At 69.6% G+C, this 113138-nt stretch carries 98 protein-coding genes, 2 tRNA genes and 1 pseudogene (1 of these 101 running past the window's edge); 47 read left to right on the forward strand and 54 right to left on the reverse strand.

Features of this window, described 5'->3' with window-relative positions; genetic code table 11:
* Positions 1–173: 173 nt before the first annotated feature.
* From ACODR1_RS06460 to ACODR1_RS06475, 4 genes are all read right to left on the reverse strand, one after another.
* A complete protein-coding gene (locus ACODR1_RS06460; RefSeq protein ID WP_488879714.1) occupies positions 174–1166 on the reverse strand; it encodes a FecR family protein in 993 nt (330 codons plus the stop codon).
* On the reverse strand, positions 1130–1723 hold the full coding sequence (locus tag ACODR1_RS06465) for an RNA polymerase sigma factor (RefSeq protein WP_488879715.1): 594 nt from the start codon (positions 1721–1723) through the stop codon (positions 1130–1132). The genes ACODR1_RS06460 and ACODR1_RS06465 overlap by 37 nt, the downstream gene beginning before the upstream one ends.
* Positions 1724–1933: 210 nt before the next feature.
* A complete protein-coding gene (locus tag ACODR1_RS06470) occupies positions 1934–3445 on the reverse strand; it encodes a UdgX family uracil-DNA binding protein (RefSeq protein WP_488879716.1) in 1512 nt (503 codons plus the stop codon).
* A complete protein-coding gene (locus ACODR1_RS06475; protein WP_488879717.1) occupies positions 3445–4665 on the reverse strand; it encodes a putative DNA modification/repair radical SAM protein in 1221 nt (406 codons plus the stop codon). Before ACODR1_RS06475 ends, ACODR1_RS06470 begins: the two co-directional genes overlap by 1 nt.
* Before the next feature lie 111 nt (positions 4666–4776).
* Here ACODR1_RS06475 and ACODR1_RS06480 point away from each other — a divergent pair, with 111 nt between their 5' ends.
* Positions 4777–5067, forward strand: coding sequence for a hypothetical protein (locus ACODR1_RS06480; RefSeq protein WP_488879718.1), 291 nt, complete (start codon positions 4777–4779; stop codon positions 5065–5067).
* On the opposite strand, the gene ACODR1_RS06485 is transcribed toward ACODR1_RS06480, so the two are convergent.
* Positions 5064–5966: a LysR family transcriptional regulator gene (locus ACODR1_RS06485; protein ID WP_488879719.1), complete on the reverse strand. Its 903-nt coding sequence runs from the start codon at positions 5964–5966 to the stop codon at positions 5064–5066. The genes ACODR1_RS06480 and ACODR1_RS06485 overlap by 4 nt on opposite strands.
* Before the next feature lie 111 nt (positions 5967–6077).
* Between ACODR1_RS06485 and ACODR1_RS06490 the strand changes: the two genes are divergently transcribed.
* From ACODR1_RS06490 to ACODR1_RS06520, 7 genes are all read left to right on the forward strand, one after another.
* Positions 6078–6422, forward strand: coding sequence for an antibiotic biosynthesis monooxygenase (locus ACODR1_RS06490; RefSeq protein ID WP_488879720.1), 345 nt, complete (start codon positions 6078–6080; stop codon positions 6420–6422).
* Positions 6419–7594 (forward strand): MFS transporter, encoded by a 1176-nt coding sequence (locus ACODR1_RS06495; protein ID WP_488879721.1) that lies wholly within the window; start codon positions 6419–6421, stop codon positions 7592–7594. Before ACODR1_RS06490 ends, ACODR1_RS06495 begins: the two co-directional genes overlap by 4 nt.
* Positions 7595–7711: 117 nt before the next feature.
* Positions 7712–8650 (forward strand): DUF808 domain-containing protein, encoded by a 939-nt coding sequence (locus ACODR1_RS06500; RefSeq protein ID WP_488879722.1) that lies wholly within the window; start codon positions 7712–7714, stop codon positions 8648–8650.
* A 10-nt stretch (positions 8651–8660) separates the two neighbouring features.
* Positions 8661–10040, forward strand: a complete 1380-nt coding sequence (locus ACODR1_RS06505; protein ID WP_488879723.1) for a DUF6880 family protein — start codon at positions 8661–8663, stop codon at positions 10038–10040.
* Between the two features lie 201 nt (positions 10041–10241).
* The gene (locus tag ACODR1_RS06510; protein ID WP_488879724.1) at positions 10242–12203 is read left to right on the forward strand and encodes a putative bifunctional diguanylate cyclase/phosphodiesterase; all 1962 of its coding nucleotides are present in this window, start codon (positions 10242–10244) and stop codon (positions 12201–12203) included.
* Between the two features lie 219 nt (positions 12204–12422).
* Positions 12423–12560: a hypothetical protein gene (locus ACODR1_RS06515; RefSeq protein ID WP_488879725.1), complete on the forward strand. Its 138-nt coding sequence runs from the start codon at positions 12423–12425 to the stop codon at positions 12558–12560.
* A 142-nt stretch (positions 12561–12702) separates the two neighbouring features.
* Positions 12703–13062 carry a hypothetical protein gene (locus ACODR1_RS06520; protein ID WP_488879726.1) on the forward strand — a complete coding sequence of 120 codons (360 nt, stop codon included), beginning with the start codon at positions 12703–12705 and terminating at the stop codon, positions 13060–13062.
* A 215-nt stretch (positions 13063–13277) separates the two neighbouring features.
* Here the strand turns inward: ACODR1_RS06520 and ACODR1_RS06525 are convergent.
* Together ACODR1_RS06525 and ACODR1_RS06530 are read right to left on the reverse strand one after the other, a co-directional pair.
* Positions 13278–13362 (reverse strand) — tRNA-Leu (locus ACODR1_RS06525).
* A gap of 190 nt (positions 13363–13552) precedes the next feature.
* Positions 13553–14461, reverse strand: coding sequence for a LysR family transcriptional regulator (locus tag ACODR1_RS06530; protein ID WP_488879727.1), 909 nt, complete (start codon positions 14459–14461; stop codon positions 13553–13555).
* 125 nt (positions 14462–14586) lie between these two features.
* Here ACODR1_RS06530 and ACODR1_RS06535 point away from each other — a divergent pair, with 125 nt between their 5' ends.
* From ACODR1_RS06535 to ACODR1_RS06550, 4 genes are all read left to right on the forward strand, one after another.
* The gene (locus ACODR1_RS06535; protein ID WP_101719896.1) at positions 14587–15285 is read left to right on the forward strand and encodes a pirin family protein; all 699 of its coding nucleotides are present in this window, start codon (positions 14587–14589) and stop codon (positions 15283–15285) included.
* A gap of 91 nt (positions 15286–15376) precedes the next feature.
* Positions 15377–15976 carry an NAD(P)H:quinone oxidoreductase gene (gene wrbA, locus ACODR1_RS06540; protein ID WP_488879728.1) on the forward strand — a complete coding sequence of 200 codons (600 nt, stop codon included), beginning with the start codon at positions 15377–15379 and terminating at the stop codon, positions 15974–15976.
* Positions 15977–16546: 570 nt separating this feature from the next.
* Entirely contained in the window at positions 16547–17191 is a 645-nt protein-coding gene (gene upp / locus ACODR1_RS06545; protein WP_488879729.1) for a uracil phosphoribosyltransferase, read from the forward strand.
* A gap of 105 nt (positions 17192–17296) precedes the next feature.
* On the forward strand, positions 17297–17674 hold the full coding sequence (locus ACODR1_RS06550) for a response regulator (RefSeq protein ID WP_488879730.1): 378 nt from the start codon (positions 17297–17299) through the stop codon (positions 17672–17674).
* A gap of 156 nt (positions 17675–17830) precedes the next feature.
* On the opposite strand, the gene ACODR1_RS06555 is transcribed toward ACODR1_RS06550, so the two are convergent.
* Positions 17831–19327: a phosphomannomutase/phosphoglucomutase gene (locus ACODR1_RS06555; protein WP_488879731.1), complete on the reverse strand. Its 1497-nt coding sequence runs from the start codon at positions 19325–19327 to the stop codon at positions 17831–17833.
* A gap of 123 nt (positions 19328–19450) precedes the next feature.
* Positions 19451–19696, reverse strand: a complete 246-nt coding sequence (locus ACODR1_RS06560; RefSeq protein ID WP_488879732.1) for a hypothetical protein — start codon at positions 19694–19696, stop codon at positions 19451–19453.
* 99 nt (positions 19697–19795) lie between these two features.
* Here ACODR1_RS06560 and gpmA point away from each other — a divergent pair, with 99 nt between their 5' ends.
* The 3 genes from gpmA to ACODR1_RS06575 all read left to right on the forward strand — a co-directional run bounded on the left by gpmA (position 19796) and on the right by ACODR1_RS06575 (position 23303).
* A complete protein-coding gene (gpmA, locus tag ACODR1_RS06565) occupies positions 19796–20509 on the forward strand; it encodes a 2,3-diphosphoglycerate-dependent phosphoglycerate mutase (protein WP_488879733.1) in 714 nt (237 codons plus the stop codon).
* A 167-nt stretch (positions 20510–20676) separates the two neighbouring features.
* Entirely contained in the window at positions 20677–21936 is a 1260-nt protein-coding gene (locus ACODR1_RS06570) for a pentapeptide repeat-containing protein (protein WP_488879734.1), read from the forward strand.
* Between the two features lie 107 nt (positions 21937–22043).
* Positions 22044–23303, forward strand: coding sequence for a pentapeptide repeat-containing protein (locus tag ACODR1_RS06575; RefSeq protein ID WP_488879735.1), 1260 nt, complete (start codon positions 22044–22046; stop codon positions 23301–23303).
* Between the two features lie 118 nt (positions 23304–23421).
* Here the strand turns inward: ACODR1_RS06575 and ACODR1_RS06580 are convergent, their stop codons facing one another.
* The 11 genes from ACODR1_RS06580 to ACODR1_RS06630 form a co-directional block, all read right to left on the reverse strand.
* Positions 23422–24063, reverse strand: a complete 642-nt coding sequence (locus ACODR1_RS06580) for a PASTA domain-containing protein (RefSeq protein WP_488879736.1) — start codon at positions 24061–24063, stop codon at positions 23422–23424.
* A 3-nt stretch (positions 24064–24066) separates the two neighbouring features.
* Positions 24067–25479, reverse strand: coding sequence for a PASTA domain-containing protein (locus ACODR1_RS06585; RefSeq protein WP_488879737.1), 1413 nt, complete (start codon positions 25477–25479; stop codon positions 24067–24069).
* Positions 25476–26129 (reverse strand): hypothetical protein, encoded by a 654-nt coding sequence (locus ACODR1_RS06590; protein ID WP_488879738.1) that lies wholly within the window; start codon positions 26127–26129, stop codon positions 25476–25478. Before ACODR1_RS06590 ends, ACODR1_RS06585 begins: the two co-directional genes overlap by 4 nt.
* The gene (locus ACODR1_RS06595) at positions 26129–27265 is read right to left on the reverse strand and encodes a serine/threonine-protein kinase (protein WP_488879739.1); all 1137 of its coding nucleotides are present in this window, start codon (positions 27263–27265) and stop codon (positions 26129–26131) included. Before ACODR1_RS06595 ends, ACODR1_RS06590 begins: the two co-directional genes overlap by 1 nt.
* On the reverse strand, positions 27262–27819 hold the full coding sequence (locus ACODR1_RS06600) for a hypothetical protein (protein WP_488879740.1): 558 nt from the start codon (positions 27817–27819) through the stop codon (positions 27262–27264). Before ACODR1_RS06600 ends, ACODR1_RS06595 begins: the two co-directional genes overlap by 4 nt.
* Positions 27820–27840: 21 nt before the next feature.
* Complete coding sequence (locus tag ACODR1_RS06605; RefSeq protein ID WP_488879741.1) at positions 27841–28611, reverse strand: hypothetical protein; 771 nt, start codon at positions 28609–28611, stop codon at positions 27841–27843.
* Positions 28612–28623: 12 nt separating this feature from the next.
* The gene (locus ACODR1_RS06610) at positions 28624–29112 is read right to left on the reverse strand and encodes a hypothetical protein (protein ID WP_488879742.1); all 489 of its coding nucleotides are present in this window, start codon (positions 29110–29112) and stop codon (positions 28624–28626) included.
* Entirely contained in the window at positions 29109–30899 is a 1791-nt protein-coding gene (locus ACODR1_RS06615; RefSeq protein ID WP_488879743.1) for an OmpA family protein, read from the reverse strand. The genes ACODR1_RS06610 and ACODR1_RS06615 overlap by 4 nt, the downstream gene beginning before the upstream one ends.
* Positions 30892–31476 carry a hypothetical protein gene (locus ACODR1_RS06620; RefSeq protein ID WP_488879744.1) on the reverse strand — a complete coding sequence of 195 codons (585 nt, stop codon included), beginning with the start codon at positions 31474–31476 and terminating at the stop codon, positions 30892–30894. The genes ACODR1_RS06615 and ACODR1_RS06620 overlap by 8 nt, the downstream gene beginning before the upstream one ends.
* Positions 31473–32555, reverse strand: a complete 1083-nt coding sequence (locus tag ACODR1_RS06625; RefSeq protein ID WP_488879745.1) for a hypothetical protein — start codon at positions 32553–32555, stop codon at positions 31473–31475. Before ACODR1_RS06625 ends, ACODR1_RS06620 begins: the two co-directional genes overlap by 4 nt.
* Positions 32556–32713: 158 nt before the next feature.
* The gene (locus tag ACODR1_RS06630) at positions 32714–33949 is read right to left on the reverse strand and encodes an MFS transporter (protein WP_488879746.1); all 1236 of its coding nucleotides are present in this window, start codon (positions 33947–33949) and stop codon (positions 32714–32716) included.
* Between the two features lie 97 nt (positions 33950–34046).
* Between ACODR1_RS06630 and ACODR1_RS06635 the strand changes: the two genes are divergently transcribed.
* The 8 genes from ACODR1_RS06635 to ACODR1_RS06670 all read left to right on the forward strand — a co-directional run bounded on the left by ACODR1_RS06635 (position 34047) and on the right by ACODR1_RS06670 (position 47838).
* Positions 34047–35090 carry a LacI family DNA-binding transcriptional regulator gene (locus tag ACODR1_RS06635; protein ID WP_488879747.1) on the forward strand — a complete coding sequence of 348 codons (1044 nt, stop codon included), beginning with the start codon at positions 34047–34049 and terminating at the stop codon, positions 35088–35090.
* Positions 35091–35237: 147 nt separating this feature from the next.
* Positions 35238–37991, forward strand: coding sequence for a TonB-dependent receptor (locus ACODR1_RS06640; RefSeq protein ID WP_488879748.1), 2754 nt, complete (start codon positions 35238–35240; stop codon positions 37989–37991).
* A gap of 139 nt (positions 37992–38130) precedes the next feature.
* Positions 38131–40416, forward strand: coding sequence for a beta-glucosidase family protein (locus tag ACODR1_RS06645; protein WP_488879749.1), 2286 nt, complete (start codon positions 38131–38133; stop codon positions 40414–40416).
* Entirely contained in the window at positions 40416–41834 is a 1419-nt protein-coding gene (locus tag ACODR1_RS06650; RefSeq protein ID WP_488879864.1) for a glycoside hydrolase family 30 protein, read from the forward strand. The genes ACODR1_RS06645 and ACODR1_RS06650 overlap by 1 nt, the downstream gene beginning before the upstream one ends.
* Positions 41835–41944: 110 nt before the next feature.
* Positions 41945–42451 (forward strand): RNA polymerase sigma factor, encoded by a 507-nt coding sequence (locus ACODR1_RS06655; RefSeq protein ID WP_101719917.1) that lies wholly within the window; start codon positions 41945–41947, stop codon positions 42449–42451.
* On the forward strand, positions 42448–43386 hold the full coding sequence (locus ACODR1_RS06660; RefSeq protein WP_488879750.1) for a FecR family protein: 939 nt from the start codon (positions 42448–42450) through the stop codon (positions 43384–43386). The genes ACODR1_RS06655 and ACODR1_RS06660 overlap by 4 nt, the downstream gene beginning before the upstream one ends.
* A 110-nt stretch (positions 43387–43496) precedes the next feature.
* On the forward strand, positions 43497–46403 hold the full coding sequence (locus ACODR1_RS06665; RefSeq protein ID WP_488879751.1) for a TonB-dependent receptor: 2907 nt from the start codon (positions 43497–43499) through the stop codon (positions 46401–46403).
* A 175-nt stretch (positions 46404–46578) separates the two neighbouring features.
* Positions 46579–47838, forward strand: a complete 1260-nt coding sequence (locus ACODR1_RS06670) for a histidine-type phosphatase (RefSeq protein WP_488879752.1) — start codon at positions 46579–46581, stop codon at positions 47836–47838.
* 112 nt (positions 47839–47950) lie between these two features.
* Here the strand turns inward: ACODR1_RS06670 and ACODR1_RS06675 are convergent, their stop codons facing one another.
* Genes ACODR1_RS06675 through ACODR1_RS06685 form a run of 3 tightly spaced genes read right to left on the reverse strand, consistent with a single transcriptional unit; the run spans position 47951 to position 52143 of the window.
* Positions 47951–49504, reverse strand: coding sequence for a DHA2 family efflux MFS transporter permease subunit (locus ACODR1_RS06675; protein ID WP_488879753.1), 1554 nt, complete (start codon positions 49502–49504; stop codon positions 47951–47953).
* Between the two features lie 24 nt (positions 49505–49528).
* Positions 49529–50680: an EmrA/EmrK family multidrug efflux transporter periplasmic adaptor subunit gene (locus ACODR1_RS06680; RefSeq protein ID WP_488879754.1), complete on the reverse strand. Its 1152-nt coding sequence runs from the start codon at positions 50678–50680 to the stop codon at positions 49529–49531.
* A 23-nt stretch (positions 50681–50703) separates the two neighbouring features.
* Positions 50704–52143, reverse strand: a complete 1440-nt coding sequence (locus tag ACODR1_RS06685; protein WP_488879755.1) for an efflux transporter outer membrane subunit — start codon at positions 52141–52143, stop codon at positions 50704–50706.
* A 138-nt stretch (positions 52144–52281) separates the two neighbouring features.
* Between ACODR1_RS06685 and ACODR1_RS06690 the strand changes: the two genes are divergently transcribed.
* Together ACODR1_RS06690 and ACODR1_RS06695 are read left to right on the forward strand one after the other, a co-directional pair.
* Positions 52282–52896, forward strand: coding sequence for a TetR/AcrR family transcriptional regulator (locus ACODR1_RS06690; protein ID WP_488879756.1), 615 nt, complete (start codon positions 52282–52284; stop codon positions 52894–52896).
* Positions 52897–52999: 103 nt separating this feature from the next.
* The gene (locus ACODR1_RS06695) at positions 53000–53455 is read left to right on the forward strand and encodes a hypothetical protein (RefSeq protein WP_488879757.1); all 456 of its coding nucleotides are present in this window, start codon (positions 53000–53002) and stop codon (positions 53453–53455) included.
* On the opposite strand, the gene ACODR1_RS06700 is transcribed toward ACODR1_RS06695, so the two are convergent.
* The 5 genes from ACODR1_RS06700 to ACODR1_RS06720 form a co-directional block, all read right to left on the reverse strand.
* The gene (locus ACODR1_RS06700) at positions 53452–54093 is read right to left on the reverse strand and encodes an isochorismatase family protein (protein ID WP_488879758.1); all 642 of its coding nucleotides are present in this window, start codon (positions 54091–54093) and stop codon (positions 53452–53454) included. The genes ACODR1_RS06695 and ACODR1_RS06700 overlap by 4 nt on opposite strands.
* 245 nt (positions 54094–54338) lie before the next feature.
* Entirely contained in the window at positions 54339–55532 is a 1194-nt protein-coding gene (locus tag ACODR1_RS06705; RefSeq protein ID WP_488879759.1) for a CaiB/BaiF CoA transferase family protein, read from the reverse strand.
* An 8-nt stretch (positions 55533–55540) separates the two neighbouring features.
* Complete coding sequence (locus ACODR1_RS06710) at positions 55541–57424, reverse strand: hydantoinase B/oxoprolinase family protein (RefSeq protein WP_488879760.1); 1884 nt, start codon at positions 57422–57424, stop codon at positions 55541–55543.
* A gap of 3 nt (positions 57425–57427) precedes the next feature.
* The gene (locus ACODR1_RS06715) at positions 57428–59485 is read right to left on the reverse strand and encodes a hydantoinase/oxoprolinase family protein (RefSeq protein WP_488879761.1); all 2058 of its coding nucleotides are present in this window, start codon (positions 59483–59485) and stop codon (positions 57428–57430) included.
* Between the two features lie 156 nt (positions 59486–59641).
* Positions 59642–62137, reverse strand: a complete 2496-nt coding sequence (locus ACODR1_RS06720) for a TonB-dependent receptor (protein WP_488879762.1) — start codon at positions 62135–62137, stop codon at positions 59642–59644.
* 181 nt (positions 62138–62318) lie between these two features.
* Here ACODR1_RS06720 and ACODR1_RS06725 point away from each other — a divergent pair, with 181 nt between their 5' ends.
* Entirely contained in the window at positions 62319–63236 is a 918-nt protein-coding gene (locus ACODR1_RS06725) for a hydroxymethylglutaryl-CoA lyase (protein ID WP_488879763.1), read from the forward strand.
* Positions 63237–63376: 140 nt separating this feature from the next.
* On the opposite strand, the gene ACODR1_RS06730 is transcribed toward ACODR1_RS06725, so the two are convergent.
* From ACODR1_RS06730 to ACODR1_RS06750, 5 genes are all read right to left on the reverse strand, one after another.
* Entirely contained in the window at positions 63377–63790 is a 414-nt protein-coding gene (locus ACODR1_RS06730; RefSeq protein ID WP_488879764.1) for a DUF2141 domain-containing protein, read from the reverse strand.
* A 14-nt stretch (positions 63791–63804) separates the two neighbouring features.
* Positions 63805–64980: an aromatic ring-hydroxylating dioxygenase subunit alpha gene (locus ACODR1_RS06735; protein WP_488879765.1), complete on the reverse strand. Its 1176-nt coding sequence runs from the start codon at positions 64978–64980 to the stop codon at positions 63805–63807.
* Complete coding sequence (locus tag ACODR1_RS06740; protein ID WP_488879766.1) at positions 64977–66188, reverse strand: serine hydrolase domain-containing protein; 1212 nt, start codon at positions 66186–66188, stop codon at positions 64977–64979. Before ACODR1_RS06740 ends, ACODR1_RS06735 begins: the two co-directional genes overlap by 4 nt.
* 1 nt (position 66189) lies before the next feature.
* Positions 66190–67083 (reverse strand): SMP-30/gluconolactonase/LRE family protein, encoded by an 894-nt coding sequence (locus ACODR1_RS06745; RefSeq protein WP_488879767.1) that lies wholly within the window; start codon positions 67081–67083, stop codon positions 66190–66192.
* A gap of 79 nt (positions 67084–67162) precedes the next feature.
* Positions 67163–67717 carry a TetR/AcrR family transcriptional regulator gene (locus ACODR1_RS06750; protein ID WP_488879768.1) on the reverse strand — a complete coding sequence of 185 codons (555 nt, stop codon included), beginning with the start codon at positions 67715–67717 and terminating at the stop codon, positions 67163–67165.
* A 373-nt stretch (positions 67718–68090) separates the two neighbouring features.
* On the opposite strand from ACODR1_RS06750, the gene ACODR1_RS06755 reads away from it, so the two are divergent.
* Complete coding sequence (locus tag ACODR1_RS06755) at positions 68091–70631, forward strand: TonB-dependent receptor (RefSeq protein WP_488879769.1); 2541 nt, start codon at positions 68091–68093, stop codon at positions 70629–70631.
* An 84-nt stretch (positions 70632–70715) separates the two neighbouring features.
* Positions 70716–72029, forward strand: a complete 1314-nt coding sequence (locus ACODR1_RS06760) for an MFS transporter (RefSeq protein WP_488879770.1) — start codon at positions 70716–70718, stop codon at positions 72027–72029.
* On the opposite strand, the gene ku is transcribed toward ACODR1_RS06760, so the two are convergent.
* The 6 genes from ku to ACODR1_RS06790 form a co-directional block, all read right to left on the reverse strand.
* Positions 72026–72877, reverse strand: coding sequence for a non-homologous end joining protein Ku (gene ku / locus ACODR1_RS06765; protein WP_488879771.1), 852 nt, complete (start codon positions 72875–72877; stop codon positions 72026–72028). The genes ACODR1_RS06760 and ku overlap by 4 nt on opposite strands.
* 13 nt (positions 72878–72890) lie before the next feature.
* Positions 72891–74348, reverse strand: coding sequence for an alpha,alpha-trehalose-phosphate synthase (UDP-forming) (gene otsA / locus ACODR1_RS06770; RefSeq protein ID WP_488879772.1), 1458 nt, complete (start codon positions 74346–74348; stop codon positions 72891–72893).
* Positions 74345–75184, reverse strand: coding sequence for a trehalose-phosphatase (gene otsB / locus ACODR1_RS06775; RefSeq protein ID WP_488879773.1), 840 nt, complete (start codon positions 75182–75184; stop codon positions 74345–74347). The genes otsA and otsB overlap by 4 nt, the downstream gene beginning before the upstream one ends.
* Positions 75185–75317: 133 nt before the next feature.
* Complete coding sequence (locus ACODR1_RS06780) at positions 75318–77114, reverse strand: glycoside hydrolase family 15 protein (RefSeq protein ID WP_488879774.1); 1797 nt, start codon at positions 77112–77114, stop codon at positions 75318–75320.
* Positions 77115–77145: 31 nt separating this feature from the next.
* Entirely contained in the window at positions 77146–79299 is a 2154-nt protein-coding gene (locus tag ACODR1_RS06785) for an amylo-alpha-1,6-glucosidase (RefSeq protein WP_488879775.1), read from the reverse strand.
* Positions 79300–79410: 111 nt separating this feature from the next.
* The gene (locus ACODR1_RS06790; RefSeq protein WP_488879776.1) at positions 79411–80475 is read right to left on the reverse strand and encodes a glycosyltransferase family 4 protein; all 1065 of its coding nucleotides are present in this window, start codon (positions 80473–80475) and stop codon (positions 79411–79413) included.
* A gap of 201 nt (positions 80476–80676) precedes the next feature.
* Between ACODR1_RS06790 and ACODR1_RS06795 the strand changes: the two genes are divergently transcribed.
* The 3 genes from ACODR1_RS06795 to ACODR1_RS06805 all read left to right on the forward strand — a co-directional run bounded on the left by ACODR1_RS06795 (position 80677) and on the right by ACODR1_RS06805 (position 83476).
* Positions 80677–82182 (forward strand): L,D-transpeptidase family protein, encoded by a 1506-nt coding sequence (locus tag ACODR1_RS06795; protein WP_488879777.1) that lies wholly within the window; start codon positions 80677–80679, stop codon positions 82180–82182.
* A 232-nt stretch (positions 82183–82414) separates the two neighbouring features.
* Positions 82415–83095 carry a peptidoglycan L,D-endopeptidase MepK gene (gene mepK / locus ACODR1_RS06800; RefSeq protein ID WP_488879778.1) on the forward strand — a complete coding sequence of 227 codons (681 nt, stop codon included), beginning with the start codon at positions 82415–82417 and terminating at the stop codon, positions 83093–83095.
* A gap of 30 nt (positions 83096–83125) precedes the next feature.
* A complete protein-coding gene (locus tag ACODR1_RS06805) occupies positions 83126–83476 on the forward strand; it encodes a hypothetical protein (protein WP_488879779.1) in 351 nt (116 codons plus the stop codon).
* Positions 83477–83479: 3 nt separating this feature from the next.
* On the opposite strand, the gene hfsH is transcribed toward ACODR1_RS06805, so the two are convergent.
* Genes hfsH through hfsE form a run of 4 tightly spaced genes read right to left on the reverse strand, consistent with a single transcriptional unit; the run spans position 83480 to position 88078 of the window.
* Positions 83480–84262 carry an oligosaccharide deacetylase HfsH gene (gene hfsH / locus ACODR1_RS06810; RefSeq protein ID WP_488879780.1) on the reverse strand — a complete coding sequence of 261 codons (783 nt, stop codon included), beginning with the start codon at positions 84260–84262 and terminating at the stop codon, positions 83480–83482.
* Complete coding sequence (gene hfsG / locus ACODR1_RS06815) at positions 84262–85191, reverse strand: polysaccharide biosynthesis protein HfsG (protein WP_488879781.1); 930 nt, start codon at positions 85189–85191, stop codon at positions 84262–84264. The genes hfsH and hfsG overlap by 1 nt, the downstream gene beginning before the upstream one ends.
* On the reverse strand, positions 85188–86627 hold the full coding sequence (gene hfsF, locus ACODR1_RS06820; RefSeq protein ID WP_488879782.1) for a polysaccharide biosynthesis protein HfsF: 1440 nt from the start codon (positions 86625–86627) through the stop codon (positions 85188–85190). The genes hfsG and hfsF overlap by 4 nt, the downstream gene beginning before the upstream one ends.
* 2 nt (positions 86628–86629) lie before the next feature.
* Positions 86630–88078 carry a polysaccharide biosynthesis protein HfsE gene (gene hfsE / locus ACODR1_RS06825; RefSeq protein ID WP_488879783.1) on the reverse strand — a complete coding sequence of 483 codons (1449 nt, stop codon included), beginning with the start codon at positions 88076–88078 and terminating at the stop codon, positions 86630–86632.
* A gap of 140 nt (positions 88079–88218) precedes the next feature.
* Here hfsE and ACODR1_RS06830 point away from each other — a divergent pair.
* A tRNA-Ser gene (locus tag ACODR1_RS06830) sits at positions 88219–88309 on the forward strand.
* Between the two features lie 299 nt (positions 88310–88608).
* Here the strand turns inward: ACODR1_RS06830 and ACODR1_RS06835 are convergent.
* The 4 genes from ACODR1_RS06835 to ACODR1_RS06850 all read right to left on the reverse strand — a co-directional run bounded on the left by ACODR1_RS06835 (position 88609) and on the right by ACODR1_RS06850 (position 93222).
* Positions 88609–90516 carry a BCCT family transporter gene (locus tag ACODR1_RS06835; protein WP_488879784.1) on the reverse strand — a complete coding sequence of 636 codons (1908 nt, stop codon included), beginning with the start codon at positions 90514–90516 and terminating at the stop codon, positions 88609–88611.
* A 72-nt stretch (positions 90517–90588) separates the two neighbouring features.
* Complete coding sequence (locus ACODR1_RS06840; RefSeq protein WP_488879785.1) at positions 90589–91485, reverse strand: ankyrin repeat domain-containing protein; 897 nt, start codon at positions 91483–91485, stop codon at positions 90589–90591.
* A 5-nt stretch (positions 91486–91490) separates the two neighbouring features.
* Positions 91491–92429, reverse strand: a complete 939-nt coding sequence (locus ACODR1_RS06845; RefSeq protein ID WP_488879786.1) for a Tle-like phospholipase domain-containing protein — start codon at positions 92427–92429, stop codon at positions 91491–91493.
* 88 nt (positions 92430–92517) lie between these two features.
* Positions 92518–93222, reverse strand: coding sequence for an ArsR/SmtB family transcription factor (locus tag ACODR1_RS06850; protein WP_488879787.1), 705 nt, complete (start codon positions 93220–93222; stop codon positions 92518–92520).
* Between the two features lie 72 nt (positions 93223–93294).
* Between ACODR1_RS06850 and ACODR1_RS06855 the strand changes: the two are divergent.
* Together ACODR1_RS06855 and ACODR1_RS06860 are read left to right on the forward strand one after the other, a co-directional pair.
* Positions 93295–94714, forward strand: a pseudogene (locus ACODR1_RS06855) (MFS transporter).
* A 137-nt stretch (positions 94715–94851) separates the two neighbouring features.
* A complete protein-coding gene (locus ACODR1_RS06860; RefSeq protein ID WP_488879788.1) occupies positions 94852–95307 on the forward strand; it encodes a hypothetical protein in 456 nt (151 codons plus the stop codon).
* Between the two features lie 328 nt (positions 95308–95635).
* Here the strand turns inward: ACODR1_RS06860 and ACODR1_RS06865 are convergent, their stop codons facing one another.
* Together ACODR1_RS06865 and ACODR1_RS06870 are read right to left on the reverse strand one after the other, a co-directional pair.
* Positions 95636–95956 carry an antitoxin YezG family protein gene (locus ACODR1_RS06865; RefSeq protein WP_165260081.1) on the reverse strand — a complete coding sequence of 107 codons (321 nt, stop codon included), beginning with the start codon at positions 95954–95956 and terminating at the stop codon, positions 95636–95638.
* 30 nt (positions 95957–95986) lie between these two features.
* A complete protein-coding gene (locus ACODR1_RS06870; RefSeq protein ID WP_488879789.1) occupies positions 95987–97126 on the reverse strand; it encodes a DNA/RNA non-specific endonuclease in 1140 nt (379 codons plus the stop codon).
* A 156-nt stretch (positions 97127–97282) separates the two neighbouring features.
* Here ACODR1_RS06870 and ACODR1_RS06875 point away from each other — a divergent pair, with 156 nt between their 5' ends.
* From ACODR1_RS06875 to ACODR1_RS06885, 3 genes are all read left to right on the forward strand, one after another.
* Positions 97283–99013 (forward strand): VgrG-related protein, encoded by a 1731-nt coding sequence (locus ACODR1_RS06875; RefSeq protein ID WP_488879790.1) that lies wholly within the window; start codon positions 97283–97285, stop codon positions 99011–99013.
* Between the two features lie 205 nt (positions 99014–99218).
* The gene (locus ACODR1_RS06880) at positions 99219–99806 is read left to right on the forward strand and encodes a hypothetical protein (protein WP_488879791.1); all 588 of its coding nucleotides are present in this window, start codon (positions 99219–99221) and stop codon (positions 99804–99806) included.
* Positions 99803–100315, forward strand: coding sequence for a hypothetical protein (locus tag ACODR1_RS06885; RefSeq protein ID WP_488879792.1), 513 nt, complete (start codon positions 99803–99805; stop codon positions 100313–100315). Before ACODR1_RS06880 ends, ACODR1_RS06885 begins: the two co-directional genes overlap by 4 nt.
* 169 nt (positions 100316–100484) lie before the next feature.
* Here ACODR1_RS06885 and ACODR1_RS06890 read toward each other — a convergent pair whose 3' ends face one another.
* From ACODR1_RS06890 to sctU, 5 genes are all read right to left on the reverse strand, one after another.
* Complete coding sequence (locus tag ACODR1_RS06890) at positions 100485–100967, reverse strand: hypothetical protein (protein WP_488879793.1); 483 nt, start codon at positions 100965–100967, stop codon at positions 100485–100487.
* A 70-nt stretch (positions 100968–101037) separates the two neighbouring features.
* Complete coding sequence (locus ACODR1_RS06895) at positions 101038–101802, reverse strand: DUF6683 family protein (protein ID WP_488879794.1); 765 nt, start codon at positions 101800–101802, stop codon at positions 101038–101040.
* A 101-nt stretch (positions 101803–101903) separates the two neighbouring features.
* Positions 101904–102542, reverse strand: a complete 639-nt coding sequence (locus tag ACODR1_RS06900; RefSeq protein WP_058348252.1) for a hypothetical protein — start codon at positions 102540–102542, stop codon at positions 101904–101906.
* Between the two features lie 93 nt (positions 102543–102635).
* Entirely contained in the window at positions 102636–103007 is a 372-nt protein-coding gene (gene fliO, locus ACODR1_RS06905) for a flagellar biosynthetic protein FliO (RefSeq protein ID WP_101712223.1), read from the reverse strand.
* Positions 103008–103019: 12 nt separating this feature from the next.
* A complete protein-coding gene (gene sctU / locus ACODR1_RS06910; RefSeq protein WP_488879795.1) occupies positions 103020–104147 on the reverse strand; it encodes a type III secretion system export apparatus subunit SctU in 1128 nt (375 codons plus the stop codon).
* Positions 104148–104621: 474 nt separating this feature from the next.
* On the opposite strand from sctU, the gene ACODR1_RS06915 reads away from it, so the two are divergent.
* The 10 genes in view from ACODR1_RS06915 to ACODR1_RS06960 are tightly spaced (at most 30 nt apart) and all read left to right on the forward strand, a layout consistent with a single transcriptional unit that may run on beyond the window.
* Positions 104622–105110, forward strand: coding sequence for a lytic transglycosylase domain-containing protein (locus tag ACODR1_RS06915; RefSeq protein WP_488879796.1), 489 nt, complete (start codon positions 104622–104624; stop codon positions 105108–105110).
* A 13-nt stretch (positions 105111–105123) separates the two neighbouring features.
* Positions 105124–107133 (forward strand): FHIPEP family type III secretion protein, encoded by a 2010-nt coding sequence (locus ACODR1_RS06920; RefSeq protein ID WP_488879797.1) that lies wholly within the window; start codon positions 105124–105126, stop codon positions 107131–107133.
* Between the two features lie 13 nt (positions 107134–107146).
* The gene (sctC, locus tag ACODR1_RS06925; protein ID WP_488879798.1) at positions 107147–109048 is read left to right on the forward strand and encodes a type III secretion system outer membrane ring subunit SctC; all 1902 of its coding nucleotides are present in this window, start codon (positions 107147–107149) and stop codon (positions 109046–109048) included.
* 4 nt (positions 109049–109052) lie between these two features.
* Positions 109053–110231: a SctD/MshK family protein gene (locus ACODR1_RS06930; protein WP_488879799.1), complete on the forward strand. Its 1179-nt coding sequence runs from the start codon at positions 109053–109055 to the stop codon at positions 110229–110231.
* Between the two features lie 30 nt (positions 110232–110261).
* Complete coding sequence (locus ACODR1_RS06935) at positions 110262–110570, forward strand: hypothetical protein (RefSeq protein ID WP_101717465.1); 309 nt, start codon at positions 110262–110264, stop codon at positions 110568–110570.
* Positions 110571–110594: 24 nt separating this feature from the next.
* Positions 110595–110996, forward strand: coding sequence for a hypothetical protein (locus tag ACODR1_RS06940; RefSeq protein WP_101712230.1), 402 nt, complete (start codon positions 110595–110597; stop codon positions 110994–110996).
* Positions 110997–111005: 9 nt separating this feature from the next.
* Positions 111006–111749, forward strand: a complete 744-nt coding sequence (sctJ, locus tag ACODR1_RS06945; protein ID WP_488879800.1) for a type III secretion system inner membrane ring lipoprotein SctJ — start codon at positions 111006–111008, stop codon at positions 111747–111749.
* The gene (locus ACODR1_RS06950; protein ID WP_488879801.1) at positions 111746–112315 is read left to right on the forward strand and encodes a hypothetical protein; all 570 of its coding nucleotides are present in this window, start codon (positions 111746–111748) and stop codon (positions 112313–112315) included. Before sctJ ends, ACODR1_RS06950 begins: the two co-directional genes overlap by 4 nt.
* Positions 112312–112911, forward strand: coding sequence for a FliH/SctL family protein (locus ACODR1_RS06955; protein ID WP_488879802.1), 600 nt, complete (start codon positions 112312–112314; stop codon positions 112909–112911). Before ACODR1_RS06950 ends, ACODR1_RS06955 begins: the two co-directional genes overlap by 4 nt.
* Positions 112908–113138, forward strand: the beginning of a protein-coding gene (locus ACODR1_RS06960) for a FliI/YscN family ATPase (protein WP_488879803.1). It continues 1104 nt past the right edge of the window; only the first 231 of its 1335 coding nucleotides appear in the window; its start codon is at positions 112908–112910; its stop codon lies off the right edge, out of view. Before ACODR1_RS06955 ends, ACODR1_RS06960 begins: the two co-directional genes overlap by 4 nt.

A 113138-nucleotide genomic window follows, 5' to 3' on the forward strand; every position in this document is an offset into this window, starting at 1 on the left:
CGCGAAAGCGGGGACCCAGGCTTTTTCTGAAACCCGCGGCGCTCGACGATAAAACACCTGGGTCCCCGCTTTCGCGGGGATTTTACGGGAAAAGGTCCAACAATCTCAAAACCTGAAAACGCCCCCCTCCGGCCCTCCGGGCCACCTCCCCCAGAGGGGGAGGATCTATTGGCTTACCCCTTCCGGGCCAGGCGGATCACGCCGTCCTCGCCTTCGCTGGCCCGCACCGGGAAGGTGTGGGTGACGGCGGTGACGAAGGCCATGGGTTCGGTGCTCTGGAAGTAGCCGGCCAGGCGCAGGTCGGCGATCGACGGGTCGGAGATCCGCACCTTGCGCCGGTTGTAGCGGTTGAATTCGGCCACGGCCTGGCTCAGCGACTGGCCGTTCAGCGCGATGGCGCCCTGGCGCCAGGCCAGGGCCCGCTCGATCTCGGCGTCCGACAGCGGCTGGGCGTGGCTGCCCGTGGGACCGTAGACCATGGCCGTGCCGGCCGCGATCTTCGTTTCCTTCGCCGGCCCCTTGCCATCGGGCTCCACTTCGACCGCGCCGCGACGCACGGTGACGGCGGCGTTTTCTGCGCCCAGGCGGACGGAAAGCTCGCCGCCGGTGGTTTCGATGCGGGAGTCGCGGGCCTTGACCACGAAGGGGCGCCTGTCGGCCGCGGCCTCGAACAGGGCCTCGCCCTTGACCAGCTTCACCTCGCGCACGCCGCCGCGATAACGCACCACGACCTTGCTGTCGGTGTTGAGCTCGATGCGGCTGTTGTCGGCCAGCACCACGACGCGGCGCTCGCCGATGTCGGTGGCGTAGGCGGTCGAGGCGGTGGCGGTCATCACGCCGGTTCCGACCACGCCGGATATGGCGGCGACTGCGGCCATCAGCGTCCAGGGCGAGCGGCGGTCGAAGGCGCGGCGCGGGGCCTCTTCCGGCGCGAACAGGTCGGCGTCGGGTTTCGCAAGGCCCGGCTTGAAGGCGCGCAGCCGCTCGGTCCGCTCCCAGGCGGCGTGGGCGCGCTCGAACGCGGCCTCGTTCTCGAAGCTCTCGGCGCGCCAGGCCTCGAAGGCCGCGCGCGTATCAGCCGCGCAGGCGGGATCGGACAGCCGCACCGCCCATTCGGCGGCGGCCGCTCTCACCGCTTCGCGTCGCGATCCCGCTTCCCGGCCCATGAACGCCCTTCGTCGATACGCACTGACTGGGTCGCGCCCGCGCGGCCCAGCTTTTCGGAACAATAGCGAAGCCCCTTGATCAGGTGCTTCTCGACTGTTGAGACGGACAGACCCATGCGGACCGCTATCTCGCCCGGCGACAGGCTATAAACTTTCCGAAGGGTGAATACACGCCGACATTGTGTCGGCAGTTCCGATATCGCCTCGCGGAGCTGGCGCAGCTCGTCGCGTGACACCAGGGTGGCTTCGGGGCCGGGCGTCTCGTCCATGCCGCCGATCAGCTCGAAGTCGGCGACGGCGGTGATGGTCAGCACCTTGCGGCGGCGCAGGCCGTCGAAGGCCACGTTGCGCAGGGTGCGCGAGGCGAAGGCGGCCGGGTTGGTGATCTCGCGCCAGGTCTTGCAGGCGATCACGCGGGTGAAGGCGTCGTGGACCAGATCCTCCGGATCGGTCTCGCCGTCGCGGCAGAACTTGCGCGCATAGGCCAGAAGCCTGGGCTCCAGGGGCAGGATCTCCCTCCGGAACCAGGCGCGCCGCTCTTCGTCGTCTGCTGTCATCGCCCTCTTCCCCGGCCGGGAACCAACCCCGGCAGCGCCGTCGTGGCAAGAGGCGATGGAGCGCCCCGGGCGGCGGGGAGGGCTTATGCGCCTCGTTCCCGCGCCAAGTATTACGAGGCGGGGCAAGGGATTGCGTGCGAACGAGCGTCGCCGAAAGATTGAGCAGATTTTTTGCGCGGAGCGCTCGCCGGGTGGGCGGCTTTGCTCGCTTCAGTCGATCAGTTTCGCAAGCTCGCCCGCAAGGCGCAGGTCGTCGACGAATTCGGCTCGGGCCCGGTCGCGGGCCTCGGCGTCCGGCAGCCGCAGCAGGAACGACGGGTGATAGGTGACGACCAGTTGGACCTGGCCATTGCCTTGATCGGGCCGTTGCAGCGCCTTGCCCCGATTGGCGGCGACGGGCGTGGCCTTGCCCGTCACCGCCAGGGCCGCCGTCGCGCCCAGCGCCACGATCACGCGGGGACGCACCAGCCGCCGCTCGGCCTCCAGCCACCAGCGGCAGGCCTGCACCTCGCCGCGATCGGGGGTCTTGTGGATGCGCCGCTTGCCGCGCGGCTCGTGCTTGAAGTGCTTGACGGCGTTGGTGACGAAGGCGCGCTCGCGCGGCGCGCCGGCCTCTTTCAGCGCCGCGTCGAACACCTGGCCGGCGGGGCCGACGAAGGGCAGGCCGGCCAGGTCTTCCTGGTCGCCGGGCTGCTCGCCGACGAACATCAGCGGGGCGTGGGCCGCGCCCTGGCCCGGCACGGCCTGGGTGCAGTTGCGCCAGAGGTCGCAGCGGCGGCAGAGCTGGACGGCGGCGGCGACCTCGTCGAGGCTGGTCGGCAGGTCGCCGTTGTAGGATCCGTCGCGAGCGTGGCGCAGGGCGGCCTTCAGCACGCGGTCGGGCGCGGGGGAGGGCGCGGCGGCGACCATGGCGGCGGCGCGCGCCTGGGCGGTCTCGACCAGCTTTGGAATGAGCCGCGCCTCGGGCAGGTTGCGCCAGTACCGCTTGGGCATCTCCTGGCGCATCATCTTCTCGTTCAGCCGGGCGGGGTTGAAGATCGAGGCGTAGTAGGTGCGCCAAAGCTCCTCCTGGGCGTCTTCGGACGGGGCGTCGGCCGGATCGGCGCCGTCCGACACCTTCAGGCTCGCGCCGTCCCAGGCCACGCAGGCGTCGGGCGTCAGGATCGTCCAGGTCATGTTGGTGAAGCGGCGGGCGAAGAACGGCGCGGCGGCCTCGGTGACGCGATGGGCCGGTTCGAACCAGGCGGCGTAGGTCTCGGGCTCGGTCTCGACCAGGCGAAAGCGCACGAAGGCGTGCATCTTGTGGATCGCCCGGGAGATGGCCTTTTCCATGTCGCGCGCCCTGGCGACGTCGGCATCGGCCGGATTGTCGATCAGCCGGGGCTCGCGCTCCAGACGCCACAGCAGCCGATAGAGCAGGGCGAAACGCTCGCCGGAGCGGTGCAGCACCACGGAGCGGGCGAGGTCGACGAAGGCGGGTGGAACCGTAAAGCCCCTCCCCCTTGCCGGGAGGGGGTGGGGTGGGGGAGCTGGCTCTGAAACGGCCATCTCCGCGCCCACACCCCCACCCCCTGACCCCTCCCCGCAGGGGGGAGGGGAGAAGAGGTCGCGTTCGGTGGTCCAGATGACGGCTTCGGGCGAGACGCCCTCGGCCCGCAGGTCGCGCGCCGCGACACGCCAGCCGTCGAAGTCGATCTCCGAGGAGAGCCGCACCACCCGCATCAGAACAGGCTCAGCTGGGCGGGTTCGACGAGGCGGGTCTTCAGGTGCTCGCCGTCGGTCTGCGCGCCGGGCGTCCAGCCCTCGGCGACGACGAAGGCCCTGGCGCGCTTGACCACGGCGCCGACGCGCTTGAGGTCGTCGATCGTGAGGCGCGCCTGCCTGCGGGCCAGGAGGATGCGGTCGACGGCCTTGGCGCCCAGGCCCGGCACGCGCAGCAGGGTCTCGCGGTCGGCCAGGTTGACGTCGACCGGGAACTGCTCGCGGTTTCGCAGGGCCCACGCGGTCTTGGGATCGACCGACAGGTCCAGATCCTCGCCCTGTCCGATGATCTCGGGCTGGGCGAAGCCGTAGAACCGCATCAGCCAGTCGGCCTGGTAGAGGCGGTGTTCGCGCAGCAGCGGTGGGCGGGCCGAGGGCAGGCGGTGGCTGGCGTCCGGGATCGGGCTGAAGGCCGAATAGTAGACGCGGCTGAGGCGATAGGCGCCGTACAGCGAGGCGCTGCGGGCCAGGATGTCGCCGTCCTTGGCCGCGTCGGCGCCGACGATCAGCTGGGTCGACTGGCTGCGGGCGAAGCTCTTGCGGGGCGCCTTGCGGGCCGGTTCGGCCTTGTCCTCGATCGCCAGCCGCATGCGGCCCATGGCCCGCTTGATGTCGCCGACGTCCTTCTCGGGGGCCAGGGACTTCAGGCTGTCGTCGCGCGGCAGTTCGATGTTGATCGACACCCGGTCGGCATAGAGCCCGGCCTGCGTCGCCAGTTCCGGCGAGGCTTCCGGGATGAGTTTCAGGTGGATGTAGCCGCGGAAGTCGTGGTCCAGCCGCAGGGACTTGGCGATCCGGACCATCTCCTCCATCGTGTAGTCGCCGCTCTGGATGACGCCCGACGACAGGAACAGGCCCTCGATGTAGTTGCGCTTGTAGAAGTTGAGGGTGAGGTCGACGACTTCCTTCACCGAGAACCGCGCCCTCGGCGTGTTCGACGACACCCGGTTGATGCAGTAGGCGCAGTCGTAGATGCAGAAGTTGGTCAGCAGGATCTTCAGCAGGCTGATGCAGCGTCCGTCCGGCGCGTAGGCGTGGCAGATGCCCATGCCCTCGGTGGAGCCGACGCCCTTGCCGCCGACGGAGTCGCGCTTCTCGCCCCCCGAGGAGGCGCAGGAAGCGTCGTACTTGGCGGCGTCGGCGAGGATGGCGAGCTTGCGGCGGATATCGAGAACGGCCATCCGCACAGACTATAGTTCTTATTTTGTTCCGTCGAGTTCGTCGATGTCGCATCCGTTGCGGAACCGGGGCGAGGCCTCGCGCGATCCCTTTGCTGGCAAGGGAGATCCGCCATGGCGCGCCGCAAGGAAGATTGGCCCTCGACGATGCTGGACGCCTGGGCGCTGGGCCTGGAGGCGTCGACGGTCATCGGCCTTCGGACCATGGTCCTGGCCGGCGGCGGGGCGAAGGCGCAGGCCGAGGCGGTGCGCATGACCACCGAGAAGATGGCCGCCGCCGCCGACATCGGCCTGAAGTTCTGGTCCGGCGGCCTGCCGCAGGCGCCCGACGCGGCGACGCGGGCGGTGGTGAAGCACTATCGCGCCAAGGTGCGGGCCAACCGCAAGCGGCTGGGGCGGTCCTAGTCGGCGATCATCAGCTCCGACGCGAGAAAGTCGACCAGGGCGCGGACCTTGGGCGTCAGCAGCCGGTTGGACGGCCAGACGACGCGGAACATCCCCGTGCTCTTCAGGAAGGGCTCGAGCACGCAGACCAGGGCCCCCGAGGCCAGCTGCGCGCGCACCGAGAACAGCGGCACGCAGGTGACGCCCTGTCCCTGTTCGGCCATGTAGATCAGGGGCTCCAGCGTGCTGGCGGTCACGGCCGACGGCAGGCCGTCGCCGACGAAGACCTCGCCGCGATAGAGCGGCCAGCGTTCCAGCTTGCCGGTCGAGGGATAGCGGTGCTGGAGGCAGGCGTGGGCCGCGAGATCCTCGGGCGTTCGGGGCGTTCCGTGACGCTCGAAATAGCCGGGCGAACCCACCACCCGGTGCTCGAACGAACCGAGCGAGCGGGTCATCAGGCGGGAATCGGAGACCTCGCCCGTGCGGACGACGGCGTCGAAGCCCTCCTCGATGACGTCGACGATGCGGTCGGTGAAATCCAGGTCGAGCTCGATCTCGGGATAGGCCCGCATGAACGCCGACAGGGTGGGCATCAGCAGCATGCCCACCAGCGGAAAGCTGACGCGCAGCCGGCCGCGCGGCGCCTCCTGCGAGGCCGAAAGCTCGCCCGTCAGCGCATCGATCTCGGCGAAGATCCGCCGGCAGCGGTCCAGCAGCAGGCCGCCCTCGGCCGTCAAAGCCACCGACCGCGTGCTGCGGTGGAAGAGGCGCGTTCCAAGCTGGGCCTCGAGCCGCGCGATGGCCTTGCCGACCGCCGATGGCGAGACGCCGAGACGACCGGCGGCGCCGGTGAAGCTGCGGGTTTCGGTGACCCGAACGAAGACATTGAGAGCGCCCAGGCTGTCCATGGCGAGATCCATTGCGGACTTTTGTGTCCGGATTGAATGAAGGTGTGGCCTGTTTTTCGCTGATTGTCTCGCGGCCACTGTCCGGGGCGCGGCCGATCGGGCCGCCTATCCGGACCTTGCACAATGATCTCGCCCGCCTTCAGCGCCGCGCCTGCGCCGACCGTCTTCATCGTCAACGTCATCCACGCCCGGCCAGGCCTGCAGGACGAGGCCTTCGCCATCATCCAGGACGTGGTTCGCCTGGCCTCGGCCAAGCCGGGCTTCCTGTGGAGCAACCTGGCCAAGAGCACCGACGGGCTGACGGTGGTGAACATCGAGGCCATCGCCGACGAGGGCAATGTCGGCGAGTTCTTCTCCGACCCCGTGTTCGTCGAGAAGTTCCGCCGGCTGGACGAGGTCTCGACCAGCGAGTTCCACACCTATCGCGTCACCGACCTGATCCTGCCGCGCGTCGAGCAGGCCGCGTGAGCGAGGCGGTGATGGAAGGGCGCAGGGCGGCGTTGCCGCTCTGGAGCCTTTCGGCCCTGGCGACGGCGGGGTTCCTGACCATACTGACCGAGGCCCTGCCGGCCGGACTGCTGCCCGATATCGGCGCGGATCTGGCGGTGTCGCAGGCCATGGCCGGCCAGCTGGTGACGGCCTATGCGGTTGGCTCGCTGGTCGCGGCCATTCCGCTGACGGCGGCCACGCGGACATGGCGCCGGCGCCCGCTGCTGATGCTGGCGGTCGGCGGCTTCCTGGTCACCAACGCGGTGACGGCCCTTTCGCACAGCTACGTCCTGACGCTGGCGGCGCGCCTGGCCTCGGGCGTGTTCGCCGGACTGGTCTGGGCGCTGCTGGCCGGCTATGCGGGCCGCATGGCGCCGGAGGCCCTGCGCGGCCGGGCCATAGCGGTGGCCATGGTCGGCACGCCCCTGGCCCTGGCGATCGGCATTCCGGCCGGCACCCTGCTGGGCTCGGTGATCGGCTGGCGCGCGGTGTTCATGATGATGAGCGGCCTCAGTCTTCTGCTGGTCGGCTGGGTGGCCTGGGGCGTTCCCGACTTTCCGGGGCAGGCGGGCGCGCGCCGCAAGACTCTCAAGGACGTCATCGCCCTGCCGGGCCTCAAGACCATCCTGGCCGTGACCCTGGCCTTCGTCCTGGCCCACAACGTGCTCTACACCTACATCGCGCCGCTGTTGCAGAGAGCGGGACTGGGCGATCGCGTGGACGCGGGCCTGCTGCTGTTCGGCGTCGTGGCGCTGGGCGGCATCTGGGTGGTCGGCGCGCAGGTCGATCGTCGCCTGCGAACCCTGACTCTGGCGAGCATCGTGCTGTTCTTGGCGGCGGCGCTGGTGCTGGGCGTGTTCGGCGCAAAGGCCTGGCTGGTCCTGGCGGCGATCGCCGTCTGGGGCGCGGCGTTCGGCGGGGCGGCCACCCTGTTCCAGACCGCGTCGGCCCGCGTCGCCGGCGATGCGACCGATCTTGCCCAATCGATGATCGTCACCGCCTGGAACCTGGCGATCGCCGGCGGCGGCGTGATCGGCGGCCTGATCCTGGGTGAGCACGGTGCGGTGGGGCTGCCATGGAGCGTCGTCGTGCTGCTGGCGGCGGCGTGGATGCTTGCGAAGACCGACCGTGGCGCGGGCTTTCGGGACTAGGCGCCATGGTTCCTCCCCCGATCGCCGCTCGCGCCCTTTACCCGCGAGCGGCGAGCCCTTACGCAGGGCGCTCTTACCCGGCCGCGTGGGGCGGCCGAATCCACGCAAGGTCCTTCCATGCCCTCGGGTCTCGTCGCGCTTCTGGATGACGTCGCCGGCATCGCCAAGATCGCCGCCGCCTCGGTCGACGACATCGGCGCCGCCGCAGGCAAGGCGGGCACCAAGGCCGTGGGCGTGGTCGTCGACGACGCCGCGGTGACCCCGGGCTACGCCATGGGCTTCACGCCCGACCGCGAGCTGCCGATCGTCGCCAAGATCGCCGTCGGCTCGCTGCGCAACAAGCTGTTGTTCCTGCTGCCCGGCGCCCTGGCGCTCAGCGCCTTCGCGCCCTGGGCCGTGACGCCGATCCTGATGCTGGGCGGCGCCTACCTGGCCTTCGAGGCCACCGAGAAGATCATCGAGATGTTCGTCCCCCACGGGGACGAGGTCGCGACCGACGAACTGGCGCTGAGCGGCCCCGAGCTGGAAAAGCAGAAGGTCGCCGGCGCCATCCGCACCGACCTGATCCTGTCGGCCGAGATCATGGCCATCGCCCTGGCCGACGTCAGCGACAAGCCGCTGGCGATCCAGGCCGCCGCCCTGGCCCTGGTCGGCGTGGTCATCACCATCCTGGTCTATGGCGTGGTCGCCCTGATCGTGAAGATGGACGACATCGGCCTGCACATGGCCAAGAGCCCGCGCGCCCCGACCCGGAAGTTCGGCCGCGGCCTGGTGAAAGCCATGCCCGTGGCCATGAGCAGCCTGGCCTATATCGGCACGGCGGCCATGCTGTGGGTCGGCGGCGGCATCATCGTGCACGGCCTGCACCACTTCCACCTGACGCCCATTCCGGGCTGGGTCGAGGGGGTGCAGCACTGGGCCGGCCAGGTCCCGGCCATTGGTCCGGTCACGGGCTGGCTGGCCATGGCGATCGGCTCGGCCATCGTCGGCCTGGTTGTCGGCGGGATCATCGCCGGCGTGCTGCACTTCATTCCGCGCAAGAAGGCGGCGCACTAGGAGAGGGCGGTTGGCCGAACCCAAGCCCAAGGCCGTCAAGAAGGCCGCGCCGCGCAAGTCGGTCAACGCGGCCAATCTCGCGCATCTGGGGCCCGAGGCCCTGGCGGCGCTGCTGATCGAGGTCGCCGACGGCCATGCCTCGATCAAGCGCCGCCTGAAGCTGGCCCTGCTGGGCGAGGTGGGGGCGGCCGATCTGGCCGCCGAGATCGACAAGCGCATCGACGCCATCGCCGGCAGCGGCGCGCGCATCAACTGGCGCAAGTTCAAGGATTTCGTCCGCGATCTGGACGCCCATCGGGCCGCCGCCGGCGGCAAGCTGGGCGAACTGGACCCCAACATCGCCGTGCCGGTGCTGGTGCGGCTGGTGCGGGTTTCCGAAGACCTGGAAGGGCGGATCAAGGATCCCAAGGGCGAGCTTGCGGCCGTATTCGACCAAGCCGTGGCCGACGTCGCGCGGCTGTCGCCCCAGGCCCTGACGCTGGACAGCCGCTACCTGGCCGACTCCCTGCTGGCCTTCGTCGAGAGCGCCTCGACCAAGCTGTCGGTCGATTTGCTGCGCGCCGCCGCGCCCGCCCTGGCCGACGACGCCGTGGCCGTGCTGCGGGGCAAGGTGCGCGAGCGCCTGGCGGCCCAGCGCCGTCCCGATCCGCGCCTGCGGGCCGCCGCCCAGGTGCTGGCCGACCTGGAAGGCGACGTCGAGGGCTTCGCCGGCCTGTTCACCGCCTCGCAGCAGGTGCTGCCGCCGATCGGCGCGCAGATCGCCCGCCGCTATCTGGCCGTCGGCCAGGTGGCTCAGGCCCTGGCCGCCTTGGATCATTCCGCGCCGGGGCCGAGCCTGGCCGAGCAGGCCGATCCCGGCGCCGTCGCCTGGAGCGAGGCCCGCATCGCCGCCCTCGAAGCGTCCGGCGAGACCCTGGAGGCCCAGGCCATGCGCTGGGCGAGCTTCAAGGCCACCCTGTCGGTCGACGCCCTGCGCGCCTTCCTCAAGGGGTTGCCCGATTTCGAGGACGTCGAGGCCGAGGAGCAGGCCCTGGTCTACGCCCAGACCTATCCCGACCCGTTCAAGGCGCTGGCCTTCCTGACCGCCTGGCCTTCGGCGATCGAGGCCTCGCGGCTGGTCATGGAGCGCGGTCCGGCCCTGCACGGCGACCGGCCCGAGGTGCTGGAGCCCGCCGCGCGGCTGCTCGAGCACCGCTATCCGCTGGCCGCCACCGTGCTGCTGCGGGCGATGGTCGACGACGTGGTGCGCTTTGGCCGCGCCGACCGCTACGCCGACGCCAGCCGCTGGCTGCTGGAGGCCGAGTCGCTGGTCCCCGGCCTGCCGGACGATGCGGCGATCGACGACCACGCTGTCTGGGCCCGGCGGGTGGCGGGTTACCGGCGGCTGTAGGCGGATCGCGCTCGTTCGCCTGCCCGCCCCAAAACCGTCTTTCCCCGCGAAGGCGGGGAAGGTCGGCTGAAATGGCTGGGGGGCTGAATTGGGGCCCCGCCTCGCGGCCGCGACATCGCGCCACACCGGGCGCAAGTGGCTGATCACCAAGCCTTAAATATGCGGGGCGCACGACGGAGCGACAATCAACGCGACCGCTCGATGATCCGATTCCCCTGGCCCAGACCCGTTCCGTCGACCCCCGAGCTGCTGAGGGCCCAGGTGCGCGCCTTCTCGCGCCAGGTGCCGATGATGTACGCGCTTGTGCTGGTCAACACGATCGCGCTGTCGGCCACCCACCTGCACAGCTCGCCGCCGGTGCTGACCCTGGGCTTTCCTGGTCTGCTGGCGGTGGTCAGCCTGGCGCGGCTGGTGATCTGGTGGCGGGCGCGCCGGACGGCGATCGATACGGCCGGGGCCGAACGCCTGCTGCGCCAGACCATGGTGTTCGCGGGCATTCTCGGGGCGGGCTTCACGCTGTGGGCGTTCAGCCTGTTTCCCTACGGCGACGCCTTCGCCCAGTCGCACGTCGTGTTCTACATGGCCATCACCGCCATCGGCTGCGTCTTCTGCCTGATGCACATGCGGGCGGCCGCCTTCCTGCTGACCGGGATCGTCGTGGGGCCGATCACCGTCTTCCTGATCGCCAGCGGCAAGCCGGTGCTGGCGGCCATCGGTTTCAACATGGCCCTGGTGGCGGTGGCCATGCTGGTCATCCTGCTGATCGCCTATCGCGACTTCTCCCGGCTGGTGGAATCCTGGCGCGGCCTGGAGGAGCGCCAGGCCGAGATCCAGAGCCTCAGCGACGACTATCTGCGCCTGGCCAATCTCGACGTCCTGACCGGCCTGCCCAACCGCCGCCAGTTCTTCGCCCGGCTGCAAAGGGTGACCGACGCGGCGGCCGTCTCGGGCGCACGGTTCGCCGTCGGGGTGATCGACCTGGACGGCTTCAAGCCGGTCAACGACGCCTACGGCCACGCGGTGGGCGACAAGGTTCTGATCGAGGCCGGCGACCGCCTGAGCCGCGACCATGGCCAGCCGCTGTTCGTGGCCCGGCTGGGCGGCGACGAGTACGGCCTGATTATCGAGGCCGACCTCGACGCGCAGGCCCTGCAAGCCCTGGGCGCGGATCTCTGCGCGGCCTTGCGCGAGCCCTACTGCTTTCCCGGCGTCACGGCCCAGGTCTCCGGCTCGGTGGGCTTTGCGGTCTATCCGCAGGCGGCCGCGGCGCCGAACCTGCTGTACGAGCGCGCCGACTATGCCCTCTATCACGCCAAGCAGAACGTGCGCGGCGCAGCGGTGGTGTTCTCGGCCGACCACGAGACGGCGATCAAGGCCTCGGGGCTTATCGAGCAGGCCCTGCGCCACGCCGACATGGACGCCGAGTTCAGCCTGGCCTTCCAGCCTCTGGTCGACATCAAGAGCGAGCGCACCGTCGGCTTCGAGGCCCTGGCCCGCTGGACCAGCCCGACCCTGGGCGTGGTTTCGCCCGGGGACTTCGTGCCGGTGGCCGAGCGCTCGGGCCTGATCGCGGCGATGTCGCCGGTGCTGCTGTCGTGGGCCCTGAAGGCGGCTGTGACCTGGCCCGACGACGTGCGGCTGTCGTTCAACCTGTCGGTCCGCGACATCGCCTCGCCCGAGCAGATCGCCCGCATCGTGGCGATCATCCAGGAGAGCGGCGTCGCGCCCGAGCGCATCGACCTGGAAATCACCGAGACGGCGGTGATGCGCGACTTCGACCAGGCCGCCCGCTCGCTGGCCAGCCTGAAGGCGCTGGGCGTGCGCATCGCGCTGGACGACTTCGGGGCCGGCTATTCCAGCCTCAGCTACGTGCACCGCCTGCCGATCGACAAGCTGAAGATCGACGGCAGCTTCATGCGCGGGCTGGAGGCGGCCGACAAGCGCCGGGCCATCGTCAAGACCATCCTCGATCTCTGCCGCAACCTCGGCCTCGACTGCGTGGTCGAGGGCGTCGAGGCGCCAGAGCAGCTGGTGCTGCTGCAGCCGCTGGGCTGCCGCGTGGTGCAGGGCTTCCTGTTCGCCCGGCCGATGCCGCGCGAGGCGGTGGCGGGGTATCTGGCGGCCGAGCGCGGCGAGGCCGAGCCGCTGCGGTCGGCGGGGTAGGGGGCTGATAGATGCTCCCCCCTTGGGGGAGCTGCCGCGGAGCGACTGAGGGGGTGTTGGCGCGGCGCTTCCCCCTCCGGCCCTCCGGGCCACCTCCCCCAGAGGGGGGAGGATCTTCGCGCGTAACGCCGATCCGCCAAATCGTACCCATTTTCCCAAACTGAGTAGCGCCGTCCGCGAACCTGTGATTGCATCGTCAAAAAACAGGGTGGAAACAAAATGCAGATGGCTCAATGGCCGGCGCTGATCGTATTGGCGCTCAGCGTCATCGTGTGGGGCGGCATCATTCTCTATCGTGGAAGACGGGACGGCCCGCAGACGGCCGAGGAAGATCTCGACGCGCTTTCGGGCGACTGAGACGCCCGCCGCTTACGGCGACCTGACCTGAAGATTTCAGCCGGCGCGAGCCTTGCCTGGGCAGGGCTCGCGCTTTGGCGCGTGTGCGCGGCCCCGCGCGCGAATCCTGGCGTCGGCCGGCGGCCTCGCCTAGCTTGCGGCCATGACCACGACGCCGCTTTCCGCTCTCAAGCCCATCGTCCTGACCAATGAGGCCGGGGTCGTCTTTCTCAAGCGCCATCCGGCGACTCGCGAGGTGGCGACCAGCGACTCGGGCAACGGCCTTTTGCAGGCCGCCCTGCATTTCGTCGACGCCGTGGAGCCTCCGCCCGCGGACGACTGGGTGATGCCCAACGCGGACGTGCCGCAGGACCGGCCGCACGACCTGAGCTTCGAGAACGACGGCCACGCGCCGCCCTACGGCTTCTGGATCACCCATCCCGATGTGCTGGCCTGGACCACGGAGATGACCGAGGACGATCGGCCCGACTGGTGGGTCAGGGTCTGGCTGAAGACCACCTAGGGAGCAGGTGATTCAATCGCCTTCCTGGGCCTTGTGCCCAGGATCCATCGTTCCGCCGCTCAGACCTTTCAAGGACGACCAAGGTCTGAGCTGTCGCCGGCATGGGCCCTCGCCACGAGGACGAGGGAGGCAACTATAAAGCGATGCGCCCAGGCTGGAGCGCGCTCGCGGCGCCGACGCGCCGTCCGACGGTGAAAATCTTTGTCAGGAAGAGTTGGTGCGGGCGGTCGGGGTCGAACCGACACTCCTTTCGGAACCGGATTTTGAGTCCGGCGCGTCTACCAGTTTCACCACGCCCGCGCTGCGCGTTCGGCGTTGGGGCCGAAGCGGAGGACGGCTTTCCTAGCAGCGGTCGCCAGCGAGCGCCAGAGGCGTTTGTCGTGCGTGGTCCTCGTCCTTCGACAAGCTCAGGATGAGGACCAGTTCACCGGCCTTGCGGTAGAAAACCTCACCCTGAGCTTGTCGAAGGGCGAGGTTTTCGGTCCCGACCTCATCCCAGCCAAGGGGCCTTGGCCAGTCGCTCGGCCAGGAACTCCATCAGCACGCGCACGCGGGCGGGGCGGATCGGATTGGGCGGGGTGACCAGGTGCATGGCGATGGCCGGCGGGGTCCAGTCGGCCAGGACCTGCTCCAGCCGGCCGGCGGCCACGTCGTCCCAGGCCATGAAGTCGGGCTGCATGGCGAGCGCCTGGCCGTCCAGCAGCAGGGCGCGGAAGACGTCGGCGTTGTTGGCCCGCAGCGGCGCGGGCACGCTGATGGCGTACTGGCCTTGGGTCTTGTGCTCGAACCGCCAGGCGTCGCGCGAGCGGCCGCCGGTGTAGAAGAGGGCGCGGTGGCGGGCCAGATCCTTGGGATGCTCGGGCCGGCCGTGCTTGTCGAAATAGGCCGGCGAGCCGACCAGCATCACCCGCACCGGACACAGCCGCCGGGCCAGCAGGCTCGAATCCTCCAGGGCCGAGATGCGCAGGGCCAGGTCGAAGCCGTCTTCGACGATGTCGATCAGCTGGTCGGACAGGGAGAGTTCGACCGAGACCTCCGGATAGAGAGCGAAGAACTCCGACAGGGCAGGGCCCAGGTGGGCGATCCCGAACGACATGGGCGCGGCCATCCGCACCAGGCCCCTGGGCGTGACCGACTGGGCCGAGGCTTCCAGCTCCAGGCTCTCGCCGTCGGCCAGCAGCCGACTGGCGGCCTCCAGCGAGCTCTGGCCGCTGTCGGTCAGGGACAGCCGGCGCGAGGTGCGGTGGAAGAGGGTGGCGCCCAGTCGCTGCTCGAGTCGCGACACCGCCTTGGAGACCGTGGCGTTCGATAGGCTGAGGTCCTTGGCGGCCCGGGCGAACGAGCCGGTCTCGGCCACCTTGGCGAACACGGCCCAGGCCTCGAAGTCGGGAAGTTTCATGATGTCATTTTTGGAAATGGTTTCTTTCGACCATTTCTATTTCGGATCAAGCGATCTGTCTCCATCTTCCTCGTCAACGGAGAGGCCAACACGGCCAGCCACACAAGACACTCCAGGAGATCGACATGATCGAAGTTCGCAAGTTCGACAGCCTGGGCGGCGCCAATCACGGTTGGCTCGACGCCAAGCACCACTTCTCGTTCGCCGGCTACCATGATCCCAAGCGCGTCCATTGGGGCGCCCTGCGGGTCTGGAATGACGACACCATCGCCGCCGGCACGGGCTTCCCGCCGCACCCGCACAACGACATGGAGATCATCACCTATGTCCGCGAGGGGGCGATCACCCACCAGGACAGCCTGGGCAACAAGGGCCGCACCGAAGCGGGCGACGTGCAGGTGATGAGCGCCGGCACCGGCATCCGCCACTCGGAATACAACCTCGAGCCGGGCGTGACCAAGATCTTTCAGATCTGGATCATTCCGGACCGCGGCGGCGAACCGCCCGCCTGGGGCGCCAAGCCTTTCCCCAAGGGCGACCGCTCCGGCAAGTTCGTGGCCCTGGCCAGCGGCTTCAAGGACGACAACGACGCCCTGCCGATCCGCACCGACGCCCGCGTCCTGGGCGCGACGCTGAAGGCCGGCGAGGAAACCGAGTATGAGCTTGGCGCCGGTCGCCACGCCTACCTGGTGCCTTCGACGGGCTCGATCGAGGTCAACGGCGTCAAGGTCGACACCCGCGATGGCGCGGCGATCGCCAACGAGAACACCATTCGGGTGAAGGCCCTGGCCGACGCCGAGCTGGTCCTGGTCGACGCCGCTTAAGAAAAGCGTCGCGACATTCCTTCAAGACGCGGCTGTCGCAGCCGCGTCTTTTCCTCCCCAACCTCAAAGAAGACTTCTCTAGGAGACTCTCATGGCCAAGGTTCTGGTCCTTTACTACTCGTCGTACGGCCACATCGAGACGATGGCCAAGGCCGTCGCCGAGGGCGCCCGCACCACCGGCGCGACTGTCGACATCAAGCGCGTTCCGGAAACCGTGCCGGAAGAGATCGCCAAGGGCGCTCACTTCAAGCTGGACCAAGAGGCCCCGATCGCCTCCATCGCCGACCTGGCCGAATACGACGCGATCATCGTCGGCACCGGCACGCGTTTTGGCCGCATGAGCTCGCAGATGGCCGCGTTCCTCGACCAGGGCGGCGGCCTGTGGGCCCGCGGCGCGCTGAACGGCAAGGTCGGCGGCGCCTTCGTCTCGACCGCCTCGCAGCATGGCGGCCAGGAAACCACCCTGTTCTCGATCATCACCAACCTGCTGCACTTCGGCATGACGATCGTCGGCCTGCCCTATAGCCACCAGGGCCAGATGAACAACGACGAGATCGTCGGCGGCGCGCCCTACGGCGCCACCACGGTCGCCGGCGGCGACGGCAGCCGCCAGCCGACCCAGATCGACCTGGACGGCGCCCGCCACCAGGGCGAGCTGATCGCCGCCGCGGCCATCAAGCTGCACGGCTAAGTCTGGTGCGTGGTCCTTATCCTTCGACAAGCTCAGGATGAGGACCATTCCACCGGCCCTGCATGCGAGATCCTCACCCTGAGCCCGTCGAAGGGCGAGGGTCTCGCGTAAGACCCGGCCGGGTTCCTCCCCCAAAGACTCGGCCGATCCGGAGCGTGACAGCCGAACGTGTAAGCGGTTTCGGCGCCCGTCACGCTCCCAATGCTTACGGAGCAGTCTTGGCCAGGCCAAGGCTGTGGCCGCGTCGCGCTTCATCCTCCCCCAGGAAGCGCGGCGCGGCTTTTCTTTTGGAAAACGGCCGCTTAACCGCGTTTGTGAGCGTCGTGTTCAGCCTGATGCGTGAAGATGCCCGTACGCAGGGGACAGCGAGGCGGGCGTGGCTAAGAAGATCAAGGCAGCGAAGCGGAGGTCGGGAATGGCCGACTTCATGACGCTCCTGGTCTGCGTCGGCTGCACCGTCTGGGCCTTCAGGACAATCGTCGGCCTTGGCGGCTGATTAGCGCTTGGCCTGAAGGCCGGAAGGCGGCACTTGAACGGGAAAGCCGTTTCAAGACCAGGATACCGCCGCCCATGACGACCCCATCCCTTTCGGGCGTGACCATCGTCGACCACCCGCTGGTGCAGCACAAGCTGACCCTGATGCGGGACAAGGAAACCTCCACCAAGACCTTCCGCGCCCTGATGCGCGAGACCGCGACCCTGATCTGCTACGAGGTCACGCGGCAGCTGTCGATGGACGAGGTCGAGATCCAGACGCCCGTCGCGCCGACCAAGGCCAAGGTCATCGCCGGCAAGAAGCTGGTCTTCGCCCCGATCCTGCGCGCGGGCCTGGGGATGGCCGAGGGCATGCTGGACCTAGTGCCGGCCGCCCGCGTGGCCCACATCGGCCTCTATCGTGATCCCGAGACGCTGGAAGCGGTCGAATACTACTTCAAGACCCCGGAAGACATCGCCGACCGCCTGGTCATCGTCGTCGACCCGATGCTGGCCACTGGCCACACGGCCGTGGCGGCCATCGACCTTCTGAAGAAGCGCGGCGTGCGCGACCTGCGCTTCGTCTGCCTGCTGGCCTCGGTTCCGGGCGTGGAGACCCTGCGCGCGGCGCACCCCGACGTCGAGATCTGGACGGCGGCGGTGGATCCGCAGCTGAACGACCACGGCTACATCGTTCCGGGCCTGGGCGACGCCGGCGACCGCACTTTCGGCACGCGGTGATCTGGCGGTGCGCGCTGACCCCGGATCGGGGGCAAGTGTGCGCTTGAGCACTTGCGCGACTCCACGGGCGCGGTAAGCAGCGGCGTTAACCTTTTTCGAGTTCGCATGCTGGTTACGCCGCCTCAGATCTATGTCGCCGACGACGACGCCCTGACGCGCGAGCTGGTCGAGATCCAGCTCGGCCGCGGCGGCTATGGCGCGCGCACCTTCGAGACGGTCGAGGAACTGCTGTCGGCGGTGGCCGCCGCGCCGCCGTCGCTGATCCTGCTGGACGTGCGCATGCCCGGCCTTTCGGGTCTGGACGCCCTGCGCAGCCTGAAATCGGCGCAGGGCGCCGAGGACATCCCCGTGCTGATGCTGACGGGGGAGGGGCGTCTGGACCGCATCGTCCAGGCCCTGCAGCTGGGGGCCGTGGGCTATGTGATGAAGCCCTTCACCGGCAAGGCCCTGGTCGACAAGATCGGCGAGGTGCTCGGGGGCTGAGCTTCCGAGGCTCAAATCAACTCGTCATCCCGGGCGAAGGACCGCGAAGCGGACCGTGAACCCAGGACCCAGGGATGACGATGAGGGGGAGCGCCCAAACAAAAAAGGCCGGGGATCGCTCCCCGGCCTTTCGTTCTTCAGGGACGTTCGCCCCGATCAGATTTCCTGGTTGTACCGGCCGACCCGGGCGCCCAGGCGCGGCTTCACTTCCTGGTGGAAGAGGGCCTTCATGTTGTCTTCCGACTGGGTGCTCTCGACCACGACCACCACTTCGGGCTTGTTGGACGAAGCGCGGACCAGCACCCACGAGCCGTCTTCCAGGTGCACGCGCACGCCGTTGACGGTGATCACTTCGATGATCTTGCGGCCGAGGATCGAGCCGCCGGCGGCGAACAGATCTTCGTATTCCTTCACCACCTCGGCGACGACGCCGTACTTCTTCTCGTCGTCGCAGTGCGGGCTCATGGTCAGCGAGGTGAAGGCCACCGGCAGGGCCTTGCGCAGGTCCGAAAGCTTCTTGTCCGGGTTGCGGTCGAGCATGGCCAGCACGGCGGCGGCGGCGGTAAGGCCGCAGTCGTAGCCGTAGCCCAGCGGGTCGTTCATGAAGAAGTGGCCGCTCTTCTCGAAGCCGGCCAGGGCGCCCGTCTCGGCGCTCTTGCGCTTGATGTAGCTGTGGCCGGTCTTCCAGTAGATGACCTTGCAGCCATGCGCCTTGAGGATCGGGTCGGTGGCGTAGAGGCCGGTCGACTTGACGTCGACGACGAAGGTCGCGCCCGGGTGCAGCGGGGCCAGGTCGCGGGCCAGCATCAGGCCGATCTTGTCGGCGAAGATCTCCTCGCCCTCGTCGTCCACCACGCCGCAGCGGTCGCCGTCGCCGTCGAAGCCGAAGGCCAGGTCCGCGCCGTGCTCACGGACGGCCTTGGCCATCTCGTGCAGCATTTCCAGATCTTCCGGGTTCGGATTGTATTTCGGGAAGGTGTAGTCGAGGTCCGTGTCCATGCCGATCACGTCGCTCACGCCCATGCGCTGCAGGGCGTCGACGGCGAAGGCGCCGGCGGTGCCGTTGCCGCAGGCGGCCAGCACCTTCAGCGGGCGGCTCACCTTGGCGCGGGTGGCGACGTTGGCGATGTAGCGCTCGGCCTGGCCCTCGACGCGGATCAGCTTGCCGCCGTCGCGCTCGACGAACTTCGCGCCCAGGACGATGTCCTTCAGCTTGCCCATCTCGTCGGGACCGAAGGTGAGGGGCTTCTGGGCGCCCATCTTCACGCCGGTCCAGCCGTTTTCGTTGTGGCTGGCGGTGACCATGGCCACGCACGGGATATCGAGGTCGAACTGGGCGAAGTAGGCGGTCGGCGACAAGGCCAGGCCGATGTCGTGGACTTCGCAGCCGGCGCTCAGCAGGCCCAGGATCAGGGCGTTCTTGATCGACGAGGAATAGGAGCGGAAGTCGTGGCCGACGACGATCTTCGACTGGCCAAGCTCATGGATGTAGGTGCCCAGGCCCAGGCCCAGCGCCTGCACGCCCAGCAAGTTGATCTCGGGGCCGAACAGCCAGCGTGCATCGTATTCGCGGAAGCCCGTCGCCTTGACCAGCGGCTCGTTTTCGTAAGCGGCGGTATTCGGAACCAGATCGGCGCGGGGTTTCGAGAACATTGGAGCTCGCTTCAATGAGTGATGGGGTGCGTTTAGCTGTCGGGGTGGTTGTTTTCCACCCTCTTCGTAGGACGATGATCGATCAATGTGACGATTGATCGATAATGGCGCGAGAAGAAGCGACTATTGCGCCGGGTCGCCGCTGGCGGCGGCCGCGGTGGCGGCTTCCTGCGCACGCCGCTGCTCGCTGCGCTGCGCGGCGGCCTTTTCCTTCTCGATCAGCGCCTTCATCTCCGGGGTCTGCTGGATCGGCGTGGAGCCGAACGGGCCGGGCGAACGCTCGCCATGCCCCTGCGGCCAGACCATGGCAAAGGCGACCATCGCCAGGGCGACCAGCGCGCAAAGGGGCATGAAGATGCGATCAGGCATGGTCCGCCTATACCACGCCTCTTGTGGCTGGATAGGGGCGATGCTTGACGCGAGGTCCCGCGCGCCTTAGCCCGCCATGACCTCATTCAAGGAGCGCAGATGCCCGTCCTCGTCCTGCTTCGCCACGGCCAGAGCCAGTGGAACCTCGAAAACCGCTTCACCGGCTGGGTCGACGTCGACCTGACCGCCGAGGGCGAAGCCCAGGCCCGCAAGGGCGGCGAGCTGATCAAGGCCGCCGGTCTCGACATCGACGAGGCCTTCACCTCGGTCCAGACCCGCGCCATCCGCACCTGCAACCTGGCGCTCGACGCGGCTTCGCAAAGCTTCGTGCCTGTGACCAAGGACTGGCGCCTGAACGAGCGCCACTACGGCGGCCTCACCGGCCTGAACAAGGCCGAGACCGCCGAGAAGCACGGCGAGGAGCAGGTGACCATCTGGCGCCGCTCCTACGACGTTCCGCCCCCGGAGCTTGCCCCGGGCGGCGAGTACGACTTCGCCAGCGACCGCCGCTACAAGGGCGCGGCCCTGCCGTCGACCGAAAGCCTGGCCACCACGCTGGTGCGCGTGCTGCCCTACTGGGAAGAGGCCATCGCGCCCAAGCTGAAGGCCGGCGAGAACATCCTCGTCGCCGCCCACGGCAACTCGCTGCGCGCCATCGTCAAGCACCTGTTCGCGGTGCCCGACGACCAGATCGTCAAGGTCGAGATCCCCACCGGCAATCCGCTGGTCATCGAGCTGGATTCGGCCCTCAAGCCGACCGGCGCCCGCTACCTCGACGAGGCCCGCGCCGAAAAGCTGCCGGCCGTCGGCTGATTTCGCTCCTCGGGTAAGTTCTTCCTGGGTTCCTTTCGTCCGAGGGCGAAAGGAACCCTAGGTCGTCTCCAGTGCTCGCTACGCGCGGGAAGTGCCTGGAAACACGACGTTAATGCTGATGGGCGCATCAAGTTGGTCTACCCTTCGGGGAAACGACGCGAGCTTGCATGAACACCCCGGCAGCGGCGGGCCAGGAACACCGGCGCCTGACGCAACAAGAAGTCGACGTGATCTGCGCCAAGCACGACCGCCTGTGGTCGGCTAGGCTCGGCGGCGCGCGCGCGGTCTTTGCCTTCTGCGACCTGTCGGGCCTGGTGCTGGTCGGCCGCAATCTGTGCGACGCCGACTTCACGGGCGCCTTGCTGGTCGGGACCGACCTGCGCCGCTGCAAGCTCGACAACGCCAACCTCTACGGCGCCGACATGCAGGGCGCCGATCTCACCGATTCCTCGCTGCGCCGGGCCGACCTGCGCGGGGCGAGCCTGCGCGGCGCCAACCTGACCGGCGCCGACATGTTCGAGGCCGACCTGCGCGAAGGCCAGATCGCCGCCGCCGACCGCGAGAAGGGCTACCGCATCCTCGAGCCGGTGCAGCGCGAGGCCTACGCCATGGGCGCCAACCTTTCGGGGGCCAATCTCGAGCGCTCGCGGCTGTCGGGCATCGTCGCCACCAAGGCCGATTTCAGCGACGCGATCCTCAAGGACGCCAAGCTGGTCCGCGCCAATCTCAAGCAGGCCAATTTCAACGGCGCCAACATGGCGGGCGCCGACCTGTCGGGCGCGAACCTTGCCGGCGCCGACCTGCGCAACACCGTGCTGGTCGGGGTCAAGACCATGTCCTGGAACGTCACCGGGGCCAGCATGGAAGGGGCGCTGACCGACAAGGCCTCGGGCGTCGACGTCTCCGACATGCCCTACGAGCAGATGATCGCCGACCACGCCCGCTGGTGCGAGACCGGCGGCGGCGAGGGCAAGCCGTCGGTGTTCGACAAGGCCGACCTGCGCAATCTGAAAAGCATCCGCGGCTTCAACCTGACGGCCCTGTCGGCCAAGGGCGCGGTGTTCTACGGCCTCGACATGGAAGGCGTGCAGATGCAGGGCGCCCAGCTGGAGGGGGCGGACCTGCGGGCCTGCAACCTGCGCCGGGCCGACCTGCGCGGCGCGCGGCTCAAGGGAGCCAAGCTGTCGGGCTCGGATCTGCGCGACGCCCAGCTTGGGCCGCTGCTGATCGGCAAGGACCGGCTCTTGCCGGCCGACCTGACCGGCGTGCTGCTGACCAACGCCGACCTGGCCCGGGCCGACCTGCGCGGCGCGTGCCTGGCGGGCGCGGATCTTTCGAGGGCGAACTTCACCAGCGCCAACCTCAAGGATGTCGACATCACCGGAACCATCCGGCTGGGCGCCCGAGGGCTCGAAGACCTCATCTGAGTTACCCAAATTGAGAAGTATGCAGCGACCTTAACCGTTCGCTCGTCGATTCCTGTTATCCGATTGTCCGCTAGTGATTTTCCAGTAAGACGGGAGGGGGTCCCGCAATGAACGCCGCACAGAGCATCGCGGGACGCCGCAAGCTCAGTCAGGCCGAACTCGACATGATCGTCTCGGCCCACGAGAAGTTCGTGACCGGCAAGCAGGGCGGCAAGCGCGCCTCGCTGCGGTTCATGAATCTGTCGGGGCTGGACCTGTCGTTCCGCAACCTGACCGACGCCGATCTTTCCGCCTCGATCCTCGACGGCTGCCGCATGGTGCGCGCCAAGCTGGATCGCGCCAGCCTGTTCGGCTGCGACCTGCGCAAGGCCGACCTGCGCCAGGCCAGTCTCCAGCGCGCCGACCTGCGCGGCGCCTGCCTGCGCGGGGCCAACCTCTCGCAGGCCGACCTGACCCAGGCCGATTTCCGCGAGGGGCAGATCGCCATCCCGCACCCGCGCAAGGGCCTGGACACCGTCAAGCACGAGACCCGCAACGGCGAGGTCGACGAGGTCAACTTCTCGGGCGCCACGCTGGACGGCTCGCAGTTCACCGGCGTCTCGGCCTTCAAGGCCGACTTCTCCGACTGCTCCCTGCGCGGGGCCAAGCTGTCGGGCGCCAATCTGAAGGAAGCCAACCTGGTCGGAGCCATCCTCGACAACGCCGACGTCAAGGGCGCCAACCTCGAGGGGGCCAACCTGCAGGGCGCGGTGATGTCGGGCGTCGACACCTCGACGGCGCGCGTCCACGGCGCGCACATGAACGGCGCCCTGACGACCTCGACCCCCGAGGCGGTGAACAAGGCGCGCGAGCTCTACGCCCGCTGCCTGGCCAACCAGCAATGGTGCCAGACCGGCGGCAAGGAGGGCGCGGCGGCCCGTCTCGACGGCGAGGACCTGCGCCCGATCGGCGACCGCCTCAAGGGCCTGCGCCTGACGGCCATGAGCGCCAAGGGGGCGTGCTTCGTCGGCATGGACCTGTCCGGCGCGCAACTGCAGGGGGCCAACCTGCAGAACGCCGACCTGCGCGCGGCCAACCTGCGCGGCGCCGACCTGCGCGGAGCCAAGCTGACCGGCGCCAACCTGACCAAGGCCGACCTGCGCCAGGCCTTCCTGTCGCCGCTGCCGCTGGGGCCCGAGCGCAAGACCGTCGGCAGCCTGGCCGCCGCCCGCCTGCGCTATGCCATGCTGCAGACCGCGGACCTTTCCGAAGCCGTTCTCGACGGCGCCGACCTGCGCGGCGCCGACTTCACCGGCGCCCGCATCGCCAAGGCCAGCTTCCGCGACTGTGACGTAGGCCAGGCCCAGGGGCTGGAGTTCGGGGCTTAAACCCCCTCAGTCGGCTTCGCCGACAGCTCCCCCAGAGGGGGAGCATCTTGGCGCTCTAGATCCTCACCCTCTGGGGGAGGTGGCCCGGAGGGCCGGAGGGGGTAGCCGCTGAGGTGGCCTATTTCAGCCCCAGCGTCACCGCGTTCGTCGTGCGCACCAGCGCCTTGGGCGTGACGTCCTGCGAGGCGACGGTCTGCTCGGCGGCCTTGTCGGTGGGCACGGTCTCGCCCTTGGCGTCGACGAAGGCGGCGGTGAAGCCGCGGGCCGACAGCGCGGCTACGGCGGCGGCCCCGGTCAGGCCGCGCACGTCCGGCATCGGGGCGGCGTCGTCGAGGGCGGCCGGCGGCGGCACGGGCACGATCTTGAAAGTCAGCTTGGCCGCGCCGCTGGCCTGGAAGGCGTAGCGCTGCTGGAAGGCCGCATCGACCGGGGTGACATAGGTGCGGGCCTTGCCGATCGCCGCGGCCCGGCCCGACGTGCCGGCGCTGCCGTCGGCGCCGCCGGTGCCGCCGATGTGCATCGAGACCTGCACCTCGCAGGTGGTCTCGGGCAGCACGTAGAAGGTGGGCTGGTAGCCGATCGCGCGCAGGGTCTCCAGGCCCTCGTCGCCGTCGCTCTCGTACATCGCCAGGGTCGCGGCCAGCGAGGCCTGGTCGAGGGCGGCCTGGGCCTCGGCCACGCCGCGGCCGACGGCGGCGATCACCTCGCCCAACGGCGTGGCCAGGCTTTCGCTGAGCAGATCGGAGGCGTCCTGCGACATCGGTCAGGCTCCTTGTTGGTCGGCGAAGATGACCATAACGCGCGCGCCGCGGGCGATGATGGTTCCGGCGCCCGGCGACTGGACCATGGCCTGGCCGGGAGCGACGGCGGGGTTGAGGCCGCGCGGACCGGTGCTGGCCTCCAGCACCAGGCCCACCGAGGTCAGCACCCGGCGCACCGCGCTTTCGGTCAGTTGCAGCACGTCGGGCACGCGCGGCCCGTCGTCGCTGGTCGGCACCTTCTCGGGAATGAACTGGAACTTCAGGTCGCTCAGCGAGTCCTGCGGCAGGGCCTTCAGGGTTTCGGTGTCGGGAAACTCCATGCTGCCGGTGTCGCGCAGCACGCCCTTGGCGCTGATCTGGATCGTGCCCAGCGAGAAGCCGGTGGGCTTCAGGGTCTTCTGGGCGGTGTCCAGCTGGGTGGCCATGTCGGTGGCCAGGTCGGTGACGGCCACGGTCCGCAGCGTGGCGAGGGCGGGATTGATCGCCGCGGTGGTCCCGGTCGTGCCCGTGGTCGTGCCGGGCGTCGTGCCAGCGGGGGGCCGGGTCTTGATCTCGTCGATCTCGAGGTCCTTGGCGACCAGGGTGGCGCGCAGGCCGGAGATTTCCTTGGCCTGTTCGGCGGCCGTGCGGTTGCTTTCGACCAGTTGCGCGTCCCGGCTGGCCAGATCCTGGTCGCGCTGGACCAGCCGGGCGTTGAGGGCCTTGGTCGTGTCGTCGGCGGCCTTGGCGGCGTCGGCCTTTTCGGCGCGGACGGCGGCGATCTGGGCGTCGCGCTCGGCCAGCTGCTTGGTCTGGGCCGAGATCTGGGTGTCGCGCGCGGCGAGGTCCTGGTCGCTCTTGGCGCGGACGGCGGCGATCTGGGTGTCGCGCTCGGCCAGTTGCTTGGCCTGGGTCGAGATCTGGGTGTCGCGGGCGGCGAGGTCCTGGTCGTTCTTGGCCAGGCGGGCGGTGAAGGTCCTGGTCGTGTCGTCCACGGCCTGGGCGCGGATGGCGGCGACGTCGACGCTCGGGGCGGCGATCGGGGCGTCCGTGGCCACCACGCCGCCGATCGGAGTCGCCGTCCGCAGGGTGCGGGCCGACAGGGTGCGGGCGATCGCCGTCTCGGCCGGCGCCAGGCGGCGAACCTGGCCAAAGTCGATGGTCAGGGCGCCGGTGCGGGCGTTGCGGGTGAACTCCGGCGCGGCCGAGATCACGCCCGCGCCCTCGACCAGCCGGAAGGCCGGTGCGAAGGGCAGGGTGTCGTCGGCGATGGCGCCCGCGCCCTTGGCCGTGCCGGCAGCGTCGGTCTTGGCGCTGGAGGCGCTGGCCCAGGCGCCGGTCTTGAGGTCGAACAGCTGGACGTCGAGCGACGCGCCGACCGCGACATTGCCGTCGGCGTCGGTCAGCCTGGCGGTCCAGGAGAAGGCGGTGCTCATCCCACTTCCTCCATTCCGATCACGCCGCGGCCGCTGTAGGCGCCGATCGAGGCGACCACCACGATCACGGCGCGGGCCGGCTCCTTGGCGATCGACAGGGTCGCCAGGGCGCGGCCGTCGGGTCCTGTGCGCAGCAGGGCCTGCTGCAGCCGGGTGCCGGGCTGGCGTACGAAATTGGCCACGCCGCGCGCGGCCGACAGGGTGACGCTGGCCGCGTCGTCGATGTTCAGCTCCACCGGCTGGTCGGCCAGCACCTCGCCGGCGCTATTGGTGACCAAGACCGAGAGGTTGGCCACACCGCCGATATTGCCGCCGCCCGAGACGGCGATGCGCGGGGTTGGCAGGCCCTCGCCCGGCGGTGTGGCCACCAGCCGTCCGCTGATCGTGCTGGAGACCTGCTGGTTGGTGCTGTTCTGGTCCTTGGCGGTGAACAGCAGGGCGATCGGCCGGCCGCCGCTGTCGGCCTTGGTCTGCATGTCGACCTTGATCGAGAAGTCGAGGAACGGCAGCTGGTAGCCGCCGATCGGCGCGCCGCTGGCGTCGACCTTGGGGCCGCTGTTCAGCGCCAGCTGCGCCTCGCGCACGCCTTCGGCGAGGGCCACCAGCAACTCCTCGATCGAATTGCCGACGAAGCGGCTTTCGGCCGGCATCAGGCGTCTCCCTCGGACTCTTCGGAACGCTTGGCCTTCAGGCGCTCCAGGGCGCGGTCGCGGCGGGCGTCGTCGCGGGCCTCGTCGGCCTCTTTCAGTTCGCGCACGTCGCTGGCCATCTCGCGCATGCGGTCGGCCTTCTCGGCGAAGTCGGCGATCTCGCCCACATAGGACGACAGCTTGCGGGCCGTCTCGCGCACGTAAGGATCGGCGCGGCCCAGGCCCGGGATCTTCTCGCGGGCCCGCTCGACCCAGTCGGACGGAATGGCGTCGCGGGCGCTGTCGAGCGCGCGCTCGGCGGCGGCGTAGGCCTTGCGGCCCCTGCTGACCATGTCGCGGGCCTGGGCCAGGCGCCGGTCCAGCGGATCGGAGGCGGTCGCCGCGCGCGGGCGCTCGGCGGGATCGCGCAGTGTTCGGCCGGCGTCGCGCAGGCCGCGTCCGGCGTCGGCCAGGGACGACAGGCGGCGCGAGGGCTCGCTCAGCGGTCCAGCTTCGCGCTGGGCGGCCAGGCGTTCCCACGGCGCCTCGCGCGGCGTTGCGGCGGGACGCTCCCAGGGCGTTTCGCGGGGCGAGGCCGCCGGGCGGTCCCAAGGGGCTTCGCGGGGGGAGGCGGCGGGGCGCTCCCAGGGCGCCTCGCGCGACGAGGCGGCGGGGCGTTCGAAGATCTCGGTCGGGCTGAAGCGGCGAAGATCGGGCGTCAGGTCGCCGGGCGTGGGGCGGACCATCTCGCCGGGCGTGGCGCGCAGGCCCTCGCCGGGCGTCGAGCGCAGGGCGTCGGCGGCGGTGCCACGCAGCGCCGGCGGCAGGGCGGGCGGATGCGGGTCCGGCCGCGGTCCGGCCTGGGCGCGGACGACATCGCGGGCCGCGCCCCAGCGTTCCAGCTCGGCCCGGCGCTGGTTCAGAGGCGTCACAGCGTAGCGCGGATCGCCGAGCGCGCCCTGGCCGGTCAGGCTGGCCATCCTGCTCTCCAGCGCCTGGCGCTCGGCCAGCAGCCGCGCCAGGTTCGGCGACAGGGCGGCCGGATCGGCGCCGGGCGGCAGGCCGGGAGCCGGGGAGGCCGCCGTTCGCGCAGCCGCCGGCGCCGGCGCCGGCGACTTGGCGCGACGCAGGGCGTCCTTCCAGGGCGGATCACTCATCCGTCGTCTTCTTCCTCGGCCGCCCTGCGCTTTTCGATGAGCGCGCGGACGCGTTCCTCGAACAAGGCCGGCGGCGGGATCGGCACCAGCTTGGTGCGCATCAGGCTCGAGCCTTCGGCGCTATACTGGTACTTGGCCGCGTAGCTGGCGCTGACGCTGCTGGCGCTGACCGCGCCGCCCCCGCCGAACGGCGTCCAGAAGCCGCCGGCCTTGACCGTCGTGCTGCTGCTGCTGCGCTTGATCTCGGTCTCGGACTTGAACGAGATCGACATCTTCAGCTCGATCACGGTGTCGACGAACTGGTAGAAGGTCGGCGTGAAGCCGAGCTCCAGCAGGCTGTATTCCTTGCCGTCGCCGAACTTGACCATGTAGGTCTTCGACTTGGCGCCTTCGCCTTCCTTTTCCTCGTCGGCGTCCTCGTCATATCCGGCCATGAGCCGGGCTATGCGCAGCGACACCATGTCGAGCTGCAACTGGGCGGTGGCGATGCCGACGCCCAGGCGCTGGACCATTTCCGGGAAGGGAACGGCGAGCAGTTCGGTGCCCACGCTCATGGCGCGTTCTCCGTCCGAGGGTTACGGGTTCGGGGGCGAGGGGTTCTGCGGTCCCAGTTTCTTGTCGAGCAGGCGACGACGGCGCTCGACCTCTTCGTCCAGCTGACGGCGGATCCGTTCTTCCAGGATGGCCGGCGGCGGGATCGGCACCAGCTTGGTGCGCAGCAGGCTCGAGCCCTCGGCCGAATAGCTGTATTTCGAGGAGTAGGTGGCGTCGACCTGGCTGGTGGCGACCTGGGTCGACTTGGTCGTGCCGATGCCGCCGCGGAACAGGTTCCAGCTGAAGCTCGAGCCCTTGGTGTTCACCTGGTTGGTGGACTTGCTGGAGTGGGTCGACTCGCTGCTCTGGGTGATCTTGATGGCGATCTTCACCTCGATGATCGTGTCGACGAACTGGTAGAAGGTGGGCGAGAAGCCCAGCTCCAGCATCGACAGGCGGGTCGGCACCCGGATCAGGGTGGTGTCGGGGTTCTCGCCGTTGTCCTCGGCGGCGTCCTTCTGGTCCTTGACGACCTTTTCCAGCGCCTTGGTGTCGCCGCCGGAAATGGCGTTGTCGGCGGCGATGTAGGCCAGGGCGTCGCTGGCGGTCATCAGGTCGTAGCCGAAGAAGATGCGGCTGTCGTCGAAGGTGGTCTTGCCCTCGTCGTCGGTGACGGCCTGCAGGCCGCCCATCATCTCGGCGACCTCGATGCTGTTGGCGTCGAGCTTGATCTGGCCCTCGGCGATGGCGAAGGCCATCTGGCGGATCATGTCCCCCATGGGGACGTTCAGAAGTTCTCTCCCGATCGACATGTCTGGTCCTTCCTACGGGTTGGGGGCGGGCGCCGGCGCGGGGGCGGGCTCGCTGATCTTGCGAAGCAGGGTTTCGAGGTTCTCGGGCGGCGGCAGGCTGACCAGCCGGGCCGCGATCGAGCTCATGCCCTCGGCGCTGACCGAGAACTTGCGCGCGTAGCTGACGTTGACCGAGGCGGCGACCATGACGAAGCCGGCCTGGACGCCGACCGTCGCCCCGGCCGACACGCCGAACTCGGTGCTCTCGGTCATGCTGAACGAGAGCTTGGCCTCCACCGTGGCCTCGGTGAAGCTGTAGAAGGTCGGCGTGAAGCCCAGCGAGATCAGGTTGTGGGTCTCGCCGCCCAGCTCGACCTCGGCCTCGGCCATGGCCTTGGCCGTCTCGATGCTGTTGCGGTCGAGCGCCGACTGGGCCTGGGCGATGGCGATCCCCAGCCGCTCGATGATCTGCGGCAGCGGCGCGGAAAGCAGCTGCCGGGTGACGGAAGCGGTCTCGCTCATGGGGTGGGCGTCGGCGTGGCGTCTTTGGCTTGCGCCAGGAAGGTCTTGATCTCGTCGAGGAACTCGACCGGCGCGGGCACGGCGACGATGCGGGCCGAGATGCTGCTGTTGCCGTTGATCGACTGCTCGAACTGCCGGCTGGTGCGGTAGTCGACCGACAGGCCCACGGCGACCGAGACCTTGGGTTTGTCGGCGCTGGCGGTCGGGGCGGCGGCGATCTTGTCGAGAGCCTTGGTGACGCTGGCGCCGTCGGCGGCCGACAGGGCGATGTCGTTGGCCGAGAGGGTGACGAGGTTGATGATTACCGCGTCCTTGGCGTCCGAGAAGCTGACCACGCCGCCCTTGCGCACGGCGCGGACGCCGTGCGTGGCGCTGCCGGCGTTGACATCGCGCGCCAGGTTGAAGGCGTAGGCCTGGGGCGAGTTGGCGTCGAGCGTCGTCCCGCCGTCGCTGGCGGCCGTCCCGCTGATCGCCACCGAGGTCTCCGAGGCGCCGACCTTGACGGCCGTGCCGTCCACCGGAACCGCCGTGAAGTGGCGCACGATGATGAAGCCGTTGCCGCCGCCGGAGCTGGTCTTGTCGGGCGTCGGCGTGGTCTGAAGCTGCGTGCCGGCGGACTCGACCACGACCAGCAGGTCGTTGGAGTCGGCCAGCAGCACCTCGGCGCGGCGGAACTGCTGGTTGGCCACGTTGTCGACCGCGCCCTGAGCCTTCCAGCTGGCCTCGCCGCGGCTCTCGACCTTGCGGATCTGGCCGGGCGCGACGCCGTTGTCGCGCAGGAACTCGGCCACCTTGTTGGCGCGGTCCAGGCCCAGCTTCTGATTGTAGGGATCGGTGTCCACGCGGTCGGTGAAGCCGACGACGTCGACGGTGGCCCCGTTGGCCTTCAGCGCCCGCGCCACCAGGGTCAGTTCCTCGATGGCGGCCTGCTTGAGGTCGGACTTGCCGCTGTCGAACAGCGCCAGGCCCAGGGTGCCGCCGCCGACCGGCAGGTCGGAGCCGACGGGATCACGCAGGAGCTTGGCCTTGAAGCCGCCCAGCGCGTTGATCTGGCTGGCGACGGCGCGGGCGTAGAGCAGGTTGTTGGCCTTGGCGTCGACCTTGGTGCTCTTGCCCGCGGCCAGCACGAACTCTTCGCTGGTGTTGTTGGTCGGGGTCTCGACGATGCGGATGACCCCCAGGCTGGCCTCGGAGGCGGCGTAGAAGGCCACGCTGGTGTCGGTCTTGATCGGGTTCTTGGCGGTGTCGGGCTCGAGCTTGAACGGCACCTTGGTGCGCTTGGCGCTGACATAGGCGCGCTCGAACTTGCCGGTGGGCGTGCCCAGCTTCTTGGCCAGGTCCTCGGCGGCGGCCTCGACGTCGGCGCCCGTGGCGTCGGTCTTGGTCCCGTCGACGGTGACGCTGGCCGGCAGGCTCTTGAGCGTGACCTGGGCCTCGCGGGCGTTGGCGGGCGCCTGGGGGCCGCCCTGGCCGAAGCCGAAGTCCAGCTTGCCGCCGATGCCGAAGGCGCTGGCCTCGCCGACCTTCATGGTCAGCTGCATCGAGACCGACAGGTCGGCGTGCTGGTAGTGGTAGAAGGGCGGCGACAGGCCCAGCTGCAGCAGGCTCTTGCCGCCGAGGCCGGGGCGCGGCTCGACGTACTCGCCGACCTGGGCCAGGCTGTTGAGGTCGAGCGCCTTCTGGGCGTCGGCGATCGACAGGCCCATGGCCTTGATGAACTCGGCGACGCTGGCGTCGGCCAGGATCTGGCCGGGCGTCATCTTCTCGATGGGGTTCTCGTCAGCCATTCATCGGCTCCTTGATCCGCGGCGTCTGGGGGCTGGTTGGGGACTCGCAGGCGCGGGCCTTGTCGACGGTGTCGGCGCGGACGGTCCAATAGCCGTGGACGCGCTGGGCCTCGGACAGCCGGCCGGCGGGAACGCCGAGGCCGCGGGCGGTCCAGGCCAGGAGGCTGCGCGACAGCGGCAGGGCGTCGTCCAGGGCGATGGCGGCGGCCAGGCTCTCGCGGGCGGAGGTGACGTCGCCGGCCTTCAGCTCGTTGACGCCCTTGCGCTCCAGCAGGCAGGCGCGGTCGCGGCGCTGGAAGTCGCTGGGCGCGTCGTCGCCCAGTTCGGCGGCGGCGCTGCTGGCGGCCTCGCCGGCCAGGGCCGCGGCCTGCTCGTGGGCGCCGGTGCGTTCCAGGCTCTCCAGCACGCAGTGCAGGTAGTGTCGGGCGAAGATCTGCGGCGCACGCACGCCGTGGGCCAGACGCAGGGCCTCGCGATACTTGGCCAGGGCCTGGTCGTGGCGGCCCTTCAGCGCCAGGACCTTGCCGGCCTCGGCGACACCGGCGTGCAGGCGATGGATGTCGAGGGCCTCGGTCATGCGCGGACCTCGGAAAACAGCACCTCGGCGCCGGCCGCTTCCAGCCGGTGGCGCAGCAGGCGTGCGCGCGGCAGGGGCATGAGCCCCGTGGCGAGCGGGGCGACGCCGGACAGGCCAAGCTCGGCCAGGACCGCGGCGGGGGCCGACAGGATGTCGAGCGCCTGGTGCGAGAAGGTCTCCAGTTCGGCGCGCACGGTCAGCCCCGCTTCGGCGTAGGCGGCCAGGCGGCCTTCCAGGTCGGCGAAGGCGAGGCCGGCCTCGATGGGGACGGGCAGGGCCTGGCGCAGCAGGTCGAAGTCCTCGGCCGGAACGCCGGCCAGGGCCTCCAGCGCGGCGGCGGCCTGCGGCGGCGCGGCGACGAGGTCCAGGGTGAAGCGTAGGAAGGCCTGGTCGACGATGCGCACCTGCTCGGGCGCCTTCAGCCGCCGCCACAGGGCGTCGGCTTCGCCGCGGCTGAGGTCGAAGACGGTGGCCGAGCCGCCGGGCGAGACGTCCGCGCCCGCCGGCAGTCGCTGGCGCAGGACGCTGGCCTGCAGGTGCGACAGGTCGCTGGCGAAGAGGGCGAAGCGGGCCTCGTCCGGGCGACTGGCGGTCAGGCGCACCGCGCCGCTTGGCAGGGCAGATTCCAGCGCCCGCACGGTCGGCTCGGTGACGGCCCCCAGGATCACGCCGGGCGGGGTCAGCAGCAGGTCGAGGGCGGCGACGGGCTCCATGCCCAGGAAACGGCCGAGGATCGCGGCGACGGCGTCGGCGGCGTCGAGGTCGAGCAGTTCGGCCGCCAGGTCCATGGTCGGGGCGCGCACGAGCGCGGCGCCGGCAGGGGCCACCGAGGCCTCGACGCCGAGCGTGCCGATCAGGGCGGCCAGACGGTTCGCGTCGGCCGCCGGCAGGTTGGCCAGCAGCCGGGCAGGGGCGCGATACAGGGCGTCGACCACCGTCTCGACCGGCAGCTCGAGGGCCTGGCTGAGCACCGAGGCCGCGCGGGGCGAAGCGTTCCCGATGCTGGTGATCAGCAGGTCGGCGGCCTCAGGTTCGACGCTTGGATACGCTACGCTGGGGGACACCGACGACTCGAGCACCAACACCTCCCAAAAGGCTGGTTTCGACCGGGCTTATCCACGCTCTAGTTGGCGCGGCTGGAGACTCGTGTCAGAGTTGTATCTCTTTGTAAAGTTCGGAAATCTTGCACGTGGTGAATTTGCGCCATGTGCATTTGGTCGTGTGCGGACGATCGGCGCTAACGCCTCGCCAGCAAGGCCCCGGCGCCGGCCAGGGCGGCCAGGGCGGCGGCCGCGAAGACGCCGCGCAGGTCGCCGCCGGTGAAAGCCACGGCGATCCCGAGCAGCGGGCCCAGCGCCTGCGAGGCCGCCACCGCCACGTTCATCAGCCCCAGGTCGCGGCCGTTGCGCGCGTTGTCGGGCAGGACCTCGGCGACGAGGGCGAGGTTGCTGGTCGAATAGACCCCATGGCCGATCCCGAACACGATCTGGGCGACCAGGGGGCCGGGCCACTCCGGCGCCAGCAGCAGCAGGGCGACGCCGGAGGCGATCAGCATGCCGCCCGCTACGACAACCGGCCGACGTCCCAGCCGGTCCGACAGCGGGCCGCTCACCGCACCGGCGGCCAGCATGCCCAGGGTCGAGGCGGTCAGCAGCAGGCCGAACGCGGCCTCGGGCGTCACGCCGGGCAGGCGGCTGGCCAGGTCGCCGCGATCCTTGAGGTAGAAGAACAGGTACAGGGTGTGCAGCGCCACGGCGGTCTCGACCAGCAGGCGCGAGGCGAACACCATCCGGAAGCGGCGGTCGCCGAAGGCGGTGAGCCGCAGGCTGGGCCAGGCGATCGGGGCGCGGGCGGCGGGCGGCGGCTCGCGCAGGGTCAGGGCGAAAGGCAGGACCAGCAGGCCCGTGGCGGCGATGACGGCGATGTAGCGTTCGGTCGCCGAGACCAGCAGGGCGCCGACGACCAGCGCCGTGAACAGCTTGGAGGCGGGCAGGGCAAGGCCCGCCCAGGCGGCCGCTGCGCCCTTCTGGTGGTCAGGCACGAGATCGGGCAGCACGGCGGCCAGCGGCGCATAAAGGGCGTTGACCGCCAGTTGCAGCACCACGACCGCGCCCAGCATCTGCAACGGGGTCTGGGCGAGGCCGACGAGAGCCAGCCCCAGCGCCGTGGCCGCCCAGCCGCCGAGGATCCAGGGCCGACGCCGGCCGAAGCGGCTGCGCGTGGCGTCGCTGAGCGCGCCGAAGGCGATGTGGGCGACCGCGGCGGTGATCGCCCCGACGATCGAGATCTGGCTGAGGGTCAGGTCGCGGGCGTGCGGCGCCACTTCGGCGGCCTTCAGCGGCGCCAGCAGGGTCAGGAACGGGATGAAGGAAACGAAGGCGCCGGCGTTGGCCAGGCCGTAGCCGGCGAGGAAAAGTCGCGAGCGTCCCTTGGTGGGCTCGGCTTCTGTAAATGGGCGGCCGCCTTGATCCATCCGTGGTTTATGCGATCAGGACAGCTTGCGGTCGAGCTATTGTCAGCCCGGCCGTTCGTCACCATCGTGTCGCCCAGCGTTCGGTTCGGAGAGTTCATTGACGGCAAGACGGCCCACCATCGACGACGTCGCGCGCCTTTCGGGCGTCGCGCGGACGACGGTCTCGCGGGTGCTCAACGACGGCCCCAATGTTCGCGACGAGGTGCGGGCCCGGGTGATGGAGGCCGTCAAGGCGCTGGACTACAAGGTCAATCCGCAGGCCCGCTCGCTGGCCGGCGGCGGCAGCCGGCTGCTGGGACTGGTGTTCGCCTCGGACCTGGAGAGCGAGCCGAACTCGTTCTACCATTCGGCCCTGGAGCTGGGCGCGCTGCGCGGCTGCCTGGAGCTGGGCTACCAGCTGGTGACCCGTCACATCCCGCTGCAGAGCGCCGACCGCGAGCAGCAGGTCTATGACCTGATCGCCACCCAGCGCTGCGAAGGGCTGATCTTCACGCCGCCCTATTCGGACGACGCGGGCCTGATCGCCGAGGTGCTGCGTCGAGGCTGCAAGGTGGTGTCGATCTCGCCGGGCGGGGCGGGCAGGGACCTTGCCGACGGCGTGGGCATGGACGACGAGGCCGGCGGCTACGACATCGCCCGCCGGCTGATCGAGCTGGGCCATCGCCGATTCGCCTTCATGGGCGGCATCCAGGGCCACTTGTCGGCCGATCGGCGTCTGGACGGGCTGATGCGGGCCCTGTCCGAGGCCGGGCTCGGGGCGTCCGACCTGATCCAGGTGCGGGGCGACTTCACCTTCCGTTCGGGGGTGGAACTGACGCCGCGCCTGCTGGACGATCCGCTGCATCCGACCGCCCTGGTCTGCGCCAATGACGACATGGCCGCCGGGGCGCTTTCGGTGGTCCACGGACGCGGCGTGAAAGTGCCGCAGGACCTGTCCGTCACGGGCTTTGACGACACGCCGGTGTCGGCCATCGTCTGGCCGCCGCTGACCACCGTGCACCAGCCGCTGAAGGACATGGGCCGCCGTGCGGTGGCCCTGCTGGCCAGCCGCCTGACGGGCGGCCGGGCCGAGGCCGAACCGGAGTTCGACTGCCTCGACCACGCGGTGGTCGAACGGGGCACCGCCGCCTCCGCTCCCTGATCGATCGCCGTTCCCCTTGACAAGGCCGACGCGTTGCGGCCTTTGTTGGAAGCGCTTCCAATTCACGAAAGCGCGGCTTTTCGACGCCGAATCCGCAAGAGACGGGGCGAGGAGGGCCAGGGAAGAGACGCAGTAGGGGAGAGTATCTTGATCCATCACGCCCATTCGGCCGCCCGCGTTCGCGCCGGCGCCCAGCGCTTCAAGCAGCTGGCCTATGCCTCGGCCGGGGCCCTGTCGCTGCTGGCCGGCGCCGCCCACGCCCAGGACGCCGCCCCCGCCGAGCAGGACACCGCCGTCGACGAGGTGGTGGTCACCGGCTATCGCCGCAGCCTGGAGCAGTCGGCCGAGATCAAGCGCCGCGAGGTCGGGGTGGTCGAGGCCGTGTCGGCCGAGGACATCGGCAAGCTGCCGGACGTGTCGATCGCCGAGTCCCTGGCGCGCCTGCCGGGCCTGACGGGCCAGCGCGTCAACGGCCGGGTGCAGGTGATCTCGATCCGCGGCCTGTCGCCCGACTTTTCGACCACCCTCCTGAACGGCCGCCAGCAGGTCAGCGCCGGCGACAATCGCGCCGCCGAGTTCGACCAGTATCCGTCCGAACTGCTCAACAGCGTCGTGGTCTACAAGACCTCGAACGCCGCCCTGATCGGCCAGGGCCTGTCGGGCACGGTCGACATGCGCACCGTCCGCCCGCTGGACCAGAAGGGCCGGGTGATGACGCTGAACGCCCGCCGCGAGATCAGCGACCTCGACAAGGCCAATCCCGACGGCTCCAAGAGCGGCTATCGCTTCAGCGCTTCTTACATCGACCAGTTCGCCGACGGCACGATCGGCGTCGCGCTGGGCTACGCCCACCTCGACAGTCCCACCCAGGTCCAGCAATACAAGGCCTGGTACTGGGAGCAGCCGGCCCAGTTCACCGGCGCCAACGCCGGGGCCTACAGCCTGGGCGGCCAGGAGATCTTCGCCACCAACCGCGACCAGGTGCGCGACGGCTACATGGGCGTGCTCGAATGGCGCCCCAACGACAAGCTGCACTCGACGCTGGACCTGTTCTATTCGACCTTCGACCAGAAGGAGGTCCGCCGCGGCATGCAGTGGTTCTCCAGCCCCAGCACGCCCGACGCCACGGTGTTCCTGAACCCCGGCTTCACCAAGGTCGGCAACTCGCTGATCAACACCTCGGGCACGGCCACCAACGTCACCCCGATCGTCCGGAACGACCGCAACACCCGCAAGGACGAGCAGTTCGCCCTGGGCTGGAACACCTCGTACGTCTCGGGCGCGACCACCTACACCGCCGACATCGGCTATTCGAAGGTCGAGCGCCGCGAGCAGATCCTCGAGACCTACGCCGGCTACGGCCCGATCCGCACCTTCGACAACATCGGATACGACCTGAATTTCAACGGCGTGGGCAAATACACGACGGGCCTGAACTACGCCGACGCCAGCCGCATGCAGCTGGGCGATCCGGCGGCCTGGGGCGGCTGGGGCCATGACGGCGCCATTCGCTTCCCCGAGGTCGAGGACCGGATGTTCACCGGCGACTTCCGCATCGACCACGACGTTTCCGAGACCCGTCTCGGCGGCTTCCTCAGCAGCATTCAGGCGGGCGTCAACTACACCGACCGCAAGAAGGACAAGACGGTCTCCGACAACGACCTCTTCCTGAAGAACGGCCGCGCCCCGACGACGGTGGCCTCGCAGTACCTGCTCTCGCCGGCCTCGCTGTCGTTCGCGGGCATCGGCCAGGTGCTGGCCATCAACCTGCCGAAGGCCCTGCCGGTCTATTACGACATCGTGCCGATCGGGAACGCCGACGACTACAACAAGGACTGGAAAATCCAGGAGCGCCTGACCACGGCCTACCTGATGGCCAAGATCGACACCCATGTCGGCGCGCTGCCGATCAAGGGCGACATCGGCCTGCAATACATCTCCACCAAGCAGGAATCGACGGGCTACACCGTCAGCGGCGGCACGGCCCAGGCCCCGAGCCTGGTCAGCGTCGAGGACACCTATGACGAGCTGCTGCCGAGCCTGAACCTGACGGCCGAGCCGGTCGAGAACCTCTATGTCCGCTTCGGGGTGGCCAAGACCTCGGCCCGTCCGCGCCTGGACGACATGCGCGCCAGCATCACCGCCGGAGTCGACGCCCTGACCTTCCGCTGGAGCGGTTCGGGCGGCAATCCGTACCTGAAGCCGTGGAAGGCGACCGCCTTCGACCTGTCGGTCGAGAAATACTTCGCGCCGGGGACCTACATCGCCGTCGCCGGCTACTACAAGGACCTGGAGACCTACATCTACAACAAGTCGGTCGACTACGACTTCTCCAACGTGCCCAATACCGGCACGGTCACGCCGGTCAGCAACATCGGCCTCCTGACCCGTCCGGAGAACGGGGAGGGCGGCAAGCTCTATGGCTACGAGATCTCGGGCGCGGTCGATTTCGGCCTGATTACCCCGTGGCTGAAGGGCTTCGGCTTCGTCGGCAGCATGTCGCACACCAAGACCGACATCCAGCCGGACGGCCCCGGCTCGAGCAATGCGCTGCCGGGCCTGTCGGGCGATGTCTACAACGTCACCGGCTACTACGAGCGGGCGGGTTTCTCGGCCCGGATCAGCAAGCGCCACCGCTCGGCCTTCCGCGGCGAGGTGGTGCAGCTGTTCGCCTATCGCGGCTTTACCCAGGTGCTGGCCGACGAGCAGGTCGACGCTCAGATCGGCTACGAGTTCCAGGATGGGCCGCTCAAGGGCCTGTCGGCCGTGCTGCAGGTCAACAACCTCGACAACAGTCCCTACCGCACCCGCACCGGCGTGCTCTCGGACGGCACCATGCTGCCCGAGACCAACGACCAGTACGGCCGGCAGTACCTCTTCGGTCTGAACTACAAGTTCTGACCCCTGCGCGCGGAGGGTCGATCCCTTCCCCTGGCCCTCCGCGCTTTTTTCGTTTCGACGCGGCCCGCCTTCGCAAGAGGCGCGGGCCCCCTTGCGCCCCGTTTTGCGGCGCCCTCTCGACCCCGACACGGAGTAGCCCATGACGACCGCCGCCCAGCCTTCGTCCGCCCTGCGGATCCTGCGCCGGACCTCCGCCGCCGTGGCGCTGCTGGCCCTGCTGCCGGCCGCGAGCCTGGCCCAGACCATGCCGACCAAGGACAGCGCGCCGCTGGCCGCGCGGGCCAATGATCCGGTCTGGGCGCGCGCCGATGCGCTCGTGAAGCAGATGACGCTCGACGAGAAGATCACCTACCTGCACGGCCTGTTTCCGCCCAACACCAAGCCTGCGCCCGCCGACATGATCCCCTCGGCCGGCTACGTGCCCGGCGTGCCGCGCCTGAAGATCCCGACCCTGCGCGAGAGCGACGCCAGCCTTGGCGTCGCCAACCAGGTCGAGCAGCGCAAGGGCGACACCGCCACGGCCCTGCCGTCGGGCCTGGCGCTGGCCGCCACCTTCGAGCCGAAGCTGGCCTATGCGTCCGGCGCGATGATCGGCGCCGAGGCCCGCGCCAAGACCTTCAACGTGCTGCTGGCCGGCGGCGTCAATCTGACCCGCGACCCGTGGGCGGGGCGTAACTTCGAATATCTGGGCGAGGACCCGCTGCTGGCCGGCGAGATGGCTGGGGCGTCGATCCAAGGCGTGCAGAGCAACCACATCGTCTCGACCATCAAGCACTTCGCCATCAACGCGCAGGAGACCGGCCGCCACGTGATGGACGCCCGCATCGGCGAGGCCGACCTGCGCGAGAGCGACCTCCTGGCCTTTCAGATCGCCATCGAGAAGGGCCAGCCGGCCTCGGTGATGTGCGCCTACAACAAGATCAATGGCGACTGGGGCTGCGAGAACGACTTCCTGCTCAACAAGGTGCTCAAGCGCGACTGGAACTATCCGGGCTGGGTGATGTCGGACTGGGGCGCGGTGCACAGCACGACCAAGGCCGCGCTGGCGGGCCTGGACCAGCAGTCGGGCCAGGAGCTCGACAAGCAGATCTACTTCGGCGACGACCTGAAGGCCGCCGTGGCCAGGGGCGAGGTCAGCCAGGCGCGGGTCGACGACATGGTCCGCCGCATCCTCTACGGGGTGATCGCCACCGGCCTGATCGATAACCCGACCCCGATCGAGGCCCAGCCGATCGACTACGCCAAGAACGCCAAGGTCGCCCAGGCGCTGGCCGAGCGCGGCGCGGTGCTGTTGAAGAACGACCGCGACCTGCTGCCGCTGGCCAAGACGGCCAAGAAGATCGTGCTGGTCGGCGCCCACGCCGATGTCGGCGTGCTGTCGGGCGGTGGTTCGTCCCAGGTGCGCTCGGTCGGCGGCGCGCCGGTCGAGATCCCCCTGAACGGCGGCGAGGCGGCCTCGTTCGTCCGCGTCACCTGGCACGCCTCCTCGCCGCTGCAGGCGATCAAGGCCGCCTATCCGAACGCCGAGGTGACCTACATCGACGGCAAGGACCCGGCGGCCGCCGCGGCCGCGGCGCGGGGCGCGGATCTCGCCATCGTCTTCGCCTGGCACTGGCAGACCGAGGCCCAGGACGCCCCGTCCATCGCCCTGCCGGAGAACCAGGACGCCCTGATCGACGCCGTCGCCGCCGCCAACAGGAACTCCCTGGTGGTGCTGGAGACCGGCGGGCCGGTGCTGATGCCGTGGCTCGACCAGGTCGGCGGCGTGCTGCAGGCCTGGTATCCGGGCCAGCGCGGCGGCGAGGCCATCGCCGGCATCCTCAGCGGGGCGGTCAATCCGTCGGGCCGCCTGCCGATGACCTTCCCCCGGAGCGAGAACCAGGCCCCCCGCGCCTCGGCGCCCGGCTATGCCGAGCAGGCCGCCATCGACGACGCCCGTCGGGCCGGCAAGGAAGCCGGACCCATCAAGGGCTTCCCGGTCGACTACCCCGAAGGCGCCGCCGTCGGCTATCGCTGGTTCGCCGAGAAGAAGCTGCAGCCGCTCTATCCGTTCGGCTACGGCCTGTCCTACACGAGCTTCGGCTACAGGAACCTCAAGGTCGAGGACGGCGACGGGCTGAAGGTCAGCTTCGACGTCACCAACACCGGCAAGGTAGCCGGCGCCGACGCCCCGCAACTCTATGTCACCGCCGGCAAGCGCAAGTCGATGGTGCGCCTGGCGGGCTTCCAGAAGGTCGACCTGCAACCGGGCGAGACCAAGAGGGTGACCCTCAGCGTCGATCCGCGCGTGCTGGCCGACTATGATGTCGCAAAGCCCGGCTGGACCCTGCCGGCCGGTTCGTACCCGCTCTATGTCGGCGCCCATGCCGGCGATCCGGCCCTGACCGGGTCGGCCAAGCTGAAGGCCTGGAGCCGCAAGCCGTGATGCGTCTGGCCCTGATCTCGACGGTCGCCGTCCTGGCCCTGGGCGGCTGCGCCAGCGTCTCGCAGGCTCCGGCGAGCGCCGCCCGCGCCTGGGTGACGACCGGCGACAAGTCCCAGTTGCTGGCCGAGCAGCCGGCGCCGGCCGACCTGGCGGCGGGCGAGAGCGCGGACCTGCCGGTCGTCGCCGTCGACGCGACCGTCCGCGACCAGTCGATCGTCGGCTTCGGGGCGTCGATCACCGACGCCTCGGCATGGCTGATCCAGACCCGGATGTCGGCCGCTCAGCGCCAGGCCCTGCTCTCCGAACTGTTCGGGCGCGGGGAGGGCGGCCTTGGCTTCAGCTTCACCCGCGTGACCATCGGCGCGTCGGACTTCTCGCTCGACCACTACAGCCTGGACGACGCGCCGGGCGGGGCGGCCGATCCGGAGCTCGCGCATTTCTCGACGGCGCGGCCGGAAGCGTACGTTTTCCCCACCGTGCGGGCGGCGCTGAAGATCAATCCCGACCTGAAGGTCATGGCCTCGCCATGGAGCGCGCCGGCCTGGATGAAGACCACCGGCTCGCTGGTGAAGGGCCAGCTGAAGCCCGACGCCTATCCGGTCTATGCCGAGTTCTTCGCCAAGTACGTCAAGGCGGCCAAGGCGAAGGGCGTGCCGACCGACTATCTCAGCATCCAGAACGAGCCGGACTTCGAGCCCGAGAACTATCCGGGCATGCGCTGGCCGGCCGCCGACCGGGCGCGGTTCTTCGGCGACAACCTGGGTCCTGTCTTCGCCCGCGAGCGGATCGCAACCAGGGTGCTCGACTGGGACCACAACTGGGACCAGCCGCAGCAGCCGATGACCGTGCTGGCCGATCCCAAGGCCAGGGCGTTCGTCGCGGGCGTGGGCTGGCACTGCTACGCCGGCGACGTCACCGCGCAGGACGAGGTGCGCAAGGCTCATCCCGACAAGGACGTGTTCTTCACCGAATGCTCGGGCGGCCAGTGGGCGGCCAAGTTCGACGAGAGCTTCCTGTGGATGATGGACAAGCTGATCGTCGGCTCAACCCGGGGCGGTGCGCGCGGCGTCCTGATGTGGAACCTGGCGCTCGATGAGAAGTACGGCCCGCACGCCGGCGGCTGCGGCGACTGCCGGGGCGTGGTGGCCATCGACCAGGCCACCGGCGCGATCGAGCGCAACCAGGAATACTACGCCTTCGGCCACGCCAGCCGCTTCGTGAAGCCGGGCGCGGTGCGCATCGCCTCGCCGGCCGAGGTCGCGGGCCTGAAGACCGTGGCCTTCGTCAATCCCGACGGCGGCCGGGCCCTGATCGTGCTGAACCAGACGAGCGAGGAGAAGGTCTTCGCCATCGTCGACGGCGCCCGGCGCCTGAAGGGCAAGCTGCCGGCGAGGTCGGCGGGCACCTTCACCTGGTGACTTGAAGGGGCGGCGGAAGAACTGTCACGAAGCCGTGGTAGCCGCCGCCCCATGCTTCCCACGGCCGCTTCTTCCGCGCCGGCGCGCCCTGACGCGCCCGATTCCGCGTCATGACCGACCTGGCGTCCCTGCGCGCCCAGCGCGACGAGCTCTATCACTTCATCGTCCGCCGCACCCGTGACCCGGCCGCCGCCGACGACCTGGTGCAGGAGACCTTCGCGCGCCTTTTGACCTACGAGAAGGCGCGCACCGTCGCCGACCGGGCCGCGCTCGGCTATCGCATCGCCCTCAACCTCGTCCGCGACCATTTCCGCAGCCGCAATCGCCGGCCGACCGAGATGCTGGACGAGGAAATCCCCTGCCAAGCCCCGGCGCCGGAGCAGATCCTCATGCATCGCCAGAAGGTCGAGGTGTTCGGCAGGGTGCTGGACGCCATGCCGCCGCTGCGTCGCGACGTCTTCATCCGCCGGCGCCTGCACGGCCAGACGACGCGCGAGATCGCGCACGCCCTGGCGATGAACGAGGCCGCCGTCGAGAAGCACGTGGTGCGGGCGCTGGAACAGCTGCACCGCGAGATGACCAAGGCCGAGCGCCGCGCCGCCGGAGGCCGCCGATGAGCCGCGCCCGTCGCACCGCCGCCCTGTGGGCCGCCCGCCGCATGGATCCGGCCTTCCACGACGAAGCCGGTTTCGAGGCCTGGAAGTCGGACGACCCGGCCAATGCGCAGGCCTTCGACCAGGTCTGGCGCACCAACCAGGACAGCGCCCTGACCGAGGCCATGAAGCTCAGCGAGCAGCGACGCCTGGCCAGGCGCCGTCAGGCGGGGCCGATCGCGGCGCTGGCCGGCGGCGTGCTGGCCTGCGGCCTGGCCATGGCGCTGGCCTGGCCGCAGCTGCAGCTGATGACCATTACCCCGACGGCGTTCGAGACCGCGCGCGGCGAGCACCGCGCCGTCGTGCTGGAGGACGGCACCAAGGTCATGCTCGACGGCGACACCCATCTGGAGGTGCGCCTGGGGACCGGCCGTCGCGAGGTGGCGCTGAGCAGGGGCGAGGCGTTCTTCGACGTCGCCCATGACGAGGCCAGGCCGTTCACGGTCAGGACCGCCGCGGGCTCGGCCCGCGTGCTGGGCACGGCCTTCGACCTGGAGATCAGCGACGAGCGCGGGCCCGAGCGGCTGGAGCTGTCGGTGCATCGCGGCCGGGTGCGGCTGGCGCCCGACGGCCTGATCCGCCGCACGGCCGTGCTGACCGTCGGCCAGCGCGCCTTCGCCACCGAGGGCAGGCTGTCCAAGGTCCGCTCCTTCGATCCCCTGGCCGACGACTGGCGCTCGGGCTGGCTGGAGACCGACGGGGTGACGCTGGGCCGGCTGGTCGAGCGCGTGAACCGCTCCTCCGAGCGCCGTATCGTCATCGCCGATCCCGAACTGGCCCGTCAGCGCGTAGCCGGCCGCTTCCGCCTGGACGAGCCGGCGACCCTGGTCCGCAACCTCGCCTTGGTCCACGGCTTCGAGGTGCGCGAGGGGCAGGGCGGCCTGGTGATCAGCCGGTGAGGTTCGCGGGGCGTCGCCGAAACTTCACAAAAATCCCTGTCCTGAATGGGGGCGCAGCGACGTCTTCCCCGCCGAAGCCGGCCTGACGCCGCGCATTCGGGGATAGTACGATGACCTTCAAGACCTGGACCCTGTGGAGCACGGCCTCGGCCGCGGTCCTGATGTCGGCGACGACGGCGATGGCCGCTCCGGCGCCCAAGCCCGCCCTGGCCATCCCGGCCGGCGACCTGGGCGCGGCCCTGCCGGCCTTCTCGCGCGCCACGGGCCTGCAGGTCCTGGCTGATCCGGCCCTGCTGGCCGGCAAGCGCACGCCGGGCGTGCGCGGCGAGCTCGACGCCGAGACGGGCCTGGTCCAGCTGCTGCGCGGCACCGGCCTGACCTATGTTCGCAACGGCGGCGCGGCCGTGCTGCGTCCCGCCGCCCAGAAGATCTCGACCGCCGCGGCCCCCGCCCGCCGCGCCGAGGCCGCCGCCGCGCCTGTCGCCGCCGCCGAACCGGCCGCCGACGATAGCGCCACGGTCGAGGAGATCGTCGTCACCGGCGGCTTCGCCAACTCGCTGGCCCGCGCTCTGGCCGACAAGCGCAAGGCCGCCAACGTCGTCGACGCCATCTCGGCCGAGGACATCGGCAAGTTCCCGTCCAACAACATCGCCGAGGCGCTGCAGCGCGTGCCGGGCGTGGCCATCACCCGCGATCGCGGCGAGGGCCTGTTCGTCCGCGTCCGGGGCCTGGGTCCCAACTTCCAGATCGTCACGCTGAACGGCCGCAGCGCGGCGGTGAACGAGAACATGCGCGACAGCGGCCAGAGCGGTCGTCAGTTCCGCTTCGACACCCTGCCGTCCGAGCTGGTCGCCGGCGTCGAGGTCGGCAAGACCCCGCTGGCCTCGCTGGATGAGGGCGCGATCGGCGGCGTGGTCGACATCAAAACCTTTCGCCCCCTGAACCTGGGCAAGAACACCATCGCCGCCTCGGCCACCGCCAGCCATCCGCAACTGGCCGGCGCCACCGACCCGCGCGTTTCGGGCCTGCTCAGCTGGGTCAACGAAGACAAGAGCTTCGGCGCGCTGCTGGCGCTCGTCTACGACCAGCGCACCCTGCGCCAGGACCGCGTCACCGGCGTCAGCTGGAGCTATGCCGATCCCTCGACCACCCTGGGCAGGAGCCTGGCGGCGCAGGGGATCAACCTCTATCCGACCGCCATCCGCCCGACGCTGGAGCGCGAGGACCGCGAGCGCAAGGGCCTGGTGTTCTCGGCCCAGTACCGTCCGACCGACGCCACCGAGATCACCTTCGACGCCAGCTACACCCACCTCGACGACCACTATGACGAGCTGACCTACTCGGTCGACCAGACGGTCTCGACCCTGGTTCCGGGTTCGGCGGTGGTGCGCGACGGCACGCTGGTCGGCGGCACGGTCACCTCGACCAGCCAGATCGGCCGCGAGGTCAGCGACCTGGCCCACGACAACCTGATGCTGGCCATCAACGGCAAGCAGCGGATCGGCGAGTGGACCTTCTCGGGCGACGCCGCCTACGCCCGCGCCTATTCGGAAACCTCGAAACCGATCACCCGCACCCGCCTGCTGGGCGCGATCGGCCAGACGACCTTCAACATGACCAAGGTCGATGACGACGTGCTGCCCAGCGTCACCCTGGCCACGGCGAACCTGTCGAACCCGTCGCTGCTGCCGTTCCGCCGCATCGAGTGGCGCACCAACGACTCCCTCGACCTGGAAAAGGCCATCCAGGCCGACGCCGAGCGTCCGGTGCAGTGGGGTCCGTTCAGCCGCGTGGCCTTCGGCGTGAAGTTCCGCGAGCGTGAGCGCAGCTACAATCGCGCCGACATCAACTTCACCACCAACCTGGCCAACAAGTATTTCGACGCCAGCTATTTCGAGGCCTTCCCGGCCGGCGACTTCCTGGGCGAGGTGGGCGGAAACCTGCCGCGCACCTGGGTGATGCCTGATCCGGAGAAGTTCTGGGCCCTGGCCGACAAGACCCAGAAGGGCACCGCCCGCGCCGACCAGCGCAACTCCTACTTCGTGTCGGAAGAGATCCTGGCCGGCTACGGCCTGACCGACATGGACACGCAGCTGTTCGGTCGTCCGCTGCGCGGACAGCTGGGCGTTCGCGTCGCCCAGACCAAGCAGGTCTCGGCCGGCCACGCCGACACCGGCAGCGCCGCCATCCCGGTCCGCTACGAGAAGACCTATACCGACGTCCTGCCGACGCTGAACTTCGCCATGGACATCACCGACACCCTGCAGGCCCGCTTCGCCGCGGCCAAGGTGATCACCCGTCCGTCGCTGGCCGATCTGGCTCCGCGCCTGACGCTGAACTCGTCGGGTACGGTGCTGACGGCCGTGGGCGGCAATCCGCAGCTGCAGCCGTTCGAGGCCTGGCAGTACGACGCGACGCTGGAATGGTACTTCGCTCCGGGCAGCGCCCTGGTGGCCGGCGCCTTCTACAAGGACATCACCACCTTCGTTTACAGCCAGAAGACCAACATCGTGGTCGACGGCCAGACCTATCAGCTGACCTCGCCGACCAATGGCGGCGAGGCCAGCATCAAGGGCGTGGAGCTGGCCTACCAGCACCTGTTCAAGAACCTGCCGGCGCCGTTCGACGGCCTCGGTTTCCTGGCCAACTACACCTACACCGACACCGAAGCGACCTACTCGCCGACCCTGACGGACGCGATGGTCAACGTGGCCAAGAACAGCTTCAACCTGACCGGCTTCTACGAGAAGGACCGTATCGCCGCCCGCGCCAGCTACAGCTGGGTGGACGACGTGTTGCAGGACGTCGGCGGCGCCGGCCTGTCGGCCCTCAACGACAAGGCCTTCGGCTCGCTGGACGCCAGCGTCAGTTACAAGATCACCGACAACATCACCGCGGCCCTCGAAGGCCAGAACCTGACCGACGCCGCCCAGTGGCAGTTCGTGAAGGGCGGCTGGTTCGGTGGGTACACCCACTACGGCCGTACGGTGAGCTTCGGCCTGCGGGCCAAGTTCTAAGGCCCTGATCGCTCCGTTTGCGGAGCATCGTCGCGGCCGCCTGCACACCCGGGCGGCCGCGACGGCGATCTCTTGTTCCAGAGGGGCCCTCTGCTTGACCCCTCGTGATCCGATCCCCTCGACTGGCTCGCGCGATTCCGCCGCGCGGGCCGCTTTTTCGTTTTCGGGAGTTTCGATGCGTCTGCTTGCCCGCTTTTCAGCCTTCGCCCTGGCCGCGCTCGTCGCCGCGCCCGCCGCCGCCCAGACGTCCGGCGAGACCCTGGAGAAGGTGGTGATCCTCAGCCGCCACGGCGTGCGCGCGGCGATGTCGAGCCCCGAGCGCCTGGAGACCGCCACGGCGCGTCCGTGGCCGCGCTTCTCGGTCCCGCCGGGCCACCTGACGGCCAACGGCGGGACGCTGTCGACCCTTTTCGGCGCCTATTACCGCGAGCTCTACGCGACGCAGGGCCTGCTGGCCGGCGACGGCTGCGGGCAGGTCTACTACTGGGCCAATGTCACCCAGCGCACGATCGCCACGGCCAAGGCGCTGGGCGAGGGGCTGTCGCCCGGTTGCGCCGTCGACGTCCACACGGTGGGCGAGGGCAAGGCCGATCCGCTGTTCGAACCGGTGAAGGCGGGCGTCGCCAAGCCGGATCTGGCCCTGGCGCGCGCCTCGGTCGCCGGCCGGGTGGGCGGGAACCTGGCGGCCTGGAGCGCCGGCCACGGCGACGCCATCGCCAGCCTCGACGAACTCCTCATGCAGTGCGACGCCGCCCCGTGCCCGAAGGCGCCCGGCAAGCGCCGCGTCTATGACGAGCCTGCCGCCTTCCTCGACGACGCCGACGAGACGGTCGGCATCTCGGGCCCTGAAGCCTTCGCCTCGGGGATCACCGAGAGCATGCTGATGGCCTGGGCCGACGGCCAGGATTTCGCGGGGCAGGGGTGGAAGGGCCTGGACGAGGCGGCCCTGCTCAGGGTCTTCCCGCTGCACCAGGCCGAGTTCGACCTGCGCCTGCGTTCGCGCGAAGTGGCCCGGACGGGGGCGGGATATCTGGCCTCGAAGATCCTGGCGACGCTGGAGGCCGAGCCCGGCAAGGACGCCATCGGTGGCGCTGATGCGAAGATGGTGGTGATCGTCGGCCACGACGGCACCCTGGCCATGCTGGGCGGTCTGCTCGGCATGGAATGGACCGCGCCGGGCTATCAGCCGGGCCAGATCGCGCCGGGCGGCAACCTCGTCTTCGAACGCTGGAAGCGGGCCGACGGCGCGCGGGTGATCCGCGTGCGTTACGCGGTGCAGAGCCTGTCGCAGTTGCGCGAGAAAAAGCCCCTGACCCTGGCCGCGCCGCCTTCGGCCTCGCCGATCTTCGTGCCGGGGTGCAGCCAGGCCGACGCGGGCTACGATTGCCCGGTGGACGGTTTCGCGAAGGTGGTGAAGGGGGCTGTGGCGCGCTAGGCGCCTGGCCCTCGCCCTCGCCCTTCGACAGGCTCAGGGTGAGGACCAATTCAAACTCGGCGGATCAAGAAAAACCCTCACCCTGAGCTTGTCGAAGGGCGAGGGTTTCTTGTCAGTGCACCGCCGACGTATCGGCCACGCGCATCGGCTTGGGGGCCAGCCAGACCACCAGGGCGGCCACCACGAACAGCACGGCCATGGCCATGAACACCTGGTTGGTGGCCAGCATCACGCCCTGGCTCTGGACCATGTTGTCCAGCGTGCCGCGCGCCTGGTCGGCGCTCATGCCCAGGCCCTTCAGCTGGTCCATCGTGCCCTGCGCGCCGTTCAGCACGCCCGACAGTTCGTTGTGGTTGCGGCTGGCGCCGTCGGCCCAGACCGTGGTCACCACCGAGGTCGCGAACGCCCCCGACAGCGTGCGGCAGAAGTTCATCAGGCCAGCGGCGCTGGCGGTCTCCTCGACCCGGACGCTGGCCAGGGCCAGAGCGGTCACGGGGACGAAGAAGAACGGCATGCCGAAGCCCTGGAACAGCAGCCAGTGGGCGATATCGAAGTAGCCCATCTGCTGGTTGGCCTGGGCCCGGAAGAAGGTCATCACCGCCATCCAGATCAGGCCCAGGAACACCAGCTTGCGGGCGTCGAACTTGGCCGACATGCCGGCCGCCAGCGGCGCGACCATGACGGCCGTGACGCCCAGCAGGGCCGAGACGTATCCCGCCCAGGTGGCCGTGTAGCCCATGTTCTGCTGCAGCCAGAGCGGGTTGAGCACATTGATCCCGAAGAACGCCCCGAAGGCGACGCTGAGGGTTATGACGGCGGCTGTGTAGCCCCGGTGTCGGAAGACCCGCAGGTCGACGATCGGGTTCTCCGCCGTCAGCTCCCAGATCAGGAAGGCCGCGAAGCCCACCGCCGCGACGATGGCCAGGCCGATGATCATCGGCGAGGCGAACCAGTCGTGCTCCTTGCCCAGGTCCAGCATGATCTGCAGCGCGCCGACCCAGACGACCAGCAGGCCAAGGCCCACCAGGTCGACCTTCGCGCGGGCCAGCGGCGTCTCATGGCCCTTCAGCAGGTTCCAGGCGAACCAGGCGCAGGCGATGGCGATCGGCACGTTGATCCAGAAGATGAAGGCCCAGCCGACGCTGTCGCACAGCGCCCCGCCCAGGATCGGCCCCAGGATCGGGGCGATCAGGGTGGTCATGGCCCACAGACCCGTGGCGGCGGCGGCCTTCTCCTTGGGGAAGACACGTAGCAGCAGGGTCTGGGACAGCGGCATCAGCGGGCCGCCGCAGGCGCCCTGCAGGATGCGGAACAGCACGAGGAAGCCCAGCGACGGCGCCAGGCCGCACAGGAACGAGAAGATCCCGAACCCGATCATGCCGAAGACGAACACCCTGACCGCGCCGAAGCGGGCCGAGAGCCAGCCGGTCAGCGGCACGACCACGGCCTCGGCCACGGCGTAGGAGGTGATCACCCACGTGCCCTGGCTGGGCGACACGCCCAGGGCGCCGGCGATGTTGGACACCGAGACGTTGGCGATGGTGGTGTCGAGCACCACCAGGAAGTTGGCGGCGGCCAGGATCAGGCCGGCGAAGATCATCGCCGGCCCGCTGAGCGGCGCGGGTTCGGACGCCGCCCTTGCGGGGGCGGCTTGAGCGCTGGCCATGACGGCGGTCCTTGCTGCTCGGGTTTAGTCGCGGGTGTCGATCGTGGCCTTCATCGAAAGGCCCACGCGCAGCGGATGGGCCTTCAGGTCGGCCGGGTCGATGGCCACGCGGACGGGCAGACGCTGCACGACCTTGATCCAGTTGCCGGTGGCGTTCTGGGCCGGGATCAGGGCGAAGGCAGCCCCGGTGCCGCCGGAAAGGCCGGCGACCTTGCCGTGGTAGGTCACCGCACTGCCGTAGAGGTCGGCGGTCAGCTCGACCGGCTGGCCGATCTTGACCTTGCGCAGCTGGCCTTCCTTGAAGTTGGCGTCGACATAGGCCGCGGCGATCGGAACCACCTGCATGACCGGCGTGCCAGCGGCGACCCGCTGGCCCACCTGTACGGCGCGCTTGGCCACGACGCCGTCGATCGGCGCGCGGATCACGGTGCGCGACAGGTCCAGCTGCGCCTGTTCGAACTTGGCGCGGGCGGCGGCGACTTCCGGGTTGGTGTCGACAGTGGTCCCGTCGGTCAGCACGGCGTTGGCGGCCAGCGAGCCGGCGGCGGCGGCGCGGTTGGCCTGCGCCTGGGCTTGAGAGGCCTTGGCCGAGGCGAAGGCGGCCTGGGCGTTGGCGAAGGCGTTCTGGGCGCGGGTCAGTTCGTCGCCCGAGACGGCGCCGGTGGCGGCCAGGGCCTTGCGGCGGTCCAGGTCGATGCGGGCGCGCTCGAGGTCGGCCTGGGCCGAGGTCAGGCTGGCGGCGGCGCGGGCCTGGTCGGCGTCGCGGGCGGCGATCTGGGCCGACAGGCTCTGGTCGGTGGCGAGATAGCCGCGCACCCGCCGCTCGGCGCGGGCCAGATCGGCTTGAGCCGAGGCGAGCGCGATGCGGGCGTCGCTGTCGTCGAGCACGACCAGCACGTCGCCGGCCTTGACCACCTGGGTGTCATGGACGGCGACGCTGCGCACCGGGCCGCCGACCAGCGGGGTCACCTGGGCGACGTCGGCGCCGACATAGGCGTTGTCGGTCTCGACATGGTGCGAGCCCACGAGGGCGTAGTAGGCGCCATAGCCGGCGCCGGCGATCAGGACGACGGCGGCGAGGCCGAGGAACAGCTTCTTGCGCTTGGCGCCGGCGGCGGCCTTGGCTTCGGCGGCGGCTTGAGCGGTGGCGTCGGCGGAGGCTTCGGAATCATACATGGGGGAGGGCTCCGAGAAACGGGTCAGGCGGCGCGGTAGCCGCCGCCGAGGGCGCGCACGAGCGCCACATCGAGGGTGAAGGCGCGGGTCTCGAGGTCGGCGAGCGTCCGCTGGTTGGCGATCAGGGCGTCCTCGGCGGAGAGGACTTCCAGGTAGGTGGCCAGGCCCCCGCGATAGCGCTGCAGGGCGATGTCGTGGGCGGCCGACGAGGCGGCGACGGCCTTGCGGGTCTCGTCCAGGCGGGCGTCGAGGGCGCGGGCGCTGACGGCCGCGTCGGCGACGTCCTTCAGGGCCTGGGCGAGGGTCCCGTTATAGCTGGCCACGGCGGCGTCGTAGTCGGCCGCGGCGCCGCGATAGTTGGCCCGCAGCGCGCCGCCCTGGAAGATCGGCAGGCGCACGGCCGGGCCGATCGATCCGATGCGTGAGCCGCCCTTGGTCAGGAGGTCGAGGCCCAGCGACTGCTGGCCGAAATAGGCCGACAAGTCGACGTTCGGATAGAACTCGGCCTTGACCTCTCTGATCGACTGGCCGGCGGCTTCGGCGCGCAGGCGGGCGGCGACGACGTCGGGACGGCGGCCGATCAGGTCGGCCGACAGGTTGGCCGGCAGGCCGAAGGCCTTCAGGGTTCCGACCTTCGGGCGCTGCAGGGCGAGACCCCGGTCGGGACCGGCGCCCAGCAGGGCGGCGATGCGGTTGCGGGTCAGGCCGACGGCTTCGTCGGCGGCGGCCAGCTGAGCGCGGGCCGAGGCCAGGCCGGCCTTGGACTGCTCGGCCGAGCCGCGGTTCTCCAGGCCGTTGGCGGCGCGGTCGGCGGTCAGCTGGGCCGTCTGCTCGCGGGTCTTCACGGCGTCGGCGGCGGCGTCGCGGTCGGCGAACAGCTGGGCCAGATCGGCGTAGGCGGCCGCGACGCTGGTCGACAGGACGAGGCGAGCCTCGGCGGCGTCGGCCTTGGAGGCTTCGGCCTGCGAGGTCGCCGCAGCCAGGGCCGCGCGGTTCTTGCCGAAGAAGTCGAGCTCCCAGGAAAAGTCGAGCGTGGCGCGGCCGGTGTCGTTGTAGCCCTTCGGCACGAAGGCGGCCGGGACGCCGTTGTTGTAGCTCTGCTTGACCGAGGCGTAGGTCGCGCCGGCGCTGAGGCTGGGCAGGGTGGCTGAGCGGGCCTGGCCGGCAAGGGCTTCTGCCTTGCGCACGCGGGCCTCGGCGGCGACCAGGTCGGGCGAGCCGGCCAGGGCTTCGTCGACCAGGGCGTCGAGCTGGGCGTCGCCATAGGCGGTCCACCAGTGGTCGGCCGGCCAGTCGGCGGCGGGCGCGGCCAGGCTCGCTTGCGAGGCGTAAGCGTCGGGCGCCTTGATCGCCTGGGCCGGCGGCAGCTTGGGCACGGCGGCGCAGCCCGCCAGGGCTGTCGTCGCCAGGAGGCCCGCGAGGGCCAGTTTAAGGGGGGAAGTCCGGGGGAGGGCGTTTGCCATCGGATTTGCTCGATATCAAACCGTACAGGACGGTCCAAATATAACTTGACGTGACGACGTCAAGTGAAAAGTGTACGGTCTGGTCCAGAAAACGCCTGGGCCTGGTTAATAGGCCTATCGGAGACGGGAGGAGGGCGCGTGCGCGTCAAGACCGAGGAAAAGCGCAAGTGCATCCTGGAAGCGGCCAAGGCCGTGTTCCTAGAGCGCGGGTTCCTGGGGGCGAGCATGGCCGAGGTGTCGGCGCGCGCCGGCGGCTCCAAGCAGACGCTCTACAGCTACTTCGCCTCCAAGGACGACCTCTTCGTCGCCACCATGCTGGAGAAGGGCGCCCAGATCATCGATCCGGTGTTCTCGACCTTCGAGACCGAGGAGGACCTGCGCTCGGCGCTCAGCCGCTTTGGCCGCGTCTTCCTGGCGTTCGTGTCGAGCGAGGAGGTGCTGGCGTTCAGGCGGATGATCATCGCCGAGGGCGCGCGCTCGAACCTCGGCAAGCTGTTCTTCGAGAACGGTCCCCGGCGCGGCTGGACGCGGATGACCACCCGCTTCGAGTGGTTCATGGAACAGGGCCAGATGCGGCGCGTCGACCCCTGGCAGGCGGCCATGCATTTCCAGGCGCTGTGCGAGTCCGGGGCGTTCTACCGCCTGCTCGAAGGCGTGCTGCCCGAACTGACGCCGCAGATGATCGACACGGCGGTCGATGCGGCGGTCGACGTCTTCATGCGGGCCTATGGGCTTGAGCCGGCCGCCGACTGAGCGCGACTATTGCGCCAGGAGTGATCCGGCGCAATCATGCCCTCAAGGGTTGATCGCCGGGGCGGAAATGGCGCGGAGCGGACGGATCGCTGGATTGGCGGGCTTGATCGGCGCCGTCCTGCTGGCGGGTTGCGCCACCACGCCGGAGGCGCGCTTCGCCAGCCTGGGCCCCCTGCGCACGGCGTTGAGCACCTCGCCCGAGATGCTGCACCAGCGGGCGGACCGCAACGACGCCAATGCCCAGATGGCGCTGTCGCTGCTCTATCAGTACGGCCAGGGCGGCGTCGCCAAGGACCCCATCCAGGCCATGGAGCTGCGCCAGCGCGCCACGGCCCAGCGGGGCTCGACGCCGATCACCACCTACATCGCCGGGATCAACGGCAAGCCCGGACGCGTGTCGATGATCTTCGTGCCGCGCTACGACGTCTCGCCGGGCCAGGCGGCGTTCAACACCGCTTGCGCGCAAGCGCTCGCCGCAGGCGATCGTTCTCCCAAGGGCGTCGAGCCGTGTGGCGGCGAGCAGGGCTACGACCAGCTCGCGTCGGACTGGAAGCGCTAGTTTCCGGTCGCGCCGGCGATCAGGTCCAACGCCTCGGCTTCCGAGACCACCTCGGCGTACTTGGCCTGCAGGTCGAAGAGGTTGGCTTCCTGCACCCGCTCGTCGCGGTCGCCGGAGGCTTCGCGCACCACGAACGGGATGAAGCCGTGCTGCAGGGCGTCCAGGGCGCTGGCCCGCACGCAGCCGCTGGTCGAGAAGCCGCCCATGATGACGGTGTCGACGCCCATGGCCCGCAGGGTCGAGGCCAGGGGCGTGCCGAAGAAGGCCGAGGCGTACTGCTTGGACAGCACGATCTCGCCCTCGATCGGGGTGATCTCCTTGGGAAAGGCGCCCAAGGGCGAGCCTTCCTGGAAGGCCTTCAGGGCTGGGACCTTGCGATAGAACACCCCGCCGTCGCGGCCGCCGACGCCGGCCTGATAGACGACGTTGGTCAGGATCACCGGGATGCCGGCCTTGCGCGCGGCCTGCAGGAGCCGGGCGTTGCTAGCCAGGGCCGCCTCGACGCCGGCATAGAGCGGCGAGTCCGGCAGCAGATAGGCGTCGACCACGTCGATGATCAGCAGGGCCGGGCTCTTGCCGAAGGCCAGGCGTCCGCCGAAGCCGGCCTTGTGGTAGTCCGCGTTCAGGTCTTCGGCCATTTCTACTCCGTGCATCCCCGGCACAGGCGGGGATCCAAGCTGATCTTCAAATTCGAGATTTCGAGCACGGTGCGTGACCCTCGTCCTTCGACAAGCTCAGGATGAGGGTCATTTTGCGATCCGCGCCAGTATTCCGCGCCAGTGCACGGCGGTCGCAGTAGAAACCTCACCCTGAGCTTGTCGAAGCATGTCCTTGGGCGGGCCATGCAGGCACGGCCCTAGGGGGCGAGGTTTCGGATCCCTGACTAGACCACCCCTTGCTCGGCGAAGGCCTTCAGTTCGCTTTCACTGATCCCGAGTTCGCTCCACACCGCCGCATTGTCCTGGCCCACCGCCTGCGAGGCGATGGCGCGGACGACGCCGGGGGTCTTGGAGAGCTTGGGCATGACGTTCTGCATCGGCAGTTCGCCCCAGCGCGGGTGGTCGAGCGTGACGATCGACTCCCGGGCCGCGAAGTGCGGATCGGCCAGCATCTCGGGCGCGCGATAGATCTTACCGGCCGGCACGCCGGCCTCGATCATCTTGGCCTCGACCTCGTCGACCGTCAGGGTCTTGGTCCATTCCTCGATGAGGGCGTCCAGCGCCTTCATGTTGCGGCCGCGGTTGACGTGGTTGACGTAGTCCGGGTGCTGGGCGAGCTCGGGCTGGCCCATGGCCTTGCACAGACGGCCGAACACCGTGTCCTGGTTGGCGGCGATCAGATAGTCGCCGTCCTTGCAGTGATAGACGTTCGACGGGGCGATGCCGGGCAGCACCGAGCCCGAGCGCTCGCGGATGTAGCCCATGACCTTGTAGTCGGGGACCAGGCTTTCCATCACCTGCAGCACCGCCTCGTAGAGCGAGCTGTCGACCACCTGGCCCTGGCCGGTGGCGTCGCGGTGACGCAGGGCGGCCAGGGCGCCGAGGCAGCCGTAGGTCGCCGCCAGGGCGTCGCCGATCGAGATGCCCATGCGCGAGGGGGCGCGGTCCGGATCGCCGACGATGTGGCGCCAACCGCCCATGGCCTCGCCGATGCCGCCAAAGCCGGCGCGGTCGGCATAGGGACCGGTTTGGCCGTAGCCCGACACCCGCACGATGATCAGGCCCGGGTTCTCGGCGTGCAGGACTTCGGGCGACAGGCCCCAGCCCTCCAGCGTGCCCGGCCGGAAGTTCTCAATGAGAATGTCGGCAGTGGCGATCAGCTTGCGGGCCAGGGCCTGGCCTTCCGGCACGCGGAGGTTGGCCGAGACCGTGCGCTTGTTGCGGGCCACGACCTCCCACCACAGCGGATAGTCGCCGCGGCCCCAGTCACGCATCGGGTCGCCCTTGCCGGGCGGCTCGATCTTGATGACGTCGGCGCCCATGTCGCCCAGCAGCTGGCCGCAGAACGGACCAGCGATCAGCTGGCCCATCTCGACGACGCGCAGGCCCTTCAGCGGACCCGTGTTTTCAACCGTCATGACGCGCCTTACTCCGCCGCCAGGGCCAGCGGCGCGTTGCGCCAGACCGGCGGACGCGGAGCGGGCAGGCCCGTCTCGGCCAGACAGTTGGCGCGCAGTTCCTCAAGCGAGGGACCGCGGTCGAACACTTCCAGCGGGCCTCGCTCGGCGCGGATCTTGGCGCGCAGGGCCTCGGTGGCCGCCGCATCGACCTTGCCGGCGGCGTCCAGCACCACGCCGAAGCGCTTGGCGCCCTGCGCGCTGACCAGGCCGCGCGAGACTTCCAGCTCGACCAGCTCGACCTCGCGCTCCAGCGGGTCGCCCCAGCCGCCGCCGCCCCAGGTGACGAAGTGCAGCAGGTCGCCCTTGTCGACCTGGATCCCGTCGCACTTGGAGGGCAGGGCGATGCTCTCGCCGTTAGCCTTGTCCAGGCGCTTCCACGAGCGGGCGCCGGGGGCGCCGCCATTGACGCCCCACGGCGGCACGAACCAGCGGTCGTCGTGGATGGCGATCGTGCCGGCCTCGGTGAAGCGGTAGGTCATGTGGATGCCGTTGCCGCCCCGGAAGCGCCCGGCGCCGCCGCTGTCGGCCACGCTCTCGTAGCGCTCGATGACCATCGGGAAGTAGCGTTCCAGGAACTCGTTCGGAACGTTGGTGAAGCCCGGCCACAGCGAGTGGCCGTCGGCGCCGTCGCCGAACGGACGGCCCGGAATGCCGCCGAAGCCGATCTGGAACAGCTGGAACCATTCGCCCTTGCCGTCGAAGCCCGAGAACATCAGGTGCGGCGAGCTCGAGAAGCCGGCGGCGCACAGGAACTCCGGGGTCTTCTGGCCCAGCAAGGCGCCCAGCACGTCGAAGATGCGGCCAAGCGCGTGGGTGCGGCAGGAGAGAGCGGCCGGGAACTTCGGCTTCAGCAGGCTGCCTTCCGGGATCCGCACGTCGACGAGGTCGTAGAAGCCGTCGTTGAACAGGATCTGCGGGTCGAAGACCATGATCATGTAGATGCCGAAGAACATCTTGAACATGTTCTCGTTCAGCAGGAAGTTGATCGAGCTTTCCGACTGCGGATCGGTGCCGTCGAAGTCGAGAACGACCTTCGAGCCCTCGCGCCACATGGTGCACTTGATCTTGAACGGGCCGGCGCCCTTGCCGTCGTCGCAGATGTAGTCCTCGAACGACACCGGGGCCTCGCCGATCGCGGTCGAGATCAGATGGGCCATGGCGCGGTGGTTGCGGGCCAGGAGTTCATCGAGGGCGCTGGCGAAGACGTCGTCGCCGAAGCGTTCGCAGATCTCGACCACCCGGCGGCCGGCCACGCGGCACGAGGCGACGATGGCGTGCAGGTCGGCCTTGAACCACTCGGGCATGCGCGACTGGTGGGCGGCGATACGGACGATGTCGCTCTGCAGCTCGCCCTTGCGGTAGAGCTTCACCGGCGGCAGGCGGAAGCCTTCTTCGAAGATCGAGGCCGCGTCGGTGGGCAGCGAGCCGGGGACCTTGCCGCCGACGTCGGTCATGTGGCCGAACATCGCCGACCAGGCCACCAGGCGGCCGTCGCGGAAGATCGGGGCGATGCACAGCTGGTCCGACGCGTGGCTGATCGCGCCCTCGACCGAGTAGGGGTCGTTGACGAGGATGATGTCGCCTTCCTCGATCTCGCCGTCATAGCCCTTGAGGAAGCCGTCGATGAACGAGCCGAACTGGCCCACCACCATGCGGCCGTCGCGGTCGGCGATCAGCGGGAAGGCGTCGCCCTGCTCGCGGATGCCGGGCGACAGCGCGGTGCGGAACAGCGTGGCGTCCATCTCGACGCGGGCGTTGCGCAGGGCGTTCTCGATGATGTCGAGCGTCACCGGATCGACGGCGACCTTGCCGAAAGGCGTGGAATTGGTTTCCAGGATGCGCGCGGGCATGGCTCAGGCTTCCGAAACGGGGTTGATCAAGATGACGCCGTAGGCGTCGACGAGCGCCTCGCAGTCGGGCAGCACCAGGGTGGTGGAATCCATCTCGGTGATGATCGCCGGACCGGGGACGCGGTCGCCGGCGCGGAGCTTGGAGCGGTCGTAGATGGCGGCCGGCTTCATGCCGCCGTCGGCCCAGACCTCGTGGTCGCGGATCTTGGCGCGCGACGGATCGCCGTCGCCCTTCTCGATCTCCAGCGAGGGGATCTCCTGCACCTTGCCCATGGCGACGGCGCGCAGGTTCACCAGCTCGTGCTCGGCGTCCATGTTGAAGGTGAAGAGGCGGCGGTGCTCGTCGTCGAAGGCGGCGGCCAGGCGGGCCAGCCCGCCGTCCTTCAGGCTCTCGAGCGTCACGTGCATGGGCACTTCGAAGGCCTGGCCGTGATAGCGGACGTCGATCTCGAAGCGGGTCTCGATCTCGGTGTCGGTGACGCCGTCGGCCTTCAGCGTGTCGCGGATCTGGGCGTCCATCTCGCCGAACAGGGAGAGGACCTCGGCCTCCGTCGCGGCCGACAGGCGCTTGGAGTACGAGCGGGCGGTCTCGGTGCGCATACGGGTGGTGGCGTCGCCCAGGGCGCAGAGCACGCCCGGCGAGACCGGCGACACGGCCGGCCACGAGCCCATCAGCTTGGCCACGGCGTTGACGTGCAGCGGGCCCGCGCCGCCAAAGCCCATCAGGGCGAAGTCGCGGGGGTCATAGCCCTGCTGCACCGAGATCATGCGCAGCGCGCCGAACATGTTCTCGTTGACGATGTCGATGATGCCGCGGGCGGCCTCATAGAGGTCGATGCCCAGGGCGTCGGCGATGGTCTGGACCGCCGTGCGGGCGGCTTCACGATCCAGCTTGAAGGCGCCGCCCAAGAGGTCTTCGGGCAGGTAGCCGAGCACAACGTTGGCGTCGGTGACGGTGGGGGCCGTGCCGCCCTTGCCGTAGGCGGCCGGACCCGGCGCGGCGCCGGCCGACTCGGGGCCGACGCGCAGGGCGCGGGTCAGTTCCGGCACCTTGGCGATCGAGCCGCCGCCGGCGCCGACCGTCTTCACGTCCAGCGACGAGGCGCGGACCGTCAGGTGGCCGACGTCGGTGGTGCGCACGCGGCGCGGTTCGCCGTTCTCGATCAAGGCCACGTCGGTCGAAGTGCCGCCGACGTCGAGCGTCAGGATGTTCTTCAGGCCCGAGTTGCGGGCCACCCACAGGGCGCCGGTGACGCCGCCGGCGGGACCCGACATCAGCAGGCTGACGGGGTGCTCTTCGGACTTTTCCGACGACATCAGGCCGCCGTCCGAGCGCAGCAGGGCGATGCGGCCCTGCATGTCCAGGCCGCGCAGCTTGTCGCGCAGGTTCTTGACGTACTTGCTGACGACCGGACGGACCGAGGCGTTGGCGACGGTGGTCAGGGTGCGCTCGTACTCCTGCATCTCCGGCAGGACCTCGTGCGACAGCGAGACCAGCACGCCCGGCAGGATCTCGGCGGCCAGCTCGGCGACGCGGCGCTCGTGCGCGCCGTTCAGGTAGGCGTTCATCAGGGCGATGGTCACCGCCTCGACGCCTTGCTCCTTCAGCCTGGTCAGCTGGGCGCGGACATCGGCCTCGTCGAGCGGGCGGATCTCCTTGCCCACGGCGTCGATGCGGCCCTTGATCTCGACGGTGTCTTCCAGCTTGGCCAGCGGCTCGGGCTTGGGCCAGATGATCCAGGCGGCGAGACCGCCGGGCACCAGCGAGCGGGCGATCTGCATCACCTGGTGATAGCCCTCGGTGGTCACCAGGCCCACGCGGGCGCCCTTGCCCTCGAGCACGGCGTTGGTGGCCACGGTGGTGCCGTGCAGGAAGACGTCGACGTCCGACGGCTTGACCCCGGCCTTCTCGCAGACCGCGTTGACGCCGGTCATCACGCCGACCGAGCTGTCATGCGGGGTCGACGGCGTCTTGTGCCGCCAGAAGTCCCCCGTCGCCTCGTTCAGCAACAGCAGGTCGGTAAAGGTCCCGCCTACGTCCACGCCCAATCGGTAAGCCATCGTCAGCCTCTATTGCTGGCGCGCCAACTCCCCCCAGGGCGACTCCCCCCAAGTGCGACGGCGCGACGCCTATGGGGCGACATTCCCCCGATCGGGCGGCGCGCGCCGGATCGGGGGAGGGGTTTCACCGCTGTGCGGGCGCCGCCCGCTCTGTCGTCAGAACTTCACGGCCAGCTCGACCCCGAAGGTCGCGCCGGCGGCGGGGGATGCGAAATTGCCCCCGAACTCCGGCGCCGGGATCACCTCGGTCAGGTACTTCTCGCCCGTCACGTTCTTGCCGAACGCCGTGACGCTCCAGGTGTCGGCTTCCAGGCCCGCGCGCAGGTCCAGCGTGGTGTAGGCGTCGCGGCGGCTCTTGGCGTAGTTGGCCCGGCCCAGGGCGCCGTAGCTCAGCTCGAAGACCGTGGGCGCGTCCTGGTCCTGCACGACGTGGAACCAGGTCGGTCCCGTGCCGCGGACGTCGGCCCGCAGGCGCAGGGCAAGGTTGTCGGGCAGCGGATGGACGTAGTCGGCCGCCAGGTTCCAGGTGTACCGCGGCGTGTAGGGCGACTCGTTGCCGATGGTGTCTGGCCGCACCGAGTTCTTGCGGATCTCGCTGTCGGTATAGGCGCCGGAGGCCTCCAGCGTCAGGCGCGAGCTTGCCTTGTAGCGCAGGCCCAGTTCCACGCCCTTGATCCGCACCTCGTCGATGTTGGACACCACCCGCAGCAGGCCGAACGGACCGACGAAGAACTCGAAGAACTGCATGTCGTCGACGTCGGTGTGATAGGCGGCCGCGTCGATGGTCAGGCGGCCGCCCAGCATCCGGCCCTTGGCCCCGATCTCGAAGCTGCTGGAGACCTCCTTGTCGAAGTCGTCGCGGATGCTCACCGGCTTGAAGCCGGCGGCGGTGCGCACCGGATTGACGAACAGGTTCACGGTGGCGGCGCTGCCCTGGCTGTTGAAGCCGCCCGACTTGAAGCCCACGCCCCAGTCGCCATAGAGCGTCCAGTCGTCGCTGGCCTTCCAGCGCAGGGCGATCTTGGGCTGAACCTGGTCGTAGGTCTTCTTCTGGTCCTTGATGCCGCCGGGATTGATCGTGGCGTCCAGGCCCGGGTTCAGCGCCGCGCCGCCGGTGTAGGGCGGGCCGTTGAAGTCGATGAACTTGGTGCGCGCGGCGGTCGGCACCAGGTTGTGCACCTTGCGCTCCTCGCGGTCGTAGCGCAGGGCCAGCGAGCCTTCGAGCCCCGGCGTGATGTCGTAGGCCAGTTGGCCGAACACGGCGGCCACGTCGCTGCGGAAGTCGTCCCAATAGAGCTGTTCGGTCGAATAGGCCGAGGAGGCGGGCACATAGAGCGCGCGCGGAACTTCGCCGCCGCCGTCCAGGCCGGTGGCCACGCCCACCTCGCGGTCGATGCGCAGGGCGTAGGCCCCGATCATCCAGCGCAGCGGCTGGTCCGAGCGCGAGGTCAGGCGCAGCTCGCCCGAGACGTCGCTCTGGTCGCGCTTCTGGTACTGGTAGCCGTCGCAGGCGGTCGGCGTGTAGGGGCCGAAGAACGATCCCGCCGCCGTGGTCGCCAGGTACTGCGGCGCGGGCAGGGTAATCCCCTTGGCGTTGAGGTTGGCGATCGAGGCGGCGCAGGCGGCGCTGGCGTTGAAGAAGCCGAACGAGGCCGAGGTGCCGTCGGCGACCAGGTCGTTGTCGATGTCGGAATAGAGGGTCCAGGCCGTCAGGGTGGCGAAGCCCAGGTCTCGCTCCAGCTTGGCCGAGACTTCCAGCGCCTGCTGCTCGTTGGTGTGCGGCACGTTGTTCTGGAACGCGAAGCGGTGGTCGTTGACGTCCTCGTAATAGGACGGCGTGCCCAGCACCGAGGCGAAGGCGGGCAGGGCGAAGACGGCGTTGTAGGCGATCGAGCCGGCGGTCAGCTCGCCATAGCGGGCCTTGAGGTCGAGCTTGGTCTTCTCGTCAAGGCGCGCCACCAGGCGGCCGTTGAGATTGTAGCCCTCGAAGCGGTCGACCGCGCCGCCGCCGAAGTCGCTGCCCCAGAAGCCGTCGGTCTTGCGGAAGTCGGCCGACAGGCTGCCCGAGATCCTGTCGCTCAAGGGACCGGCCACGCGGATGTCGCCCGAAAAGCTGTCGCGGTTGCCGACGCTGATCTTGCCCGCGCCCTCGAAGGTCTCGCCCGGTTCGACGGTCGAGACGATGATCGCGCCGGCGGCGGCGTTGCGGCCGTAGACCGCGCCCTGCGGGCCCTTCACCACCTCGATCTGGCGCAGGTCGGAGAATTCGCGGTTGAAGGCGGCCGGGTTGGCCATCTGCACGCCGTCGACGACGAAGGCGAACGAGGCCTGGGCGTCGCGGGCGCCGTTGACGCCGCGGATATTGACCTGAGCGTCGCCCTGTTCGGCGGCCTGCACCAGGCTGACGCCCGGGGTCAGCGCCACGAAGTCGGCGGCGCGGGCGACGCCGGCGGCTTCCAGCGTCGACTGGCTCAGGGCCGAGACGGCGGCGGGCACGTCGCGCAGGTTCTCGGCCCGCTGGCGGGCGGTGACCATCACCTCGTCGACGGCGGTGGGCGCCTCCTGCGCCGGGGCGACGCCGGCCCACGCCCCAGACCAGATCAAGGCCAGCAGCGAAGCGCCCATCAGGGCCATGGTTCTTTGGGTGTTCATCGATCAGGCTCCCCTCCAGTGATCGGGGAGAGCTTGCGCCGCATACCGATGTTCGCCGCCCGGTCGCGCGCGCTCCCCGCCTGTCGGGCGCCGGGGGCGGGGCGCTGGCTTCGCGGGCGCCGCCACGCATCCTCGCGCGCCATGCCTGCCCGCCTCGCGGGCGTCCGCCAGGAGACGCGCCATGACCGCCAGCATCGAGATCGTCGAGGTGTCGCCCCGCGACGGCCTGCAGAACGAAAAGACGATGGTATCGGCCAGCGACAAGGCCGGCCTGGTGCTGAAGGCCGTCGAGGCCGGCGCCCGGCGGGTCGAGGCGGTCAGCTTCGTCAATCCACGCGCTGTGCCCCAGATGGCCGACGCCGACGAGGTGATGGCCCGCCTGCGCGGCCAGCAGGACCTGCGCGCGCGCGGCGTGTCGCTGATCGGCCTGGTGCTCAATCGCCGGGGCCTGGACCGCGCCATCGCCGCCGATGTCGACGAGGTCAATTTCGTGGTGGTGGCCAGCGAGACCTTCAACGCCCGCAACCAGGGCGTCCCGATCAGCGAGACCCTGCGGCAGATTTCCGAGGCGCCGCAGGTCGCGCGCCAGGCCGGGCTGAAGCTGGGCGTCACCATCGCCGCGGCCTTCGGCTGCCCGTTCGAGGGCGAGGTCGCGGTCGAGCACGTGGCGCGCATCGCCGCCGAGCTGGCCGATTACGGCGTCGCCGAGATCACCCTGGCCGACACCATCGGCGTGGGCGACCCGCTGGCGGTCGAGACCCGCTTCACCGCCGTGCGCGCCGTCGCGCCGGAGGCGGTGCTGCGCGCCCACTTCCACAACACCCGCAACACGGGCCTGGCCAACGCCTTCGCCGCCTGGCGCGCGGGCGTGGCCAGCCTCGACGCCTCGATCGGCGGCATCGGCGGCTGTCCGTTCGCCCCGGCCGCCACCGGCAACGTGCCGACCGAGGACCTGGCCTACATGTTCGCGCGGATGGGCGTGTCGACGGGCCTGGACCTGCCGGGCCTGATCGAGACGGCCGGCTGGCTCAAGGGCGTGCTGGGCGCATCGGCGCTGCCGGGCATGGTGTCGAAGGCGGGAGGGTTTCCGGCGCCCTGATCCTCCCCCCGAAGGGGGAGGTGGCCCGAAGGGCCGGAGGGGGAAGTCTCTAACGACGAAGGGGCAGCTGCCGGCTTACCAGCAACTGCCCCCTCCGTCGGCTTCGCCGACACCTCCCCCTTCAGGGGGAGGATCTTCGATCAGTATTTCAGCCCCACCGCGACGCTCGCGCCGTCGGCGCCGACGTCCACGGCCGAGTCCTCGAACTTCGGCGGGCCGAAGCGAGCCTTGGGATCGCGCGACAGGCCCACGCCGTCGGCGGGCAGGCCCAGGGCGGTCTTCTTCATCACTCCGTCGCCATCCTGGTCGTGGAAGGCCAGGAACGACCAGCGGCCGGCCGGCAGGCTGGCGAACTTGGCGCTCACCGCGCCCGAGGCGGCCGGGACCTTCACGTTGTAGGGGCAGGTCTTCAGGAACGTGGCCTTGTCGCAGGCCGACACCACGACCTGGCCCTTGGTGTTCTGGACCCCCGAAACCTTGACCTCCACGGAGGCTGCGTGTGCAGCCCCCGTGACGGCCAGCGCGGCGACGAGGACGAGGATGCTCGGTCTCATGCGCGTCGCTCCCGCTATTCGGCCGCGGCCGGCGCGGAGCCGCCGTGGCGCTGTTTCAGGGCCTCGGCCCGCACCCGCTCGCCGTCGACCAGCGGCACGGTCTTGAGCAGGAAGTCCTTGGCCTCCTTGGGATCGGCGCGGTCGGGCGAGGGGATGACCATCGCCCGCTTGCCCTGGATGTCGCGCTCCATGGCGTCGACGTCCAGCGCCCAGCCCTTCTCGATCAGCTCGCGGCGCTTGTTGCGCCAGGCCACCATGATGCCGTCCGACTTCACGCTGACTTCCTCGTGCAGGTAGACGGGCAGCAGCTCGGGGCAGACCTTCTCCATGATTACGCGGTCCTGCTCGAAGATGCGCAGGGTGCGGCGGCGGCTGTCGCCGTCCCAGATCTTCTGGGTCAGGAAGTTGCGGGCCATGATCCAGCGGGTGATCGTGGTGGTCTCGTCGATCGGCGTGTTGACGTCGAAGATCACCGTCGACCAGGTCGGCGTCGGGCGGATCTGGATGCGCACGTGCGCGCCCGAGACGTGGAAGCCGTTGCGCACGGTGACCATGCTGCGCTTGGCCTTGCGGAAGAACTTCCACATGCCCTTGTATTCGGGCGGCACGAACTTCAGCTCGGCATAGGCCGACCACTCGTCCTGTTCGAGCGTGAACTCGTGGACCTGCGGGGCTTCCTTGTCGCCGAAGCTGGGGTGGACGAAGGCCGCGTGCGAGGGGTCGATGCCGTTCTCGGTGATGCGGGCGTAGTTGGCCTTCCACTCATAGGTGCCGCGGATGCAGCGCCAGGCCGGATCCTCGAACTCGGGGAAGGGCGGAAGGGGCGGGCGCTCGGCCTCGGGCAGGTCGCCCATGAACACCCAGATCATCCCGTACTTTTCCAGCACCGGATAGGCGTCGACCTTGGCGCGCGGCGGGATCTTCACGCCGGGCTCCTGCGACGGGATCTTCACGCACTTGCCGCCGCCGTTGAAGCGCCAGCCGTGGTAGGGGCACTCGATCGCGTCGTCGACGACCATGCCGCTGCCCAGCGAGGCGCCGCGGTGGATGCAGACGTCAGACAGGCAGCTGACCTTGCCCTTGGAGTCGCGGAACACCACGAACTCCAGGCCCAGCATCTTCACCCGCTTGTGGCCGCCATTGGGAATTTCGTCGCTGTATTCGGCGACGTACCACTGGTTCTTGATCATGGCGCCTTCTCCGGCTGCGGGGCGGCGGGGGCCGCCAGACCGCGAAGAATGAGATTGGGTATCTTGGTGTCGTCCCAGTCGTCGAGGTCGACGCCGTCGCGCAGGACGACAAGCTTCTGCGAGGGCACGATCCAGAGGCGGCGCTTGCCCCAGCCGTCGAGGAAGATGGCGTCCTCGGCGGCGATCGGCTCGGCCGACACGCTGGCCTTGTCGGGACGCTCGGGCGAGTAGATGCGGTTCTTGGCGAACGGACGGCCGCGCCAGATCTGGAAGCCGTAGCCCGGATTGGCCTTGCCCGGCGCGCTCATGGCCGCGACGTAGTCGGCGCTCAGCACCTGCTTGCCCTCGAACGATCCGCCATTGGCCAGCATGATGCCGATGCGCATCCAGTCCTGGACCTGCGAGATCATGCAGCAGTCGCCGTGCGACAGGCCGCCCTCCTTGGCCAGCCACAGCGAACCGTCGTGCATGCCCAGCGGCTGGAACAGCTTTTCCGACATGTAGTCGGCGAAGGTCTTGCCCGTGGCCCGCTCGACGATGACGCTCAGCGCCACCGGGTCGGGGTTGTGGTGGCCGAACACCGTGCCCGGCGGATGGACGGCCTTCAGGGCCAGGTTGTCCTTGGCGAGATCCGGCGACAGGAAGGTGCGGATGGTGCTGGACCAGGGGGCATAGGAATAGTCCGGCGGCTCCAGGCCCGACGACATCTGCAGGAGGTCGCGGATGGTGATCTTCGAGCGCTCGTCGTTCTTCCACTCGGTGATGAAGTCGGCGGCCGGCTGGTCGACCGACCTGATCTTGCCGTCGGCGATGGCCGCGCCGATCAGCATGCCGGTCATGGTCTTGGTGAAGGAGTGGGCCTTCATCACGGTGTTGGGACCCACGCCGTTCCAGTAGCGCTCGTAGACGATGGCCCCGTCCTTGACGACGATCAGGGCGTCGGACTTGCGCTCGCCCGCGTACTCGGCGGCGGCCTCGAGGGCGGCGGGGTCGATCCCCGCGGCTTCCGGCGTCGTCTTCGGCAGGGCCGCGGCGGGCGCGCCCTTCACCACGGCGACCGGCTTGTACCAGTCGATCGGCGGCTCCAGCGGGTTGACCGTCAGGGCGCGAAAATAGCGGTTCCAGTAGAGCGGGGCGGTCGCATAGGTCGCCGCGCCCGCCAGGACGACGGCGCCGAGACCGATCAGCAGGATCTTGCGCTTCTTCACCTCAGGCGACCTTTGCTTCGACGATAGAGGTCACGCCGAACGGGATGTCGAGCTTGACGCTGGCGACCAGCTCGCCGCTGTCCAGCGCGATCTTGGCCAGTTGGCCCGAGAAGAAGTCGCCGGCCCAGAAGTGCGCGCCGTCGTCGGTGACGCGCAGGAACGACCAGCCGCGGCCTTCCGGCACGGCGTAGGTGCGAAGCACCGAACCGTCCTGGGCCACGCGGCGCACTTCGTTGCCGCAGCTGACCAGCACGTCGTCGTTCGGGACGGCGGCGATGCCGAACACCATGCCCGGCGGGTCGGTGCGCACATAGAGCGGCGGCAGTTGGGCGTCGGCCTCGATGTCGTAGCGATAGACGGTGTGGCCGGTCTCGGAGACATAGGCCACGGTCTTGCCGTCCGACAGCACGGTCAGGTGGGTGACGCCCAGGAAGCCCATGACGCCGCCATGATACTCGGGGCGATAGAAGCGCGTCACGCGGCCGTCGGCGTCGAAGCGCACCAGGCGCCCCTCGCCGGTGAAGGGCGGGGCCAGGCCCGAAAGGTGCTCGCCGGCCAGGGCGCCGCCGTCGGGCAGGAACACCATCGAGCCCAGGCCTCGGCCGGGGAGAAGCGAGGCCTGGCCCGGCACGCGCAGCCCCTCGGCGTCGATGCGGGTGACGTTGCGGGCGAAGGGGTCAAGGGCGTTGAGCTCGCCGGTGCGGGGATTCACCGCCAGGCCCGAAACCATGCCGAAGTCGCCCGTATGCAAGGCCGCCTTGATCTGAAGATCGGGGCCCAGGAGGAGGATCCTGGACAGCCCGAGCTTCAGCTTGTCGTCGGTGACCATGGTCGCGGCTACCCAGAGGTCGCCCGCCTGGGGTTTGACGGGGAGAGATAGGGGATCGCCGAACATCAAGGTCTCCGCTTGCGGTCAGGCCCGCGCTCGGCGGGATGCTCGGAGACTTTCAAAAGGGGACCGATCGGTCAATTTTCTAGTCGGCGTTATCCGCCTGACGAGAAGTGACGGCGTCGACGCCGGTCTGATAGCGGCCCATCACGTGGTCCAGCATGCCGACTACCCGTTCCCACGCCAAGTCGTCATGCAGGTCGAAACCGAAGAAATTCGGCTCGAACTTGGCGCGCATTCCCACATAGGACACGGCCGACAACATGGTCATGGCGATGGCCAGCAGTTCCTTGTCCTCGCTGCGCTGGCCGATGAACAGGCGCTCGTACTCTTCCCAGATGCGGATGCGCACGGCGGTGACGGCGTCGCGCAGTTCCGGCGGGCCCGCGAACTCGCCGGCCATGATCGTGGCCACGGCCGGGTGGGCGCGCAAGGACGAGGCGTAGGTGCGCACCAGCATCCGCAGGCGCTCCATCGGCGGGCGCTGGTGGAAGGTCTCCAGGGGCTCGTCCAGCATGTCGGAAAGGCGGGGCCAGATGCCGGTGCGGCGCACCCAGGCGTCGGCGACGCCGCCCAGGCCGCCGAAATAGTCATATATTTGTTTCTTGCCGACGCCGGCTTCCTTGATTAGGGCGTTCACACCCGCGTCGTGGACGCTTCCGCGCTCCATAAGACGCCCGAACGCCTCTACGATCGCTGCTTCGGTGGCGATCCGGCGCGATTGCCGAGGCTTGGTTGCGGGCTCTACGTCTGTCAGCATGGCGGGACTTTCCTGAACTCCTATCCGATGGACGGACAAACGCTTTATCGCAAGACCTGTATTGGTCCGGCTCCATCATCTTGACCGTCGGGGAACAGTCGCGGGGAACGCGGCGGGGTGTGGTCAAGATTTGAAGAGGGGAGTCATGACCAAGTCGGCAATGAGTATCTATGGCGCGAGCGCGAGCGCTCTTACGCTTCTGATTTGTTCGGGGCAAGCCCTCGCGCAAACGACGACTTCAGATGATATGACGGTGATTGGGGAAATCACCGTAACGGCGCGGAACAAGTCTGAATCTCTTCAGGACGTTCCGATCACCATCAACGCCGTTTCGGCCGAGACGATCGAGCGTCGCAATATTTCCGACATCAGCCGCGTGGCTCAATCGACCGCCGGCCTGACTTTCGACCAGGGCCTGACGCCCAGCGACACGCGTCCGGCGATCCGCGGCGTGCAAGCCGTGCGCGGCCGTCCGAACGTGGCCATCCTGGTGGATGGGGTCGACACGTCGTCGGAAGCCTTCGCCACCGCCGGTGGCGGCGCGCTGGCCTCCTTGCGCTTCGTCGACGCCGAGCGCATCGAGATCGTGAAGGGTCCGCAGAGCGTGCTCTACGGCCGTTCGGCCTTCTCGGGCGCGATCAACTACATCTCCAAGCGTCCGAACCTTAGCGAGTTCGAGGGCAAGCTCAGCCTGGAGGCCGGCGACTTCGGCCTGAAGGAGGGCAAGGTCTCGGTTTCGATCCCGCTGGTGCAGGACAAGCTGGCGATCAACCTGAACGCCGGGGCCTGGGAAAACGACGGCCAGTACCTGAACAGCGTCAGCGGCAAGCGCGTCGGCGGCGGTGAAGCCAAGGGCGCGGCCTTCAGCGTGCTGATGAAGCCGACCGAGAAGCTGACCGTCTTCGCCCGGGTGCAGAGCTCGCACGAAGAATACGACCAGATGGCCCGCGCCTACATCACGGCGGTGAACCCGCTGACCGGCACGGCCAACACCGCCAATCTCGGCGTGGCAGTCACCGATCCCAGCAACAATCGCCCCGGCTTCACGGTCAAGGGCGACCTCAGCGACGCCGCGGTGGTCAAGAGCCAGACCATCGCCTATTCGCTGGATCCGCGCACGGGCAAGGACTTCAAGGGCACGGTCACCGATGCGACCCGCGCCTCGTTCGACATCAACTACGAAAGCGACTGGGGCACGTTCACCTCGCTGACCGGCATCACGCGCGGCGAGACCACCCAGATCCAGGACTTCGACAACTCCAACAACAGCCTCAGCGGCAACGTGCTTCCGCTCTATGCGGGCATGGCGCCGTTCTATGGCTCGCTCTACCAGTACCTGGGCTTCCTGCGCGCCTACGGCCTGAACTACTCGACCGTGGCGCCGACCGGCGGCCTGCCGGCCATCGGCTTCTCGGTGATGCTGGACGACGACTTCGACACCAAGCAGCAGAGCCAGACCCTGCGTTGGAGCAAGGACTTCGGCAAGCTGCGCACCTCGCTGGAAGGCCTCTATTTCCATGAGACCGCCAGCCAGATCAACAAGGACCAGTTCTGGATGCGCGAGGGCTCCGACCCGCGCCTGACCATCCTGACGGCGCTCTTCATGGGCGGCGGCGCGACGGCTAGCGGGGCCTTCCAGGCGCCGACCACGACCGCGAAGGCGACGGCGGACTATCCGCTGAAGATCTCGCGCGAGACGGACTCGCTGTCCTGGGCCGGCAGCGTCGAATATGACGTCACCGACGCCCTGACCCTGCGCTTCGACGGTCGCTACATCGAGGAACGCGTCGCCTATCGCGGCAGCCCGTACCAGCCGATGTATTATCGCCTGTTCGGCGTGCAGCTGGTCTGCCTGCAGCAGCTGGGCTGCGCCGCCGGTCCGGCCGGCACCGTCGCTGCTCGCAACGCCCAGCTGGCCAAGACCACCCAGATCGACAAGAAGACCGTCCGCGCGGACGCCTTCACGCCGAACTTCGTGGCCAACTACAAGATCACCTCGCGCAACTCGGTCTATGCGTCGTACGGCGAAGGCTTCAAGCCGGGCGGCGTCGACACCACCGGCACCAGCGGCAGCGTCGACTCGACCTTCAAGCCGGAGAAGCTGCAAAGCTTCGAAATCGGTTCGAAGAACGTGTTCCTCGGCGGCGACCTGGTCCTGAACGGGGCGATCTTCTTCAACCGCTACAAGAACCAGCAGATCGGCACCACCAAGGTGCTCGGCGGCACCTCGGTGCCGTCGGTCGAGAACGCCGGTGAAAGCGAAAGCAAGGGCATCGACCTGACCAGCGACTGGCGGGCGACCCACTGGCTGACGCTGAGCGGCAACTACACCTACACCGACGCCGAGTTCACCGACTACAAGGTCCCGACCCCCGGTTACTTCGACCGGATCGAGTCCAACGGCGGCGACTACACCGGCAAGGCCGTTCCGCTGACGCCCAAGCACAGCTTGAACGTCTCGGCCCTGGTCACCGGCGAGCTGCCGAAGATGTCGAACTGGTCGTGGACCGCCGAACTGTCGGGCCGCTACCAGTCCAAGCGCTACATGACCCAGAACAACCTGACCTGGCTGCCGAGCTACTTCGTCTCGGATCTGCGGGCCGGGATCACCGACGGGTCGTGGGGCATCGATCTGGCCGTCACCAACCTGTTCGACGACGACACCCCGAAGAACGCCATCGCGGCGACCGACTTCGGCTTCTTCGATCTGAACAACAATACCCCGCCGCGCTCCTACGTGGTTTCTCTGCCCGAAAAGCGCGCCGCCTCGATCCGCATCAGCAAGACCTTCTGATCTTCCTGAACGCGTGACCTTCAAGGCCCGGCGCCCCTGCGCGCCGGGCCTTTTCCTTGCCCCCAAAGTTTTCTGGAGTTCCCGATGGCAGCGCCCAAGAACCCCGAGCGGTTCGGCATACTGGCGATCGAGCCTGGCGTGCGCGCCGGCCACATGTGGACCGCGCTCTACGCCGCCTTCGTCAACATCGGCCTGGCCACGACCGTGGCGGTGATGACGCCCTACGTGCTCAGCGCCAATCTGGGCGTGCCGCTGGACCGCCAGGGCTCGGTCCTGGGGATCCTCAACCTCGTCAACGAGGTGGCGCTGCTGTTCGTGTTCGGCCTGGCCGGGGCCCTGGCCGACCGGGTGGGCCGCCGCGCGGTCTACGCCATCGGCTTCCTGGCCACGGCGGCCGGCTATCTGCTGTTTCCGCTGGCCACCAACATCTGGGACCTGTCGCTCTACAAGGTGGTCTACGCCATCGGCATCGGGGCCACGACCGGCATGCTGTCGACCATCCTGGCCGACTATGTGAAGGCCCGCGACCGGGGCAAGATCGTCGCCCTGTCGGGCATTCTCAACGGCCTGGGCGTGGTGGTGCTGGCGCTGGCCATCGGCAAGCTGCCGGCCGTGTTCGTCGGCCAGGGCATGGACGAGAAGACCGCCGGCCAGGCCGCGCTGGCCATCGCTGCGGCCCTCTGCCTGATCTCCGCCGCCGTCATGTGGCTGGGCCTCAAGCCCGGCGTGGCGACGCGCTCGGTGGAGCGGGTCAAGCTCTCGGCCCAGCTTGGCGTCGGCGTCGCCGCGGCCAAGGCCAATCCGCGCATCGTCCTGGCCTACGCCTCGGCCTTCGTGGCCCGGGGCGACCTCGCCATCGTCGGGGCCTACGCCATCGCCTGGGGCAAGAAGGCGGCGCTGGAGAACGGCGCCAGCCTCGCCGACGCCCTCGACCAGGGGCGGATCCCGTTCATCGTCGCCCAGTCGGCGGCGCTGCTGTGGCCGGTGGTCATCGCCCTGATGATCGACAAGGCCCACCGCCTGACGGCGCTGGCCGCCTGCATGCTGCTGGGCGCGGTCGGCTACCTGGCGACGATGTTCATCGACGACCCGCTGAGCAAGGCGGCCATGCCGCTGTTCGTGCTGCTGGGCGTGGGCCAGATCAGCGCCTTCATCGGCTCGCAGGCCCTGATCGGCAAGGAAGCGCCGGAAGAGGGCCGGGGCGCCGTCATCGGCTTCTTCAACCTGTGCGGCGCGTTCGGCATCCTGGTGCTGGGCACCCTGGGCGGCGTGCTGTTCGACGTGATCGGCCCGGCCTCGCCGTTCGTGCTGGTCGGCATCCTCAACGCCGCGGTCGGCTTGGGCTGCATCTACCTGCGGCTCAAGGAAGCCAGGCCGCCGGTAGCGCAGGAGGCCTAGGAGGCCTTCTTGGCCCTGGCGGAGGCGGCCTTCTTCGGAGCCGCCTTCTTCGCCGGCGTCTTGGCGGCCGGGGCCTTGCCGCCCAGGCTCTTGCGCAGGGCCTCCATCAGGTCGACGACGTTGGTGTCTTCCGGCGGGGCGGCGGCAACCTTGGTCTTGCCGCCCTTTTCCTTGCGCTTGATCAGGTCGCGCAGGGCGTCTTCGTAGCGGTCCCTGAAGGCCTTGGGCTCGAAGGGGCCGTCCTGCTGCTCGATGATCTTGCGGGCGATGGCGATCATCGACGGATCGGCCTTCTTGGCCGGGATGTCGTCGAACAGGTCGGCCGGATCGCGCACCTCGTCGAACGACCGCAGCGAATAGGCCACCAGTCCCTTGCCGCGCGGCTCGATGGCCAGCAGGCGCTCGCGGGTGTGCATGACGACGCGACCCAGGGCGATGCGCTTGGCGCCGACCATGGCGTCACGGATCACCGAATAGGCCTCGACCGCCAGCTTGCCGTCGGGGACTAGGAAATAGGGATTGTCCCAATAGAGGCGGTCGATGTCGGCCACGTCGACAAAGCGCTCGATGTCGATGGTGCGGGTGCTTTCCAGCCGCACGCTGTCGATCTCTTCCGGCGTGACGATGACGTAGCGATCCTTCTCGACCTCGTAGCCCTTGACGAGATCCGAGCGCTCGACCGGCCCGATGTCGGGGTCCGTCGCCACCATCCTGATGCGGTTGTGGGTCTTGGGGTGCAGCAGGTTGAAGCGCACCTCGCCGCCGGGATTGGTGGCGGTGTAGAGCGCCACCGGGCAGGTGACGAGCGAGAGCCGCAGATGGCCCTGCCATGTGGGACGCGGGGCCATCTGCGTGTCGCTCCTACTTCTTGGCGCCGACCAGCGCCTTCTTCACCGTGGTCACGGCCGGTTCGTCCGGCGTCTCGGTGTTGGCGGCCATGACCGTCGGATCGCCCTTCAGGGCGGCCACGAAGTCGTCGCGCCAGGCGGTGACGTCCTGGCGGGTGACGTTGTCCATCAGGTCCTCCCAGCGGCGCTTGCGCTCGGTCTCGTCCATGGCGAGCGCCTGGGCCAGCGCGTCCGAGATCTCCTCGGGGCTGTTGGGGTTGATGATCAGCGCCTCCTTCATCTGCCGCGCTGCGCCGGCGAAGCGCGACAGGATCAGCACGCCCGGATCCTCGGGGTTCTGCGAGGCCACGTACTCCTTGGCCACCAGGTTCATGCCGTCGCGCAGGGGCGTGACCAGCGCCGCCTTGGCCGCGCGGTAGACGCCCGCCAGCTCGTCGCGCCGATAGGAACGGTTGAGATAGCGGATCGGCGTGAAGTCCATCTCGGCATAGGCGCCGTTGATGCGGCCGATCAGGCCGTCCAGCCGGCTGCGGATGTCCTGGTAGGCCTCGACCTCGTCGCGCGACAGCGGGGCGATCTGAAGCAGCATCACCTCGCGGCGGGCGTCCTCGTGGTCGTGCAGGAAGCGCTCGAAGCCCAGCAGGCGCTCTTCCAGGCCCTTGGAGTAGTCGAGGCGATCGACGCCCACGACCATCTTGCGGAACACGCTGTGGGCCGCCATCCGGTCATAGACCCGCATGGCTCGCGGGCTTTTGGTGATGCGGGCGAAGTCGTCGGCGTCGATGCCGATCGGGAAGGCCCCGGCCTCGGTGATCTGGCCGAAGGCGCGCAGGCGGCCGTCCTCGGTCTTCTCGCCGCCGACCTCGTTGAACACGTAGCCCTCGAAGGCCTGCAGGCTCTCTTCGGTCTGGAAGCCGACGACATCGTAGTGGAACAGCGCCTCCACCAGCGGCCGGTGGCGGGGCAGGGTGACCACCAGCTGGTGGGCCGGCCAGGGGATGTGCAGGAAGAAGCCGATGCGGTTGGTCACGCCCAGCCGCCGCAGCTCCCGCGCCATCGGGATCAGGTGGTAGTCGTGCACCCAGATGATGTCGTCCGGCTCGATCAGCGGGCGCAGGGTCTCGGCGAAGCGCTTGTTGACCCGGTCATAGCCCTCGCCGAACGAGCGGTCGTAGGCCGTCAGGTCGACGCGGTAGTGGAACAGCGGCCACAGCGTCTTGTTGGCGTAGCCGTTGTAATATTCCTGGTAGTCGCCGTCCTCGAGGTCGACCGTGGCCACAGTCACCCCCTCGACGCGCTGCATGTTCAGCTGGCCGGTGAACTCGGGCGTGGTCTTGCCGCTCCAGCCGAACCAGATGCCGGAATATTCGCGCAGGGCCGCGGCCAGGGCCATGGCAAGGCCCCCGACGCTTTCCTCGCCCTTGCCGGACGGCGGATTGACGCGGTTCGAAACGACGATCAGGCGGCTCATCGCGCCACCTCGCTTTCAGTGACCGACTTGGCAGTGACCGACTTGGCAGTGACCGACTTGGCAGTGACCGACTGGGCGGCGGCGTCCAGCCAGGCGTGGACGGCCTCGGGACCGTCGAGGCGATAGCTCGCCGCGCTCGGGCGCTCGGGACCGACCAGCACACCGTAGCCGCCCAGGCGGCGGGCGGCCTCGAAGCCGTCCTCGTCGGTCAGGTCGTCGCCGATGAAGATCGGCAGGGCGCCGTCGAAGGCCGGCTCGCGCAGCAGGGCGGCGACCGACGAACCCTTGTCCTGGCCCGGCGTGCGCAGCTCGGCGACCATGTCGCCCAGTTGCAGGACGAGGCCGGTCTGGCGCTTGAGGCGCTCGGCCGCCTCGATCACCGCGTCGGCGGCCGAGGGGGTGTTGCGGTAGTGCAGGCCGACGCTGAGGTGCTTGTCCTCGAATATCAGGCCGCGATCGCAGCGGGCCAGGTCGGCCAGCACGTCGCGGGCTTCGGCCAGGCCTTCGTGCGGCTGGGCGCGGAACACGCCCTCGGGGGTGCGGCGCTCCAGGCCGTGCACGCCGGCCATATAGGCCAGGGCGCCGTCGCCCAGGATGCGGGAAAGATCATCCAGAGAACGGCCGCTGATCACGGCCACGCGGTCGTCGAAAGCTTCGCGCAGGCGCGCGATCAGGGCCGCGCGCGCGGCGTCGGGGCCAACGTCCTCCGGACGCGGCATGATGGGCGCCAGGGTTCCGTCGAGGTCGAGGAACAGCGCGCAATTGGCAGGAATACTGGTGGGCGGCGGCGGAAGATCCGACGACGCAAGCCGAGCGGCAGACCCGTACGTGGTCATGCAGTTAGGCCCCTTTCACTATGGAACTCAGCCGCCAAGAACGCCTCGGGGCCGGGTTCGATCCCCCCGACATGGCGGTCGGGGGGTCACGTTTGACTGACCAAAACGTGAGGCCGAAGGGGTTGACCCAGCTTCAGCGTACCGAAGTCCAGGGTCTGCTGAGCAGCGCCGCGCAGTTGATCAGACCTACCAACGAATAGGTCTGCGGGTAGTTGCCCCACAGCTCGCCGTCCTCGAATCCGATGTCCTCCGACAGCAGGCCGGCCGAGGTGCGGCGGTCGAGCATTTCCTGGAACAACGACCGGGCCTCCTCGACCCGGCCTTCGAGATAAAGCGCCTCGACCAGCCAGAAGGTGCAGATGTTGAAGGCCGTCTGCGGCGTGCCGAAATCGTCGGGCAGGGCGTAGCGCAGCAGGTAGCTGCCCTTGCGCAGGCCGGCCTCGATCGCCGCCACCGTGGCCTTGTTGCGCGGATCGTCGGCGGCGATGAAGCGCAGGTCGACCAGTTGCAGCAGGCTGGCGTCCAGTTCCTCGCCGCCGAAGGTGGCGGCGAACCGGCCGAGCTGCTCGTTCCAGGCGTGGGTGTCGATGGCCTCGCGCACCTTGGCGGCGCGGTCGTTCCAGAACTTGGCCCGGTCGGCCAGGCCCAGCTTCTCGGCCACGTTGCCCAGGCGGTCGCAGGCGGCCCAGCACATTACCGACGAATAGGTGTGCACATTGGCGCGGCCGCGGAACTCCCAGAGGCTGGCGTCGGGCTGGTCGTGCAACTGGAAGGCCCGCTCGCCCACGGGCTCCAGGGCCTTGAAATCCTCGATCGTGCCCGGCCGCAGCAGGCGCTCGTCGAAGAAGGCTTGCGTCGAGGACAGGATGATCTGGCCGTAGACGTCGTGCTGCTGGTGCTCGAAGGCCTGGTTGCCGATCCGCACCGGACCCATGCCGCGATAGCCGGGCAGGTCGGGAGCGAAGCGCTCGATCAGCGCCGGCTCGTAGCCCACGCCGAACAGCGGCTGGATATGGCCGCCGGCCGCCCGGTCGACGATGTTGCGCAGGTAGGAGAGGTAGTTCTCCAGGATGTCGGCCGCGCCCAGCCGGTTCAGGGCCTGCACCACGTAGTAGGCGTCACGCAGCCAGCAGTAGCGATAGTCCCAGTTGCGGCCGCTGTTGGCGTGCTCGGGGATCGAGGTGGTCATGGCCGCCACGATCGCCCCGGTCTCCTCGTGCATGCAGAGCTTCAGGGTGATGGCCGCGCGGATCACCGCCGACTGCCAGTCCAGCGGCACGGCCAGGCCCCGCACCCAGTTCAGCCAATAGTCCTCGGTCTGTTGCAGCATCCGCGCGCAGGTCGCGCCGACGTCGGCGTCGAAGCCCTCGTCGGCGCCCAGGAACATCGCCAGGGTCCGCTCAACACGGAAGGTGCGTTCCTCCAGGATGTGCGAGACGGGGCAGTCGGTCGTCAGCCGCAGCGTCATGTCCGAGCACAGGTAGCGGATGTGGTTGGAGCCGTTGGTGTGCTCGGCCAGGCGTCCGCCCCAGTTGGCGGTCGGGCGCAGGCGGATGGTGGCGCGGCACACCCCGCTGATCGGCCGCACCAGGCGGATGAAGGCGGTGGGGCGATAGATGCGGCCGAACTGCTGGAAGCGGGGGGAAAAGTCGATGATCTCCAGGCTCGCCCCGTCGGCGTCGGTGACCACCGTGCGCAGGATCGGTGTGTTGCGTAAGTAAGCCTGCTCGACCTTCACCGCCCCGTCGACGACCACGTCCCACAGGCCCTTGCCGCCCTCGAACGGCGGCTCAAGGCCTCCCAGCAGGGTGCTGAACACCGGATCGGAATCGATGCGGGGCATGCACCCCCACACGAAGCGGCCGTCGCGGTCGATGAGGGCGCTGACCGAGCAGTTGCCGATCGGAAACAGGTCGAGGTTCTGGGGCATGGTCATTGTTCTTGTTACGCTTTTTGGAAAATCAGCAGCGGGTGAGGATCGGCACGGTCGAGCGCCGTCCACCCTGGACGGTGACGTGCCGGCCGACATGCTCGAAGGAGAGATCGGTGAGCCGATCGCCGACGCCCAGGTTCTCGATCGACAGGCTGTCGATGCCGATCGGCAGGCGCGGCTCCTGGATGCGGATCTCGCCGGCCCAGCCGTCGACGGTGATGCCCAGGCACGCCTGGAGCATCATGAACGCCGAGCCCGCCGCCCAGGCCTGGGGCAGGCAGGCGACCGGATAGGCCACCGGCGGTTCGCCCGGCTGGCGGGGAAAGCCGCAGAACAGCTCCGGCAGCCGCATCTCGTAGTGGGCGGCGGTCTCGAACAGGCCCGAGGTCATCCGCACCACGCCGTCCCTGTGCCCGTAGCGGGCCAGGCCCATGGCGCAGATGGCGGTGTCGTGCGGCCAGACCGAGCCGTTGTGATAGCTCATCGGATTGAAGCGCGGCTCGCCCTCGGCCAGGGTCCGTACGCCAAAGCCGTTGTTGAACGCCGCCGACAGCAGGGTGTCGGCCACCTTGGCCGCGCGCTCGGGCGAGGGCAGGCCGCAGAACAGCAGGTGCCCGGGGTTCGAGCCGCGCACGCGGCAGGGCTTGCCGTGGCCGTCGACGGCCATGGCGTAGAAGCCCTTGTCCTCCATCCAGAACTGCTCCTCGACCATGGTCCGCAGGTGCTCGGCCTTGGCCGCCCAGCGCTCGGCGTCGGCGGTCTCGCCCCGGCGACGGGCCAGGTCCGCCATGCCCTTGAAGGCGGCGAAGGCGTAGCCCTGCACCTCGACCACGGCGATCGGCCCGTCGGGGAACTTGCCATCGGCGTGGAAGACGCTGTCCTCGCTGTCCTTCCAGTTCTGGTTGGAGAGTCCGGTGTCGGCGCCGCGGGCGTAGTCGATCAGGCCGTCGCCGTCGCTGTCGCCGAACTGCTCGATCCAGGCCACCGCCGCACGCAGTGCGTCCCACAGCCCGTCGATGAAGGCCAGGTCCCCGGTGCGTTCGGCGTAGGCGCAGGCCAGGGCCACGAACAGCGGCGTGGTGTCGACGCCGCCGTAGTAGCGGCCGAATGGCAACTCGCCCAGGCGGGTCATCTCGCCCTTGCGGGTCTCGTGCATGATCTTGCCCGGCGCGCTGTCGCGGAAGGCGCTGACCTCCTCGGCCTGGTGCTCGGCGAGGTAGCCGAGCACGCCCTTGGCCAGCCTGGGCTCGATCCACAGCACCTGCCAGGCGGTGATGATCGCGTCGCGCCCGAACGGCGTCGAGAACCACGGAATGCCGGCATAGGGGTAGGGACCGGTCTCGAACTCGGTGGTCAGCAGGGCCAGGTCCGCCCGCGACTTTTCCAGCCAGTCGTTGAACAGCCGTCCCGACGACTTCAGCCGCGCCCCGCGGCGGCGACGGCCGCGCATGTCGAGCCGGGCCCGGGCGGCGGCGGCGCGCCAGCGCTCGCGGGTCGGCGGATGGTCGGGGGCTGGGCCCACCTCGAGATAGAGGTCGAAGTGTGTGTCCGGCGTCAGCATGAACATGAATTCGGCCCGCTGCGGCGTCAGGCGCCCCGGCGGTTCGGAGAAGGCGATCACGCTGTCGCGGCGCAGCTCGTCCAGGCCCTGATAGGCGAAGTGCACCGAGCGGCCGTTCAGCTCGGCCGGCAGCACCCGGCCCCTGGCTTTGCGCTTGGAGCCGCGCACCTCGAACATGTCGTGGAAGTCGGCGTCGTACTCCAAGGCCACCGGCAGGATGACCATGTCGCGGCTGTAGTTGACGAACCGCAGGCGCTCGTAGAGGCGCTCGCACCACAGGAAGCGCTTGCGCTCGACGTGGATCGCGCCATGCGGCGCCGACGCGCCTCCCAGCGAGGGCAGGGTCTGGTTGGTCGAGTGCGAGGTGAAGAACACGTTGTCCTGCGAGACGCTGGCGCTCAGCAGGGCCGGCGGCCGCCCGCCGATCAGCAGCCGCAGGCGCGACAGCAGCCGTGTGTCGTCGTGAAACAGGCCGTCGGCCGCGCCCAGCACGTCGCCGAAGGCGTCGGCCACCAGGAAGGTGTCGCGGTCCTTCAGCGCGAACAGCCGATAGGGCACGCGCGGTTCGCCGGTCTCGCCATGCTCGCCCGCCGTCACCGGGGGCGGCGCCATGTCGTCCATTTCGATGCCCCTCGTCTAAACGCGATCAGCGGCCGCGCCAGGGGAGGCGCGGTCGCTGAACTTGAAAGCTACAATGCGGCCTCAACCCGGCGGGGTTTGGCCGCCTTTAGGTCACGCGGTCTGGGCCAGCACGAGGCGCGGCGCGCGGGCCGCCTCGTCCAGACGCGCGTAGATATCGAGATAGCGACGGGCCATGGCGTGGGCCGAGAACCGGGTCTCGAACCGCTTGCGCACGGCCTGCCGCGACAGGTCGGGCAGGCGGCGCAGCGCGGCCACCGCCTCGTCCTCGTCGTCGACGATGAAGCCTGTCAGGCCTTCCTCGATCACCTCGGGCACCGAGCCCCACTGGTAGGCGATCACCGGCGTACCGCAGGCCATGGCCTCGATCATCACTAGGCCGAAGGGCTCGGGCCAGGCGATGGGGAAGAGCAGGGCGTCGGCGCCGCCCAGGAAGGCCGACTTCTCGGCGTCGCCGATCTCGCCGACGAACTCGACCAGCGGATGGTCCAGCAGCGGCTCGACGACGGTGTGGAAGTATTCGCGGTCGGCGGCGTCGACCTTGGCGGCGATCTTCAGCCGGCGGCCCATCCGCTTGGCGATGGCGATCGCCCGTTCGGGGCCTTTCTCGGGTGATATCCGTCCGAGGAAAGCCAGGTAACCCTCTGACTTCGGATGATATTCGTAGATCTCGGCGCACATGCCGTGCAGCACCGTGCCGGCCCAGTTGGCGAAGGGCAGGGGCGCGCGCTGGCTGTCGGAGATCGACACCAGCGGGAACTGCGGCCAGCGCCGGTAGACGCCCGGCAGGTCCTTCAGATCGAGCCGCCCGTGCAGGGTGGTCAGGGTCTTTTCCGCCATGCCTTCGAACAGGGGGAAATGGATCATGTCGGTGTGGAAGTGGATGACGTCGAAGTCGGCGGCGCGGCGGCGGACCTCGGCCAGCATGGAGACGTGGGCGGCGAGATCGGATTTCAGCGGGGCGGGGTCCAGGCGGATGGCCTGGTCGCGGACGACCACGAGGTCGGCCTTGGTGCGGGCTTCGGCGGAGGCGAACAGGGTGACTTCGTGGCCGAGGTCGACAAGCGCGTCCGTCAGGTGCGCGACCACCCTTTCGGTGCCCCCGTAGAGCCGTGGCGGCACGGCTTCATACAGGGGCGGAACCTGGGCGATTCTCATTTGGGCTGTCCTGACAAGGACGATTGTGGCGCAAAGGCGCCGTCGTCGAACTGCAAACCGCAAGTGTGGCCGGAAGGTTCCGCAACGTGAGAAAGAACCAAATGGGGACCTTGGCCGTTGGAGTTTCACGATCCTCGCGTTGACGACCCCGACGCGGAATTGCCATTTGAGAAGTGCGCGGAGGGGCCGCGTGCAACGTGCGTGCGAGACCCGTCTGCGGTGAACCAGAGCCTGAAAGTTTCGACCGTCCTGCTTGGGACGGCCCTGTGGATGTCGGCGGCTCCGGCCGTGCTCGCTCAAGCTCAGGTCCGGCCCGCCCGCGCGCCGCAGCAGGCGCCCGTGACGGTGCCCGCGCCGCCGGCCCTGCGCGCCGACCAGATCGACCTCTTGGTCAAGGCGCTGAACGACGCGCCATCGCACGGCTTCGAGCCCGGGCTGTTCGCGCCCGATCGCGCCCTGGCCCTGCTGGACTCGCGCAGCGCCGTCGACCGCCAGGCCGGCGTGACCCAACTTGTCGCCCTGACCATGCGCTACGCCAAGGCCGTGCACAGCGGCCGCCTGGCGCCCGCCGATTTCGACGGCAACTGGGGCCTGCGTCCCGCCGCCTATGATCCGGCCCCAGGCTTCGCCGCCGCGATCCAGAACGACCGCCTGGCCGGCTGGCTGGAGGAGCTGTCGCCGCCCTATACCGGCTACCAGACCCTGCAGAAGGGACTGGTGGTCTATCGCGATCTCGCCGCCAAGGGCGGCTGGGCGATGATCCCCGAAGGGCCGCCGCTGAAGCTGGGCGACAAGGGCGATCCGCGCATCGCCCAGCTCGAGGCCCGCCTGGCCATCGAGGACCCCTCCATCGCCGTCGACAAGGCCCCGGTGTTCGACGAGGCCCTGCAACAGGCCTTGATGCGCGCCCAGAAGCGCTTCGGCCTCAATCCCGACGGCGTGCTGGGCAGGGGCACGCTGGCGGCGCTGAACGTGCCGGTGCAGCTGCGCATCGACCAGATCGTCGCCAACATGGAGCGCTGGCGCTGGCTGCCCGAAGAGCTGCCGGCCGACCGCATCCAGGTCAACATCGCCGCCGCCGTGATGAGCGTCTTCCACCACGACGCTCCGACCCTGACCATGCGCGCCGTCACCGGCCGTCCGGGCGACGAGACGCCGATGCTGCAATCGCAGATCCACTCGATCGTGCTGAACCCGCCCTGGAACGTGCCCAGCTCCATCGCCACCAAGGAGCTGTGGCCCAAGGAGCGCGCCAATCCGGGCTATCTGGCCCGCAACGACTTCATCGTCATCCCGACCGAGGGCGGTGGCACGCGCCTGCAGCAGAAGGCCGGCGACAAGGCCGCGCTGGGCCTGGTAAAGTTCGACTTCAACAATCCCTATGGGGTCTATCTGCACGACACCCCGTCGCGCGCGAAGTTCGCCAGCTACAGCCGCCTGGCCAGCCACGGCTGCGTGCGCCTGGAAAAGCCCATCCCGCTGGCCAAGCAACTGCTCGACGGCAGCGCCGAATGGACGGCCGAGAACGTCGACGCCACCATCGCCTCGGGCAAGACCGTGCGGGCCCAGCTGCCCAAGCCGATGGCCGTCTATCTGCTCTACTGGACCGCCTACGTGACGCCGGACGGACAGGTGAATTTCCGCGACGACCCGTACGGCTGGGACAAGGCGCTGGTGCAGCGTATCGCCGCATCCAGGACCGTCTGAGCGTTTCGCCCACGCGCCCAAGCCGCTGTCTTTGCAGCATTTGAAGCGTGGCCGCGGCGCGGAACGCCCACGCTTTCGGCGGCCGCGCGTCCATCGGTCCGGCTTGACCCGACGGCCTTCGTCAGGCCTCTTTTTGTGCGTAAGCCTTTCCGATCCGGAAAGTTATCGCGTTCTAAGTGAGCGTGGGCGGCCCCTCGGGCGGCCTGACGCAGTCAGTCGGGAAAGCGTATCGATGATCGAACGACGCAAGCTCCTGGGCCTTGGCCTGGGTGTGCTGGGCGCCAGTGCGGTCGGGCCGATGGCGGCCTTCGCACAGTCCAAGTTCGGCCCTGGGGCCGATCCCATCGCCGACCTGCTGATGAAGCAGGGCGACCTGGGCAATGCGGCCGAGGGCATGCCGGATAACGGCCTTCCCGAAGCGCCGGTTCCCGTCGCCGAGCCGAAACGCATCATTTCCGCCGAACCGCGCTGGGTGAAGCTGCACAACGTGCACACCCAGGAAAAGCTGGAAGCCGTCTATTTCGACAAGGGCGAGTACGTGCCCGACGCCGTCGAGGCCCTCGACAAGGTGCTGCGCGACTATCGCACCGGCGACGTCTCGGCGATGAACCCCAAGCTCTACGACATCATGGCGGGCCTGGCGGCGCGCACCGAGAGCAAGTCGCACTTCCAGATCATCTCCGGCTATCGCTCGCCCAAGACCAACGCGATGTTGCACGCGCGCAGCGGTGAGGTCGCCAAACGCAGCCTGCACATGGACGGCAAGGCCATCGATCTCTATCTGGAGGATGTCTCCCTGGATCGGCTGAGGACTGCGGCCCTCGACCTGAAGCAGGGCGGCGTCGGGTACTATCCCGTCAGCAATTTCGTTCACGTCGATGTCGGCGCGGTCCGACGCTGGGTCGGCTCCTAGGATCGGAGCCTTCCCCTTAGGGAGCTCCAGATGGCCAAGGCCGAACGTCGCGGCAATCCGTTGGGATGGATCGTCCTGGGTTTCGTCGTCGGGGCGGTCGCCGCCCTGGGCGTGATCCTGGTGGTCAGCGCCGGTGTCGGTTTCGAGAGCTCCGGCTACGAGGAGGGTGCGGAAATCCGCACCACGGCCGACGACGCCGCCAGCGCCGCCACCACCCGCACGCCCGCCGCCCAGGCCGCTCCGGCCCCGGTCGCGCCCGAACCCGAAAAGCCGCCGGTGGTCGAAGCCCCGGCCGCCACGCCCAAGCCCGCGCCCGAAGTCGACCCGCAGATGGCCGACGACGCGGCGGCGGCAGGGATGACCTCGCGGACCCGTCAGTAGTGGCTACAGCCCGATCCGCCGCGAGCCCTCGGCCACGGTCACCACGTCGAAGCCGGCGTTGACCGCGCCGTCGACCAGCCGCTCCAGCGCCTGCACCGTACAGCCCCAGGCCGACGGCTGGTCGGCCACGTCGTGGGTGTAGAGGATCAGCCAGGCCTTGCGCCGGTGAGCCTGGTCCAGCCAGTGCAGGGCCACGTCCTCGCCATCCTCGCCCTCGATGCCGACGGCCGGGGCCTGGTTGAGGTCGGCGCCGTTGGCGATCAGGCCGTGATGCAGGGCCCGCAAGGTCTTGAAGCGGCCGGCCAGGGCCGTCTTGGCCGGGGCGGCGACGTCGCCGTACGGATAGGCGAAGCTCACCGCGTTCCCCACGCCCCAAGACGCCAATGCTTGCCTGTTCTGCGCCACGTCGGCCAGGGCGACCTGGGTCGTCGCCTGGCCGCAGTCGAGGTGGCTGAAGGTATGGCAGCCGATCTCGTGACCGGCCGCGTGCAGGCGGGCGGCGTCCTCGCCGGTGGCGTAGCGGCCCATCGGCCCGTCGCGCCCGGTCAGGCCGGCGGCGAAATAATAGGTGCCGCGGAAGCCGCGGCTCTCCAGCACGCGCGCGCCCGCCTCGCAGGCGGTGGCGGGGGCGTCGTCGAAGCTGAACGACACCATCGGCCGCTCCAGCTTCACCCGCGCCGGGCGACGATGCTGCAGGCGGATCAGCCGGCGGCGGACCTTGCCCTTCAGCGAGCGGTCCGGCTCATACGCGTCGACTTTCTCGTAGGTTTGTTCGAGGGCGGTCATCACACGGCGTCCGAATAGAGGGCGGCCCGGTAGAGCCGCATGGAAAAGGCGCGAAGCGGGGTGGGCAGGCTTTCGGCCAGGGCTATGGCCTTCAGCCACGGCCGCCAGGTCCCGCGCAGGGGCACGGCCTTAAGGGCCTTGGCGACCTTGTAGCTGGGATAGGCGCTGACCACGTCGCGGTGGGCGGCCACCACGCGGGCGAAGTTGGCGGCCGACTGCTCGTACTTGGCGGTCATCACCGGCGCGGGGTCCAAACCGAGGTGCGTGGCGGTGTTGTCGATGTGCAGGATCGGGTGGGCGCGGGCGACCCGCATGGCCCATTCGACGTCCTCCCAGCCCCAGCCGGCGAAGCCCTCGTCGAAGGCGATGGTCTCGAAGACGTCGCGGCGCACCAGCAGGTTGGAGGTGAAGACGTGCTTCTCCGGCGCCTGGGCGCGCTCGGGGGCGGGCGTGCAGTCGCTCTTCAGCGCCATGGCCCGGTGCAGGGCGTGCTCGGGCCGGATCGGCGTCTGGTCCAGGGTGAAGCCGCCGAAGGCCACTGGAGCGTCGTCGCCCGCCACCGCCAGCCAGCGGGCCAGGAAGTCCTTCGGATCGGGCAGCATGTCGCTGTCGAGGAACAAAAGGTGTCGCCCTCGGGCGTGGGCGGCCAGGCGGTTGCGGCCCTGGGCCCGGCCGGCGTTGCGCGACAGCCGCACGAAGCGGGCGGGGCGTTTCAGGCCGGCGATCAGCTTGCCGATCCGTGCGGCCAGGGCCTCGTCGCCGCCGCCGTCGTCCAGCACCACGATCTCGGCCGCATTGTCCTTGCCGTCGAGGGCCCGCAGCAGGGCGGTCGGATCGTCCCGATAGGTGGGGATCAGCACCGACAGGCGCGGCGTCACGCCGGCCCAGGCGGCGTTGTCGGAGATCGTCTCGGTGATCGGGGCGGTCATGCGGTGCGGAACCTGCGGGTAAGGACGGCCAGTCGCGCGCGCGCGCCGCCGGCGTCGAGCAGCAGGGCCGCGCCGCCGAAGGTCGCAGCGCCCAGGCCGGCCTTGAGGATCAGTTCTATGAGGCCGCCGACGTCGGGCATGGCCAGCACCACGGCCGCCATCAGGGCGCAGGCCAGGCCCGTCCTGGCCAGGGTCTGCCACGGGATAGGCAGGGCGCAGGCCTTGCGGCCCAGCACCCCGGCGGCGATCGCGCCCAGGGCGTAGCTTGCGGTCGTGGCCCACAGCGCGCCGGACAGGCCGAAACGCGGGATCAGGACCAGGTTCAGGGCCAGGTTGGCGCCCGCCGGGATCGCCATGCAGGCGCTCAGAATCGTCGTGCGCCGGCCAAGCGTGAAGGCCTGCAGCAGGTAGTAGGTGGTCACCCCCGACAGCCAGCCGCTGGCGGCGATCCACGGCGTCACGCCCGCCGCGCCCTCGCGCAGGGCCGGGCCGATCATCACCTCGGTCAGCGGACGGGCGACCAGGGCCAGGCCCACGGCGGCGGGCAGGGTCAGCAGCACCATGAAGTCGGCCTGTTCGCGGGCGCTTTCCTCCAGAGCCGGCTGGCCGCCGCGCTCCAGGGCCGCGACCATGGCCGGGCCGCCGGCCATGCCGAGCCAGATGAAAACGACGTCCAGGGTGCGCGAGCCCAGCGAATAGCCGGCGTGGTAGACGCCGACCGCGCTCTCGTCGAGGAAGGCGGCCAGCAGGAAGCGATCGGTGGTCGACAGCACCAGGGCCAGGATCAGCGAGAAGGCCACCGGCAGGCCGTAGGCGGCGTAGGCCTTGGCCATCGCCTTGTCGAAGCTGCCGCCCTTCAGACGTTTCAGGTCAGTCGGCAGCACGAACATCAGGCACAACAGGGCAACCACGCCCGTGCCGAGGATCGGCGCCGCGCCGCCCAGGCCCACCAGGGCCAGCACCAGGCCCAGGGCGAAGCCGCCGACGGTCTGGATCACGTCCAGCAGGGCTGCGCCCGACACCTCGCCGGCCGCGCGGCGGCGTTCCTGGGACATCTTGGCCAGGCTCTTCACCGCCGCGGCGGCGAAGGCGGCGGCGACGGCGACCTTCAGGGCCGGGGCCATGGGCCAGAACCGCAGAGCCACGGCGGCGACCACCGGGATCGCCAGGGCCATCAGGATCCACAGCCGATAGAGCGTGGCGAAATGGTCGGGCAGGCGGCCGTCCTCGTCGGCGCGGGCCAGGAACCGGGCCATGGCCGCCTCGGTCCAGGTCAGGAACGCCGTCTGGGTCAGGCTCAGCACCGAGAACGCCAGCGCATAGATCCCGTACTCGGCCGGAGACAGGATCTGCGTGAACAGCACGATCGTCAGGAGGCCGACGACCCCCTGGGCGATGTTGACGGGCAGGTAGCCCAGGACGCCGCGCCAGAACATGGTCAGCGCACGGCGGTCTTGTCGCCCAGCAGGCAGGGGACGGTCATCAGGATCACGTAGAGGTCCAGCCAAAACGACTGCCGCTCGATGTATTCGACGTCATAGGCCACCCGCTGGCGCACCAGTTCTGGCGTGTCGACCGCCCCGCGCGAGCCCTTGATGGCCGCCCAGCCGGTGACGCCGGGCTTCATGCGGTGGCGGTGAGCGTAGGTGGCCACCAGCTTGGCCGACTCCACGTCGCCGGTCATCATGCCGATGGCGTGGGGGCGCGGGCCGACCATCGACATCTCGCCGGCCAGCACGTTGAACAGCTGCGGCAGCTCGTCGAGGCTGGTGCGGCGGATGAACCTGCCCACGCGCGTGACGCGGTCGTCGCCGACGCTGACCTGGCGCGCGGCCTTGGCGTCGGCCATGTCGTGCCGCATCGAGCGGAACTTCCAGACCAGGATCGCCTCGTTGTTGAAGCCGTGGCGGCGCTGGCGGAAGAATACAGGGCCGGGGCTGTCCAGCTTCACTGCGATGGCTACGCCCAGCATCACCGGCGCGGCGACGATCAGGCCGACTCCGGCGACGGCCAGGTCCTGCACCCGCTTGGCCATCGCCCGGCGGGCGTCGGTCGGGGCGCCCGACAGGTCGGCCAGGTGCGACAGGGCTGCGTCGCGGTCGGCGTCGCCGCCGACGTCGACGATCATGCTGACGGGGTTGGGCAGTTCCGACAGGCGCTCGACCAGCTGGCCGACGCGGGCCTGGGCGGTGGATTCGACGGCGATCACCACGCGGTCGACGAAGGGCATGATGCGGTGGTCGACCAGGGCCTTGGTGTCGCCCAGCACCGGCACGCCCAGCACGGCCTCGGGGGCGCGGGCGGCGCGGTCGTCGAACACGCCCAGCACGTTGACCTCGCCGGTGCGCAGGGCCGCGGCGATCAGCCGCTCGGCGTTGGTGGTGGCGCCGACCAGCACGATGTTGGGCGTCAGCTTGCCGATGCGGCGGCCATGGCGGACCAGGGCCCACCATGTCGCGTGCAGCACGAGGAAGACGGGCAGGGCGGCCAGAAGCCAGCCGGTCACGGCGTGCGCGCCCGGCGCCAGCGGCGTCAGGGCCACGACCTGCACGGCGATCGCCGAGGCGCCGATGGCCGAGCCGGCGCGCAGCAGGTGGCGGATCAGCGGTTCGCGATGGGCAAAGACATAGGCCTCCAGGCCGTGCAGGGCGACCAGAAGCACGGTCGCGCCCACGAGGGGGGCGGCGAGGCCGCCGGTGCGGGCGACCCAGAGGGCGAGGGCGGCGGCGAGAATCGCGTCGGCGACGCGGAAGGCGCGAGTCAGGTTCTGGATCTGCACCCGGGCGCGAGCCGGGGTCAGGCGTTCCGGTCGGAACGGTCCGCGCCGGCTGCGTGCGGCGTCCGACGCTTGGCTTGCGTCCGCTGGGCGGGCGAGGGCGGAACTCATGATCGCTCTTGGGCTTCTGCGCACTGGAGAACGAGGTTCAACCTAGCGTGGCCGTCTGAGCGTCGCGTTAACGCGATTTTCCTTCACGCTTCGATTGTCATTCGCGAGCGAACAGGCTATCGAACCGCTCCCTCTCAGGAGGAGACGTGGCCGAGAGGCTGAAGGCACCGCTTTGCTAAAGCGGCATACCTCAAAAGGGTATCGAGGGTTCGAATCCCTCCGTCTCCGCCATCCCCTTTCCCAATGAAGCAGTTTACGCCCGGCGATCTCGTCGGCGTGCTCGGCATGTCTGGCGATTAGGCGACTGCGACGGATCGCAAGCTTCTGTAATCGTTGAGTATTATTCTTATAGGGGGCTTTCCAGCTTGGTTCGGCCGAAGGGGCTCGCAGTTCGCCCCAGCGTGGGGCGTCCCACCGCGGGCGGCGCCGAAACAGCGTCGATGAGGCCCGCCGAGATGCGAGTCGCCGTCCGCGCCACGAGGGAATCGCGGCGGCGACTCGGATTCGCGTAGCGAATCTCCCGGGGGCGCCTAGGCCATCCGCCAGCGTTGCAGGTGGTCCAGCACGTCGCTGACCAGCTGGTCCTGCGTAAAGCCCGTCACGTCCCGGGGTTTGGCGACGTCGGCGGAATGCGCCATCAGCCGCCATTCCAGCGCGCGGCGGCCCTCCGGCGCGTCGAGCGCCGTGAGGGCGGGGCGCGGCCGTGAGCGGGCGGCCAGCCGGTAATGGAAAAGCTTGCCGCCTTCGCCGACCGAGGCCGTCAGGGCCAGGCCGTCATCGTCCTTGGCCAGGGCCGCGGTCAGGCCCTCGGCCTCCAGCCCGGCGCGGACGCCCTCCAGCGCCGGAACGCCCGTACGCTCGATCTGCCGCAGGATCTCGCGCCGGCTGGCGGGCGAGAGGATTCGTTTCAGCTGTTCGGCCAGAGGCGGTGTCTCGGTGTCGATGGTGCGGCCGGCGATGTCGGCGTTCATCTGCCGCACCAGGCCGATCGACAGCAGGATCATGATCACCGCGAAGGGCAGGGCGGCTACCAGAGTGGCGGCCTGCAGCGCGCCCAGCCCGCCGGCCAGCAGCAGCACGGCGGCCACCAGGCCCAGCAGGACGCACCAATACATCCGCTGCCAGCGCGGCGTGTCGTCGGCGCCGCCCGAGGCCATGGTGTCGATCACCAGCGCCCCGGAGTCGGCCGAGGTGACGAAGAACACCGCCACCAGCAGGATCGCCAGGGCCGAGGTGAAGGTCGTGCCCGGCAGTTGCTCGAAGAAATGGAACAGGGCCGTGGACAGGTCGGCGGTCACGGCCCGCGAGATGGCGCCGGCCGCCTGGCCCATGTCCAGGCTGATGGCGGTGTTGCCGAAGACCGTCATCCACAGGAAGGTGAAGCCGGCGGGGACCAGCAGCACGTTGAGCACGAACTCGCGCACCGTGCGCCCGCGCGAGATGCGGGCGATGAACATGCCCACGAACGGCGACCAGGCGATCCACCAGGCCCAGTAGAACAGCGTCCAGTCCGCCATCCAGGCCCGGGGCTCGTAGGCGTAGAGGGTGAAGGTGCGGCGGATGAAGTGATCCAGATAGGCGCCGAAGTTCTGCACCAGGGCCTTCAGCAGAAAGCCGGTCGGGCCGATCACCAGCACGAACAGCATCAGCAGGATGGCCAGGATCAGGTTCAGTTCGGAGAGGCGGCGCACGCCCTTGCCGACGCCGCTCATCATCGAGGCGGTGGCGGCGGCCATGACCACGGCGATCAGGATCACCTGCACCCAGGCGGTGTTGGGAATGCCGAAAAGGTAGCTCAGGCCGCTGTTCATCTGCGCGACGCCGAAGCCCAGCGAGGTGGCGATGCCGAAGGCGGTGCCCCAGATGGCGAAGATGTCGACGGCGTCGCCGATCGGTCCGTTGATCCGCTTGCCCAGCAGCGGCGACAGGCCAGACCGCAGGGTCAGGGGCAGGCCCTTGCGGTGAGCGAAGAAGGCCAGGCTCAGCCCCACTACCGCATAGATCGCCCAGGCGTGGACGCCGTAGTGGGTGAAGGTGATGACCATCGCCTCGCGTGCGGCCTCGAAGCTGCGCGGCTCGACCTCGGGCGGGTTGATGTAGTGCTGGATCGGCTCGGCGACGCCGAAATACATCAGGCCGATGCCCATGCCGGCCGCGAACAACATGGCCAGCCACGAGACGTAGGGAAAGTCCGGCTCGGAGTCGTCGGGGCCCAGTTTCAGCGCCCCCGTGGGGCCCAGCGCCAGGAAGAGAACCAGCCCCAGAAAGCCGGCGACGGCGGCGACGTAGAACCAGCTGAAGGTGTCGATCACCCAGGCCTGGGCGGTTTTGAAGACGCTGTCGGAGAAGTCCGGAGCGGCGACGGCGAAGACGAGAAGCAGCCCGATAATCAGGCTGGCGCCCCAGAACACACGAGGGTTCATCTTGGTGGTCAGCATCCCGAACCTTAACGGCGGAGGCCCGATCGCGCCACCCGTGGGGCCTTCACGTGTTCGGAACGCGGTTCGGCGTCAGCGCGGACGCTTGTCGCCGCTCTCGGTCCAGAAGCGGCGCATGCGGTCGGTGATCTCCGTCGGCGGCGGGGTCTTCCAGCCGGCGGCGCGGGCTTGCGCCGGGGGCCAGGCGCCGGTCAGGACCAGGCGGCGGGTCTCCTTCGCATCCGGCCCGCCGGGCATGCGCCAGCCGGCTGTCTTCAGGGTCTCGAGCACGCGCGGGCGGGCGGCCTGCTCCTCGGGCTCGCCGGGGCGCATGGGGCCGGTCAGCACCGTCCCGACGGTCTCGCCATTGCTGCCCACCGTCCAGGGATCGGCGCCCTTTTCGAGCAGGAGCTCGGCGATGCGGAAGTTCTGCTGCTCTATGGCCAGCCGCAAGGGCGTCGCGCCTGTGGCGTCGTGGTCGTTGATCCTGGCGCCGTGCTGCAGGAGCAGGCGCACGGCCCCCAGCGAGTTGAGGCCGATCGCGGCCTTCAGCGGCCAGTAGGTCTCACGGCGTTGCGCGCTGGCTCCGGCCTGCAGGAGTTGCGCAGCAAAGGCCGGGTCGGTGGCGCGCAGGGCCAGGCTCAGCGGGACGGCGTCGGCGGCCCCGTCGGGCGGAACGCCGAGATCGAGCAGGGCCGCGACCATCGGCTTGTCGCAGCGGGCGACGGCCAGGCTCAGGAGATCGCCGTTCGGGCCGCCGCGCGTGGTCTTCAGCGCCGGATCGGCGCGCAGGCGGCGCTGGACCTCGCCGACGTCGCCTTTGAGCACGGCCGACATCAGGTCGCGCCCGGCCTGGCCATGGTCGGCGGCGGCCAGGGCAGCGCGGACGTCGGGCAGGGCGGTTCCGCCAACGAAGCAGGCGGCGAGCGCGGCGTCCGTCATCATCACCATCGAGGCCGCCAGGGCGGCGATTGCTGCGGGTCGGATCACGGGCCTCAGTTGGCCGTCGCGCGATAGGCCGCGTCAAGGCTGGACGACAGCCAGGCCTGGCCGTGCAGGTCGCCCAGCGAGGCCTCGCCCGCCGACTGGCCCTCGGGGCCGACCGGCGTCAGCTGGTGGCGCTCGCCATAGGCCGGCGGGGCGTCGGCCAGCAGGCCGCCGAGGATCGCGCCGGGGATGCCGCCAAGCAGGCCGCCCAGGCCCGCGCCCAGCCAGCGGTCGCCGCCGTCCTGCACGCGGCTGAGCGGATCGCCGTCCAGGTAGTAGGCGTCGACCTGCGGAGCCGCCGCGCCGCCGGCTTTGGCGACCTCCAGCGTGTCCTCGTGCAGGCCCGCGGCGTTGAAGGTGTCGGCCGGCAGGCCCGAGGCCACCGCCGCCGCAGAAGCCAGACCCCCGCCCAGCGAGTGGCCGGTCAGGGTGACGTCCTCGCCGGCCGTGCGCAGGCGCTCGCCGATCACCAGGGCCTTGTCGTAGTGGCCGGAGTCCAGCCCCAGGCCCTGCTGGAAGTTGTTGCGCCAGTCCTCGGCGTTCTGGCTGCCGCGGAAGGCCACGACATAGTCGCCCTGGGCGTCGACATAGACGCGGGCGCGGAAGCTCGAGCCCGGCTCCTCCAGGTCGGTGGCGTCCAGGCCCAGGCGGGCCAGGTCGTCGGCGCCGGCGACTTCCCAGCCGGCGGGCGGGTTGGGGGTGTCGTTATAGACGTCGGCGGCCAGGGCCATGTGCACCCGCGCTTCGGCGAGCTCGGCCGACTTGCCGCCGCCGGCCGCGACCGCCGAGATCCGCACGTCGGCCTGGGCGGTGGCCGCGATCGCCGGGCGCGAGGCGGGCGCATCCCACTCGGCCGCGACCCGGGCGTCGACGGCGACCCGCGCGCTGGCGCTGGTGTCGAAGCGCTCGCTCGCCGCACTGATTCCCGATCCGCCTTCGATACGCATGGCCTGTCCCTCGGCGTTCTCGTCAGGATGGCGATGCTGCGCGCGACGATGGGGAGGGGATAGTTGGGGAATTCCCTAGTGCGGGGGCTCAGGCCGCCACGCGGCCGTCGTCGGCGAGGCTTACGCCCAGCAAATCGCGCAACGCGGCCGCGCCTTCCGGCGTCAATCGCACCGCCCGTCCCTTGGCCTCGAGCGCCAGCCAGCCCCGCTGGCTCATCGCCGCCAGCAGCTTGACGCCCAGCGGCCCGGCCAGGTGATGGCGGCGCTCGGTCCAGTCCAGGCACCGGCGGGCGACACCGCGCGGGGAGGCGAGGGCGGCGACGTCGATGCCGAGTTCGCTAAACCAGGCCCGGCCCTGGTCCGGGATGTCGTAGAGCTTGTCGTCGGCCGGGGTCAGCAGGCCTCGCGCCACCAGGGCGTCGGCGACCTTCACGCCCAGCCGTCCGGCCAGGTGTCCGTAGCAGCAGCGGGCGTCGCGCAGGGCGCGGGCCTTGGGCGATCGGGGAACCTCCAGCGACCGCACCGGCGCGGCGATCGCCGACAGCGCCTCGATGGCGTGCGCCACCTCCGCCGAGGCCAGGCGATAATAGCGGTGGCGGCCCTCGCGCTCGACGCTGAGCAGCCCGCCTTCGACGAGCTTGGACAGGTGATTGCTGGCGGCCTGGGCCGTGACGCCCGCCGCCCAGGCCAGGGCTCCGGCCGGCTGGGCGCGGCCGTCCTGCAGCGCCTGCAGCATGGCGGCGCGGACCGGGTCGCCGATCAGGGCGGCGGGGCTGGCGATATTGGCGTCCATCAGGTCACTCTACCCTGATCGCCGACGCGATGGTTCATCGATGCGTGTAGCATCCGGCGGCGCGGACGGCGCATGACGAGGCCCATGAGCACCCAGCCTTCCCGCCTGCCGCTAATCACGGTCGCCGCCAGCTTCGGCTTCCTGGTCACCCAGCTGGACGTGACCATCGTCAATGTCGCCCTCGACGCCATCGGCGATGCGTTCGATGCGCCCACCGCCCAGCTGCAATGGGTGGTCGACGCCTATGTGCTGGCGCTGGCGGCCATGCTGCTGTCGGCCGGGGCGATCGGCGACCGGGTCGGACCCAAGCGGGCCTTCCTGGCCGGGCTCGTGCTGTTCGGCCTGGCCTCGGCCGCCTGCGGGCTCGCCATGGGACCGCTGAGCCTGATCCTTGCCCGTGTCGCGCAAGGGGCGGCCGGGGCGCTGCTGATCCCGCCGTCCCTGGCCCTGATCGCCCACGCCGCCCATGGCGACGACCGCCGGCGTGCGGCCGCCGTCGGCTGGTGGACGGCCGCCGGCGGGGTGTCGATCGCCGCCGGACCGGTGCTGGGCGGCCTGCTGGTCGAGACCCTGGGCTGGCGCTGGGTGTTCTTCGTCAACCTGCCGCTCTGCGCCATCGGTGCGGTGCTCGCCCTGCTGGTCGCGCCGGCCACCCCGGCCAAGCCGAAGGTCCCGTTCGACCTGCCGGGTCAGGCCCTGGCGGTGGCGGCCGTCACCCTGCTGGTCGGCGGCCTGATCGAGGGCGGCCATCGCGGCTGGGGCGGCGCGCCGCTGGCGGCCCTGGTCGCCGGCCTCGTCCTGGCCTTCGCCTTCGTGGTGTTCGAGCGCCACGCCCGGCATCCGGCCATGCCGCTCTCCGTCTTTCGCAGCCGCCCGGCCTGGAGCGCGGTGGTCGTCGGCTCGGCCTTGAACTTCACCTATTACGGCCTGATCTTCGTGCTGGGTCTCTACATGCTGCGCACCCTGCACTGGTCGCCGGGCAAGGCGGGGCTGGCCTTCCTGCCGCTGACGGCGACCTTCATCGTCTCGAACCTGGCCAGCGGATCCCTGGTCGGACGTTTCGGCGCCCGGGCCGTCACCAGCGGCGGGGTGCTGGTCGCCGCCTGTGGTTACGCCCTGACCGCGCGCCTGGGACCTGACAGCGGCGTGCTCGACATGTTGCCCGGTTTCGCCCTGATCCCCGGCGGCATGGGCCTGGCGATCCCCGCCCTGACCAGCGGCCTGCTGGCCAATGTCGACCGCCACGACGCCGGCGCGGCCTCCGGCGTGCTCAACGCCTGCCGCCAGGTTGGCGGGGCGGCCGGGGTGGCGATCTTCGGGGCGTTGGCCGGGGCGGAGATCGCAACGGGCCTCCGGACCTCGGCGATCATGGCGACGGTGATGCTGGTGGCGGCGGCCGGGGTGCTGCTGGCGCCGGGGCGGCGGAGGTAAGCGTCCCCCTACCTCCCTTCAGTCCCGCCCTGAAATGTCGGAGATAGACTGCTACCGATAAAGCCGGTTGCCAACGCCGAAAGTGGACATGCCAAAGGTCTGTTCGGGGGATTGGCTTCTGTTTTCCGGGGCGCCGAGTTGCCACTCAAAGCTAAACCGTGAGACGAAAGACCCTTGATCACAGCGCGGAGCGATCTGGTGAAATTCTCGGGAACGCTCGGAGTTATTTTCGCGCTCTCGGCGATGGCTGCGCACGCTCAACCAATGCCGACCACGTTCAACCTGATCTGCACCGGGAAAGAGATTTTCATGGAGCAGGGCAGAGGCCTATTTGGAAAGATGCAGCCAGCCAAGCCGTTCATCACCACCTACCGAATTGACCTGAAAACCAAGCGGCTCTGCGTCGATGACTGCACTTCGACCGCGCCCATAGTCGATGTCACAGACACGACCATCACCTTCGAAAAGTCAGCCTTTGAGGAGGGCGGGATGGACTACGAAAGCTGGGTCGATCGCGAGAGCGGGAAGTATAAAAGTATCAGACGCTCTGGTCTTGGGGAGGGTCTGACATGGCGCAAAGGTGCCGCTTCCACAGTGCGGGACGGCATCTGCGAGGCCGCACCGTTCAGCGGTTTTCCACGCCCGAAGTTTTGAAATCATGTGCGCCGGAACAAGAAAGCTCTATTTCTGGCGGGGCAGGTCGCCCCACCTAGCGGGATAGTAGCTTCAATCGCTATTCTTGCTGCAAGCGTCCGCTAAGGGGCATGCACCTAAGTTGGCCCCGCCAGCTGACTTCGACGGTCAGATTAATATAGCGAGCAAGTGTCTTTTTCGATCAACACCCGCCCTTGTGGCGGGGACCCTGGTTCCGCGCGCACCCGGATCGCCAGCGGATCGCTGGCGATCCGCCCCAAGTGCCCGTGCGGCTGACAGAGAGGTTCCCGCCACAAGGGCGGGAATGACGGGAGTTAAGGGGAGGGGCCTAAGCCGCCGCGTAGTCGTACTTCAGGTCGAACGCGCCGTCCGACTTCAGCGAGAACACCGCCTTCGACCAAGGCTCGTGGGCGCTGGACGCCGTCAGGCGGTGCAGGTTGCGCAGCGCCTTCGAGACCGAATAGTCCAGCTTGCGCACGTCGAGGTCGGCCACGCCGCCTGCGGCCTTGGTGTAGTCGCCGGTCAGGCCCACCGAGCCGTCGATGACGTCGATATTGAGGCGGATCTCCGACCAGGGCTCGGCCACGCTGCCGGCCAGGGCCTGGCCGACGTGGCGGTAGATGCCTTCGGGGCTGTCGATGTCGGCCATGGAATCCTCCGGGAGGCGTGAGCGCTAAATCTAGTCGTTGAAGAAGGTTCGGGTCGAGGGCTTGCCGTCGATGACGTACTCCACTCTGAACGCATCGGGCCGCTTGGAGGCGCCCTCGAACACCGCCTTGATGTCGACGTCGACCTGCTTGCCCTCCTTCAGGGCGGCGGCCCACTCGTTCTCCATCACCTTCCAGCCGCTCTTGTTCAGCGTGCCGTCCATGGCGTGGTAGTTGATCTGCTCGCCGGGGCCGTTGAAGATCGCCGCGATCAGGTGGCCGCCCTCGTCGCCGCCGACCCCGTCCTTGATCCCGCCTTCCTGGCCGGCCTTGGTCTGCTGGTAGCCGTTGCGGTCGGCGTGCTTGAGATCCAGCGTGCCGGTCACCTGCTCGACCCGGCCGCTGGCGTCGGTGGAATAGGTGTAGCGGCCGCTGACCACATAGTCGGTGTTGGGCGCCAGCTCGCCGTTCAGCTTGGCGTTCCAGCCGCCCTTGGCGCCTTGCTCAAGGTCGACGCGGGGGCGGGCGGAGAGGGCTTCGTCCAGCTTGCGGCTGGCGGTCTCCAGCGTCTGGCGGGCGCTGTCGGGCAACTTGTCCAGCGGCAGGGCGTCGATGGCGCCCTTCAGCTTTTCCAGCGCCGGCTTGGCGGCGGCTGCGAAGGCGCTGTCGACCTTGGCCAGGTCGGCCGCCTTGCTCACCGTCTCGGCCCATTTGCCGAGCTTGCCCAGCTTGGCCGCGTCGCCGATGTAGGGAACCATGCTGACGGCCGACAGGCCCGCGCCCAGGAAGTCGCCGCGGAACAGCGAGATCACCCCGTTGACGCCGTCCGAGATCGGCGTCGGGTCGAACAGCCCCGCCACGTCCAGGGCCATCTGGCCAAGGTCGAGGATCAGCTCCTGCTTCTGGGCCGCCGTGGCCGCGTCCATATCGTCGGCCAGGCGCTTCTGGTCGGCGGGCGACAGGTCGGCCTCGATCTCAGCCCGCAGGCTCTGGGCCTTGGCGGGATCGGACCTGGCGATCTCGGAAAGCTGGCCGGCCAGTTCGCTGGTGTTCAGCTGTCCGCCGGTGCGGCTGGCCGCCACCAGGCCGGAAGCCTCGCTGGAGACGCCGGCGGCGCTGGATGCGACGCGACTGGAAGCCCCGATGGACTCGGCTGCGTTCAGTCCGGACATGGATGCCTCCGTTGCGCCTCGACTGGCGCGACGATGGCCGGGGGCAGGGGGCGTCGATAGCTGGGGGCGTCCCTAGCTAGGGATAACCCTAGTTATGCGGGCGGCGGGCCGGGAATAGCGTCTTCCTCAGGAAAGCGTCCGTACCAGGAGTGCCCGATGACCGCCGTGTCCCTCAACACCCAGTCATCCGTTTCAAGCTCTGGCGGTGGACGCTCCAGCGACTATGTCGTCCAGTCGGGCGACACCCTGTCGGCCATCGCCGACAAGCACGGCGTCTCGCTGGACGCGCTGATCCGCGCCAATCCGCAGATCACCAATCCCAACGTCATCCGGCCCGGCCAGGAAGTGACCGTGCCGACGGGGGCGGCGGCCGAGCCGCGCAGCTACACCGTCGAGGCGGGCGACAACCTCTCCCGCATCGGCGCCGAGTTCGGCGTCTCCTGGCAGGCGCTCGCCCAGGCCAACCGGCTGTCGAACCCAAACCTGATCAATGTCGGCCAGGACCTGCTGATCCCCGGCGGCGGGGCTGCGGCGCGTCCGGCGCCGGCCACGACCGACGCGGTCCCGAGCTCGCCGACCGCCACGGGCCAGGCGACCGGTGTGCTGCCCTCGACGAAGGGCATGAGCGAGGCCCAGAAGTACGAGCTCTATTCCGGCTACGTGAACGCCTATGGCGACGCCCAGGCCAAGGCCGATCTGGCGGCCGGCAAGCAGGTGATCCTGGGCCTACGCACCGAGACCAGCCTGAACGCCAACGGCGGCAAGGGCGCCTATGACGACCGTGTGGTCGTGCTGCAGAAGGGCGGCAAGGTCCAGGAGTTCGCGGCCAACACCGAGCCCTCTGCCCAATATGACGGCCGCTATGGATCGGATTTCAACGGCGACGGCCGCAAGGAGTTGGGCCGCATCGCTGAGGGCACGGTGACCTTCCAGAAGAGCACGAGCTCCAGCCTGGGCAACGTGCTGCGCCCGACCGAAAGCCACGCCATCCAGCGCGACACCAATCACGACGGCCGGATCGACAACAACGACGCCAAGGGCAAGGGCGTCAGCACCGACAACTCGTTCCTGTTCCACGCCGGCGGCAACAGCAACACCGGCTCGGCCGGCTGCCAGACGCTGAAGCCCGGCGACTTCCAGGCGTTCTGGAACGGCCTGGGCGGCCAGAAGGCCTTCAACTACGTGCTCGTCAACGTCGACAGGCAAGGACCGCCCGGCGGGACGACCGCGACGACGCAGGCTTCCACCACGAGCGACGCGCGCATCGGCGCCCTGTCGGAACAGTACGAGACCGGCGGGCGCGGCCCCGGCACGGTGTCGAGCGGCGCGGGCGATCCCGGCGGCGTCTCCTACGGCACCTATCAATTGGCGGGCAATCGCGGCCGGCCGCAGCAGTTCCTGGCCGCCGAGGGCCGCCAGTGGGCCGCCGAGTTCGGCGGCGCCTCGCCCGGCTCGGCCAGCTTCACCGCCACCTGGAAGGCGATCGCCGCCCGCGAGCCGGAAAAGTTCGAGGCCGCCCAGCACGACTACATCCAGCGCACCCACTATCAGGTTCAGCTCGACACGGTCAGCAACGCCACGGGGCTGGACCTGTCGACCCGTTCGGCGGCCATCCGTGACGTGGTCTGGTCCACCTCGGTGCAGCACGGGCCGGAGACCGGCGCCGTCGTCAAGGCCATGGCCAAGGTGGAAGGGCAGGGGCTGTCGCCCGCCGACGGCAAGGCCTATGACCGCGCCCTGATCAACGCCATCTACGACGAGCGCGGCAAGCGCAACGACGCCGGCCAGCTGGCCTATTTCACCAGCGCCTCGGCCGCCGTGCAGGTCTCGGTCGCCAACCGCTTCGCCAGCGAACGCCAGGACGCCCTGGCCATGCTGGGCCAATGAGAACCGCCGCGGCGGGCCGGCGTTGAACAGAGACGCTAGACCCGCTCCGGATCACCCGACGATGAAGTTTGCTCCCCCAACCCTCATCGCCCTCGCGCTGGCCGTTGCCGGTTGTGAGCGACCGGCGGCGGCCGATCCCCCCCTACCCATGGCCGCCGCCGGCACCGCTGAAGCGCCTAAGCAAGGACCGGCGGGAAAGTACGTGATGAGCGGCGAGCGCCGCGGCCTTCTGACCCTGACGCCGAAGGGCGATCTCTGGCGCGTCAGCCTGTCGGGCGGCGCGCTGTCCGACGGCGCGGCGACGGCGGCCGACTGCGAACTCGAGGCCGAGGGAGCGCTGAAGGACGGCCGCCTCGAGGCGCGGGTCGTGCCGTTCGAAGGAGCGAACATCAGCCTCACCGCCGCCGACCTGGCGGCGCGGCCTGCGAAGGCAGAAGTGACCCTCGACGCGGAGACGGCGAGCGTGAGCACCGACTTCCAGGGCTGCGGCGTCGGCGCCGACCTTTCCGGCCGTTACGTACGCCAGGTTCCGGGCGAGATCTCGGAAGGCGACCGCGTCGGCGACCTGTCGGCGGCCCTGCCGGACGCGCGGCTGACCATCCTGGACGGCTATCCCTGGGCCCGCTTCGCCATCGAGCGCGGCGGCAAGCGCCTGGCCGTCGTGCAGTTCGATGGCGAGAACGAAGAGCTGGCCGACGGCCGCAACAGCCAGCAGGCGATCGGCGCCCAGGTCGGCTGGAGCGCGCTGAAGCCGGCCCTGCGGGTCGTCAAGGTCGAGGGAGGCGCGTCGTGATCCGCCCCGTCGAGCGCGCCTCGGGCGCGGATCTCTCCACCTGGACGCCGTCGACCACGGCCGCCCGGGCCGGCGTCGCCCGCCTGGCCATCGAGGCCATGGCCACCGTCGCCGGCGCGGCCCTGGTCGATCCGCTGCGCGGCGGCGATCGCGGCCAGGCCGCCGCCTTCGTCTGGGCCGAGCACGGCCAGTCGAGCATGGCCCAGGTGGGGGCGGACCTGCGGATCCTGGCGGCCCAGAGCGGTCAGTCGGTGGCCGGCCGGCTGTCGGCCACCTCGCCGGTGGATGCGGGCCGTATCGAGCGGGTGCTGGCCGACTTCGCCCGCGAACTGCGCGCCCAGGCCGCGGACAAGCCGCACCTGACGCCTTCGGCCATCGTCGAGCCGCTGCTACGCTCGGTCGCGGCCGGCCTGCAGCGCGAGCCGGCCCCGGGTGCGGCGCGCGGCGACGTCGTCGAGCAGTTCGTGCGGATCATCGACGGCGCGACCGCCGAGCTGAAGGCGGTCTAGGGACCCTTGTGATCGTCATCCCGGCCGGAGCGAAGCGGAGAGCCGGGACCCAGGAGTCGACGCGCTGCCTATGGCCCCAGGGTCCCGGCTCTGCGGCCCGCTTCGCGCGCCTCCGGCCGGGATGACGGCCCTTTTGGGCAGGAATTCCTAGCCCTTCACTGCCCCTTGCTCAGCCTTGGCCGTCGTCGGTGCGGGTCAGGTTGGCCAGCGCCGCGGCGGGACGGTCGAGCTTGTTGTGGACCGCCAGGGTCACGTCCATCCAGGCCTGACCGCGCATCTGGCTCCACCACTCGTCGTGGACGGCGGCCTGGAAGTCGCCATTGACCCGTTCCGAGCGGGTCTCGACCACCGGATCGGCCACGGTGTCGGCCGTGTCCTCCACGACGCCCACCGTGTCGTCGACCACGCCGCCGACGCCGTCCAGCAGGCCGCCCAGGCCCTTGGCCAGCAGCGCGCCTTCCAGTGCGCCGCGCTGGGCGGGCGGCAGGCCGTTCAAGGCTTGCGTGGTTTCAGCCGGACCGGCGGCGGCGAAGGCCGCGGCGTCCACCTCGCCGGTGCGCGCGAAGCGGTCGACGGCCTCGTCCAGTCGGCCGGGGCGCGGCGCGGGACCGGCGGCGGCCCGGGCCGCGGCGGAAGGGTCTTGCACGATCATGGCCGGGGCCTCCTCGAGTGCAGCCTGCGCCGGGCCTGTCGCCGCCGCTATTGGGGTTTTCCCGAGGTCCTCAGCGCACGAAGCCCGCCTCGGTCAGCTTCAGCTGCCGCAGGTCGATGCTCATCTCGTTGCGGAAGCGGGCCACGGCCGCCTCCGACAGCTGGCGGCTGAGCGTGGTGTTCTTCTTGGCGTTGGCGTCGGAGAAGGCCGAGCCCTGGGCCACGAAGTTCAGCATGAACACCTCGGCCATCTCCTGCTTGCCGGCGTCATCGAGGCGGGCGAAGGCGGGATTCGAGCCCAGGGCCTGCGAGACCTGGCCGCGCACGCCCTGCACCTGGGCGCGGTTGGCGAAGGGCACGTTGTTGGCGATCTGCCAGTTCTGCACCCAGTAGGCGGTCATGGCGTCGGCCACGTCGCCGCGCCGCAGGCCGTCGACCGCGACGTGCTTTTCCCAGGCGCCCAGCAGGTCCTTCTGCTGCACCGCCTGGCGCAGGCGATCGCCGTTGGTCGGGTCGCGCTTGGCGACGAAGTCGGCGAACTGGCCGCGCACGCGGGTCGAGACGGACGGCGAGGGGCGGTAGCGGGTGCTGACGGCCGCGGCGTTGCGCTGCTGGGCCGACAGGCTGGCGCCGGGCACGGGCCGGGCTGTCGTGGAGCGGGTGCGGCCGCCGCGCTGCACCGTCGAGCCCAGCACGTTGTTCATCTGGCCCACCGACATCATCGACGAGCCGAAGTCCATGTATTGGGTGCCGATGCTGGAGAAGTCCTGCGCCGCGGCCGGCAGGCCGATCATCAGGGCGATGGCGCTGAGCGCGGGAACGAGGCGGCGGTTCATCCGGTGTGCTCCACTGTTTTTCCAACCCTGACGTGCAATATTGACAAGAAAACGACAGGCGGCCAGATGGCCGCCTGCCTTTTCTACTGTCGAGCTTAAGCTTAACCCTTACGGGCCAGGGTCGAGCCGGCTTCGCCGATGGACTTGATCGAGTTGTTCAGGGCCTGGCTGACCATGTTCATCTCCTGGCCCAGGGCCTGGATCTCGGCGGTCAGCTGGCCGTACTTGGAGTCCTTGGAGTCCAGGCCGCCCAGTTCGTCGGTCTTGGCCTTCATCTGACCCATCTTGCCGTCCATCACCTTGCCGAGAGCCTTGGCGAGGGCGACCAGGAAGCTGTCGCCCTTGGTCGACTTGCCTTCGCCGCCGTCGCGGACGCTTTCCAGGATCGAGTTGGTCCAGCTCTGGGCCACGTCCTCGGCGGTGCGCTGCAGGTCGCCCTGCTCGGCGGGGCTGAAGCCGAAGGTGTCGGCGGCGCCCTGGACCGCTTCGGTCAGGCTCTGGGCCGCGCCGCCCGGATTGCCGCTGGCGGCCTGGAACACGCCCTGGGCCAGGTCGATCACGCCTTGCGGCAGGCCCAGTTGCTGGCCGACCTGCTGGATCACCTGGCTGGCGACCGAGCTGATGATCTGCTGGAAGATCGACTGGAAGGCCAGCGAGGTGCCGCCGGTGAGCGCCGCCAGGGCGACGGTGCTGAACAGGCTGCCGATGTTGAGACCGCCGCCGCTGAAGATGCCGGACATGTTTCGAACTCCGCGATTTGAAATCTTGCTGTCCTCGGTCCCGCGTTCATCGCTGCGACCTGACGCCGCAAGACAACCATCGCGGGTCGATCGTCAGTAGTCGGGTCGTTCCCTAGCTAGGGTTTTCCCTATCAGCCGGCGCATGGCGGCCGAGGGCTGGGCCGCGCGCATCCGGGCCTCGTCGGCGGCGCGGGCCTCGGCGGCGATCTCTTCCGGCGAGCGCGTGCGGCGGTCCAGCACGGTGATCTGGCCGGCGGTGACGCCCAGCAGGAACACCTCGTCGCGATAGGCCACCAGGGTCAGCCGCTCGCGCTGGCCCACGGGCAGGGCCCGCAGGTAGCGGATCTGGTCGTCGCTGGCGGGCCCGGCCTGAACCCGCTTGAGCAGCTTCAGCGAGAAGAACGCCAGGCCCAGCACGATGGCCAGGGCGATGGCGACGGTCAGCAGGTCGAGGATGGCGCTCACGAGGGCTCCAGGTCAGGGCAGGGGCGGGAAGGTCGGGCCGGGCGGCGGCCCTTCTGGCGGTTCTTCGGCGACGGCCCTGGCCTGCTCGTCCTTCAGCCGGCGGGCCCAGAGGATCACCTCGGCCACGGCGGCGAACAGGTCCTGGGGGACGATGTCGTCGATGGCGGCCTTGTCGCGCAGGGCGCGGGCCAGTTCGACATTGCGGATGATCGGCACGCCGGCTTCCTCGGCGGCCTCGCGCATGGTCTGGGCGATCGGCCCCTCGCCCTTGCCCAGCAGCACCGGGGCGGCGTGCTCGGCCGGATCGTAGGCCAGGGCGCAGGCTATGTGGGTCGGGTTCACCACCAGCACCGAGGCGTCGCGCGCGGCCTGGGCGGCGTTCTGCTGCGCCCACTCCTGGTGCAACTGCCGCCGGTGGGCCTTCACGTGCGGATCGCCCTCGGAATCCTTCATCTCCTGGCGGATGTCGCGCCGGCTCATCCGCATCTTCTTGGTGAAGCTGTGGCGCTGGTAGGCCAGATCCAGCAGCGACACGAAGACGAACAGCACCACCGTTCCGGCCAGCAGCTTGAATGTCAGCCCGCCATAGGCCGACAGCGCGCCGTCGGCCTCGCCGGACGGCAGGGCCATCAGCTGGTCGAACGACATGGCCACGACGATCCAGGTGAAGATCCCCAGCAGCAGGGTCTTGGCCAGCGACTTGGCCACCTCGAACAGGTTGTCGAGGCTGAACATGCGCTTGAGCCCCTCGCCGGGGTTCATGTGCGACATCTTCGGGCTCATCTTCTCGAAGGTGAAGACCGGGCCCACCTGGCCGAACTCGGCCAGCATGCCGAAGATGGCCACGGGCACGAAGGTGATCGCCGTCAGCAGCACGAAGGCCTTGCCGGCGGCTGCGCCGGCGATCGGCCAGGCCTCGGCGAAGGGGCGGTCCATCACCGCGAAGACCTCGTCGAAGAGGCCGCCCAGTCGGTCGAAGGCGAAGCCCGCCGTCATCGCGCCCAGCAGCAGCCACACCCCCAGCACGGCGGTCGAGGTCAGGTCCTTGGACTTGGGAACGTCGCCCTTCTTGCGGGCGTCCGACAGCCGCTTGGGTGTCGGCTTCTCCGTCTTGTCCCCGCCGTCGTTCTTTTCAGCCATAGCGTGTGTTCTGGCGTCATCGCGAAGGGTGTCGGGCGTTCGCCGACCGGTGAGATTCCGACAAAGGCCGCAATCGTGGCTAAAAAGCGGCGAGCTTAGCCATAGTAGTTGTTAAGCTGAGCCATAGAATTTGTTGTCTGGTAAGCAGTATACTGAGTATGAAAATTGTTTTAACTCCGAGGTTGACAGGATTGATGCGCCAAAGTTAGCTTTTGAATGGGTAGTATGCATAGGCGGGGCGCTGCATAGAGGGACAAATTTATGCGCAAGTTCCGCGTAGTGGCGTCGAGCGTGTGTTTAATCTTATTTTCTTCAAGTCCAGTGTTCGCATATGAATGCGTGACTGCCGACGGCTTGAAGTTCAGCAGCGCTCTCCCGATCAATGAAAAGTTCTCGCTGGCGCGCATAGATTGCGTTGAAGAAACACAACCGAAGGGGGCGTCGGAACAGCTCCGTCTCTATGACGCACCCCAGATGGCGACCGCCGTTATCTCGGCTGGACGTATCGCCCCGGCGCCGATCGTCATCACCAGGGGCGCCCGTGGACCTTCCCTCTACGCACCGCTCGTCGCCGCCGCAGGCCGCGACTTCGACATCGATCCGGACCTGTTGCAGGCGGTCATGCACGTGGAATCCCGGGCCAATCCGGGGGCGATCTCGCCCAAGGGGGCGAGGGGGCTGATGCAGATCATGCCCGCCACCGCCAAGCGCTTCGGGGTTCGCGATCCAGCGGTCGAGCTGGGCGATCCGATGGTCAACATCCGCACCGGCGCGGCCTACCTCAAGACCCTGCAGGGCCACTTCGGCAACGACCTGGAACTGGTGCTGGCGGCCTACAACGCCGGCGAGGGGGCCGTCATGAAGTACGGCCGCAAGATCCCGCCCTATCGCGAGACGCAAGGGTACGTCGCCAGCGTCCTCGACCGCTATCGCGGCCTCGTTTCAGCCCGCGGCGGCTTCTGAGGACCCATTCCCCATGAGCGTCGAAGGCTATCTCAAGCGCCTGCAAAGGCGTCCGCGCCAAGGCGTCATGGCGCGCTTCAGCGACCTGTTCCTGGTGGCGGGCGTCGTGGCGATCGTCGCGCTGATGATCCTGCCGCTACCGGCCCTGGCGCTCGACGCCCTGGTGGCGGTCAACATCTGCTTCGGCGTCATGCTGCTGCTGATCGCCATCTACATCTCGACCATCGTCGAGTTCTCGGTGTTCCCCAGCCTTTTGCTGATCACCACGCTCTACCGGCTGGCCCTGTCGATCGCCACGACCCGGATGATCCTGATCGAGGGCCACGCCGGGCACATCATCGACACCTTCGGGACCATGGTCGCCGGCGGCAACCTGGTGGTCGGCCTGGTGGTGTTCCTGATCATCACCGTCGTGCAGTTCATCGTCATCGCCAAGGGCGCCGAGCGGGTAGCCGAGGTGGCCGCGCGCTTCAGCCTCGACGCCATGCCGGGCAAGCAGCTGTCGATCGACAGCGACCTACGCTCGGGCATGATCGACAAGGACGAGGCCAAGCGCCGGCGGCGCGTGCTGGAGATGGAGAGCAAGCTTCACGGCAGCCTCGACGGCGCGATGAAGTTCGTCAAAGGCGACGCCATCGCCAGCATCATCATCGTGGTCATCAACCTGCTGGGCGGCCTAGCCATCGGCATGCTGCAGCAGGGCCTCGACTTCGGTTCGGCGATCCACAAGTATTCGATCCTGACCATAGGTGACGGCATGGTCACCCAGATCCCCGCGCTGCTGGGCGCCATGGCCGCCGGCCTGATCGTCACCCGCACCACCGACGAGGATAGCGAGACCCACCTGGGCGACGCTATGCGCCGTCAGTTCGCGGCCAAGCCCCGAGTGTTCCTGGTGGCCGGCGGCATCTGCTGGCTGATGGCCCTGGTGCCCGGCTTCCCGGTGATCGTGTTCCTGCTGCTGGGCGGCGTGGCCATCGTCACCGGCGCCCTGGTCGACGCCGACATGCGCGCCCGCCTGACCCGCAAGATCGCGCCGGGCCGCGCCGCCGCCGATGAGGCCAAGGCCTCGCCCGCCGCCGCCCGCACCAAGGTCACCGAAACCCAGCCCATCGTGCCGCTGCTGCTCGAGCTCGACGGCGAGGCCGTGCGCCGTCACGAGGCCGCCGTCATGACCCAGGGCCTGGAGGAGGTGCTGGAAGAGTTCGAGCTACGCCTGGGCGTGGCCTTGCCGCGCGCCTCGTTCCACTACGGCGAAGCCCCGGGCGCCCCGCGCTGGCGCCTGCTGGCCTTCGAGGCCCCGATCGGGGCCGGCGAGCTCTCGCATCCGGCCGACCTGTCGGAGTTGCAGGACGCCGTGCGCCAGGCCCTGCGCCGCAACGCCGGCCTGTTCGTCGGCATCCAGGAGGCCAGCAACCTGCTGACCCGGGCCGGGGCTGAATACCCCGAGGTGGTCAAGGAAGCCGCCCGCGCCCTGCCTCTGGCCCGCATCGCCGAGGTCATGCGGCGCCTGGCCGAGGAAGAAGTGCCGCTGCGCAACCAGCGCGACATCCTCGAAGCTCTGGCCGACGCCGGCCAGCGCGAGAAGGATCCGCTGGCCCTGACCGAGTTCGCCCGCGTCGCCCTGCGCCGCCAGATCAGCCATCGCTACGCCCCTGACGGCGAACTTCGCGCGGTGGTGCTGGAGCCGGCGCTGGAGCAGCACCTGCGCGAGGCCATCCGCACCGGCGGCGGCGCCCAGCAGCTGGCCCTGGACCCTGAGATGAGCCGCCGCGTCACCGACGCCCTGCTGGCCAAGGTCGAGGAGACTAGCGCCACCGTCGTCCTGGCCGCCATCGACCTGCGCCGACACGTGCGCAAGCTGATCGAGGCCCGCGCCTTCGACCTGGGCGTCCTGTCCTTCCACGAACTGCTGCCGACCCTGCGGCTGGACGTGGCCGGCCGCGTGACCTTCCCGCGCGAGCCCCTGACCGTAGTGCCCAACGATCCCGACCCGCCGCCGCCCGCGTCCGCGGCCGCCTGAACCCGGAGACAGAATGTCGCTTCCGAAGGATAGAACTGCTGTTCGCCGCGCCGCCCGGATGGGCGTTGCCGCGGCGGTCGCCGCCGCCCTGGCCGCGACGGCGCCCCAGGTCCAGGCGGGCGAGGTCCCGCTGGGCGCGCGCAGCGTCGACCTGACCGCGCGCGAGCAGCCGATCGCCCAGTTCCTGCAGAACTTCTACAACCAGATCGGCGTGCCGGTGGTGATCTCCTCGCAGGTCACCGGCACTATCAATGGCGTCTTCCGCGGCCCGGCCGCCAAGATCGACGCCGACATCGCCAAGGCCTTCGACCTCGTCACCTATTACGACGGCGGCGCGGCCTATGTTTACACCGCCGCCCAGCTGTCCAGCCGCAGTTTCCCGATCTCGGGCTCGGCTTCACGGCGGGTGGATAGGGCGGCCCGGCAGCTTGGGCTGCTCGACAACCGCAACACCCTGCGCGCCACCGGCGACATGCTGGTGGCCACCGGCGCGCCGCGCTTCCTGCAGCAGGTCGACGAGCTGGCCCGCGGCGGGGTGCAGGCCGAGGCCGTCTCGCCGACCCTGCAATATCGCGTCTTCTACCTGCGCTACGGCTGGGCCGACGACGTGAACCTGACGGTCGGCGCCAAGCAGGTGACCATCCCGGGCGTCGCCTCGATCATCCGCTCGCTGGTCAGCTCCGATCCCAACGAGCGGGCCGGGGCGGCCGCCCGCAGCGAGACCCCGATCCCCGCCGCCGTCCAGGGCCTGCGCGGCCAGGGGCTGGCGACGCTGGGCACGCCCAACGCCGGCGGCGCCTTCTACGGCGGCCAGGAGACCCTGGGCACGCCGCTGGCCAACGAGCAGACCGGCGTCTACTCGCCGCAGAACCCGATCCGGGTGCAGGCCGACAGCCGCCTCAACGCCGTCATCGTCCGCGACGTGGCCGAGCGCATGTCTGCCTACGAGGAGCTGGTCCGCGCCCTGGACGTCGAGCCGCAGCTGCTCGAGGTCGAGGCGGCGATCATCGACATCGACACCACCAAGGCCCGCGACCTGGGCGTCAACTGGCGCTTCGACGACGGCAACGGCGGCATCCAGTTCGGCCGCGGCCCGGATGCGCCGGCCGGCCTGGAGGACGGCAACCTGGTGCGCGGCAACACCTCGCCCAAGTCGGCGACCGGTCTCGTCGCCTCGACGATCATCGGCAACGGCGACTATTTCGCTGCCCGCCTCAACGCCCTGGAGACCGAGGGGGTGGCCCGGGTCGTCTCGCGGCCCCAGATCGTCACGCTGTCGAACGTCGAGGCGGTGTTCGAGAACAGCCGCGACTTCTACGTCCGCCTGGCCGGCGAGCGCGACGTCGACCTCTTCAACGTCACCGCAGGCACGACCCTGCGCGTCACCCCGCACGTCACCCGCGACGGAACCCAGACCCGCATCCGGATGCTGGTGACCATCGAGGACGGCTCGCTGACCAACGCCAGCGTCGACAACATCCCCGTCGTCCGCCGCGCCGCGCTCAACACCCAGGCCCTGATCCAGGAGGGGCAGAGCCTGCTGCTGGGCGGCATGACCGTGCAGTCCGACACCACCGGCGCGCAGAAGATCCCGGTGCTGGGCAACATTCCGGTGCTGGGCAACCTGTTCAAGGTGCAGTCGCGCAGCAGCGGCCGCATCGAGCGGATGTTCCTGATCACCCCGCGCCTGGCCTCGGTCGCCGCGCCGCGCTCCACCACCCAGGCGGGCCTGCGCTACGACGCGCCCGCGTCCGGGTTCGAGAACGCGCCCCTGCCGGCCGCGCCCAAGCTGCCGTCCGACCGCAAGCCGCCGCCGAAGTCGGCCCCGCGCGGGCCCGCCCAGCCGCTGCCGCCCGCGCCGCCCCCGGCGCAGGAACCCTACGGCACGATGAAACCCATCCCCAATCCGAGCTAGGCCCATGACCGATCAAGCCCTGCTGTCCGACGAACCGACCGAAATCCCCGCCGCCACGCCGTCCGAGGCGCTGGTCGTCAAGGTGCTGTCCGGCCGCGTCGCCGGCGCCGTCCTGCCATTGCCGGCCGGCGAAAGCGCCGAGCTCGGCCACGGCTTCGACGCCGACATCGTCCTGCGCGATGCCAGCGCCAGGGGCGTGCGCGTGCGCCTGACCGCCGGCGAGGAAGCCGCCGAGATCGAGGTGGTCTCCGGCCAGGTCGAGATGCTCGGCCACCGGCTGGAGGCCCCGGCCCGCGCCGTGCTGCCCTGCTACGTGCCGCTGATCGTTGGCGACAACGCCCTGGCCCTCGGCGTCGAGGAAAGCCCCCGCTGGCGCGAGGCCGAACGCCTGCTGGCCGCCTCGGGTCCCGCCGAGGCCGTCGTGTCGCCGGAGGAGGGCGGCGACCTCTTCGAGGACGGCCGCAGCCTGCTGCGCCGCACGCTCGACCGCGGCGTCCAGGTGGTCGGTTCGACGCCGCATCTCGTGCCGGCCCTGGTGTTCGGCGCGGCCCTGGCCTGCGTCACCTACGCCGTCGCCAACGTGCCCCGCTTCGGCGGACAGGAGGCCAGCCCCTCCAAGGTCCACGCCCTGCTGCGCCAGGAGGGCTACGGCGCCCTGGCCGTGCAGCCGCAGGCCGACGGCAAGCTGGTCATCGCCGGCGTGCTGAACCGCGACGCCGAGAAGGCCCGCCTGGCTCGCCTGGTCAGCTCCCGCGAACTGCCGGCCCGGGTCGAGGTCGTCACCAGCGAGGGTCTCGCCCAGAACGTCGAGGACGTCTTCCAGGCCAACGGCCTGGCCGCCACGGCCCGTCCCAACGGCCTGGGCCGCGTGCAGGTGCAGGTCACCGGTCCGTCGGACGAAGTGGCCAAGGTCGAGAAGATCGCCCTGCATGACGTCAAGGGCCTGCGCGACCTCGACGTCGCCCGCGCGGCCGGCGGCGACCGCTTCGGCGCGGTCTTCGACCAGGGGCCCGGGAAGCGCGTGGTGGCGGTGGTCGGCGGCGACGCCGGCTACGTCGCCACCGCCGACGGCGCCCGCTATTTCGCCGGCTCCACCCTGCCCACTGGCGACCGCATCGTCGGCGTCGAGAGCCAGGCCGTCGTCGTCGAGAAGGACGGCGCCACCACCCGCCTGATGTTCTGAAATTCCAACCCGATACGAGGAGAAGCGACCATGTCCGACAGCAGCATTTCCGGCTTCAGCAGCGCCTCCGTCGCGCCCAGCCTCGCCGGCTCCAACAACAAGAACCGCCCCGGCAGCTGGTTCGAGGCGATGGCGCACGCGTGGGGCCAGGTGCTCGACGCCCAGGCCGTGAAGATCACCGAGCTCTCCGACCAGATCGGCCCCGGCGGCGAGGACAAGCCCTCGGTCATGGCCCAGCTGACCGCCGAGAGCCTGCGCATGAACTTCATGGCCAACTCGGAATCCACCTCGGTCGACAGCGTCGGCCGCGCCCTCGAAACCATGGCCCGCAAGAACTAAGCGCGTCTTTCAGGAGAGGACGCCATGTCCTTCGATCCCGTTTCGGCCGCCGCCCTGGCCATGCCCCAGGAAGCCGCGCCCCAGGTGGCCCAGGTCGGCTACGGCGCCAGCCTCACCGACGCCGTCCAGTTCCAGAATGCGCTGCACACCGCCGGCGCCTCGCAGGTGGCGGGGCTCGGCGGGCCCGAGGCCCTGGCCCCGGCCATGAAGGGTGTCTTCAACCAGCTGGAGTTCGTCAACAGCCAGGCCTCGAACCTGGCCGCCCACGCCAAGGCCGCCGAGGCCAAGGGCGCGGCGATCACGCCCGGCGAGATGATCGGCCTGACCGTCCAGTGCCACGAGTTCATGTTCAACTGCCAGCTGACCTCGAACATCGCCAACCGCACGTCCGACGGCCTGCAGCAGCTGTTCCGGCAACAGGCCTAGGTGGCGGCCATGCGCAAGATCCTGCCCGCCGTCCTGGTCGCCGCGGCCCTGGGCCTTACGGCCTGCGCCGAGAAGGAGCTCTACGGCGGGCTCACCGAGCGCGAGGCCAACGAGATGGTCGCTGTGCTGCAGAACGCCAATGTCTCGGCTTCGAAGAGCAGCAAGGACGGCAAGGTCTGGGCGCTGAAGGCCCGGGCCGAGCAGTTCTCGTCGGCCGTCGCCGTGCTGCACGACCAGGGCTATCCGCGCGACAAGTTCGAGAGCCTGGGCGAGGTCTTCAAGAAGGAGGGCTTCGTCTCCTCGCCAATGGAGCAGCGGGCGCGGCTGATGTACGGCCTCTCACAGGAGCTCAGCCAGACCATCTCGTCGATCGACGGCGTGGTGCAGGCCCGCGTGCACATCGCCGTGCCCGAGGCCGATCCGCTGGCCGAGCAGCAGAAGCCGTCCTCGGCCTCGGTGTTCATCCGCCACAACCCCGACGTCGACCTGTCCGGCCAGGTGGGCTCGATCAAGGCCCTGGTCACCAACTCCATCGAGGGCCTGCCGTACGACAAGGTGACGGTGGTGATGTTCCCGGCCAAGCCGGTGATGGTTGCGACGCCGGCCTCGCCGATCCGCTCGTTCACCATGCCGGCCGTCGCCATCCTCGCCGCCATCGGCGGGGTGGGGGCCTATGTCTTCAGCCGCACCAGCCGGGGCAAGCCGCGCCGCAAGCTGAAGCCTCTGGCCGAGCCCGGGACGCCCGCCGCATGAACGCCCGCGCCGACCGCCAGCGCCTGGTCGTCCAGGCCCGCCTGCTGGGGGCGATCGGCGTCCCTGCGCCGGTCGGTCCGCGCGCGGCGCGGCTGGCGCGACGTCTGGATGGGCGCGTCGAGGCGCCGCTGGCCTTCGCCGACGTCGCCGCAGCGCCGGACTGGACTGCCTGGCCGGCCGAGCGCCGCATGCGCCTGGCCGACTTCGCTGCGGCCGCCGCCTGCACCGAGATCCTGCGCCGCACGATCGACGGCAAGCGCCTGGCCCGCGTCGCCCGCCGCATCGGCGAGACGGCCCTGGACGCGGTCCTGGCCTCGCCGCCGGGCCTAGTGGCGACGACCGCGCAAGCCGAGGCCGCGCTGGGCGACGAGGAGACCTTCTGCGCCCTCGGCGCCGGCGTGCTGCTGGCCGAGGTCGGGCGCCGTCCCGCCGCCATCGCCCGTCTTGCCGAGCTCTTCGCGGTCGCCCCGCTGGCGATCGATCCCGACCGGGGCCTCGGCGCGGCGCACGCCGCGCGCGGGCTCTTCATGGCCTTCGAGGCCGGCGCGCTGGAGGCCGCCGCATGACCTATCTGCTCCTGTCTTCCGGTCCCTCGGGCGCGCTGCTGACCGACCAGCCGGTGATCCGGCGCGAGGATGTCGGCGCCGTGCGCGACGCGGCCGAGCTGACCGCCGCCCTCGACGCCCTGCGCCAGGCGACCCGCGAGGCCGCCCTGCGCGACGGCTTCGCCCAGGGCCACGCCGAGGGAACCGCTGCCGCCGCCCGCGAGACCGCCCAGGTGCTGGCCGGCGTCCACGCCGCCCTGCAGGTCGAGCGCGACCGCCTGCGCGCCAGCGCCGGCGCCCTGGCGCTGGACATCGTCCGCCGCATCGCCGCGGGCCTGGCCCCCGACGAGGTGCTGGCCGCCCTGGCCGAGCAGGCCGCCCGCGACCTCCTGCCCGAAGAGCCGATCCGCGTACGCGTGGCGCCCGACGCCGCCGGCGCCGTGACCCGCCGCCTGTGGTCGATCGACGCCCGCATCGAGGTGGTGGCCGACGCCGACGTGGCGGCCGGCGACTGCGTGCTCGACACCCCCTCGGGCCGCACCCACGCCGGGCTCGAAACCCAGCTCAGGGCCCTGGAGGCGGTGTTCGCCGTCCCGGCCGGCGAGGCCGCCGCATGAGCTTCGACGCGCCCCCTGAACGTTCGAGCGACGAGCGCCTGCGCGACGCGCTGCGCGGCGCCCGCACGGTCGAGCGGCGCGGCCGCGTGGCCCAGGCCTTCGGCACCACCGTCCGCGCCACGGGCCTGGACGTGCGCATCGGCCAGGAGTGCGAGATCGTCGACCGCGCTGGCGGCCATGCGGTCAAGGCCCAGGTCGTCGGCCTCGACGGCGGGGCGGCGATCCTC

It is taken from the genome of Caulobacter sp. FG7 (assembly GCF_057808875.1).

Bases quoted from the DNA above. Each gene is read 5' to 3' on its own strand.
- ACODR1_RS06515 (WP_488879725.1), top strand. From the start codon at position 12,423: ATGCAGATGGCTCAATGGCCGGCGCTGATCGTATTGGCGCTCAGCGTC.
- ACODR1_RS06485 (WP_488879719.1), bottom strand. From the start codon at position 5,966: ATGGATCTCGCCATGGACAGCCTGGGCGCTCTCAATGTCTTCGTTCGG.
- ACODR1_RS06575 (WP_488879735.1), top strand. From the start codon at position 22,044: ATGAACGCCGCACAGAGCATCGCGGGACGCCGCAAGCTCAGTCAGGCC.
- ACODR1_RS06955 (WP_488879802.1), top strand. From the start codon at position 112,312: ATGACCTATCTGCTCCTGTCTTCCGGTCCCTCGGGCGCGCTGCTGACC.
- gpmA (WP_488879733.1), top strand. From the start codon at position 19,796: ATGCCCGTCCTCGTCCTGCTTCGCCACGGCCAGAGCCAGTGGAACCTC.
- ACODR1_RS06870 (WP_488879789.1), bottom strand. From the start codon at position 97,126: ATGTCCGGACTGAACGCAGCCGAGTCCATCGGGGCTTCCAGTCGCGTC.
- ACODR1_RS06460 (WP_488879714.1), bottom strand. From the start codon at position 1,166: ATGGGCCGGGAAGCGGGATCGCGACGCGAAGCGGTGAGAGCGGCCGCC.
- sctC (WP_488879798.1), top strand. From the start codon at position 107,147: ATGTCGCTTCCGAAGGATAGAACTGCTGTTCGCCGCGCCGCCCGGATG.
- ACODR1_RS06520 (WP_488879726.1), top strand. From the start codon at position 12,703: ATGACCACGACGCCGCTTTCCGCTCTCAAGCCCATCGTCCTGACCAAT.
- ACODR1_RS06920 (WP_488879797.1), top strand. From the start codon at position 105,124: ATGAGCGTCGAAGGCTATCTCAAGCGCCTGCAAAGGCGTCCGCGCCAA.
- ACODR1_RS06605 (WP_488879741.1), bottom strand. From the start codon at position 28,611: ATGTCGATCGGGAGAGAACTTCTGAACGTCCCCATGGGGGACATGATC.
- ACODR1_RS06705 (WP_488879759.1), bottom strand. From the start codon at position 55,532: ATGACGGTTGAAAACACGGGTCCGCTGAAGGGCCTGCGCGTCGTCGAG.
- ACODR1_RS06930 (WP_488879799.1), top strand. From the start codon at position 109,053: ATGACCGATCAAGCCCTGCTGTCCGACGAACCGACCGAAATCCCCGCC.
- ACODR1_RS06845 (WP_488879786.1), bottom strand. From the start codon at position 92,429: ATGCGTATCGAAGGCGGATCGGGAATCAGTGCGGCGAGCGAGCGCTTC.
- ACODR1_RS06950 (WP_488879801.1), top strand. From the start codon at position 111,746: ATGAACGCCCGCGCCGACCGCCAGCGCCTGGTCGTCCAGGCCCGCCTG.
- ACODR1_RS06620 (WP_488879744.1), bottom strand. From the start codon at position 31,476: ATGACCGAGGCCCTCGACATCCATCGCCTGCACGCCGGTGTCGCCGAG.
- hfsH (WP_488879780.1), bottom strand. From the start codon at position 84,262: ATGACCGCCCTCGAACAAACCTACGAGAAAGTCGACGCGTATGAGCCG.
- ku (WP_488879771.1), bottom strand. From the start codon at position 72,877: ATGGCCCCGCGTCCCACATGGCAGGGCCATCTGCGGCTCTCGCTCGTC.
- ACODR1_RS06730 (WP_488879764.1), bottom strand. From the start codon at position 63,790: ATGAGACCGAGCATCCTCGTCCTCGTCGCCGCGCTGGCCGTCACGGGG.
- ACODR1_RS06610 (WP_488879742.1), bottom strand. From the start codon at position 29,112: ATGAGCGAGACCGCTTCCGTCACCCGGCAGCTGCTTTCCGCGCCGCTG.
- ACODR1_RS06475 (WP_488879717.1), bottom strand. From the start codon at position 4,665: ATGGCCGTTCTCGATATCCGCCGCAAGCTCGCCATCCTCGCCGACGCC.
- ACODR1_RS06710 (WP_488879760.1), bottom strand. From the start codon at position 57,424: ATGCCCGCGCGCATCCTGGAAACCAATTCCACGCCTTTCGGCAAGGTC.
- ACODR1_RS06660 (WP_488879750.1), top strand. From the start codon at position 42,448: ATGAGCCGCGCCCGTCGCACCGCCGCCCTGTGGGCCGCCCGCCGCATG.
- ACODR1_RS06535 (WP_101719896.1), top strand. From the start codon at position 14,587: ATGATCGAAGTTCGCAAGTTCGACAGCCTGGGCGGCGCCAATCACGGT.
- ACODR1_RS06785 (WP_488879775.1), bottom strand. From the start codon at position 79,299: ATGGACGACATGGCGCCGCCCCCGGTGACGGCGGGCGAGCATGGCGAG.
- ACODR1_RS06790 (WP_488879776.1), bottom strand. From the start codon at position 80,475: ATGAGAATCGCCCAGGTTCCGCCCCTGTATGAAGCCGTGCCGCCACGG.
- ACODR1_RS06900 (WP_058348252.1), bottom strand. From the start codon at position 102,542: ATGTCCGGCATCTTCAGCGGCGGCGGTCTCAACATCGGCAGCCTGTTC.
- sctJ (WP_488879800.1), top strand. From the start codon at position 111,006: ATGCGCAAGATCCTGCCCGCCGTCCTGGTCGCCGCGGCCCTGGGCCTT.
- ACODR1_RS06805 (WP_488879779.1), top strand. From the start codon at position 83,126: ATGGCCAAGGCCGAACGTCGCGGCAATCCGTTGGGATGGATCGTCCTG.
- ACODR1_RS06675 (WP_488879753.1), bottom strand. From the start codon at position 49,504: ATGGCCAGCGCTCAAGCCGCCCCCGCAAGGGCGGCGTCCGAACCCGCG.
- ACODR1_RS06895 (WP_488879794.1), bottom strand. From the start codon at position 101,802: ATGAACCGCCGCCTCGTTCCCGCGCTCAGCGCCATCGCCCTGATGATC.
- ACODR1_RS06935 (WP_101717465.1), top strand. From the start codon at position 110,262: ATGTCCGACAGCAGCATTTCCGGCTTCAGCAGCGCCTCCGTCGCGCCC.
- sctU (WP_488879795.1), bottom strand. From the start codon at position 104,147: ATGGCTGAAAAGAACGACGGCGGGGACAAGACGGAGAAGCCGACACCC.
- ACODR1_RS06875 (WP_488879790.1), top strand. From the start codon at position 97,283: ATGACCGCCGTGTCCCTCAACACCCAGTCATCCGTTTCAAGCTCTGGC.
- otsB (WP_488879773.1), bottom strand. From the start codon at position 75,184: ATGACCACGTACGGGTCTGCCGCTCGGCTTGCGTCGTCGGATCTTCCG.
- ACODR1_RS06510 (WP_488879724.1), top strand. From the start codon at position 10,242: ATGATCCGATTCCCCTGGCCCAGACCCGTTCCGTCGACCCCCGAGCTG.
- ACODR1_RS06780 (WP_488879774.1), bottom strand. From the start codon at position 77,114: ATGCCCCAGAACCTCGACCTGTTTCCGATCGGCAACTGCTCGGTCAGC.
- ACODR1_RS06865 (WP_165260081.1), bottom strand. From the start codon at position 95,956: ATGGCCGACATCGACAGCCCCGAAGGCATCTACCGCCACGTCGGCCAG.
- ACODR1_RS06915 (WP_488879796.1), top strand. From the start codon at position 104,622: ATGGCGACCGCCGTTATCTCGGCTGGACGTATCGCCCCGGCGCCGATC.
- ACODR1_RS06480 (WP_488879718.1), top strand. From the start codon at position 4,777: ATGGCGCGCCGCAAGGAAGATTGGCCCTCGACGATGCTGGACGCCTGG.
- ACODR1_RS06700 (WP_488879758.1), bottom strand. From the start codon at position 54,093: ATGGCCGAAGACCTGAACGCGGACTACCACAAGGCCGGCTTCGGCGGA.
- hfsG (WP_488879781.1), bottom strand. From the start codon at position 85,191: ATGACCGCCCCGATCACCGAGACGATCTCCGACAACGCCGCCTGGGCC.
- ACODR1_RS06570 (WP_488879734.1), top strand. From the start codon at position 20,677: ATGAACACCCCGGCAGCGGCGGGCCAGGAACACCGGCGCCTGACGCAA.
- otsA (WP_488879772.1), bottom strand. From the start codon at position 74,348: ATGAGCCGCCTGATCGTCGTTTCGAACCGCGTCAATCCGCCGTCCGGC.
- ACODR1_RS06725 (WP_488879763.1), top strand. From the start codon at position 62,319: ATGACCGCCAGCATCGAGATCGTCGAGGTGTCGCCCCGCGACGGCCTG.
- ACODR1_RS06720 (WP_488879762.1), bottom strand. From the start codon at position 62,137: ATGAACACCCAAAGAACCATGGCCCTGATGGGCGCTTCGCTGCTGGCC.
- ACODR1_RS06670 (WP_488879752.1), top strand. From the start codon at position 46,579: ATGCGTCTGCTTGCCCGCTTTTCAGCCTTCGCCCTGGCCGCGCTCGTC.
- ACODR1_RS06655 (WP_101719917.1), top strand. From the start codon at position 41,945: ATGACCGACCTGGCGTCCCTGCGCGCCCAGCGCGACGAGCTCTATCAC.
- ACODR1_RS06745 (WP_488879767.1), bottom strand. From the start codon at position 67,083: ATGTTCGGCGATCCCCTATCTCTCCCCGTCAAACCCCAGGCGGGCGAC.
- ACODR1_RS06940 (WP_101712230.1), top strand. From the start codon at position 110,595: ATGTCCTTCGATCCCGTTTCGGCCGCCGCCCTGGCCATGCCCCAGGAA.
- upp (WP_488879729.1), top strand. From the start codon at position 16,547: ATGACGACCCCATCCCTTTCGGGCGTGACCATCGTCGACCACCCGCTG.
- ACODR1_RS06595 (WP_488879739.1), bottom strand. From the start codon at position 27,265: ATGAGTGATCCGCCCTGGAAGGACGCCCTGCGTCGCGCCAAGTCGCCG.
- ACODR1_RS06680 (WP_488879754.1), bottom strand. From the start codon at position 50,680: ATGTATGATTCCGAAGCCTCCGCCGACGCCACCGCTCAAGCCGCCGCC.
- ACODR1_RS06530 (WP_488879727.1), bottom strand. From the start codon at position 14,461: ATGAAACTTCCCGACTTCGAGGCCTGGGCCGTGTTCGCCAAGGTGGCC.
- ACODR1_RS06850 (WP_488879787.1), bottom strand. From the start codon at position 93,222: ATGGACGCCAATATCGCCAGCCCCGCCGCCCTGATCGGCGACCCGGTC.
- mepK (WP_488879778.1), top strand. From the start codon at position 82,415: ATGATCGAACGACGCAAGCTCCTGGGCCTTGGCCTGGGTGTGCTGGGC.
- ACODR1_RS06555 (WP_488879731.1), bottom strand. From the start codon at position 19,327: ATGTTCTCGAAACCCCGCGCCGATCTGGTTCCGAATACCGCCGCTTAC.
- ACODR1_RS06490 (WP_488879720.1), top strand. From the start codon at position 6,078: ATGATCTCGCCCGCCTTCAGCGCCGCGCCTGCGCCGACCGTCTTCATC.
- ACODR1_RS06685 (WP_488879755.1), bottom strand. From the start codon at position 52,143: ATGGCAAACGCCCTCCCCCGGACTTCCCCCCTTAAACTGGCCCTCGCG.
- ACODR1_RS06880 (WP_488879791.1), top strand. From the start codon at position 99,219: ATGAGCGGCGAGCGCCGCGGCCTTCTGACCCTGACGCCGAAGGGCGAT.
- ACODR1_RS06550 (WP_488879730.1), top strand. From the start codon at position 17,297: ATGCTGGTTACGCCGCCTCAGATCTATGTCGCCGACGACGACGCCCTG.
- ACODR1_RS06470 (WP_488879716.1), bottom strand. From the start codon at position 3,445: ATGCGGGTGGTGCGGCTCTCCTCGGAGATCGACTTCGACGGCTGGCGT.
- ACODR1_RS06735 (WP_488879765.1), bottom strand. From the start codon at position 64,980: ATGATCAAGAACCAGTGGTACGTCGCCGAATACAGCGACGAAATTCCC.
- hfsE (WP_488879783.1), bottom strand. From the start codon at position 88,078: ATGAGTTCCGCCCTCGCCCGCCCAGCGGACGCAAGCCAAGCGTCGGAC.
- ACODR1_RS06500 (WP_488879722.1), top strand. From the start codon at position 7,712: ATGCCCTCGGGTCTCGTCGCGCTTCTGGATGACGTCGCCGGCATCGCC.
- ACODR1_RS06645 (WP_488879749.1), top strand. From the start codon at position 38,131: ATGACGACCGCCGCCCAGCCTTCGTCCGCCCTGCGGATCCTGCGCCGG.
- ACODR1_RS06585 (WP_488879737.1), bottom strand. From the start codon at position 25,479: ATGAGCACCGCCTTCTCCTGGACCGCCAGGCTGACCGACGCCGACGGC.
- hfsF (WP_488879782.1), bottom strand. From the start codon at position 86,627: ATGTTCTGGCGCGGCGTCCTGGGCTACCTGCCCGTCAACATCGCCCAG.
- ACODR1_RS06715 (WP_488879761.1), bottom strand. From the start codon at position 59,485: ATGGCTTACCGATTGGGCGTGGACGTAGGCGGGACCTTTACCGACCTG.
- ACODR1_RS06465 (WP_488879715.1), bottom strand. From the start codon at position 1,723: ATGACAGCAGACGACGAAGAGCGGCGCGCCTGGTTCCGGAGGGAGATC.
- ACODR1_RS06835 (WP_488879784.1), bottom strand. From the start codon at position 90,516: ATGCTGACCACCAAGATGAACCCTCGTGTGTTCTGGGGCGCCAGCCTG.
- ACODR1_RS06665 (WP_488879751.1), top strand. From the start codon at position 43,497: ATGACCTTCAAGACCTGGACCCTGTGGAGCACGGCCTCGGCCGCGGTC.
- ACODR1_RS06760 (WP_488879770.1), top strand. From the start codon at position 70,716: ATGGCAGCGCCCAAGAACCCCGAGCGGTTCGGCATACTGGCGATCGAG.
- ACODR1_RS06630 (WP_488879746.1), bottom strand. From the start codon at position 33,949: ATGGATCAAGGCGGCCGCCCATTTACAGAAGCCGAGCCCACCAAGGGA.
- ACODR1_RS06650 (WP_488879864.1), top strand. From the start codon at position 40,416: ATGCGTCTGGCCCTGATCTCGACGGTCGCCGTCCTGGCCCTGGGCGGC.
- wrbA (WP_488879728.1), top strand. From the start codon at position 15,377: ATGGCCAAGGTTCTGGTCCTTTACTACTCGTCGTACGGCCACATCGAG.
- ACODR1_RS06560 (WP_488879732.1), bottom strand. From the start codon at position 19,696: ATGCCTGATCGCATCTTCATGCCCCTTTGCGCGCTGGTCGCCCTGGCG.
- ACODR1_RS06590 (WP_488879738.1), bottom strand. From the start codon at position 26,129: ATGCCGGCCGAAAGCCGCTTCGTCGGCAATTCGATCGAGGAGTTGCTG.
- ACODR1_RS06600 (WP_488879740.1), bottom strand. From the start codon at position 27,819: ATGAGCGTGGGCACCGAACTGCTCGCCGTTCCCTTCCCGGAAATGGTC.
- ACODR1_RS06890 (WP_488879793.1), bottom strand. From the start codon at position 100,967: ATGATCGTGCAAGACCCTTCCGCCGCGGCCCGGGCCGCCGCCGGTCCC.
- ACODR1_RS06615 (WP_488879743.1), bottom strand. From the start codon at position 30,899: ATGGCTGACGAGAACCCCATCGAGAAGATGACGCCCGGCCAGATCCTG.
- ACODR1_RS06580 (WP_488879736.1), bottom strand. From the start codon at position 24,063: ATGTCGCAGGACGCCTCCGATCTGCTCAGCGAAAGCCTGGCCACGCCG.